This is a genomic window from Brucella pseudogrignonensis (assembly GCF_002252525.1).
Taxonomy (GTDB): Bacteria; Pseudomonadota; Alphaproteobacteria; order Rhizobiales; family Rhizobiaceae; genus Brucella; species Brucella pseudogrignonensis.
In genome coordinates this window covers 169439-284781 of sequence record NZ_NNRM01000039.1, presented here as the reverse complement: position 1 = coordinate 284781, position 115343 = coordinate 169439, and the positions used below count along the sequence as shown (strand labels likewise).

Sequence of the window (115343 nt, the reverse complement as noted above, 5' to 3'; positions counted from 1 at the left end):
TTCAACTGTGTCAACTGCGGGCAGTGACGCTTTTGCACTTCATGCCATCGACGGCGGAACCATTAATAGCTCCGCTGATATTAAGACATCCGGAAAGAATGGTTTCGGTATTTTTGCTGAATCGGCATCAACCATCAATCAAACTGGTGGTTCAGTAACCACGGATGGCGGATACGGCCATGGCTTAATAGCCAACGATGATCGTAAAACGACTGGCGGTAAAGTGGTCGCCACTGATGTAAAAGTTCAAACTAATAAGGATTGGTCTTATGGTGCTTTTGCAGATAATGGCGGTCACATTAAGCTGAATGGTGGAAGTGTCACTACGGAAGGCGATCGCTCATTTGGTTTGCTAGCAGGCAAAAAATCGATGATCATTTCTGATGCGGATGTTTCTACAAAAGGGTCAAAGGCTCATGGTATTCAGGCGGGTTTGAACGGCAGCACGCCACACGGCTTAGATCAATCAGTTATCACGCTTAAGAATGCTGCCAAAGTTACGACTACAGGTAATGATGCTTTTGGTCTGCATGCCATTGATGGCGGTAAAATCGACGGAACCGTTAACGTCACAACATCAGGAATTAATGGTTTCGGTGTATTTGCGGAAACGTTCTCAACCATCAATCTATCAAACTCTGTTATCGAAACCTCTGGTGCGAAAGGCTACGGGATAATTGCAAATAATGATGTATCCGGCACTGCTGGCGTCATTTTTGTAACCGATACAGTCATCAAGACCACTGGTAAGGCTGCATCAGGCGTTTCTGTAAGGGATGGCGGAACAGTATCCCTTATAGGTGGCACTGTTGCGGCCAGCGGTCTCGATGCAGCTGCACTCGAAATAAACGGATCCGGCACCTTAAATATTGAAGGTACTGTTCTTAAGAGCGCGCAAGGGCCCACGATTTTCGTTACTTTTTCTTCAGCAGAAGAGATCGCGAATGTTACATTTGGAGCCGGTACTGTTGCTGTCGATAACAATGGAATGTTAGTGAACGTTGCCCGCTATGAAGGCGGTTCAGACGCCAACATGAACATCACCTTAAAGGCTGGATCTGAAGCAAGCGGAGATATCGTCGATACGGACCAAAAAGGCTCAGGTCAGACGCACGTTAATGTCGAAGAGAATGCAAAGTTCAACGGAAAGATTTCGGGTATCCAGGACCTTAAAACTGAATCTGGTACTCAAATGTCTTTCGCTGAAGGCACGTCAATCGGCGGGAATATCGTTGCGACAGGTAGTACGTATTCCTTCCATTCGACTGGTGCATTGATTGCAGGAAACGTAGAGCTGTATTCCGGATCATCAACTGGTGGTGGAACAACGGATACCCCGATCACAGTTTCCGGGAATGTTCTTGTCGATCAAACCTCTTTTATGGGAGGCAACTGGGATATCGGTGGCGATTTGACTGCTCAAGGCACACTTCGCCCGGGCAATTCGATCGGAACTGTCACCGTTGGTGGCGATGTGACATTCGGTGCTGACTCAGTTTATGAAGTCGAGGTAGCAGGAAATGGAGCAAGTGACCGCATTGACGCAACTGGTAAGGCAAGCCTTGAGGGGGGGCGCCTTGACGTCTTCGCTTTGGACAACAAGGTCAGCTATCAGGATGGTCAGACATACACGATCCTGACTGCCGTAAATGGTATTGAGGGAACATTCTCCGAAGCCATATCTAAATCAATATTTTTGACGACTTCTTTGGACCATCAGGTCAACAAGGTCGATTTGAAAATAGGTTTGGTCGCCGATCCCATTGATGATGTCGTCTTCGAAAAAGTGGCAAAATCGAACAATGAAATTTCAACAGCCCGCGCTCTTCATAGCCTTGCTCAAGAGGGTTCCGCTTTAGAGCTTTATAATTCCATTCTGTTCCTTACAGATGAGGCTGAAGCACGCGATGCTTTCAATCAGCTTTCGGGCGATGTACATGACTCCGTCAATACTGGTTTAATTGATACAGCAAACCTGACTGCAGACGCGATTAACAATCGTCTTCGTTCCGCGTTTGACGGTGTTGGTTCACAAAACGTGCCGGTTCTGAATTTTGCTCAGTCACCAAATGGCCGTGCTCCAAAGCCTTTTGACGCAGTTAAACCGGCGTCTCTGGACTACGGTGTATGGGCCTCCGGTTTTGGTTCCTGGGTAAACCATGACGGAAATTCTAAAGCTGGTGGACTTAAGACAATCACTGGTGGTTTCCTTTCAGGTGTCGATGTTGGCCTTAACTCTGGCTGGCGTTTGGGTGTTGTTGGTGGCTATAGCCAAACGGACCTAAATGGGAAGGGCCGCAATGCTTCCGCAGACAGTGACAACTGGCATCTGGGCATTTATGGGGGCAATCAGTGGGGACCAATCGGTCTTCGTGCTGGTCTTGTTCATACCTGGCACAGCATAGACTCTTCTCGTTCGGTCTCTTACAGTGGCTTCAGTGACAGCCTCGGTGCAGATTATCATGCTAGAACGCTGCAGGCATTCGGCGAACTGGGATATCGTATAGATACAACTGTCGCTGCCTTTGAGCCTTTTGCGAATTTCTCACATGTACGCCTTCACACTGATGGCGTCACAGAGAGGGGTGGAGCGGCTGCACTTACTGTCGATGGCAACAATACAAACACAACATTCACCACGCTTGGTATGCATGCATCGGCACCACTTCCACTCGATGGTGCCAACGCGAGCCTTAAAGGTACGTTGGGATGGCGTCGCTCCTACGGTGATATAACACCTGAATCCACCCATCTCTTTGCGGGAAGCAATCCTTTCACCGTTGAAGGTGTAGCCATTGCCAGGGATGCTGCTTTGGTTGAAGCGGGATTTGATATGGCTCTTACGGATAGTGCGAAGTTTGGTTTGAGTTATGTCGGTCAGTTTGGCAGCGGAGCCAAGCAGAATGGGTTCAATGCAACTTTGAATATGAAGTTCTGATAAATAAAAGTCGCCGATTTCCCATATCGGCGGCTTGAATTTATATACCCATGATAATCTCACTTATATTGATCTTATGATAGGTAATACCTAACCTTTCTAGAGGTGGCTGATGTGCAGTGAAGTAGGAATAGAAGACGAGAGGATCGCTTCAAAAGCATTGAATGCGATCACAGAAAATCGTATTCATATCGCGGTCCAAGGAATTCATTCGACAGCTAACAGAGATTGTCTGTTTTATGGTGAGTGTCTAGCTCGTTTGGTTTCGGAGAATAATACCGTATTAAATGCTGGAGATTTTATTCCTTCTCTCGAACTTCTTAGAAAAACGCCCGTCCTTGACAGACATATGATTAAGCTCATTCTGGATGAATTAGAAGCAGATCAGCGCGCGGTTTTAGGCTGCAATATATCGACGGATAGCCTTCGGAATAAGTCAAGCTGGAATTTAATCTACAATCAGCTTCTCGCGCGTTCACACTTAGCTGATCGCTTGATCTTGGAGATTACTGAAACTCATGCTTTCGGCGACGTATTTACTGCAAATGAATTTTTATCATCCGCACGTCAACTGGGATGTCTGGTTGCCATCGACGATTTCGGCCGCGGTCAGGTGACGCCGTGGCAGCTTTTAAGAATGAAGGTCGATATTATTAAAATCGATGGAGGATTTGTGCGTGAAATAAAAGAGAACATTTCTGGCGGAAACAGTCTGGATTTTTTAATTGGTTTCGCAAAATGCGTCGCTCCAATAGTGGTAGTAGAAGGTGTGGAAACCCGGACTCATCTTATTGACGCTATGATCGCTGGGGCGACTCATACTCAGGGATACTATTTGTCACAACCAACCTTGTTAAATGCAATGGTGAGTGACTTTAGAGCGAGTTTTGACGGAACGCGTTGCAAATAATCAACTTATTGCAATCGACTATGTTAGCGCTCACACTCTGAACTGTCATAAAGAAACGATCTATCACAACGGGTAGTTGGCAACGTGCTGGTGACTGGGATCAACTGCTCGTGTAGGTCTACCAGACTGTAACTCTAGTATCGTGGCAAATGCTAGGACTTATGCTCGTCTTCATCTGCCCCGAGCAACAGGAAAAAGAGATGCCGGTGATAGCCCTGCGGCGTTCTGGAGCGGCCTCTCGGGCATAATCCTCGAAATGTTGATGCAGAGGGCCGCCTGATCATTCTTTAATCACGGGTGATCAGGTTGGTGACTACTCGAACGTAGAGGTCTCGGTGGAGTGCGTTAATCGGGCCCACGCTACTTGAGGACAAAGGTTATGATACGTAGGCGATCCGGAGGATAGCACAGTAAGGTAAATCTTGCCCAACATTCCCCCAAATCTAACCTGCGGAACGTATTTACTGAGTGCCATGGAAACATTGCCAGAGAAATCTCGACCAGAACTTCTTCAACCGCATCAATCACTAACGTGATATTGCCACGTTAGTACTATTGGGCCCATATGCTTTTCCGAGCGTTAAGACGCCGCCTAAATTGGGGCTGCCCGAAAGAGCAACAGCCTCAAGATCCTTTATCTGACAAATGCGGGCGGTCTCCAATCACCAGAATCTAAAGTTCGGCTCATTCTTTTCTGGCAGAAACGCTTGGCGAACGCGGGAATTTGATCGGCAGACTTAGCCCATTTATAGGGTGCAGGGTTTTCGTTATGGGCTTTTATAAAGTCGTTAATGTCGGTTTCGAGTTCTGCAGATGAACGGTGTGCGCCATCCGCCGGATAGCTGTGTGCGAAAGCCCACTATGGGCCGCTGTCGAATGAATGGACCAGCGCGTGCATCTCTGGGTATAGTGTTAAACGTGCGTTCAACAACCTGAGCAACCTGCGCGTTGTAAACCCTTCGCGGTCGACCTGCACGATACTCTTCTTTTAAACCTTCAATACCATCCTGAGCAAAACGGGCGGCGCCACTTACCAACGGTATGTTCGTGAATACTCAGACGTTCGGCAACGTAATTGATGTGCAAACCCTGAGCGCACAGTAAAATCATCAGGCAACGATCTGACAAGGAACGCGGCGCTTTATACTTACGCACCTGCGAATCAAGGAAGTTCTTATCCCGCTCACTCAGGATGACGACGGCCGCTGGCCCGCCAGTCACGATTAAACTCCTGTTACTCTGACAGAAGCCAAATAGTATGAGGCTTATTTTAGTTCCGACAGGCTAGCTGCGAAACTCTCGACTCTCAATTACAAGCGTCAGAAAGGCCTTTTGTGCCCTCTCGCCCAAGAGTTTTCGGTGGAGTAAGTGACTGAAGCTCATTAGAGTTGCTAACGCTTGCCACAAAACCCAGTTATTATGGAATGGCCCGGCCCTTTCCCCAGCGTCTGTTAAGATGCTGTCGTGTGCGAAGAAGAAAGGAACGAGCCAATGACTATTGTGATCCTCGGAGTTGATCTGGGCAAGACATCTTGTAGCGTCGTGGGTGTTGATGCAACTGGCGCGGTAGTTACTCGCAGGACGATGCGTCGTTAGACCCTAATTGATTATACCATGCGTTTATCGATCTTAAGAGCCAAGAGCAATTGGATATCCAGACACTGCATCGGGTGCATAGTCGCCTTGTTGCAGAGCGAAGGAATCTAATCATTCAGCTTCGCGCAATTCTGTTGGAACGTGGGATCATCTTCCCGGTCGGACGGAAAGAGTTCGAGATCGGCATGGATGCTCTGCTCGCAGAGAGCAACGAAATATTATCTCCACGTATGCGTCAGCTGGTTGGCGATTTGCGTGTGGAATGGAAGGGCCTCGATACGAAGATCGAAGCCTTGAATTCTGAATTTATCCAACTTGCACGCAATGATGCGGCCATGCGTAGACTGACGTGTATCCCCAGCATAGGTTTTCTCAATGCTACGGCCCTGGTGGCTACAGTGGGAGATGCAAGCAGCTTCAAGAAAGCGCGCGATCTGGGTGCCTGGCTCGGACTGGTCCCTAAACAGCACAGCACCGGCGGCACCCCCCGGCTGCTTGGAATATCAAAACGTGGCAACACTTATTTACGCACTCTGCTCATTCAGGGAACTCGCGCAGCGTTTCCGTCCCTTTCAAGTACTGACACGCCTCTGGGGCATTGGCTGAAGTCCATGATCGAGCGCGAGCGTACACCGTAACGCCGTGGTTGTAGCGTAAGCAAATAAGTTGGCGCGGATAGCATGGGCTGCATTGCGCAAGGAACTTGGCTTTAACGCAGCTACCCAGTGGCTGTGTAATAGGATCGGCTACATACAAGGAACGCGTAGCCAACGAAGTTTGCAAGAAGGATCGTGAAGATGGCCTGACAGTAGAACGGCGTTTGGAAAGCCCGGGCAAAAAATGGCACCTGTTTCCGAAGTTGTTACTGGGGCTCTAAGCGTGCGGATGTCCATCTTAGTCATGAGCTTGCTCATGAGACCGTATATGTTGACGTAGACTGATCAGAACAGCGTAAAATCCTCTTGCAACGGGGCGGGCCATACGTCTTTATTGTGGGTTCGCTTCATGAATTCAATCCGGCGTATTCTGGATCGAGACAACGCCGAGGTACCTCGTTTAAGATTTGGCCTTCGGAGTTGATGTGCTGGGATTTTGCCACCCATTGTACAACGGAAGGCATACTCCAACGATGCATGGGAATTGATTTCGGCTGTACGGGACAGCGTTTCAAACTGTCGGTAACCGCCCTCGTTGAATGTACGATGATTGCGATAAGAATGTGAAAAGCTTCCGGTATGCTGAAGTCTCTTTGGAAGATGTTTTACAAATGCTGGTTCTTAACTTCGCTTATGCGAATTTGACAATATTGGTTTCTGCGTCTTTTGTCCTTCGCCATCTCCTACCAAGGCCCTGTTAGGCAAAATCGCACGTGCCAATTGACCAAAGCAATGGTCCTCAGAGAAGGTTGCTCCGCATTGCTGCGGAGCAACCCTGCCGATCGTCTGTGATAGTTTATGCGGCATGCTTTGCGTTGATTGACTTATCCTCAAGTGCTGAGATTTTGCCAATCTCGATCTTTCGCGGCTTCATCTCTTCAGGAATTTCCTGTACAAGATTGATCGTCAGCAGGCCTTTGTTCAAATCTGCGCCTGCAACCCTGACGTGATCAGCGAGCTGAAAGCGGTGTTCAAAAGAACGTCCTGCAATCCCACGATACAAGTATTCTGCATCATCGGCCTCTTGCTTCTTGCCTGTTACGGTGACGAGATTTGACTGATAGGTGATATCGAGATCATTATCAGCGAATCCCGCAACAGCTATTGTGATAGAATAACTGTCTTCGCCGTTTTTCGTTATATCGTAAGGCGGCCAGTCACTAATGGTTCTCCCGCGCTGAGCATTTTCCAGTCGACTAAAAATTCGGTCAAAGCCCACGCTGGAGCGAAACAGCGGTGAGTAATCATGTGTTGTTGTCATAGCCACATTCTCCTTAAAGCAACATGGTTAAACAGCTGAAAGCCTCGCGTTCAGCATCAGCCCTCATTGAGCAGCCGACAGAAGAAATTTAATTAGGCTAAAAGAGGTTTCAAGCCTGAGACAAAACTTTTTTATCCTCCCAAATGTGTCACCCGAGAGTATGTCTCTACACGGCTTCAACCACTACCATATTCGAAGCGTGATTTTTCTAGGTGTTTGAAAATTCAGTTCGTCCAATCTAACAAATTGATGCAAGGGAACGATTGCTGGTTCGTCCGACCGCTGCGGATTTCGAGAGAATTGAGTCCCGTCGGAACCTGTCGATTTTGCTTGTTGATCTCCGCAAGAAGTGCAGGACGCTCTGCCAACTTGAGGATTGCCGTACGTATCTACAGAAAATACTTCCCCAGCAGCTTCCTTGGTGAGGACATCTTCAGGCGTTTCAGAGGGGATGGCCTTTCCAGACCGCATAACGATTAGAGAAACGCAAAACAATGCTGCTTGGGTTACTTTTGGTAATGTACTCGGTACGACCAAGAGCAGAGTGGACAGGTGCATTGTCCGCTTTCGACCACCCGGAAAACATAGATCGGTGCGGCAAGCGACGATGTTTAACGACATCAACGGGGTGTGGTCATCGATGGCGTACAATACTGATTGAGTTCATTCACATTAATTAATAAGTAAAATGCGGATCAACAGAATAAGTCGCCAATGTTTCACCTCGACTTTGTAACTCTTTATGCGGTCATTTTCCTAAAAGGCACAACAATATCAATTGTTTGGTGCGCTTTCGCGCTTAAATACCGCACCGATAGTGCCGCTCTGAATTGGTTCCAGGCCAATTTGTTGTCATTGCTCGGAGGGGCAGTCCTCATTTCCCAGGGTGCCCAGGGCCGGTTCTGGCCCGCCGTATTCGGTAATACGATCATTGTGTTTGCATTCTGCCACTACCTTATTGGGTTGCGGCGCTTCAATGACTGTGCGGGCGGGCGAATTGTAGCAATTGGGTTCTCGCTCTGCGCTTTTTTTTGCATGGTCATCTTCAAGGACCACGATCGTATCAGAAGTATTATCTATGCAACAGGACAGACAACCGTCATGGCCAGCTGTGCATATTACCTGTTTATCAATTGGCATGGGGAGGTGGGCGCAAAAGTTTCCTCAGCAGCCTTTGTGGGCGCCTCTTTGGGACAAATACTAGTAATTATCGGCAATATTTGTGTGATTGCAAATATTATATCGTTTTCCCTTTTTTATCAGCTGGCGTCTTTCGCTTTGCTTTGCACGATATTTTGCAGCAGTGTCTGGAACCTAGGCTTCGCTATAATGATGGTCGAAAAGCTTCAGAATGGACTGAGCCGCTTGTCTGAAACGGACGAGTTGACAGGCGTGGCAAATCGAAGAGCATTCTATCGATTGTTGACGCTTGAGGAACAGAGGGCGCTCGCCTCGAACACGACGTTCTCGGTTATAGTTACCGATCTCGATCAGTTCAAAGCAATCAACGACACCTATGGGCACGCACAAGGTGACCGAGTTCTGATCGAATTTTCGCGGTTAGTCGCGGATACGGTCGGACCTCGGGATCTTGTCGCTCGCCTGGGTGGTGACGAATTCGGCATAGTTCTCCCTTCTGCAGAACGAGTTGAAGCGTTGGAGTTGGTCAACCAGATCAGAGGCAGCTTGGAAAAAAATGAGGTTGAGTTGGCAGGACAAATGATTTCGTTATCGGCGAGTATGGGGGCTGCCGAATGGGAGCCGGGAGAGCCGCTCTCTGACCTTCTCAACAAGGCCGATTCCCATTTATATGCGGATAAAAGAAGCAGAGCGCAGCAGCGCCAAATTCATTCCTTACCGGTTAAACGAGAGGGCGAGTAGATCTTTGACTGTCTTTCAATCGCGCCTTTCACGTGTGGAATTTGAGCTGAATGTTGTCTCTGGATTTCTGGATTTCTGGATTTGGATCGAAGCTTGAATGCTTTAAGAAACAGCAAGTCTTTGTGTGAAGCATCCAGGGTATAAGGCGCGCAACGATTTAGGGAGACGATGTTGCGAGGCTCAACAGCGGGAGGTGGAGCCTCCGCTTCTCTTTTGGTCGCAATAGCTGGCGTTTGAGCTTCTCATCGCCGGGAGTTGAATGAATTTAACCACCCCTCCGCACAAGCGCTTCTGCATCTCTTCATGAAAGATTCATCAACTGTCGTAGAGTTCGGAAGTCCGGCTGGCTAAGTTTGAGCGGCGGCGGGTGTTGAAAAGACTTAAACGCGCGGCGTGCCTGTCGGGCCGATCTATTAGAAACGCCGACATTAAAAATGAGCGTCCCGCTCCTTGTCATGCCGCGACCGAGAACTATTTCCTAAGCGGTTTATAGGTGAGCTAATCCGACAGTATGACGGAGGACGTTCGTATGAAAATGCAGGAAATAATCGCGGTTCTGGGGTCAACTGACGAGGTATTGGCCGCAGAGCTAACCGCAACAGGCGCGTCGGCAGCCGAGCTCGCGGAGGCTTTGGCATGGCTGAATGCGGACGAGGCCCTTGTCAATGAGGGACGGCGGCCGCCTTCCGGCAAAGTCGCCGATCTTATTGATATTCTCGAAGCTGCTGATCAGCGAGACGCGGATTAATCTATTTAGAGTTTATGCGCCATTTCGGTATTTTATCGCCACACCCGACAAGACAGAGAAGAGTGAGCCTGAGCCTCCCATTGTTGAGGAACGACAGAAGATCGAGCTTATCGGACAGAAAGGAGAATGCGATGACATGTGATCTTTTTAACAAACCCCTATCCATCCTCGTGGGCCTTGGCTTTCCGATAGAGATCAACACCGTGCAGCATGCCTATCAATATCTTTTAGAGTTGCCGCCATCATTGCGGGATTCAACCCATCATATTACTTTGCAGGCCTGTGTGGCAGCGCTCCGCGGTGAAATCGAGTCCGAGACAGCTCGTAGTCTTTTTGCCGCGTTCTCTGAGCGTCACAATCTGCTTGTAACGGAAGCGCCTGCGTCGTACAGCGCACAGAGGTCTTCGCCTAAATATCGGGTTGTGCATTGACGCTGTATCTTCTTCCGAAAGCTGTTACATGGCTTGTTTCGACGGGGGATGTTATCGAAGCCGGCAGTGCACAAGCAGCTATAACGCCATCCAGGCTAAGTGCGCTTAGGCGCAGGCCGAGCTTTCCGGGTGCCAGGCGCCAGACCGTGTGACGGATGCGACAGGACGGAAGCCGACCTGTGCCATCTCATCTTTGAAACAAGCCCTGCAGTTGCACTGACGCAATCAAAGTGTTGGATCATCAAGATGCAAGCATGGCTACGCTTGCTGTGCAACAGTTGCACTGAAGAGCCCGTCCGGCAACATGTTGGCACCCTTGTGCACACCAGAACGGCTCCGGTGGCGCCCCACCTATCGACGCGTCCAACTGCTTTTGCTTTCAATTCGACAGTGTTTGAACATTATGTCACTGGCGTTATTGTAGCCGGCGTCCTAATTCCCCTCTTGGTTGTCAAGGCAACTCTCGCCCGTCATCGATCATCTCGTCCCGATTGTGGTTAAATAAGTTAATCCTGACAATGTTTCGCAGCGCCACATATGCTCGGCAAAAATCGCGTCAATATCCGTGCCCTCGAGCATGATGCTACGGCTTCTCAAGTGTGGCTTCCCGCCATCGAGAAGCCTCATAACGATCATTCTGAGAGAAATACTGGCATATTGGCACGGCTGCAGGGGCAGAGCGAAGCGGTGCGCGGCGCTGTCGTCAAATCGGCTGACATAGTCGAGCAATTCTCCATCCTTCCCTCAAACACCTCTGCGAGCTTTGCCATCGAAGCTTTATCGTTCAGCCGAATTAACTCCGCCACTTCGATCGCCAGCCGCTGAGCGGCAGCGCCGTCATTCAGTCGTTCAAGGTAGGCGCTGAGCTTCATACTATCGCTCGCCTTCGCCGGAGAAAGCAGGGCAAACAGCATGAGTAGAAAATGGAACAGGATAGTTTTCACGATATGCGTGGGTCCGGATTTGACACGCGGGACTTCGATTGTAAGTTGTGATAGTTTTGGAAAGTCAACATCGTCAATTTCTAATCATGCCGCGCTTTTTCGACGATTGGAACCGATGATAGGGGCACAGCAAGGGAAGGCTGACGTAGAGTCCGGCGTTATTCGCATGCGGGGAAAGATATGTCTTTATCAGCTCCCAGACTGTTGATCTCTGTGCGAGAGAATAGGACAGTAGAAACATCTCTGGTGCGAAGGCTCGATGTTTTATACTGTTGTTGATCCACTCGTTTCTTCAGTTCCAAACTCGGTGAACAAAAAAGGCCAGAGCGGGCAAGAACAGGGTCGACATTCCTTGATATTCATCCTCAGACAACAACCCCAGCGGTTGTTTGTCGCCGCTGGGGTCGGGGTGTTGGAGAGGGCTTAGGGCATGGGACCAACACCGAAAAGCAACCTATCGCCAATCCGGCTGCGATAGAAGTCTTTCGCATAAAAAAACGATAGGCAGCGAGTTAGACAACGGCTGAATAACGTGACGCTTTTATGGGTAGACTTTTCACCTGCGACACAGACATCTGTCATTGTTGGGGCGGATGCTGGCCATGAGTGAGTGACCGTATCAGATGCGTGCAGTTACCAGCGCCGCCCCATCCCGATCCAGTTCTTCGACCTGAAGCCCAATCAAAGTTTGATCCGTTAACAGAAGGCCTATCACGGAGGCATCAAGCGCTTTGGCAATCACCCCTTTGTTCGCCCAGATACGACCGCGCATAGAGTGTTCAAGCCCATCAGACGCGAGGGACACGTTATATTCAACTTCTCCCACGTTAACTCCATTGCAGATTAAATGTGCCAAGCCCGTTTGGATGAATACGCTCATCAGGTTTCCTTCCGTATAGAACTATCAACAGCGGAAACCAGTCACACTTCGTTGGAGGCAGTATGGATTGATTCCCATCATCGATAGCGTATTAATTTCACTTAGCTCATTGCGAATGCGTATCGCAGCGTGAAAGACTATTTTCAGTTACCGGGTTTTGACTGAAATCGCGATCATATTCTTTCAACCGGCTTGGCAGGCTTGCACAACGGAATCCCGAAATTCCGTGCAGGACAATATCGCACGCCCGCTGTCGCACGCGATCCACCTCTCGCAGTTGATGCAGTTTTCGAACCGCAGTCACCCATGGTGGGTTTGAGATGTTGTCGATATCAAATCTTGCCAGAATGCGACGGAGAATTGGCGGGACCCGTGCATAGACGGACGAGCATTATCATTGTCGGACCACCGGCAGCCCAGACCCCTGCATAGTGATTACGATTGCGCTTGTTCACGTGTCAGACTATTGTCCGCTATCCCCTGATACTCCTATTCAATGATCAGGAGCGTTTGAATGTGAGGAGAGATTAAAATGTCAAGATTACTGAACGAAGTCGGGGGATTTCTGACAAAAATTGCGGAATCGTCACCGCGAGATATCCAGCTTTTTGCTGAGCGACTGCACGACCATGCCGTCGAAGAGCGGATGTCCGCGTCTGATCTGCGCGTGGCTTTGCTGGAACTGGGATACAGTAGCATTGCCGATTTTTGTGATGCGGCAGGTATTCCCACCCACGTCGCCAAGCGTTGGGAAAGGTTCGGCGTTTCCTCGGAAATGCGGGCAGTATTGCTGATGATGCTGGCCCAGCGACAACAGTTCGATCAGGCAACCCGTGAGTTCGAAGCCATCACCCATGTCGGTCTTGTCGATTTCCTGCGTAGTCGCAAAGTCTAGACCGCTGGCGGCATCGCACTCATCAAGGTGATAGCGAGGTGCGGTCAATCTTGCAAAAGAGCGGCTGCCGTCTGGCTGTCGGTGATGAGCACGCTCGCTTTGACAATTTTAAGTGCGGCCTTCATCGCGGTGACCTTTGTGGGACCTCCCGCCGCGAGCACGACCCTTTCGACGCCCGCAACTGTGCTCAGTTCGATCGACATCACCCGCTGGTTGATTTCGTGATCGACGAGATGTCCATTTTCGTCGACGAAGTAACACAGAATATTGGCGACGGCACCGCAAGCCTGCAATGGGCTGATGAGGTCGGAGGGAACAATGCCATGGCGGAAAATTGTGGCATTTTCCGAGATTTCACCGACCGTCAGAAGCGCGATGTCGGCTTTTGCCGCGAGCGCCTTTAAACTTCGAAGTTCTGTCTGGCGCCACAACAAGTTGCGAAGCCCCTGTTCGTCGAGAATAACGGGTGCGGTGATCTGATAACTGTCGACCTGGTAGACTTCGGCGACTCTTGCCGCAACAACAGACGGATTTATCCAGCGTGAATGCGGAAGGCTTCCCACCAAGGCGACAACGCAAGCGTCGTTAAGTTTTCTTTGCTCTAGAAATTGAACGCAGGCGTAGAGCGTGGCACCCCCGCCGATAGCCAGGGTCATTCCATCCTGCATTTCCTGGTCAAGATAGGAAGCGACGGCGTTGCCGAGAGCCTTTTCCAGATTGCCGCCATTCTCTGGCGTGGGTACAACTATGGCGGATGAGAGGCCCCATTTTTCCTCCAGCCGACGTTCCAGTTCGACTTGTTCGGCTGTTGCGGCATTGATCCGCGTGACAACGATCCCTTCCGAGGTTGCAGCTGCAAGTGTGCGCATGATCTTGACGCGACTGACACCGAGCTGCTCGGCGATTTGTTCCTGAGTCATGCCCTCAACATAGTAGAGCCAGACGGTCTTAACTTTGAGATCAGAGGATCTCAACGGCCAGTTATTGCCTGCCATTCCTGCTGCTCGCTCCCCGGTTTTTCCGTTACAAGTCGATCTATAGCAACAATCATCCCCCTGTCGTCAACTGTTCAATTGTATTTGACAAAGAACAAATGAACACTATTATGATTGCTGAGGACGTGATTAACGTCCCGCTACAGGGAGGAACAGGAACGCCGTTTGACGTCGTTTCTAAGGGAGGAAGCAATGAAGAGAAGAATCTGGGGGATGAGAATCCTCACGGCAGGGCTTGCCAGTCTGATGATGACCGGGACCGCTTTCGCGGGAACGCTGACGCTTTACACATCGCAACCCGATGCCGATGCTGCACGTACAGTTGAAGAATTCAAGAAGCTTAATCCCGACATTGATGTTCAGGTGTACCGTTCCGGGACCAGCGATATTATGAGTAAGCTTGCTGCTGAGTTTTCAGCCGGCGCTCCGCAAGCCGATGTGCTTCTGATTGCCGACGCGGTGAGTATGGAAAGCCTGAAAGCCGATAAGCGTTTGTTGCAGTTTTCCGAGGCGAGCCTCGACGGATTTGAAGCCGGTTCATTTGATCCTGACAGATATTACTTTGGCAGCAAGCTGATCACCACGGGCATCGCCTATAACTCAGCTGCCGATCAAAAGCCCCAACATTGGTCCGATTTGGAAAAGCCGGGATATAAGGGGATGGTGGTCATGCCGAGCCCACTTTATTCGGGGGCGGCGGCTTTTCTGCTCAGTGGATTTGTCGCCAATGACAATCTAGGCTGGAAGTTTTTTGAGGCGCTCAAGGCGAATGAAGTGGTCAGCGTTCGCGGAAATGGCGCGGTGCTCAAATCAATCGCCAGCGGGGAAAAGCCCTATGGAATTCTGGTTGATTTCATGGCGCTCAATGCCAAAGCGAAAGGCTCTCCGGTCGAGTTTGTCTTTCCTGAAGAAGGGGTTCCCGCGGTCACCGAACCTGTCGCCATTCTTTCATCAAGCAAAAATCCTGAGGATGCCAAGAAATTCATTCGTTTCATCCTCTCCGATGCTGGCCAGCAACTTGCTTTGAAGCAGGGCTATTTGCCGGCTAAGACGTCGGTCGGAAAACCCGCATGGCTTCCTGACGGCTTGACTGTGAAGATCATGCCGATCGATACGCAGAAGGTTCTAAAGAACACGGATGCCGACAAATCGCGCTTCACGGGAATGTTTGGCGGCTAGGACCAGAGACAGATGGAAAAAATCGCTGTAACCAGCGGTCAGGGCCGGGACAGGGCTCTGATCGCCGTGACGATTATTGTCGTGTCGCTGCTTTCGCTTTTGCCGATGGGGCGCCTGCTTGTCGAGGTTGTGTTCCCGGCCCAAGGCACGGCGCTCGAAGCAATGAGCCGGGTCTTTTCCTCGTCTGCGACCTGGGCGGCAACCTGGAATTCGATCTATGTCGGGATTTTTGGAACCCTTTTTGCGGTGGTGCTGGGGACCAGTGTTGCTCTGCTCGTCAGCCTGACCGATATTCGCGGGCGGGCGATTTTCATCTTTCTGTATGTCACTCCGCTGCTGATCGCCCCGCAGGTGACAGCGCTTGCCTGGCTGCAATTGTTTGGTCCGGCAAGTCCCTTCCTCAAAATGATCGGAATGGCCCCGCCACTCGGATCGCGCAACCCGCTCTATTCATCCACCGGCATCATTGCGCTTCTTGGTGTTCAGTACGGGCCGCTGGTGTTTCTAATCGTCAGAGCGGGACTGCGTAAGCTCCCCCGTGAACTGATCGAAGCTGCGTTGAGCAGTGGCGCAAACAAACTGACTGTATTGCGAACGATCATTGTCCCCCTAATGGCGCCGTCGATCATCGGTGCGACCGCCCTGACTTTCGTGTCCTGTGTTGGTAATTTTGGTATTCCGGCCTTTCTGGGGATTCCCGCCAACTATCTCGTGCTGCCAACCTTGATTTACCAGCGATTGAGCGGTGGTGGACCTGCTGTTCTCAGCGATGTCGCAACATTGTCGACTTTGATCGGCGTTATCGCGATCGCGGGGATTGTCGCACAGGATTATGTTTCCCGCTGGCGCGATTACCGGATCGCCTCCACATCGCTTCCGGCCAGTCCGTTTGAACTGGGAGGTTACAGGATATGGACCGAGATCGTGATGATGCTGATTGTCGTGGCGGTGCTTCTATTGCCGATTTTTGGCCTTGTTCTGACTTCTCTCGTCAATGCCTATGGCACGCCGTTGAGATGGGAAACCCTGACATTCTCGAACTACTCCTTCATCCTGTTCGAACATGCCGCAACCAAACGCGCATTCCTCAACAGTTTTGGACTGTCGCTTGCGGCAGCATTCTTCGCAGTGCTGATCGCTGTACCTCTGGCCTATATCACAACCTGGCGTAAGCGCTGGTGGACCAGACTGTTCAATCTGACTGCTGAGCTGCCCTACGCATTGCCGGGTGTTGTTATGGCGATTGCGTCGCTGCTGCTGTTTCTAAAGCCGCTACCGCTGTTGGGCTTTCATATCTACAACACGATCTGGATCATTCTCTACGCCTATCTTGCGCGCTTCTTTGTCCTTGCCCTGCGACCGACCGTGAGCGGGCTTCACCAGATTGACAGGTCGCTGGAAGAGGCAGCCCAGGTGGCGGGCGCATCATTGTTCATGCGCTTGCGGACGATCATCTTTCCCCTTGTTGCGCCGGCGACGCTTGCCGGTGGGGTTCTCATCTTTCTGACTGCGTTCAGTGAGCTGACAGTATCTGCACTCTTGTGGGCGTCAGGTTCTGAAACGATCGGTGTCGTCATTTTCTCCTTCGAACAGGGTGGCGATTCCACCTATGCCGCTGCCACGTCGATTGTAACGATCGTGGTCACAATCTTTCTCATGCTGTCGACGAACCTGTTCGCGCGGCGTCTGCCTGATGGAGTGCTGCCATGGCGGGATTGAAAATTAACAATGTCACCAAAAGCTTCGGAAACTTCGATGCGCTTTCGGATGTGACACTGGACATTAAAAATGGTGAATTTGTAGCGGTTCTTGGACCGTCAGGCTGCGGGAAAACCACCTTATTGCGTGCGATCGCGGGCTTTGAAAAGATCACCAGTGGGGCAATCCAGGTGGGTGACAATGTCATGTCAGCCGCCGACAGGCATGTCGAGCCAGAAAACCGCAGGGTCGGCATCGTGTTTCAGAACTATGCATTATGGCCGCATATGACGGTTGCAGAAAACGTCGGTTACAGCCTTCGCGTGGCACGCGTTGCAAAGCCAGAACTGGAACGCCGCGTGACGGAAGCACTCACATTGGTTGATCTCACGGGCCTTGGTGATCGGCGCCCCGCCAGTCTGTCTGGCGGCCAGCGTCAGCGCGTGGCACTTGCGCGATGTCTGGTAGCTGCGCCTTCGCTGGTCTTGTTTGATGAACCTCTCGCCAATTTGGATGTGCACCTGCGCGCTTCGATGGAGGATGAGTTTGCATCTTTCCACAAGCGCACAGGCACAACAATTGTCTACATCACCCATGATCAGGCAGAAGCCATGGCCCTGGCGGACCGAATTGCGGTGATGGACAGGGGAAAGCTTATCCAATTCGCAACGCCGCGGGAGCTTTATGAGCGACCTCAGAGCGAGATGGTGGCTTCGTTCATAGCCCATGGCATGGTGCTTCCTGCGCAAGTCATCGGTGCGGAAAAAGATGGCCAATGTGCAGTTGAGGTGTTGGGACAGAAGGCGGTCATGCGCTGCGTGCCGGGGCAGGCGGTGCAGGCTGACGCAAAAATCTGTATTCGATCGCAGAATATTGAGCTGTGCGACGATACGGGCATCGCGCTTTCGGTCAGGCGCCGCATCTATCGGGGTGGCGGCGCGCGGATTGAAGCCTGTCCGGTCAATCATCCCAGCACGGAACTCACGTTTGACCTTGCCGATGGCTTGGGTGGCCAGCAAGGCGAAACGATCCATATCGCTATCAATTCCGGCTGGGTCATTCCGGATGGAGCGTCGCGATGATGATGATTGAACTCTATGGCGGTTTTGGCGAAAAGGGTCGAACCAGCGTCGGCATCCACAGTGATCGCCGCCTTCTGTTCGATGTGGGCATCAAGGTGGGCGCAAAAGGACGGGACTATTATCCGGCCATTGCTGAACGCGATGTGGCGACGCTAGATGCGGTGTTTATCTCGCACGCCCATGAAGATCATATCGGAGGTTTGTATTGGCTTCGCGCATGCGGGTTTCAAGGTACCTTCTATATGACGCGTGAAACGCATGACGACGCGGAAGCGATGCTGAACCAATATGCTGATCCGTCGCATCGTCGGGCGCATCCATTAAAAGATGCGCGCATAAAACTGTTCACGCCGGGGCAATCCATCCGGATGGGTGAGAGCGAGATCCTATCCGGCCGTTCGGGACATGTGGCGGGCGGGGTCTGGTTTTCGGTTACGACACCATCAAAGCGTGTTGTGTATTGCGCGGATGTGGTTCCAAACAGCGAGGTTTTCGTGATGGACGCACTGCCTCGTTGTGATTTGGTCATTCTGGACGCTTCTTATGGCGGCGACCCGGTTTCTGCGGGCGATCGCATTGGTCAGATCGGAGATTTCATCGAGGCTCATAGAGGCAAGCTGGTCCTTCCGGTGCCATTATCCGGGAAGCCACTGGAGCTGATGGCGATCTTGCCCGGATCTTTTGCAATTCATCACGATATGCGCCGGTCACTGATCGCCCAGATCGGCGTCCCTGACGCAGTCTCTGCACAGACAGCAAGAAGTTTACGCCACAAACTGGAACGCGCCTTGGACTGGCGGGAAGGATCGGCTTTGCCGGACTGCCCTTTGATGACCTATGACGGCATGGGCAGTGCCGGGCCATCGATAGGCGCGCTCAGACAAGCTGTCGATGAACAGGCAGCGGTTCTGCTGACGGGGCACGTTCCCGAAAACACGCCGGCTCAGGCCCTGCTCGAACAAGGGCGGGCAACCTGGATTCGCCTTCCCACGCATCCAACCCGGTCCGAGAACCTGGCGCTGTGGCAGGCGGCTGGAAAACCCATGGCACTGGGGCATTCGTGCACATCCGAAAAACTTGAAGAACTAAAGCCCTATCTGACCACTCTTGTGACCACGGCAATGTCAGGATCGCAGCTGTCGATCTGAATGGAGATGAAATGAGAATTCTTGTTGCAAACGATGATGGCATTGACGCACCAGGCCTTGACCGGCTGGCCAGAGCTGCACGGTACCTCAGTGATGATGTTTGGGTGGTGGCCCCTGATGGCAAGCGGACCGCTGCCGGAGCATCGATCACCATCGGGCGACCGCTGACGATGGTTGAGCATACCGAGCGCCGATACGCCTGTTCAGGGACACCGGCCGACTGCGTGGTTGCGGCAATGGCCTGGCTTTTTGACGGACAGAAGAAGCCGGATCTGGTGCTGTCCGGGATCAATGACGGTCGCAATGTCGCTGAGGATCTTGCTTATTCCGGCACGTTGGGGATCGCGCGTGAGGCGACATTCTGGGGTATTCCGGCCATCGGGTTTTCGCGCGTCAAACAGGCGGCAGAAGCCGAAAGCGATACTGATTGGCTTGCCGGCTTTATCCGTCGGATATTGGCGCAGCGGGAAGCGATTTTTCTGGAAGGGCACTGGTTGAGCGTCAATCTGCCAGAGGGTCTACCTGCTGCAATCGTTCAACCCCGCATCGGTCGCGATAAAATTGGAACCCGGGCGGAAATCCTGTCGAAGAAGGGTGACAAGACAGAGATTATCGTCCCGCGTGGACGTGCGCATGCCGCGCAGGCGGGTGACGACAATGACCTGATTGATCGGGGCAATGTTTGCGTTAGTCGCTTGAACTGGTTCGGGGAGACAGTGCTTGACGCGCAGAGTTTAGCTGTCATGGGACCGAATTGAAGCTTTTGCGATGAGCAACGTCGCGCGAACCGTCTGAAGAAGGCTGTCGGAGCAGTTTTATGGAATCGACGATCGTCATAATCAACCTGTGCGGTGCGGTTGCACTGCTACTGTTTGGATTGACACAGGTGAAAGATGGCGTCCAACGGGCGTTCGGGGCCAGCTTGCGCGCCGGGCTCGCGCGCGGCACCAGTACGCGACTCCGTTCCTTTGCAGCCGGGTTTGTTGCAACGATCGGTCTTCAGAGTTCCACGGCCACTGCACTGATGGTTGCTTCCTTTGTCGAACGCGAATTTATCCAGCAAAGCATGGCGCAGATTGTACTGCTGGGCGCCAATGTTGGTACAGCGGTCACGGCGTGGATTGTCTCCACCGGGATAGAATGGATGTCGCCATTGCTCATCCTCGCCGGCATAGGCATGCAAAAGAAGGCAACGGGCAGTCGGCGCGGCGTCGGCACCATGCTGATGGGTGTCGGGCTGATGCTGCTTTCCCTGCATCTTCTTAGCATGGCGACGGAACCGGTGCGTCACTCTCCAGCCGTGGCGAGTTTCATTGCCATGCTGGACAATGCTTGGCCAATTGCGCTACTTTTTTCCGCGGCGATTGCGGTTATTTCATCATCGAGTCTGGCAGCGGTGGTGCTGATCCTGTCGCTTGCGGCGACCGGCCTTTTGCCTTCCGCCTTAATCATTGTTCTGGTTCTTGGCGCCAATCTGGGTGGCGCTGTGCCGCCGGTGATTGCTTCCCTGAGCGGCGAGGCCTCTGCAAGACGGGTCACTTTGGGCAATCTGGTTGTTCGTGCGGTTGGTTGTCTGATCGCACTGCCTTTCGCCCAATATGGCGCAGATCTCGCCGCGAGCTTATCGTTGTCACCAATAAAGCTCCCGGTCGATGCACATCTGGTGTTCAACATTGTACTTGCGATCGTCGCATGGCCGCTTGCGGGCGTGTTCTCCAAACTGATGTTTCGACTGGTTCCCCAACCTCAGCAAAATGAAACAGGCCCCCGCTTTCTTGATGGACAGCAACTGACGACGCCGGTGATGGCGTTGGCGAGCGCTACCCGCGAGGTATTGGGCATCGGTGATCTGATTGAGCGTATGCTGATGCGTGCCTCTTCGGCATTTCATAACAGCGACCCCGCTGCGGCGACGACCATTTCAGAGCTCGAACAGCGTGTTGATTTTCTGCATCAGGAGGTAAAGGTCTATCTTTCGCAACTCGGTCGCCAGGAAATGAGCGCGGAAAATCAAAGGCGATCCGCTGAGCTGATCGATTATGCGGTTAATCTGGAACATATCGGCGACATTGTCGAGAAAAGCCTGCTGCCGACACTCGCCAAGAAAGCCGCATTGGGCTTGACGTTTTCAGAGGACGGATTTGGGGAGCTGACCCATCTCTTCGATCTGACGGTCGACAATCTCCGGACCGCCCAAACCATCATTGCGACTCGAGATTTCAACCTCGCGAAGCGTTTGATGGAGATCAAGATCGAAGTACGGCGCATGGAGAAGCTTTCCTCCGAACAGCATCTGGCAAGGCTTCGTGATGGAAGGATCGAGAGCCTTCGGACAAGCTCCATCCATCTCGATATGTTGCGTGATCTCAAACGCATCAATGCGCATATCGTGTCCGTTGCTTATCCGATAATGGAGGAAGCCGGGCTGTTGAGTGATAGTCGGGTCGTTTCCGCGTAGCGACACTTTATCGGATGAAATTCGTGAGCATCAACCGCCCACCTCATCGCGGTAGCACAGGGAGGACGGTTGAGGTCGCATCGCAAATGCCGTTCTAAAGCCGTATCGATGTGAAATAGCGGCCATTCAACATCGCATCCTGCAAGCAAAGCGTCCGGGGGGCACCCATCCCGTCAGGAATGGGGGTCTCCAGCAATTCCCGGAAAAGCTGGCCCGCCAGCGCGGCCATCCCCATCGCTTCGTTGAGATAAACCCGCGGCTTTGATTGCGCGTGTCGCATCGTGCCTCATACTGACATCCTGCCAATAACCGTTAAAGTGATCAGTGGTCTCGAACGGTGCTCGGACGCGGCTCAGCCTGCATCCGAAAGGGCTGGTGCCACGCATTGCCAACTTCGACGAATAGAGCATCCAGCTCATCGAGCGCCTGAGATTGCAGATCGACGCGACGGCCGATCCTGCATTGCAAGCACTTGAGAAGGAGTTTACCACCTATACCGGTCGACCGCGCGGCAATGATGGGCCTTATGATGCGGCTGCTAACATCGCCGTACGACTACGACTCAGGATAGATGGCTACTTGCTATCCTTCATCATCACCGTCACTGTGTCCGGCACGCCGCTCAACGCCACGCTTGCGGAATTGGCGGTTGTATCCTTCTGTCCGGCGGACACGTAGACGGAGGAGCTCCTGTGCCGGTTGACAGCAGGCTGCAAATAGCAATGCGAGCAAGTGCGCTTAAAGACAATGTATCGCGGTCAGAGTCTGCATGTTTCGGTAATCGACAGCGTGCCCTCCAAAAGTCCGTGTCGGGTTAGCCGGCGCTCCCCAATAGTAAGACAGCGCGAATGGTCCGCCGAACGAGCTTTCTCTGTCATGCCGTATGTTTCCCAAGGGATGTCCCATCACAACGGGTGTTATCGACCCGAAAAATGGCAATAAAGGCACACTCATCCTTAGCGAGGCTCTATGGTTCGGGGATTTCCCCGGGCCGATAGTTGGGCAATCGGCTGGCGGGAAGGATCGAGACGAGAGCGAGGCCCGCCATGATGAGGAAGCCGATCTTAAGGGCAAGCAGGCGAGATTCTGTATTGATCCGTAATGCTTCTGCTTTCTGCTCTGGGCTAGCCGATGTCGCGTTAATGACACTTTCCAGCTGATCATTACTGACGAACGTGATGCTGTCGAGATTAACCTCCGTTTGAATCTCTATGGGCAAGGTCGGGTTCTGAGCCAGTTGCCGCATGACGGCGCTGCTGAGCAGGCCGACGAGAAGGGCTCCTGCGACGGCAGTACCGACAGCGGCTGCAAGGTTGTTGGTGGTTCCTCGCAAGGAACCAACGTCTCCGGCAAGTTCCTTTGGTGAAGCCGTCACCAGCACATTGAATAAAAGCGTGACAAGTGACCCTTGTCCGATGCCGAACAGGATCAGGCCAAAGAGGACCGGAACGGAACTCCAGTCGTTACGGACGACAAAGGCCAGCCAGATAAGCGCTACAGCACAGAGCCCGAAGCCGAAACGACCGATCTGCCGTGGCGTGAGTTTTCCATAGGTCCTCACGATCAGCATTGCAGCGAAGAAGACCGTCAGGTTGAACGGAAGCATGGCGACCGCAGTTGCAAGTGGCGAGCGTCCCTGGACGATCTGTATATAAAGCGGGACCGAGAAATTCAGCGCAGCCTCCAGCGCAACGACCGCAAACATGGCAAATACCGCGGCACGCTCCTGCGGTGAATCCAACACCTGCAGTGGCAGCAGGGGCGTCTTGTTGTGGGCTTCGCGGCGACGGGTCCAAAGAAAGAATGCCTGCCCCAATACGATACCGGCGACGACGAGGATCGGTGCAGGGGAGAGCCCCAGAACATTGAAAGGAGCCGTTGGACGTGCGAGCATGAGTCCCCAGCCGTTCAGATTGTTAAATCCGAAGCTGATTGAGATGATGGCTGCCGCAGCGAGCGCAACGCCGACCAGATCGATTTTCACATCTGGCCGCCCCCGATCTGGCTTCAACCGGAAGCTGAGAACTAGAACCAGCACAGATACAGCAATGAGGATACCGAAAACTGGGCGCCAGCCAATATAGGTTCCAAGAACGCCACCGATCAGGAAGGCCAGAACACCGGCACCAGCGCGCGCAGACCCGAGTGCGCCAAGAGCGGTTGCCTGTTGATTGCCTTGGTAATTCTCCGCTATCAGGGCAACGAGTGCAGGGACGATGACCGCACCTGCTGCACCACACAGCGCTTGCGCCGTAATCATGACGGTTGCGTTGGGACTAAATGTCATCAGGATCTGTGCAAGGCCGAATATGATGACGGCCAGTCGGAAGACTTGCAAGGCACCAAAACGTTGCACAAGTTTGGCGCCCAACATCACGAAGCCTGCGACAATCATGGAATAGGCCACGATGCCTGTGGCAACGACTGTTGGCGCAACGTCGAAGCTTTCGACCATGCCACCCAATGCGACCGGTAGGGAGGCAACATTGAAAGACATGATGGCCTGGCCGAAGGCGATAGCGACCATTGGAATCCACGAAGTGCGTTCTTCGGAGTGTGAAGCGGGTGTAGAAACTGCCATTACCGATATCCCCTCTCGCCGTCAGCCAGATCAATCCATACAGTCCAGTCCTAGCTTGTCGGTGACGACATGAGCAGATCGAGCCCAAGCCGTTGCGACAAAAATTGCGCGGTCAGTTGTCCCCTGACGCTGTTTCCGGCGTCATCGAGCGGTGGGGCGAATGTCCCCAGACCGCCTTTACCGGGCGATACAGTGACAATACCGCCGCCGATGCCGCTTTTGCCAGGCAGTCCGATCTCGTAGAGCCAGTCTCCTGACGTTTCGTAAAGCCCGGCAGTGAGCATCACTGCGAGGGCATAGTGACAGACATCAGGTTTGACCACCTGCTCTTTTGTCAGCGGATTGACGCCCCCATGCGCCAGGGTGGCACCCATGACTGCGAGGTCTCTGGCACTCACGTTCAATGAACATTGCCGCGTGTAGAGTTCCACCGCTTCGACGGGATTGCTGTAGAGACGACCGGTGCTCTCCAGCATCCAGGCAATGCTCCGGTTGCGGAAATTCGTTTCCGAAGCTGAAACATAGACCTCTTCATTGACGGAAAGATTGCGCCCCGCAAAGCGAGACAGGCCTTGTTGAATGAAATGCCACTTCTCGGCTTCGGTCTTGCCCGGTACCAGACTTGTCGTTGCAATGGCGCCGGCATTGACCATTGGATTGGTGCGCCCATCCTTGTCGCGCTCGATACCTGCAAGCGAATTGAAAGCATGGCCTGTCGCATTTACGCCCAACCGCTCACGGGCACCCGTTGCGCCGATCAGATCACAGATGAGCGCAAAGATGAATGGTTTGGAGACGCTCATAATGGTGAATTCATGATCGGCATCTCCCACGGCGAACAGTTGACCGTCGATACCGGCCACACATATGCCGAACAGGCGCTCGGGCACCCTTGCCAGAGCCGGGTATACTTGTGAGTTCTTGCCGAGTCCGACGCTGCCGAACCGCTCATACGCCTCAGTCACGAGTGTTTTGACGCGATCAGCAGGCGGTAATCTGCCTGTAGAGATGAATGTTGCATCGGGGTCGACAAGGGGATTTAGCAATTCCATGCAATTCCCTTTCGTAATGCTTCACGGTTATACATCAAGAAGATCCGAACGACATGATCTGAGCATAAGTTCATCTGTCTTACAACCGAAATTCCTTAGTCTTATCTTTCAACTCAACCAAACCTAGCCGCATATTTTATGACTTGCCGGAAATTTGACTGTAATACTGGCGCGGACATGGCAAGCGAATATGATCGGCGCGCGTAGATCCCTCGCTCTGGCCAGACTGTGACACCTTAAGCTTGCGACAGAAATTCAATCAGGGAATTAGAGCCGCAAGGCGCGAATAGGAAAGTGACGCCTGTCGTACGTGCTGACCTACGCTTCCCGACAAATTTTTGTCTTTTGCTTGCGCGTGCGTCTTTATCCGGTGAGAACGGCAGCCGACGACACCTCGAAACTCATAGGTGCAGCTGGTTCGCCTCGCTGGTCTTTCTCTCAGCAGACAGATCACCAAGCCGGACCGGGTCCGGCGCCGACGATAGAAACGGCTCGATCAACCCACGAACCAGTGCTATCACGTCATTATGGACAGCAGCTACCACATCCATACGGACGGTTCCTTTGACGTTGCTTCGCACTCGGGGGGCTGGGCATTCATTGTCTACGAGGGCAATTGTCAGCGATATGCTGCGTCTGGCAGTGCACCGGGCATATCCAACAACAGTTTCGAAGTTCTTGCCGTGCTGAATGCGATGAACTGGATCGCCACCGCCATGCCGACTTGCGCGGTCACGCTTTGGACCGACTCCGCCTATGTCATGGAGGGTTGCCATCGCTGGAGAGCGATCTGGCGAAACAATGGCTGGAAGCGGCTTACGGCAAAACGTCACCTCCGGCGGCGCACCATTCCTGACATGGAGATCTGGCGGAAACTCGATCACCTTCTAGAACGCTACCCGCATGTGGCCATGACATGGTGCAAGGGCCACGCTGGTGTGATCGGCAACGAACTGGCTGACAGGCAGGCACGCAATGCGGCTCAAACGGCTTTTGCTACACGGCTGAATAATCCAGCGTCCGATGACGGCGTCGTTGCATAGCGCGATCTGGCGCCGGAGATGGCCCGCTCGCCCTTGTTGCTCATCGAAAGGATGCGAGCGAAGCACCATCTCTTCTTAATGTAGAACGATAAACCCTGCATTCGTTGGGTTTTATGCCTCAAAGACGACTCATAATTTATCCTTGTGATACCTGTGGGGACAATCGATCTTCCTGCTCGTTCCGTGGGGGGGGCGGTATTCTTCGCGCGAACAAACAACAGCGAGCTTATCCTGCTGACCATTTTTGTTCATGACATGGACCGCAAACCTTTGATGGGTTATCTGGAGTAGAAAACGGAGATTGTGGGCGAGGTTTGGCGATAGGCTCGGCAGAGCGATGCTTTCTTGGAGTTGGCAACTGCAAAAGGTCCTTCAAACCATCTCGTTTGTTAATCTTCAACCTCTTAATTTCGGCCATCGTTCCAGAGCGTCTCTGCGGCGGCGCAACCGTGATGAGATCGCTTAGGCTTGCCTTGACATCGAAAGCCGCGGTCGGGGCTGGAGCAAATTTAGCGCGTCCCTCGGCCGGTTTTTGTTGCAAGCTGTTGGTCAATGGATGACTGATATTATCTGGGCTTTCAATTTGAGCCTGCGCAATCTGAAGGAAATGATGGCGGAATGTGGCATTGATCTCGATCATTCAACCGTCCACAGCTGGGTCATCTGCTTCAGTGCAAAACTGCTTGAACTGTTCAATCGGAAAAGCGTCAGGTAACACGCAAATGCAACCGCGATGAGACGTACATCAAGGTCAAAGGCGAGCGGCTGTACATATAGCGTGCGATGGCAGGCCAGTGTGCATCAGCATCGATGGAAACGAGACCAATAGGATTACTGTTCTACAATGTGATGCAGAGAACCGGCTTAGACAGATCGGCAGACCTATTGTCATTCGCTCCAGCAAATACATGAACAACATGATTGAGCAGGATCGCCGTCGCATAACACGACCCACACGCTTCGTGCTTGGTTTCAAGTCAGAAACGGCAGCCGGTATCACGCTCGCCGGTATAGAACGCGTTCACAGGATGTGTAAACAAAAAGGCATCGTTTCAGCGCAAATGCACTCTCTACCAAACAACACTCCAAAGCACTCGCAGCATAATTGCGCCCAGAGAGAACCCATCCTCCGTTCAACTCATATCTTCGCAACACAATCCAGTAGAGTCGATGTTTCTTCCTTGTATATGTTTGGACAATATCGCGACTATATTAATCTCAATGGAAATATCCGCGAGTCGTTCTCTGGCGGCTTTTCGGAAAATCGTTAAGCCAAATCAGTTTCTGAAAAATCATTGCCTTTATATAGAAGCGGCAGTCGGTATGCTTTGGCCGCAGCGTAGGCAAAACAGTCACCAAAGTTCAGCTTAGCTTTATGGCCGGCCACTTTTCCATAGTGTATTGCAGCCTCGGTTGCGAGGTTGCCGACTTTCGCATCGATGGAAATGTCTTTGGCATCCAGCACGTCAATTATCTCGTCAACGATAGCTTTCGCTTCCGCTATGATAGCCGACCGGTCAACCTTACCTTTGGCGGCCTCTATTGAGATACGTGCAATCGCCATCGTAGCCTCAAAACGAACAAGGGGAGAAACATACAGGCCCTTCTTCTCCTCATTTAGCCGCTTCTCGATTTCCTGATACCCCGGCTCTTCATTTAGAATAGCAACAATGATGGAGGCATCTACAAAACTCAATCCTCTTCCTCCCACAACTCATCCATCTGTTGCTTATGGTTCACGTCAGGAACAGCTGTACCCAGAACCCGCCTTTTTTTCGCACGGATCGCTGCTAGCTTGTCTCGCAAGGGCGTCTGGTGGCTGAGACGATCAGCTTCATGCTGTAGTGCCATGCGGATCGCACCGACTTTTGTTCGGACGCCACTTTGTTTCATTATTTGATCCAGCAACGCATCGACGGTAGGATCATTGATATTGAAGGGCATTTTTGTACATCCTTTCTTGTACAAGAGTTGACTCATTTATGTGCATAACGCAAGCTTTTTATGCCGCCCTTCCACCTCTAGGTTTTGTTGCAAGCTTTTGGTCAGTGGATGATCTGATATTATCTTGGCTTAAAATTGGGCCTGCGCAATCTGATGGAAATGATGGCGGAACCTGGCATTTTGGTGATTGGGAAAAGGTCGCGAAATGAAAATGGGATCGGAATGCGAACCGCAGTCAAACAGGGGCTGGCGTTCTTCAGTCGCGCAGAACGAAATGGATCATCAGAAAGAGGATGATGAACCCGATGAAAGTGGCGGCGAGAACAATTGAGATGATACTGGCCAGATCCATTGCGCTTCCCGTCCCTTAACCTGCTGTTTCAGGATCTGCTGGCAACCAGATGTCCTGTCGGTGAGGCCGTAGACTTGCTGGCTGGCGATAGCCGGTCCGGCTCCGGTTGCGCGAAACGCGGCGTCGGAACGCCCTTCTATCCAATCGAACAGGGTTATGACTGTAGTTATGAATGGCTTTGCCATCGCAGGCAAGCTCATTGCCTTCTCAAGGGGCGGTGCGTCGGGAAAGGCCCTTTCTGCGCGTTGTGCTTTGACTGGACATGCGGAGGATCTGCGTGATGTCATCGGCAATTGTTTGACAAGCTGCATAAGGCAGCAACAGGCTGAGTCCGTCCGCATGCGCGACGAATGGCGGCGCATGAAAACTTGGCTGGCGATCAACAGTCGATGGAAGCCGATAGATGAGGGGAGAACCTGGGCAAAGGGTTCTTCAAATTGCCGCCATCGTGCTTTGGCGTGATGGAAATGGGCGAAACGTCATCAGGATCAGCACGGCCGCCACCCCCATGCCCGATGAGCCAATATACATCAGGACATAGGAATCGAAGCGATCATAGACCAACCCACCCAGAAGGGGTCCTGTCGACATGCCAAGGCTGCCAGCCATGGCTGTACCTCCAATGATGGTACCCATCATTTTCATCGGAAAATTTTCTCTTATGATCACGGCGTAAAGTGGCATTGTACCGGCATAGATGAAACCCACCAATGCAGCGAGCGCGTAGAAGGGTGCAAGTGTTGAGATAAAAACATAGGCAAGCACGCCAAAGGCCTGAGCGAGAAGTCCCATTACCAATGCCCGCTGGGCGCCGAACCGGTCGCCGGCGAGCCCGAAACCGATACGGCCAAACATGCCGGCCAGTCCTTCAACGCTATAGATCGAGACCGCTGAAATCATCGGGATGCCGCAGGTCACGGCATAGCTCACCGTGTGAAAGATTAGGCCGGAATGCGTTGCACAGCAAAAGAAATTTGTCAACATCAGTGTGAAGAATTGTGGCGATCGGACTGCCTGTTGCACTGACATATCCGCCTGGAGCGCATCGGCCAGCATTTCGTTTGAACCTTTATGCATCGCTGGAGGGCTACGCACCAGGCAAGCTGCAGGTATCATCAGGCTGGCGGCAATGCCGGCAATAATCAACATTGCGCTGCGCCAATCGTGCAGTGTCACCAGCCACGCCGTCAAAGGTGCCATGGTCAACGGAGCCATGCCCATGCCGGCGGAAACCAACGAGACTGCCAGGCCGCGCCTGGTTTCGAACCAGCCGGTGACGCATGCCATCATTGGTGCGAAGACGGCGGCAGTCGCTGTCCCGACCAGCAGACCAAAAATCAGTTGGAATTCGCCAAGAGTTTCAGCCCGGCTGGCGCGTGCAAGGCTCAAAGCAAGCATCACCGAGCCTGCCAGCACGATCGGGCGGGGGCCGAACCGATCGGAGAAGCTTCCCCATACGATACTTGCCGCCGCCATCGCGAGAAAGCCGAACGTCATTGCCGAGGATATTCCGGTGATCGACCACCCCGTCTCCTGAGCGATGGGTCGCAGCAGAACGGGCAATGAGAACATGGCCCCGGCGGCGACACATCCCAGAAGGCCGCCTGCCGCGACGATCATCCAACGGTAGGAAATGCGCATGCTCTTCCCCGATAGGTATCTTCGGCATCCTTGGACGCTGGAGGAGAATTGCTCCCAGCAGGTGCGGTTAGCGCTGCCTTCGGCACCTGCGCGCGTTTTCGGTGCTTGTTTGTGGATCAGCTCTGGGACGGCTTCCAGTCGGATGCTGGAATGGTATTCACCATCCAGGGAATGCCGAACCGATCAACAAGGGAGCCGAAGCCTGGTGACCAGAAGGTTTCGCCGAACGGCATCACCGCTTTGCCACCTTCAGAAAGCTGCTCGAACCAGCGCTGGGCTTCGGCTTTGTCCGACGTGTGCAACGTGACGTCAAAGCCGTTTTTTGGCTTGTCCACATTGCGAGCCCATTGCACATCCATGTCTGCACCCATCAAGGCCTGGTCACCCACTTCGAGCCAGCAATGCATCAGCCATGTTTTGTATTTTTCATCGGTCAGCGGCATATCCGGCGGGCCGTCGCCATAGGGCATCGCGGCCGTAATCTTTCCACCGAGAACTCTTGCATAGAATTCGAAGGCTTCACGGCACTGACCCTGAAAACTCAGGCTGGTGACGATCTTCATGATCTCTCTCCCATTAAAAATTGACGTGTATATCCTGTCATCCGACCGGTCGGCCTGTCCGTCAGCAGGGTTTCCCTGACCCATGCAGCGTCGCAATGATTACGCTGCCTCGCCACTCCGCGGCCTGCGGCTATGAAAAGCGATTGGTATCTTGCTTATATAGATTGATATCAACCTAATTATTCAGCCATGTCAATTCGACATGCCAATGATACTGTCATTCCTTGTCACTAGAGCCTCGCACAATTCTGGCTTGGTCGCGGACCACTCGACCGATCGATCAGGAGCCACCGCCAGCCCCGAGAAGGCGTCCTCCATGTCACCAGCGCTATGATCGCCGGTGGTCGCGTGGCTCGCTGAATGACACGATAAAAAAAGAAAGAATAAAAGTAAATTATCGTATAGAATTTCTCGAAATATCTGTCTTATTTTTAAATATTTTTCTCTATAATAAATGCCTCATTACAATATTTCGAAAATGTTATTTGACAACTTCCATCAAAAATATTACATGATGGGCATCGATATTTTCTTGAAGAGTTTTTGCTTATTGCACAGTTAGCATGGTGCGCTGAACGAACCCCCTTTTTAAAAATCGTATCTGTTTACGCCACGTAAACTCGTGTCGTTATTTATAATCTTTACGAAAGGGTTCATCATGAACACCGGAACAGTTAAGTGGTTCAATTCGACAAAAGGCTTTGGCTTCATTCAGCCTGACAATGGTGGTGCGGATGCGTTCGTTCACATCTCGGCCGTTGAACGCTCTGGCCTGTTTTCACTCACAGAAGGCCAGAAGCTGACTTACGATCTCGAACAGGATCGTAAGTCCGGTAAAATGTCGGCGTGTAATCTTCAGGCTGCATAAGGACGTTTTCCTCTATCTTTGACCACGGATGTACTGGCATTGATTTGAAGATTACGTCGAAAGGGTCGAGTGCACGCTCGGCCTTTTTTATTTGCTGCATCATAAAGGTGATCAAACGTTAACAGGGAGGTTTAATTGCATAGGCCATCAAATTATTCGGTCAGGAACTATCCCCCGTCAAAGAATGAGTCTATTCTTCACTTGGCCCAACCGGCACCCATTCGCTCTCTAGATATCAAGAAGCCATTTTCCAGCGAATGGTCTAAACTTTCTAACGTCTTGCAGCGTAGTGGCGGCGGTTGTTCGAGGAGCCGTGCGCGTTAGCAATACGAAAGGTGAAAACGGGAGATCAGAAAATTGATCAAACACCACACCACCAATGCGCTTTTCAAACCTGTACTCTCTCGGATGGAAGCGCAGAAAGCCGCGACCGATAAGACAGCCAAAGCGATCATGGTCCAAGAAAAATCCGTCTTGGATGCTAAAACGCAGCGTTTAAGGGCGGCAAGGATCGCGCGCGATCACAAAATTTAAGAGCGGGCTTCATTCCATATGCCGCTTCGCGTCTGCAATCAGGTGATCGATCACCCGCTTCATGTCAAAAGGAAGCTGCAGCGTGAATGCATTCCTCGCGAATAAAGGGGCCCATTGCTTACGAAAAGTCCTCTGAGCCCCGCCCATGTGAGAGGGGAGCGACAATTCATCGAGTAACCAGGGATGCTCCAAAGAATGTGCCGCTCGTCAGCTTATCACCGCAGACAATCAGGATGCGAGCATTCACAAGGCAATTGCGAAGGCTCAGCCTGAAACGGGTGCGATAAACTGTGCTGCTCATCCGCTGAACTTGGTTCGTCTGGGTCTGCTCATGTCGACGCAAAGCGTTCAATCGGCTTGAAGTTGATTTTTCAAATCCGATCAGCAAGAACGCTTTGTTGCGGTCACCCAACCCCTGCATCGGATCAGCCGTTGCGATCGCTGCTGCTGCGCCAAATGGGGCGGTTCAAGAGGACCATGTCTTGAGTATTTTGCGCAATGTTGAGAGGCTCTGATAGCCGGCTTCCGTTCCTGCCACAGCGAGTGGGATCCCCTCTGCTAAGCGACGCATGACATGCGAGACCCGCAGTCGCTGTCGCCATTCGATGAAACTCATGCCTGTTTCCGATCGAAATTTGCGCGTCATTGTCCGACGGCTCATACCGACCTTATCAGCCCAGTCATCGATGGTGAGTTTATTGCCTGGATTATCGAGCAGATCCCGGCAGAGTCTGCGCAGCTGCTTTTCGGACGGGAGCGGAACGGTATAGGGTTGTGGATCTGCATTGCGAATTTCATCAAGAATGAGCGCCGCAAGATGGTGTCCTCTGCCGCTTTCATCATAGAGCACCGGTTCATTGGCGAGCGCCTCTATGCTTGCATCAAGCAGCGCTGAAACTTTCACAATCCTTGTCGGCCCCCAGAAGCCCCGCAAGACGCTTTCCTCCAGATAGACAGAATGCATTCTGCATTCTCCGAAGGTTTGAACCGCATGCGGCAAGTCAGGGGCAATGAGTATTGCGTAGCCGCCGGGTAGCATGAACGCGCCTTCTTCGGTCATCGCGGTCATATAGCCGCTGTTTCCCACCAGAAACTGCCCGCGTCGATGACTATGCCAGCCGAAATTTGTAGTCGTTTTGTATTCACGCCGCATCACAGCCAGCGGTCGGTCGATGTTCTGATAGTCGATGGCATGCTTCGGTCGCATTCTAACTTCCAATTGGCCCAATTTGACTAAAAAAGTCATATTTGACGGAAATTGCAGAATTTTGACCCGATTGCAACCGAGTTTGGCCTGACTCAACAGCTGATGATGAATATATTCTGGCGCGCAACGCATGGATATGCGTGTGTAATTTAGAATTATTCTGAATTCTACAATTGCGCAACCTCAAAGATGACAGTCAAAGCCTGCGGTCGTTATCGTCAGCGGGACATAAATCGTTCGCTTGATGAACGACCAGGAGAGCCGAATTGAAGACGAGTGGCGTCGCTGCCTGCGAACGAAATCCAAATCACAAAACAGATCGTTTCTCTTTGCAGGCGTTACTCAAGGCGATGTTGCTGTCGGGTGTGGCTGCACTTGTGCTGTCCAAGCCGGCGATGGCTCAGGAAGCGGGTGCTATTCAACTCAATACTATTGAGGTTCAGACAAGCGGAGGCACCGGGCCGCGCATCCCGGTGAAGGGATATATTTCTGACTACAGCCGCGCCGCCACCAAAAGTGACATGGCTCTTCGTGAAGTCCCGCAATCAGTCTCCGTTGTAACCCGCGATAATATGAATGACAGAGCTGTTCAGTCGGTGAGTGAAGCGATGCTTTACAGCGCAAATGTGAACGCTCAGCGTTACGGTGCAGACGTTCGATCTGATTATTTTACCGTCCGCGGTTTTCCTGCGGATCTTTATCTCGACGGTTTGCGCATTCCCCAGATTGCAAGCCAGTCGGGTGGTTACTCCGGCTTTGTCGTCGAACCCTATTCGCTTGAAAGCGTGGAAATCCTGCGCGGGGCAAGTTCGGCCTTGTTTGGACAGAGTAACGTTGGCGGCATCGTCAATATGGTCAGCAAACAGCCGCAGGCTGAAGCCGCGCATGAGGTCTATCTGCGTGGTGGCAGCTTCGCGCGCAAAGAATTGGGTTTCGACACCACCGGGTCGATCAATAATGATCCGCGACTGACCTATCGGCTCAATGGCATGTTCCGTGACAGCGATACTTCCTATGATTTCGGAAAGAACAATCGTTTTGCGATCAATCCAAGCATCGCATGGCGTCCGGATGCGGAGACGAGCCTGATCGTATCGGGCGGCTATCTCAAAGATGATATGGGACAGGCCGGTGTTATCATTCCGGCTTATGGCAGTGTTCTTCCGACCCCGTCAGGGCAAAACATTGCCCGTGATTTTTCCGATGGAGACCCACGCAGCGCCGTCTACAAAAAGGAAATCGGCTACGTCGGATATGCATTTGAACATCGCTTCAATGATACCTTCACGCTGCGTCAGAATTTCCGCTACTCGCACATGAAAACCGACTACCGCAACCTGTTCACCGGCGTCCTGCCATCGAGTGGCTGGGACGGTCATACCATTCCGCGCACCAATTACCTCGCTCAGCCGGAACTGGATGCAATTGCGTTTGACACGCAACTGGAATCCCGTTTCGAGACCGGCCCATTGTCTCATACCTTGCTGTTTGGTGTTGATCAGCAGTGGCAGCGGTTGGACAATCACACAGCGTCTGCGAGTGGTCCTTCTCAAGACCTGTTCAACCCGACCTACGACAAATCCATAGCCAGGCTTTCGCCCACGACACGTCTGTTGCAAAAGCAGTATCAGACCGGAATCTATGTGCAGGATCAAATCGAGGCGGGAAAACTTCGCGTTACGCTCGGTGGACGCAAGGATTTTGCCCGCATCGATTCCGAGCAGACGACCCTGTCTACGGGCCGCAGCGTGGATTATGATCAGAATCCCGATAAATTCACCGGGCGGGTCGGCGTAGCTTATATTTTCGATTCAGGTTTTGTCCCCTACGCGCTTTATTCGACGTCGTTCCTGCCGACGCTTACCCTTGCCGACACGCCGTTGAAGCCGACAACCGGTACCTTGAAGGAGGTCGGTCTGAAATACGCGCCGGAAGGCGATGACTATTCGCTAACACTCTCGGCATTTGAGGCTGAACAGCAAAATGTCGTCAATCGTATCTCCGGCATTTACTATCAAACCGATGAAGTGCGTGTTCGCGGGGTTGAACTGGAAGCAACGGCACGCTTGTGGGACCGGTTGAACCTCACGGGTGGACTGAGCTTCCAGGATCCGGAAGTCAGCGAAAGCCAGAATCCGGCTCAGATCGGCAAACTGCCTTATACGGTTCCGAAGAACCAGCAGTCACTTTTCGTCAGCTATGACATGCCTTTGCCAAACAGCATCGATGGCACGCTCATTGTTGGCGGCGGGGTGCGTCGTATTGGCAAGACGGCGGGTGACACGCTCAATACATTCTACGTGCCATCCTATACACTGCTTGACGCGTTCCTGCGTTACGATCTTGGTAACTATCGCTTGCAGGTCAACGCCTATAATCTTGGCGACAAGAAATATGTGGCAGGGTGCAATTCCACAAGCCAGTGCTATTTTGGCCAAGGTCGATCCGTTGTGGCAACGACGAGCGTTCGATGGTAGCAGGCTTATCCCGTCGCGGGTTTCTGGTTGGAGCGGCTTTGACCGCGCTTCCGCGCATAGGTGCCGCCGACGTGCCTCGCAAAATCGTGACCCTCGAATGGGCCGAGACCGAAATGGTTCTCTCACTGGGGCTTGTTCCTGCGGGCGTGGCTGATCTGGGTGGCTACAGGCGATGGGTTGGGATCGACAATGAAGCGCTGGTTGGCGCCCTTGACGTGGGGGGCCGCCAGCAACCAAGCCTTGAAGCGCTGATGCGCATCAAACCGGACCTGATCGTGACCTCTGCCTTGCGCCATGCGACGATTGCGGCCCGGTTGAAAGCAATCGCTCCGACGCTTCTCCTGGATGCAGGCACCAATGCTCCGGATTTCTATGAGGCCACAAAACGCGATCTTTCAACTGTTGCAAAAGCCATCGATCGCGCGGGAATCGGGGAGGCAGAATGGCAGTCATTTGAGGAGCGACTGATTGCTGTTGGAAAAAACAACCGCGATTCCGTCAAGCTGATTGTTGCACAGCCGTTGCCTGGGGTTGCCCGGTTGCGCGTTTTCACGTCGAATTCTCTGATCATGAGGACGCTTCTGCAAGCCGGGTTCGCGCTTGGTGCCGAGTTTGGCACTCAGCCCTTTGGCTTTACAACGATTGGGCTTGAAGAGTTGGCAAGCGTGAGCGTCGATACAAAACTGCTGATGCTCGGTGACGCTGTGCCCGATGAGCTGAGCCAAAGCGCCATCTGGTCTGTTCTGCCGATGGTTGCCGCCAAACAGGTCTATGCGATCGGTGGTGATATCTGGCCATTCGGATCAACCAGGTCAATGGCGCGGCTGGTTGAGAAAACGACCAGCGCGCTCGCAGTCTGAATGGAAATCGTGCGATGAGTGCGGTACCCTAGCGGGATTGCTTGCGCATCAAGACAATAAACAATGGGGTCCCGATGAAGGCGGTCACTATGCCTGCCGGGATTTCATGAGGCGCAATGATGGAACGTCCGATCATGTCCGCCAAAACAGTCAGGATCGCGCCGATCAGTGCCGTGACGGGCAGGAGATGCCGATAGCGTGCGCCGCAGCATAGACGCGCCGCATGCGGTGCAATCAATCCCACAAATCCGATGGCGCCGACCGCAGCCACCGCGCCTGCAACACAGAAGGCGGCGAGCACCATCGCCCATATCCTGGTTGAGGCGGGATCAACCCCTAGCGATTGAGCCCCGTCATGACCGAGCGCGAGTATATCAAGCCGCTTTGCAAGCGCCAATGTCAGCAGCGGCAGGATCAGCCAGGGCGAAAGCGCTTCAACATCCCGCCAACTGCGCGCATGGGTCGATCCCGCAAGCCAGGAAAGAGCTTCCGCGACCTGCAGCTTGGCCTCAATCACCACAAGGGTGCTTAAGGCTGACAGGCTGGCTGCAATCGCCAGTCCGGTCAAGGCGATGCTCGCTGGCGATAAACGACGCCCGACTACCGCTATCAAGACAACGACGCTACCTGCACCCAGGGCGGCGAACAAGGCAAAGAGGGGGCTTCCCGGAACAAAGCCTACCAGGAGTGCAAGCAGACTTGCCAGCGCGGCCCCTTGCGCAAGCCCAAGCGTTTCTGGCCCTGATAACGGGTTTCTGGTCACGGCCTGAAGCAACAATCCTGCCACGGCCAATAATGCGCCAGCGCCCATCGCGATCAAAACCCGAGGCATGCGCAGCGTATAGGCGATACTCCAATCGATTTGTCTGCCCAATATGCCGTCGCCCAATGTGAGCCCTGCGAAGACTGCTGCGGACAGGACCAGCAAGAGGCAGCCATAAAGCATGGGCTTTCGAGCAAACAGCACGGTGGCGAGCAAAACATTGGCGCGACTGCCTGCCTCCGTTTTCACCTTGCGAAGTATCATGATCAGAACGGGCGCAGCCAGACACGCCGCGAGAATCCCGGTTGGAACGACCCTGCCTTCCTTGCTCAACCCTTGCGCAATAACGTCGGCGCCCAACAAGGTGACCGCACCCCAAATACATGCAGCTGGCAACAGGATACGATGTTTGATTAAACCAACTGCCCGCAAGAAATTCGGTACGGCGAGGCCGATAAAGCCAATCGGTCCGGCGATGGAGACAGCTGCTCCAGCCAGGATGACGGACAGCAAAAGCCCAATGATGGCTGTGGCTTTTCCCAGGCCGAGGCTTGAGGCAATATCATTGCCCAAATTCATGACATCAAATTGTCTGCCAAACATGATCAGCAGTATAATTCCGGCGAAAACCAGTGGAACGAGCGATAGGATTTTGTTCCAGCCGGTCTGATCCAGAATGCCCGAAGACCAGAGAATAATTCCGGATGCACGATCGTCTGCGGTTAGAATGATTGCTGCGGTCAGTGCTGAAAACGCCAGGCTGACCGCAACCCCCGCCAGTGCCAGCCTGACGGGTTGCGCGCGCAATCCGCCCCCCACGGACAAGCAAACCATCCCACCGATCGCGCCGCCGAGAATGGTTGCTGCGAAACCAGGAAACGCAAAGGGCAACAACAGGCTCGATATGACGAGAGCGAGTTGTGCGCCGCTGGTCACTGCTAGAATATCAGGCGCGGCGAGTGGATTGCGCAGGATCGTCTGCATGATGGTACCGGCAGTTGCGAGGGCCGCTCCGACGAGGATGGCTGCAAACACCCGCGGGAGCCGGATCGTTTCGATGATGATCTGTGCAACCGATTGCGGCCTTGCGGGTGCCAGCAACAGATCCTTTATTGTGACCTGACCACTGCCGGCAATCAGGTCTGCAAAGGACAGAAGCACCAGCAACACGATTCCGAGGATGATCGGGATTAAAGCGAGCCCGAAAGCGCGCGATCGCATCGTGGTTGCAGCATTCATTTTCATTTTCTCACGGCCGATCGCGATGATGGACCCAGCGGGGAAGGCAGAAGGGGATCGGTAAATCCGGATGCTGGGTAATATCGATCTCGAAATCAAATGCCTGTTTGAGATGCGGCTTTGTGAAGACGGTTGCAGGCTCCCCTGTTGTCATCACATGGCCTTCGCGCATCAGGATCACATGATCTGCCAGTTCAATCACCTGGTTGAGATCGTGGAGGACGGCAACGATCGTCAGCGCGCGTTCCCGGTTCAGCTTTTTCAACAGCGATAACAGTTCAGATTGGTGTCGGATGTCGAGGAAATTCGTCGGTTCATCGAGGAAAAGTACAGTGGGATTCTGCGCAAGGGCGAGCGCAACCCAGGCCCGTTGCCGCTCACCACCAGACAGCGATGCCACATGCCTTTGACGCAAGTCTTGCAGACCAACCTGGGCAATTGCATCCTCAATAAATCGTTGATCTTCCGGTCCCAGTCTTGAGAACAAACGTCGATGCGGATGTCGACCATTTTCAACCAGTTCCTCTACGGTCAGCCCGGCCGGCACTTCGGGCATCTGTCCAAGAACAGCGATCTTGCGGGCCAGATCAATGCGCCGTAAACGGCTGATATCCGTTCCTTCGAAGAAGACGGTGCCTTGCGAGGGCGCTTGTAGTCGCGCCATACTCCGCAACAAGGTGCTTTTCCCTGAACCATTTGCGCCGCAGATCACGGTTATTTTTCCTGGCGCAATGGAGACGCTGACTGCGGCTAAAGCCGATGCATTGTCGAAGAGGACGGACAGATCGGTGACACGAATAATTGCATCTTCCATTCTCTCTGATCCTCTTAACGCTGCTTCTATTGCGGGTGGGAATAAGCAACATGGCGGCTCCAGGCAAGGGGGATAGCGGACTGAAGGGTTCTGTGACAGAAAATTCGTTTCGGTGGTGCGGTTTCTGTCCCCACTCAGCGAATTCGATTGCCGGATAGTTTGCCGGAAATCCTAGCCGTCCAATACCGGCTGCACGCTATGCAGGCCCAGCAACGGCTTCGAGAGCCGCCCATCAAATCCGGCGAGGAGGGATGATAGCCATGGCTCCCGCGAGACGCACGGAATTCCGCATTGAGGTCTTGCTCAGTCGGCCGGTTTGAGTTCGGCGAATTTGGCGGCCATCGTCGGATTGCCTCGCGTTAGACGCTTGACCGTCAGATCCTCCGCCTTGTCGTTTGCAAGACGAAGATTGTTTGCTGATTTGTGCAGCGCATCCTTGGTTTTTTCCAAGTCTTTGATGGCTTCATCGATCCGCCTGATCGCCTCTTCGAAGCCATCTGAGGCCAGCCGCCAGTTTCGCCCGAAAGCCGTTTTGAAATCGTCAAGCTGAGATTCAAAATGAGTGATGTCGACATGCTGCGCTTTCACCAGCGCCAGTTCAGTCTTGTATTTGAGAGCACTCATCGCCGCATTGCGCAAAAGCGTGATGATTGGCATGAAAAATTGTGGCCGGACCACATACATTTTTGGATAGCGGTGCGAGACGTCGACAATACCGGTATTGTAAAGTTCACTCTCGGGTTCAAGCAGCGAAACCAGCACCGCATATTCGCAGCCCTTGGTGGTGCGATCCTTGTCGAGCTCTTTGAAAAAATCCTCATTCCGCTTCTTGGTCGCCGTCTCGTCATTCTCATTCTTCATCTCGAACATGATCGAAACGATTTCGGCACCGGTGTCGTCCATATCGCGGAAAACAAAGTCACCCTTGCTGCCGGTACGCGCATCATTGTCCTTTTCAAAATAGGCGCGGGGAAATGCGGTTGCCCGAATGCGGTCGAACTCTGTGGCACAATGTTGTTCGAGCGTTTCACCGATCATCTTTGTCGACAGCTTCAGTTTCATATCGCGCAAGCGCTCGATGGCGTCGTCGCGATCTCTGAGTTGTGTTTCATACTTGTCGCGGAGAGCTGTTTCGGCCAGTTGCTTTTCGAGCTCGACCCGAGCAAGACCATTCTTCAGCGCCTCGCGCTCCTTCTCAACCACACTGACCGCTTCGGTCACAGCAAGTTTCTGTGCAAGCTCACTTGCATCAAGCCTGGCTTTGAGGCTCTGGATTTCGGCATCCTTGGTTGACGCCGTCTTCTGCAGTTCGGCGACCAGCTTCGCCTCTGCGAGTTTGGAGGATGCGTCCTGATCGCGTCGGGCCTTCTCAAGGTCGTTGAGCAGGGCGTCGCGCTGCTTTTCCACAGCGCTCAATGCCTCGGCGATCGCCAATTTTCCTGAAACTTCGCCGGCTTCAAGCTTCGCCTGTAGATGCTGGATTTCAGAATCTTTGGCTGAGCTAACTTTCTGCAATTCCTGAGCGACCCTGGCCTGCGCAAGTTCAACGGCGTTGCGCTTGTCGTGTTCGGCCAGTTCCAGCCGCTCATGCAACTGCGTCTCGAAATCAGTGTCCCGGACCTGTTTTAGGATATCGGCATATCCTGCCTCATCAATCTTGAAAGCCTTGCTGCAATGGGGGCAGATGATCTCATGCATGATTGTCTCTTATAATCTCTGGCTTGAAAGGTTTGAAACCGGGGAGCAGACGAAACGGACCGATGATCGTGGAAAGGATGCCGATCGTGTGGTCAAGCTATTTCCGGTCGTAAACAATGGCAACAAAAGTCGATCCTGCAGCGCTGGCAGTGTTCCGCGTGCAAGGCCGTGGCATTCTCGCAAGGATCCGCTGAGGCAATTCCCTGACCGGCTGAGCGTCCCGGTTCAAGAAGCGACGGGTCCATCGACACCATCTGCTGCATGCAATGATGCACTGCAAAAAGCGACGCCCGCGATTGAAATCAAATCGCAGAAGGCATGCAGGAAAGGCGGTGCTGGAGAGCGTGGGAAAGTTCAACATCTAAAAATATCTATTCTATCAATAATCTGTTTCTAACATCGGTCTTAAAGGGGCCAACCCGGAGCCTCCGATTGGCAACCAGGCATTACATGGCGCGCAACGGCATGCAAAGCATGCTCTGAGAAGCTGGCCGCATTCTGCATTTCCCTGCAACTTGGGTCTCAGTTTGGACAAAGTCGCGTTGCATCTTTGGCTGACAGCTTGAGAGCGCAAGGGGATGCAACCCCAACGAGGATCCCTGCCTTGTAGCAAGGGCGCTCCTGCAAGGTCAACTCCGCTGAAAATTGCCTGGATTGATAGCCGGTTTCACGGTGGCGGAAGCTCTAAAGCGCGGAACAAAGCGCTGCCATTCTCGTTTTAAAAGAGAAGGGAAAGCCAATGAACAGATTTTGGGATAAGCCGATTGAGGTCGCCGGAATCAATGGCGTGACCAATCAGATCAGGAGCGCCGAGGAAGCCGCCGCTTTCATTCTGGATCGATGGCCGGCCGAGATGACGGCCACGATGCTCAAGCCGCTTGAGAAACTGATCGCCGTCCTTGATGATGGGATCTGCCCAGAGGATGCGAGAGCGGAGTTTATGATCGCAATTCAGCACATTCACCGGTTTCACAGCTGATCTGCCGACGCCAGATGATCAAACTGGCTTGATTATCTGCGGTATATATCTTGCATAAGCCAAAAGCAAAAACCACGGGAAAGCCCGTGGTTTTTCAGTTTTCATCACTTCATCAACAGGGCAACTCGTCTGTTTTCCTCCAGCGCTCCTGTCACAAAGGCACGCGATTTGTCGTCATCCAACCCCTCAACTTGCTGTTGTAGGATAACAATATCATCGGAAATGCTGGATATAAGTGCTTTTTTCGCATCAGCGTCCAGCTGCGCAATGATCCTTCTGAGAACGTTGCGCAAACTATATAGCTGTCCCATTAAATGGGCGCAGCGCGCCTCTTCATTCGCCAATCTAGTTGTTCCGTTCTAGCAAGCCTTCCCGTGCACGCGATGATAATCACCGGAAGGGCAATTGGTTCCAGGACGGTCTTAATATCGCTTGACGATCAAGATTTTCCCGTGTCAGCTCGGAGTTTGAAGAGAGGGGCAGTCATAACCGCCTCAAGCCCGGTCGTCTCGTAACGCAGGTTGACATCGCCGGTTCCAAGCAAGCCGGTTCGGATCAGCTTTGTGCCAAAGCCCTTTCGACTTGGTGCCGTGATCTGGGGTCCGCCGCTTTCTTTCCAGTAAAGGGTCAGCGTCTCGGTACCGTCCAGTTTCACAATCTCCATCCTGATCTGCACGCGGCCACCTTCTTTTGAAAGTGCACCATATTTAATGGCATTGGTCGTCAATTCGTGAATGAGAAGCGATATCGATGCGACGCCCTTTGAGCCTATTGCAATCTCGGGGCCCTCAATATCCATTTTCTCGGCTACGCCCAGAGCAGAGGCAATACCGCCTATAAGTTGCGAGAGGGAGCTCTGCGAATTGTTCTGCAGGCGCAGGATCTCGTGTGCCTGGCTAAGGGCATGCAGCCTTTCGGTGAATTTGCTGCGCTGCTCGGTGTCGGCATCGACAAAAGTCTGATTGGCAATGGAATTGACGATGCTGAAGGTGTTCTTGATGCGGTGGGCGAGTTCCGAATTGAAGATCGAGGCGCGCTTTTCGGCCTCAACCTTTCCGGTGGTTTCGACAACCGTGTCGATCATCCCCCCGACATCACCACTTTCAAGCCGGATCGGGCTGTAGCAGAACGTGAAATAGCATTCTTCAGGATATCCGTAGCGATTGATCACCAGCGGAAAATCCTCGATGAAGGTTGCTTCGCCCTGATAGGCCTTCTCGACGATGGGCTGAATTTCGGGCCATGCCTCTGCCCAGATAGCCCTGAAAGACTTGCCCATGCAGTTTTCCTTGGCACCAAGGATAGGACGGAAAGCATCATTGAAAACTGTGATGAAATGCGGACCCCAGACAATTGCCTTGGGAAAATGCGATGCCAGCATCATCTGCACCGCTGTCTTCAGCGCGGCCGGCCATTGCGATGGTGCGCCCAGCGGGCTGCTGTCCCAATCAAAGCGGCGTATTTCATCCGCAGATTGTCCGTCTGCGTTCAAGAACGCATAATCATTGTTCATCAAGATCTCTTTCACATCTGGCAAGCAAGAGAACTGATGATCAGTTGCCGCTTTACGGATCTCTATATTAGGACATGCTTGACATGGAAAGCAATCTGCGGGGCGGCGCAATTCATGTAATCTCGCTAAGCCTATGAAGATAATCGGTTTTTTATTTGCCTCTGTCGCCATCTGCGTTAGATTGAGCAGAAGACATTTCCTGATGCGAGGTTCCGCGATGAAATTGTTCATGTTCCAGATTGGTGGTGATTGTGGCGGTTCGAATGTCGAGCTGCACGACATACGCTTCTGTGTCGGAAAGACCGCCTCGGACTGCTATGATGATTTGCGGTCGCAATGGTGGGGCAATCCGAAAAGCCTGCATGTGGACTGCTGGGGAGAGATCCGCCATTTCGACGGTTACGACATCCAGATTGTGCCGCGGCGCAACAATTTGGATAACAACAAGCTATTCTTTATCAATCTGGGTGGATATGACCCCGCTGAATTTGGCGAGTTGCATCGCAACGTGTTGCTGGTTTGTCCCGACGCCAAAACCGCCAAGGCGCGCGCGCTGGCAGAAATTCAGCATTGGTCCCAGCCGCATAAGGATAAGGCCTTTGAAGTCGAGAAGGCTGTCAATATAAGCAAGACTGTTGAGGCGAGAGGTTATTCAATCGAACTCGTCCCCTCGCCCGCCGCTATTCCGTTTGATTTCGTCTGCAGATATCTGAAGATCGGCTGCTAATGGTGCTATAGCGCCATCGTCTTGAGTGGCTCCGGCTTCTTGCCATCCGGCAAAATCGTCTGCAGGTGATCATAAACCACATTTGCGCTGAAAGGTTTTCGCACAAAGACCGCACCTTTTGGCAGTTCGTCCCCTTCTGGCTGAACCATGCCGGAGGCAATGAGTATTCCGATATGAGGCCAGTCTTGAGAGCAGCGGCGGGCGAGGTCAAAACCGGTCAATTCGCTGGGCGGCATCTGGACATCGGTGAACAGCAATTGAAAACGGTCGGCGTCAGCTTCGAGCAATTCCAATGCTTCTTCAACATTGCTCGCCTCCTTGACCCGAAAGCCGGCCGTCTCCAGAATGTCGACAACGTCCATGCGGATAATGACATCGTCATCGGCCACGAGCGCGTAGGGTGTTTTGTTGTTGGTCATTGAAATTCCTCACAATGGATTGCTGATAACAACACCCATGACGCGGAAACGATCCCTCGCTTTTTCATTATTCCAAAAAAATTGCCTTATGCGCGCAGGCAGCGAGGCGTGCCACGTATGGCAAACCCCATGGCGCTGGGCGCCGCACACTGCAACGCCATGCCTAAAAGCGGGTGATGGCCGGTTGCTCGGTCGCTTGACGGGCGGCAAAGGGTTTGAGCGCAGAAAGCGTCTGCAGGCCTTGCTGAATTTGCCATCAAGCCGTCGATCGCTGCTGCCTTTTTGCGTCAGGCAGAGCCGCTGGGTTTGCGTGCTGTCTTGATGATCTCGACAACCATTTCCGACGCTTTCTGCAGCGAAGAAACTGGAAGAAATTCATAGATGGAGTGGAAATTATGCGCGCCGCAGAACAGATTGGGGCAGGGCAGGCCTTTTTCCGATAAGACCGCGCCATCATAGCCGCCGCGCATAGGTAAAGGACGTGGCTCGACGCCGAGCGTTTTCATGGCCTCAAGCGCGATCTGCACAGGATAATAATTGTTGCCGCGTAGCGTCTCGGCGACATTTCTGTAGACGGGCTTATAGTGGAGCTGCACGCTGCCTTCGCCATACAGACGGTTGAAACTCGCTGCCAGATTCTCGATGAATGCGCGGCGCGTTTCGTAGCCTTGGGTTGTAAAATCGCGGATATCGATAGTGAGCTTTGTTTCGGCAACCGTTCCCTGGATCGCCTTGACCCAGTAATAGCCTTCGGTGCCCTCGGTATATTCGGGACGCTCACCGGCTGGCATCATCGCCATGAATTGCTGAGCATAGAGGATGGCGTTGCGCAGCTTGCCCTTGGCTGACATCGGGTGGGCGGGCTGGCCTTTGAACGACAGGTGAAACTCACCGGCGTTCCAGTTTTCATAGACGATCTCCCCGCGCGCACAGCAATCAAGCGTATAGGCGAAATCGGCATGAAGGGAGGGTACGTCAAGAGCCTTGGCGCCGAGCAGGCCAATTTCCTCGTCGGGGACGAACACCACTTTGACAATACCGTGTTTGATCTCGGGATGCGCGGTCAGGACCTGCATGGCGTGCATGATTTCGGCGATGGCTGACTTGTTGTCTGCGCCCAGCAGACTGCTGCCATCCGTGACGATGATCCTGTCTCCAATATAGTGCTGAAGTTCAGGAAAGGCCTCAAGCCGGATCACTGAGCCGGTCGCCTTGTTGAGCAGGATATCTCCACCTGCATAATCGACCACATGCGCGTGGGTGTCGGTTGCGTATTCGGCGGAGGTATCAAGATGCGCAACCCAGGCAATGGTTGGAAACTCTGCAATCTGGCTATGGTCAACATTGGCAGGCAATGTGCCCACAACGATCGCATGCTCTCGCTCCTCGACCTCCATGCCAAACGCGCGCATCTCGTTGGCGAGAAGGCGGGCAAGGATATGCTGCCCTTGGCTTGAGGGCAGGGTATCCGCATTTGGCACGGCGGTGGTGTTGATGCGGGTATAGGCTAGAAAGCGTTCAACGATATCCATTTTTCAAGTCTCGGCATATGTCAGTCATTGTCGCCGGGCTGCGGCGGGGCGCTCAAAAACAAGCGGTGTGGCTTCAACCGCTTGTCAGCAATATATGTGGTTCGCGTCGCTGCGGGCCTATTCCTCGATGTCGACATCCTCGAAAAGATAGCCCCCGAATGGGTCGATCCGGAAGTTCTTGACCTTCTTGCTGACCGGCTGTTCGACGATCTGATGGGCGATGGTCAGCCATGGCGCCTGTTCCTTGAACACCAGCTGCGCCTGTTCATAAAGCTTTCTGCGCTCAGCCTGGTCGGTTGTCAGTTTGGCGGCCTGGATCAGCTTTTCAAAATCCTGGTCGCACCAGTTGGCGCGATTGGCGCTGCCGACGGCCTGGCAGCTCAACAGAGCGGCAAGAAAATTATCGGGATCAGCGATGCCGCCTGTCCAGCCCAGCATGACCGCACCATCCCGGTCTTTGTCGAGCGAGCGCTTGAGATACTCACCCCAGTCATAGGTGACGATTTCGGCAGTGACCCCGACCTTGGCAAAATCGGCCTGAATCAATTCAGCCGCCCGGCGTGCATTGGGCATATAGGGCCGCTGCACCGGCATTGCCCATATCTTCATGTTGAGATCATTGACACCGGCTTCGGCAAGCAGCTTGCGCGCCTGTTCGGGATCGTAAGCGTCATCCTTGACTGTCTTGTTATAGCCCCAGACACTGGGCGGCAGCGGATTGACGGAGACGACCGCTGAGCCCAGATAAACCGCGTCGATAATGGCCGGCTTGTTGACGGCCATGTTGAGCGCCTTTCGCACCCGCACGTCGTCAAATGGCTTTTGCTGGGTATTATAGGCCAGGAAGGAGAGGTTCAACCCTTCCTTGTTCTGCATTTCGATTGCCGGATCTTTCTTCATCTCCGCTATATCGGCGGGATTGGGAGCGGCGATGACGTGGCATTCACCCGTACTGAGCTTTTGATGGCGCACGGCCGCATCGGGGGTGATGGCGAAAATGAGATTGTCGATCTTTTGCTTGCCGGCCCAATAATTGGGATTGGCCTGGTAACGAATGGCACTGTCCTTCTGATAGGCAACAAACTGGTAGGGCCCAGTTCCGATCGGTTGCTGGCTGAACTCGGCGATGCGATTTTCGGCCACCAGCTTGTCGGCATATTCCTTGGACTGAATGACTGCAAATGTCAGCGACAGGCTGGGAATGAATGTTGCTTCGGGCCGCGTCAGTACAAATTTGACAGTGTAATCGTCGACCCGCTCAATCCTGTCGATCAGCGCGGGAAAGGAATAGGCACCGAATTGCGGCCAGGTCCCCTGATTATAATAGGGATTGTCCTTGTTGCCCTGGCGATCGAAGGTGAAGATGACATCATCGGCATCGAAATCGCGGGTCGGCGTGAAATAACTGGTGGTGTGAAACTTCACGCCCTTGCGCAGATGAAAACTATACTCCTTGCCGTCGGCCGATACCTCCCAGCTTTCTGCGAGACCGGGCTCGAGCTCGGTAAAGCCACGCTTGATCTTGACAAGCCCATTGGAAAGATTGCGCGCAGAAGCGTCGTAAACAGCGCCGGACGTCGTCTGTGCGGCGTCGAACATTTCGGGAGAGGCCTCAGAACAATAGATCAGCGTCTTGGCAAAGACCGCGGTGATCGCCGTGCTGTTGAGCGCAACCGCAATCAGGGCTGCTGATACTAGTTTTTGATAGGTTTTCATGAGGCTGCATTCCCTTGCTGCCGTGGCGATCGGCGTCCCGTGGTTGGTTGTTGCAGTCGCCTTTTCAGCTGATTCTAAACAACGAATTTGTCATTTGATCCCGCAACGACAAAGGAGGCAAGTATAAATGGGCTTAGGTCAGCAGCTTTTTCCGCTTCCTGGGAGTTCGGGGATCATCTGACGCAGCAGGTCGCGCAGGATCAAACGCACCGCAGCGGTCGCCGCCGATTGTTCGCGATCACGCGGGGTGATCAGGCGTACTTCGCGTATGATCGCCGGTTCTGTGAGCGGGCGTCCCACAATGCCGCGACCGCGCAGGGCAGTGAACGCATAGGCAGGCAGCACGGCAATTCCGGCATTGACCTCGACCAGTGAAAGCACGCTATGGATCTGGTTGACTTCCATATGCGGCCTCAACGACAGTCCTGCCTGTTCGAACCCCATTTCGGTCAACAGGCGGATATTGCTTTTCTGGGTGAGGGTGATCAGTGGCTGATCATCGAGTTGCGACCAGGTGACGTGATCATAGCCGGCAAAATCATGATGGGGCGATACGAAGATCATCAGCTGGTCGCGCAGTGCCGTCTGGCTTTCGACATCGGAATCCTCACCTGAAAACGTACCCACTCCCAAGTCGCACCGACCTGTTCTCACTTGTTCGAGCACGATTTCCGGACCGACATCCTCGATCTTTACCACGAGATTGGGGTGTTCATCGGCCACGCGACGAACCAGCTGCGGCAGGATCGTGGTGCATAGAAGCGGCGGTGCTGCGATACTGACCTGACCGCGCCGCAGCTTGCCAAGATCACGTACACTATCGGAGGCGCGGTCGATTTCGGCAAGTCCTGCCAGCGCGCCGACCGCGAAGGCGCGTCCGGCTTCGGTCAGGTTCACCCGGCGGGTCGTACGATCGAAAAGTCGTGCGTCAAGCACAGCCTCGAGATCGCGGATCGTGTGAGAAAGATTGGCCTGGGTGGTTTTCACGCGCTCGGCGGCGCGGGAGAAATTTCCCAGTTCGACGACGGCTTGGAAGCATTCAATCTGACGCAGTGTGGGTCGCATGCGATCACTTATGTGTTTTTGTTTATGAATATATTCTACTTACAATACTTCCCGAATGAAAGAAAGTCAGGCTCGATCAGAGACAAGCGGGTTTGGAGTGACCCGTGCTGAAGCGAGGAATTTCCGATGAAGTATGACCGGCATAATGCCAAGACCCATTCGCGCGCGACCATGCGAGGAATCTGGGCTGCGGCAAACACGCCTTTTACCGATCAAGGCGCGATCGATGAAGAGGGCTTTCGCAACAATGTCGATCACTGGATCAATGATCTTGGCATTGACGGGCTTTTCGTTGCCGGAAAGCAGGGCGAGTTTTTCGCGATGTCGGTGGACGAGCGCAAGCGGATGTTTGAGCTGGCGGTTTCGGCGGTGGGCGATAAGGCGCAGACGATCATGTCCTGCTCGGATCAAAACATGGATGTGGTCATTGACCTTGCTCGCCATGCACAGGCCTGCGGTGCAGATTATATTGTTGTCCATGCGCCGGTACTGCATTTCCTGCGTGCCCAGGACGAGACGCTGCTGCGCTACTATGAGACCATCGCTTCGCGTGTGGATATCGGCCTTGCGCTCTGGTCGCATCCCGACAGTGGCTATTTGATGAGCCCCCAATTATGCAATCGGCTGGCCGACATTGAAACGGTGGTAGCGATCAAATATTCGGTTCCCCGTGCGATGTATCGCGAGCTCACGCAACTGGCCGGGGATCGCATTCTGGTTTCCACCGCATCGGAAGAGGAATGGTTGGATAATATTCTGGAACTGGGCTGGCAGCTCTATCTGTGCTCGTCGCCACCCTACACATTGCAGAGCCGTGCTGACCGCCGCATGCGCGATTACACCGATCTTGCCTTTGCCGGCAAAGCCGATGAGGCAAGGGCGGTGTTCAAAAGCCTTGACAGCCTGCGTCACGCCTTCAAGTCGACGCGACCTGCGGAAAAGCCGACAGCGCATCAGAAATACTGGCAGGAATTGCTGGGTCAGGTGGGTGGACCGGTGCGTGCGCCAATGCTGGAACTGACCGAAGCCGAAAAACGCGTGATCCGGGAGGCGTTTGAGCGCTGTGATCTGAAACTTTCCTAAAGCAAACCGAAAAGGGGAACAATATGACAAGACGAGCCGCATTTAACTTTCAAAAATGGATTGATGAGCACAAGCATCTGCTGAAGCCGCCGGTCGGCAACCAGCTGGTCTTCAAGGATGCGGAGTTGATGGTCACTGTGGTTGGCGGGCCCAACAAGCGCACGGATTATCATGACGATCCGGTCGAAGAATTCTTCTACCAGCTCAAGGGTGACATGCTGCTGAAGCTGCACGACACGGCGACCGGTGAGTTTTATGATGTGCCGATCCGCGAGGGCGATATATTCTTGCTGCCCGCCCATATCCGACACTCGCCGCAGCGTCCGCAGGAGGGATCGATCGGACTGGTGATCGAGCCGGCGCGGCCCGAAGGCGCGCTTGACGCTGTAGAATGGTATTGTTTCGAGTGCAGTGGCCTGGTGCACCGCGCCGAGGTCGATCTTGAATCCATCGTGGATGATCTGCCCCCGCTTTACGCTGCTTTCTACAATGACAAGAAACTGCGGACCTGCCCGCATTGCGGCAGCATCCACCCCGGCAAGAACCCGCCAGAGGGCTGGGTGGCACTTTGAAACGCCAGCGCCCGGGCTAATGATCGGGCGCCTTCCGGGAACAAGCAATAAAAATTCAAAGGGGAATGCGATGAAAGACAAATTGTTGCTGATCGGCCTTCTATCGGGGCTGGCGACAAGCGCTGCTGCGGAACCGGTCAAGATCGGTGTGATAACGACCTTGTCGGGCCCAGGCGGTTATCTGGGCCAGGATATTCGCGACGGCCTGCAGCTTGCAATCGACGAGGAGGGCGGCAAACTGGGCGGTGTTGCAGTCGAGCTCAAGGTTGAGGACGATGCCGCCAAGCCGGGAAACGGACGCCAAATCGCTGAACGGTTCATGTCTGAAGACGGGGTCAAGCTGTTCACCGGGATCATTTTCTCCAATGTGCTGGGTGCAGCGGTGCCCGATATTGTCGATAATGATGGCATCTATATCAGCGCCAACGCCGCTCCCTCCAATATGGCGGGCAAGGACTGCAATGCGAATTACTTCGTGGTTTCGTGGCAGAATGACGCGCTGCATGAGGCGTCGGGGATCGCCGCCGAGCAGGAGGGGTTCAAGCGGGCCTTCATTCTGGCGCCCAATTATCAGGCGGGCAAGGATGCGCTCGCCGGTTTCAAGCGCGGCTTCAAGGGCGAGATCGCCGGCGAAATCTACACCCAGCTTGATCAGACCGATTATTCGGCAGAAATGGCGCAGATCCGCGCGGCCAATCCAGACGTGGTTTTCCAGTCGCATCCGGGCGGTATGGGCATCGCATTCATGCGGCAATATCAGCAAGCCGGTTTGTTGGGCAAGGTGCCGATGGTTCTCTCGGAGCCATCCAGTGACGCAGTTATCCTCAAATCTCTGGGCGCGGCGGCAATCGGCTTGATGGCGACCAGTCACTGGAGCCCGGATATCGACAATGCCGCAAGTCATGCGCTGGTGACAAAATGGAAAGCAGCCTTTCCCGACCGGCCGCTGACCTATTATGGGACGCAAGGTTATGATGCTGGCCGTCTGATTGCCTCGGCCTTAAAGCAGACGGGCGGGGTTGATGATATCGAAGCGCTGCGCACAGCATTGCGCAAGGCTGATTTCCAGTCTGTCCGGGGCAGCTTCGCTTTCGGACCGAACCAGCATCCGCTGCAGGATTGGTATCTGGTCGATGTCGTGGCTGGCGAGGACGGCAATCCGACAACCAGGATCAAGAAGAAACTGATTGAGAATTACGGTGATTCCTACGCGCAGGCTTGCAAGCTCTGAGCCGGGTTGCGGGCGCGCACAGGTTGCGCGCCACCCAGTTATTATCTGTTTTGAAGGTCAGTTTCCATAATGACACTCATCGTCGAACAACTTCTCAATGGCCTTCTTTACGGCGTCATGCTGTTTCTTCTTGCCGCCGGGTTAACGCTGATCTTCGGAATCATGGGCGTGATCAACCTGGCACATGGGTCGCTTTATATGATCGGTGCCTTCATCGGCACCTTTGTCGCGGTTCAGTCGGGAATGTTCTGGCTGGGGCTGCCAGTGGCAATTCTCGCCGCCATGGTGGTGGGTATTGCCATCGAACTTGGTATCATGCGGAAGCTTTATCAGCGCGATCATCTTGATCAGGTGCTGGCGACCTTCTCGCTGATCCTGATCTTCAATGAGTTGACCGTTCTCACTTTTGGGCGGCAGCCGGTCTTCACGCAGCTGCCCGCATCGCTCTCGCAGCCAGTTGAGCTGTTTGAGGGTCTGAGTTACCCGCCTTTCAGGCTGATGATCATTGCCGCGGGTCTGCTGGTCGCAGTCGGACTTTATCTTTTCATCAACAGGACCCGTATCGGCATGCTGGTGCGCGCAGGCTCTACAAACCGGGATATGGTGCGGGCATTGGGTATTGATATCAGACTGCTTTACACGCTGGTCTTTGCACTCGGTGCGGCATTTGCCGGGCTTGCCGGCTTCATGACCGGTCCGATCCTTGCCGTTCAGGTCGGGATGGGAGAGCAGATCCTGCTTGCAACTTTTGTCGTGGTGGTCATCGGCGGGGTGGGTTCAATCAAAGGCGCTTTCATCGCCGGCATTTCACTGGGGATCATCGATACCTGTCTGCGCGCGTTCCTGCCTGGTATCCTGCGCAATGTGATGGCTGCCGCGCAAGCCGATGCCTTGGGCGTGGGAATTGCCTCGATGGGAATCTATCTTTTGATGGCCATCGTTCTGCTGTTCCGCCCAAAAGGCCTGTTTCCGGTGGGAGGATAGATCATGTCTTATCGTATGCTGCTCATTGTTGCTGGCTGTGGCTTGCTGGCGTTGTTTCCGTTGGCGGCCGACGCCTTGGGGCAGAATGCCGCCACAAGCCTTGTCGCCCGCATCATGATCTACGCGATTGCCGCTGCAAGTCTCAACCTGATCCTCGGCTATGGTGGGATGGTTTCGTTTGGTCACGCGGCTTTTTTCGGCATCGGGTCGTATGTTGTGGGTATTCTCTATTTCCACCATGCTGAGGACACCCTGCTTTTCGGGTTCATCCCGGGCTCCGATCAATTTCCGATAACGGTTGCGGCAGCGGTGCTGGTTTCGGGTATCGCTGCGCTGTTCATCGGCGCTCTGGCCTTGCGCACATCGGGTGTGCAATTCATCATGATAACTCTGGCCTTCGCGCAGATGCTGTTTTTCCTGTTCGTTTCACTGAAGACCTATGGTGGCGAAGACGGCATCATCGTGCGCCAGGCCAATGATCTGTTCGGCATTAGCCTGCGGGACAAGACAACTATGTATTATGTCATCCTTGTCTCGATGATCCTCTATCTCAGCTTTCTCTGGCGCGTCGTGCATTCCTCCTATGGCGCGGTGCTTTCCGGCATAAGGCAGAGTGAAAGACGGATGACCGCCATGGGGATCGAAACCTATCGCTACAAACTCTACGGTTTTGTCCTGGCTGGAATGGGCGCTGGTCTCGCTGGCGCGCTGCTGACCATCTTCATGCGTTTTGCGAGCCCGGACACATTGCACTGGACCAAGTCAGGGGAATTGATGGTGATGGTTATTCTGGGAGGGGTAGGCAGTTTCTTTGGTCCGCTCTGGGGCGCGGCAGCCTTCCTCATTCTTCAGACCTATCTTGCCTCCTGGACCGAGCATTGGCAGCTTGCGATGGGCCTTGTTCTTCTGCTTGTGGTGATGGGGACAAAAGGTGGGATTGTCGGCGCCTGGCTGAGAATTCGGCATTGGTCGTCACGACTGCGCAAAGTCGAGGTGCGGACGTGAGCAAACTTCTTGAAGTTGGTGATCTGGTCAAGCGCTTTGCCGGGCTTGTTGCGACCGATCATGTCACCCTCGACGTGGAGCAGGGCCATATTCATGCGCTGATCGGCCCCAATGGTGCGGGAAAATCCACGATCATCAATCAATTGTGCGGCGAACTCGCCCCCAGTTCCGGTTCGATCCGCCTGATGGGTGAAGACATCACACAATTGAGCGCGGCCAGACGTGTCGCGCGCGGTCTGGGCCGCACCTTCCAGATCAGCACGCTGCTTGACGAGATGAGTGTGCGTGAGAATATCGCGCTGGCGGTTCAGATGCGCGAAGGGCATAATTTCCAGATCTTCGACCGTTTGAAAGGGCGCAGGTCAATCTGGCACGCGGTTGAGGAGATCCTCGCCGGAAGCCGGCTGGCCAATCATGCCGACAAATGCGCCGGAGATCTGTCGAGTGGCGGGCGCAAGCAGCTGGAATTGCTGATGGCTTTGGCTCTCAATCCGAAACTCCTCCTGCTGGACGAACCAATGGCGGGACTGGGGGCCTTGGAAAGTCGGGAGATGATCGAATTGCTCAACGGCTTGCGCGGCAAGGTAACGATGTTGCTTGTGGAACATGACATGGAGGCGGTGTTCGCACTCGCGGATCGCATTTCAGTGCTGGTCTACGGGCGTGTCATTCTGACGGGCACGGTGGAGGATATAAGGTCAAGCCAGGCTGTGCGGGATGCCTATCTTGGCGGGGAGGAACAGCTGTGCTGAAAATTCAGGGACTTCAGGCTGGGTATGGGCATTCAAAGGTTCTGCATGATGTCTGTTTGGAAGTGAAAGAGGGCGAACTGGTCACCCTGATGGGTCGCAATGGCATGGGCAAGACCACGACGATACGGACAATGATGGGACTGCTCGAAGCGACGGGCGGCAGCGTTGAGATAGCCGGTCGCGATACGACGCGCTACAGGCCGGAAAAAGTCGCCCGGCTTGGAGTGGGCCTTGTTCCGGAGGGTCGGCAGATCTTTCCCACCCTGACGGTACGGGAGAATCTCGTTGCCACTGCATCCAATCGCAGCAAGCGCGCGTCTCCCTGGGATCTGCAGAAGGTCTACGCGCTGTTTCCGCGCATGCAGGAGCGGGCCAGCCAGACCGCCGGGACGCTGTCGGGTGGCGAACAGCAGATGCTGGCCATCGGACGCGCCTTGATGACCAATCCGCAATTGCTGATCCTGGACGAAGCGACCGAGGGACTTGCACCGGTGATCCGCACCGAGATCTGGCATTGCATCATGCGCTTGCGTGAGATGGGGCAGTCGATCCTGTTGATCGACAAGAATATTGCGGTGTTAAAGCGGTTGGCCGATCGCCATTATATCGTTGAGAAGGGACGGACGGTCTGGCAGGGCAGTGGTGCCGATCTGGAGCGTGAGCATGACAAGGTGCAGGGCTATGTCGGGATCTGAAAGAATTGCACTGATCGGCTGGGGCGCCATTGGCAGCCGGGTCGCCGGCCTTCTTCTTAAGCGCAAATGCCCGGTTGATATCGTTGCGGTCGCCGTGCGCGACCGCTCGCGGTCACGGGAGGGGCTGCCGGACGGCGCTCTGCTGATTGATGATCCACAAGACCTTGCCGCGACGCAAGCGAGCCTGGTGATCGAAATGGCGGGTCGCTCGAGTGTTATTCCCTATGGCATGGCGGCACTTTCGCACGGCATGGATTTCGCGGTGTCGTCGACATCTGCATTTGTCGAGGCGGGGCGCCTTGAAGAGCTGCAGGCACTGGCTGCGCAGAAAGGCTGCAAGCTGATCATTCCGCCCGGCGCGCTTGGCGGTATTGATGCGCTCGCCGCCGCATCCAGACTGGCCGTTGATCGGGTCGAACACCGGATTACCAAGCCGGCAATGGCATGGCAGGGCACCCGTGCCGCGCAATTGATTGACCTTGAGCGGATTACCGAGCCCACAGTGATCTTCAGCGCCAGCGCCCGCGACACGGCCGATGCCTTTCCGCAGAATGCCAATGTCGCAGTAATCACCGCACTTGCGGGAATTGGCCTTGATCAGACCCAGGTCACATTGGTGGCGGACCCTGATGCCGAGAGCAACCTGCATGAGATCTTTGCCGAGGGTGCATTTGGAACCATGCAGCTGCGCTTTGAAAATGCGCCACTCAGGACCAACCCCAAATCCTCGGAAATGACAGCGCTCAGCCTTGTTCGACTGATTGAAAACCGGGTCGGATCCCTGGTGATGTGAGGAAAGATAGAGCATGACCAAGGATGTATACGCATGAGCGCTTTGTCTTCAGAAGCCGGTATCGATCCGGCACGCCTTGAGCGCGACTATAATGCCAAGGCAACCGTTTCGGCGGCGGAATTTGCGGCGCAGATGCAGCTTTATCGCGCAGAAAGCATTGCGCAGCGTGAGCGCTGGGGCCGACATTTTGATGTGGTCTATGATGAGGAGAGCGGACAGCGGATTGATATTTTCGCTCCGCCGGGCTCGCAAGGATTGCTGCCGGTCTTCCTGTTCATCCATGGCGGCTATTGGCGGGCGCTCGGCAAGGAGGATTCCGCGATGATGGCCGGCATGTTGGCGGCCGAAGGCATCGCGACCGTCGTGGTTGACTATCGGCTGGCGCCCGATGTCAGTCTCGCAGAAATAACCCGTGAGGTGCGGGCTGCGCTAGGCTTTGTCTGGCGCAATGCGCAGCAATTTCAACTTGATCGAGAGCGCATCACGGTCGGCGGCAGTTCAGCGGGTGGTCATCTTGCGGCGGCGTTGTTGGCAGAAGGGTGGCAAGATGATTTTCGGCTTCCAGCCGATATCGTCAAATTTGGCATGCCCGTCAGTGGCCTGTTTGAACTGGCGCCGCTGGCCGCAACATTTCCGCAACAATGGCTGAGGCTTGGTCCTGCCGATATTGATGCACTCAGTCCAATTCGCCACATTCCGCAACGGGGCTGCCCGATCACTGTGGCGTGGTCGCAACAGGAGGCAGAGGGCTTCACGCGGCAGTCGCGCGCCTTTGCCGCTTGTTGGGCAGAAGCAGGCGGGGTGGTGAGACAGATCGAGGTCGCGAACCGTAACCACTACGATATTGTGTTGGATTGGTGTTCGCCAGAAACAGAGCTTTCGCAAGCGCTGCTTGCGGGCATTCGCGCGATCGGCTGACACGGTTTCTGAAATGGGGTCTGCAGCGACACCGCAACCTGCGGTGATTGCCGGCGGTTGCACAAAACCATTCAAGCCGCTGATCAATTCATGAGAATAATGTCATGGATATATGGATTTAACGTGGATTGTCGCATGAATTAAAGCGACGCATTCTTTCGCAATGACTGATCCGGGCTGGGCCCGAATTTCTAGATCGCAGAGGCTTTGTGATGCAAAAAACCGAGGTGCAGCTTTTCATAGGCGGCGAATGGCGCAAGACCAACAACACGCTTCCTATCATCAATCCGGCCGACGAGAGCGAGATCGGCAGGGTCGCCATTGCCGAGCCTGCGGATCTTGATGCAGCGGTTGCGGCGGCCTGGAGTGGTTACCAGCTCTGGAAGAACACGGCACCTGCGGCGCGCGCTGCCGTCCTCCTCAAGGCGGCCTCGCTGATGCGTGACCGGCAGGAAGAGATCGCCCGTTCGATTACCTTGGAGAATGGAAAGCCACTGAGTGAGGCAAGACTTGAGGTGATACGAGGCTGTGAGTTCTTCGAGTGGGATGCCGGTGAATGTGTGCGCTTTTATGGGCGGGTCGTGCCGAGCGCCCCGGGCATTCGCTATATCGTGCTGCATGAACCGATCGGTCCGGTAGCGGCGTTCGCGCCGTGGAATTTTCCGATGAGCCAGCCGGCGCGCAAGATTGCCGGGGCACTGGCTGCTGGTTGCTCTGTGGTGTTGAAAGCCTCGGAGGAAACGCCAACGGCGGTGGTTCATGTTGCCCGGGCGCTGGTGGATGCCGGTTTGCCTGCCGGCGTGCTTAATCTGGTCTTCGGGATTCCGGCCGATATTTCCGGTTTCCTGATCCCACGCCCGGAAATCCGGGCAATTGCCTTTACCGGATCAACGAGCGTCGGCAAGCATCTGACGGAGATGGCGGCGCGGCACATGAAGCCTGCCTTGATGGAGCTTGGCGGCCACGCGCCGGTAATTGTCTGCGAGGATGCGGATCCGGTGGCAGCCGGCATTATATCGGCACGCCGCAAATATCGCAATTCCGGTCAGGTCTGCACCTCACCAACCCGCTTCTTTGTTCACGAAGCGCTTTATGAGCGTTTTACCGCAGCCTTTGTTGAAACGGCGCAATCGATCCGCGTCGGCAATGGAATGGTGGAAAGTATCGATATGGGGCCGGTTGCCAATGCGCGCCGCCTGGAGGCTTTGGCAATGCTGGTCGAGGATGCGAAGGTGAGGGGGGCGAAACTGTTGTTTGGTGGCGAGCGGCTGAACAGCAATGGATATTTCTTTGCGCCGACAGCCTTGGCGGAACTGCCCGATGATGCGCGCGCGATGTCGGAGGAGCCGTTTGGCCCGCTGGCTCTGATTAACCCTGTTGCTTGCGTTGAGACAGCCATTGCCAAGGCCAATGCGCTGCCTTTTGGTCTGGCGGCTTATGGCTTTGCGCGCTCTGCGGATAATGTCGATCGACTGATGTCGGGCCTTGAAGCGGGAAATGTTTCGATCAACACGCTTGAAGCCTCTGTCGCGGAAACGCCCTTTGGGGGTGTGAAGGAGAGCGGACTTGGCCGTGAAGGCGGTGCGGAAGGGCTGCACCACTATACGGTGGTCAAGAACGTGTCCCATCGGCTTTCAGCGCCCCTTTAGTCAAGACCGAAATTCTCTGTCACAGGAGGGCGCCGGATTCGGTTCGAATGCGAGGGATAATTTCCCGGTGAAATCCTAAGTGAACTCCTAGGTGAATTCCTGGACGAATTCCTGGACGGCACGCAGTACGTTGGCGACGGTCTGCAAGGCGCCGCATTGGCGCCTTGACGGGGCTTTGGGCTTTGCGGCGCTTGAACGGCGCTTGAACGGCTCTTGATCGGCGCTGCGATCAGGCCAGCGCTGCCTAATCGAGACGGTGGTATTGCTTGAGATAGGGCGCCTGGGTGAAGTCGATCCCATGGACAAAGCGAATGATCACCTCGGCCAGCTCGGTTGGTCTCTCGATGAAGACGAGATGGTCAGCCTCGGTAATCGTGAAGAAGGTGGCGGTTTCAAAAAGCGCCGCGCAGGCCGCGATATCTTCTGCCAAAGTGATGCTGTCATGTTCGCCGGTCACAAACAGCGTTGGTGCGTCAAGCTTGACCGGGGCGGTTCTAGGCTTTCGCTCTGTCATTCGTTTGCGTAGCGCCTCGAAGCGGGATTGCTGTATTTCAGCATAGGACATCAAAGCGGTTTTCAATAATTTGTAGAGTTCGTCCCGCAGTTGCACTTCTTTTGTTGCGTCCATGCACATCAGGCTTTCGACAATTTCAACGGCTGCCTGTTCTCTGGCACCCGAAAGCAGCAGGCTAAGCGCGTGATCGAGCTTCGCTTTCACGGCCAGCGGGTGGGTTTCAGCGACCCCCACCAGGATCATATGGGCAATTTTTTCTGGCCACTGGTATGAAAATTCAAGCCCGATCAATCCGCCATAGGAAATACCGATCAAATCGACTTCTGCGAGGGTCTCGATCTCGAGAATTTTATTGATGCAGGCCGCGAGGAAAGCAAAGCCGGCATTCTCCGGAATGTCGTCGGCAGCACCGGTCCCTGGCACATCAACGAAAATAAGCGGCCCGTCTGAAGCAAGCAGGCTTTCGAGATGCGGCAGGGAATACATGTCCTGAAAGCCGCCGCCGATGATCAGCTTGGGCACGCTGTTGGCGTTGAGGGAACCGATGACACGGTAGCAGAATGTCACGCCGTTAAATGCTGCCTGCTTATGCGGCTGCGCATCCTGATAGTCTCGTGAACAGAGAAAATAAGCCAGCGAAGAGACACTGCGGCATCGCAATATATCACGCCAGTCGACCGCAATGCCAAACTTGTCTTCGATCAGCAGCTGAATTTCCACCAAGGTCAGGGAATCGGCCCCGAGCGCAAAGAAATCGCTGTCAAAGCTGAGTCTGTCGCGATTTAAGGCCTCGCGGCAGATGGCATTGATGTCCCGAAGCGTCAAATCATAATCATGGAGAGAAAGCGTTGATGGCATGGCTCTGCTATACGTCCTGAAATCAGTGGTTGTGCGTAGAATACAGAGCATCAATCCGGAGGGTATACCAATTCCTGCGGAGAAATATATAGCCGGCAAAACATAGGCGGTGTTTTAGCGGTGTTCATTGCAGTTGATCAGCGTATCATGGAGAGGGGACTGCCGATCGGAGCGCGCTCAGATCAGGCGGCAATTGTCATCGCCGCCTGATGATTGTCCTGCTAGAATTTGACAGCGAGTTTGGTGTTAAAGCCGTTCTCGATGGCGCCTTCCAGGAACTGACCCCGATAGGCAGCGCCCAATGTTGTATTGGGGGCGAGATTAAAATCGACGCCCAATTCAACCACAGCCGCGTTTTTGCCGATCGCCACGCCCGTCATCTGGAAACTGTCTGATCCTTCAAAAGAAAGGCGGGTAACCGGGTCGAGGTCACCATAGGCATGACGCCAGCCGACCATGCCATTCACATTGGCTGTGAGATGATTGAGCGTGAAGGTGCTCGAGCTGCGCAAGCCGATCGTCGTGAAGGTGGTTTGGGTTGAATTGCTGCCTGCTGAAAGCGCAGCCGCCCCGCCGGTCTCGCTGAAGCCATCGGTATGTAGATTGACATAAGCGAGATTGGCGAAGGGTTCGAACACGGCAAGGTCGGTATCGATGCGGTAGCCCAGTTCGCCGAAAAGCTGCAAGGTTGATGCATCATAATCGGCATCATGGAAGTCAGTAAGCCCTGGGATGCCAACATAGCGGTTCGTCTCAAGCGCATTGAAGCTGTAGGCCGCTCCGGCACGCAGGCTGATCGCATCAAATTGGCTGCCGCCATAAAGGCCAAGATGCAAGCTCTGTGCGGAAGCCGACGAGCTGCGGTCTTTGGCATGCATGCTCAAATGGCTGTATCCGGCGACCAGTCCGAGGCGGGATGTGTCGCCAAGCTGTGTATCTAAGCCGGTCACGAAGCCGCCGGTTGAAGTGTCGAAGGCGGCCGCATTGTCATTGCCGTTGAAACGCCCCCAGGAGCCAAGTGCCTGGCCCCATGCCGCGAGATTGGCGGTCGATGCGGAGGAGGTTTTTACTTCAGCGGTGGCAAAAGCCGCGCGCAGTCGATCATTGATGGCATCGCGCAGGATATGGCTGTCATTGATCAGGCCCGATTTCGCCGAGGCATGAATTTCGCCTGAAAGCGCGTCAAAGGCTGCCCGTGCCGATTGATCGTCGGGCTGCAAGGCGATGGTGTTCCAGACCGCGTTTCCGGAAGGCAGCGATGCAATCGCCCGTGCCGTGCTGCGTTGGTTGCGTGTCGCGGCGACATCGTCGAAGCCGACATCATTGCGGTTGAGCTGCAAGGTCACATCATTGCCATCACCGCCCGCATAATCGAGGGTCTCATTAAGGAAGACCAGGTTTTTGCTCACCGAGGCAAAACGCCCCAAAACGGCATCACTGCCCTGATTTGCGATGAGCGTGTAAGGGCCGTTGAGTGGGTTCCAGCTCTCGGCTGTGGCCGGCGACAGCAACAGGCTGAGTGTTGCGCCTGAAATATCGACCCCACCGGTAACCACCAGCCTGTCGGAGACATCAGGTGTGACATCCACCAGCAAAGTGCCATGGTTGATATAGTCGCCCACGATGGTCTGGGTACCAGGCGAATGACCCGGCGCATGCACGCCGCCCGTTTCGATTGTCAGATCGCCCAGGACACCAGTTCCGCCCAGTAGACCGCCGGCTGTTACGGTGAGGCCACCCTTCATGTTGCCGTCAGCAATCAGCACTGCGCCGTTTCCGACACTGTAGTCGCCGCCAAATGATCCGGTAATGACAAGCGTGCCGGCATTAACCTTTGTCTGGCCTGTGAAACCGTTATTGTCGCCGGAGAGTGTCAACACGGAATTCGTCGATTTGAGCAACTGGCCATTGCCCGTCACTGCGCCTTGAAAGACTGCATCCTTGAGCAGAGCGAAATCGATTGTTGCGGTGTTTGCAACCGTCATGTCGCCGACTGGCAGGCTCTCGAGCTGCAATGTACCGCCTGAAACCTCGGTGTTTCCGGTAAATCGCGTCAGATCGCCGGCAAGGATGGTGGTGCCGCTGCCGATCTGCCGGAGCGTGCCGTCGCCAATCAGCGCTCCCCGATAGGCGTAGCTGTTGCTGCGATTGAACACCAGGGCGCTGGTACCAGCAAATATGGTATCACCGTAGCCCAGACGTCCGCCTGTTCCACCATTGCCGATCATCAATGTCGCCTGGTCGATAATGGTGTTGGCATTGTAACTATTGGCGCCTGTCAGCGTCAATGTCCCGCCACCTGTGATCCCGAGCGTGCCTTTGCCACCCGTGATCGTCCCGCCATAGGTCAGAGCGTCAGAGCGGTCGAATACCAACATGCCCCAATTGTTGATGTCGCCGGTGATTGATCCCGCGCTGCCGCCATCGCCGATGCGAACCGTAGCTCCCTCGGAGATCCCCAATGTGCCCGAGAAGCTGCTGTTGCCGGACAGAACCTGGCTGCCGCGGGTCACCATGACGCCGCCAGTCCCGGTGACTGCGCCCGAAAAGACGCCTGCGGCCTGTGCTATGCTTAGATAATTGGAGCCCAGAACAACCGATCCATTGCCAGACAATGTCTTGATCTGCGCGGCTGCGGCGGCTGAGATGTCAAGCGTACCATTGACTTCGACACCACTGGAGCTATTGATCCGGCCCTGGCCCGCCAGAGCCAGCGTTCCGCCTGCATCGATCCGGGTCTTGCCGGTGAAGCTGTTCATGCCATTGAGTGTCAGCGTGCCGGTGCCAGCTTTGATCAGATCGCCATTGCCGGTGATCTCGCGACGCAGGGTCGAATTGAAACCATTGGTGTCGATTGTTCCACCCGCTGCGGTCAGTTGCACGGAGCGCGCGGTTGCAAGATCGAACGAGGAACCAAGTTCGAGGACGCCTCCCGCAAAGGTCAGGCCGCCGTTGACTGCGCCGAGATTTGCGTCAGAGGACACGGAAAGCCTGCCTGCCGACAATGTTGTGCCGCCGGAATAGAGATTGGATCCGTTTAGCACAAGCGTTCCGGCGCCGGTCTTGTTGAGCCCGTCGCTGCCGGTGATTACATTGTCGATGCTTGTGACATAGGATCCGCTTGACGCACTGCCGTCGCCCACTCTTATTTCCACAGGTGCCGGATGATCTGCATCTGCGATGAGCGTCAAGGCATCGCCGGTCATCCGGTATCCATCGGAGGCGAACTGCATGCCTGTCGCCTGGACGGATCCGGCGCTGTTGTTGATTGTCACGGTCCCGGCATTGCCACCGAATATGGCAAAGCCTGGCTGTGGCTGCATCGGAGCGGTCAGACTACCGCTTTCATCGGTCCAGACCGGGGAGACCACCGACCAGGTTCCGCTTCCACCGCCCAATTGGCTGGCGCTTGCAGTGCCGTCGGCATTCCAGAACCCAAGCGTCTGATTGCCGACATTGATGAGATTGATCTGCTTGTCTGCGGTCAGAATTTGAATGGTGAGGGGCGCTCCGGCCGGCGCCTGGTTGATTGACAAGCCGCCATTGGTGGTTGTGAGCGTGCCGGTGTAATCGAAGATGCGATAAAGCCCGGGGCCAAATCCACCCGCGTCGGTGACGTTGAGCTTGGCGCCGTTCAGTGTGAGATTTCCGGTGACCGAAAGACTATCGGATGTCCCGGGCGTCGAATAGTCCACGCCCGGCGCACCCGCCTCATAGGCGATCTGACTTCCCTGATCGAGTGTCAGGTTTCCATCAATGTGCAATGTACCGACCGGTGCGCCGGCGGCAAGTGTGCCGCCGTCTTTGATCCTGGTCGCTCCCACGCGGCCGCCGCCACCCAAGGCGGCACCGGCTTGGACTGTGGTCAGGGAGGAAGCGGCAATGGAGCCGTTGACGATCAGCGAGCCAGCCTGAACAGTGGTGGTGCCGCTATAATTGTTGGTAGCGGACAAGGTCAGGCCGCCGCTGCCGAGCTTGACGAGATTTCCCTCGCCATTGCTGCCGATATTGCCAGAAAAAATCGAGCTGGTATTGCTGGTTCCGGTCGTCAGTGTCACCCCTGGGTCGACATAGATCGACGTGCCCGCCGTGCCGGCAAGGGAACCGATCTGCTGATCGGCGGCGAGTCCAAGCTGGGATCCGTTACCTGTCAGGCTGACGGCAGCGTTGGAGGAGAGCGCATTGGCTGCCGTCAAACTGAGAGTGCCGCCATTGCTGATCGAGATGGCTGAAGAATTGGCGAGGGAAGCGCCCGGGCCTACTCTCAGCGTGCCGCCAGTCACAGCGGTTGCGCCTGAATAGCTGTTCGCAGAACGCAGATCCAATAGGCCGGAACCGGCTTTTGTCAGACCGCCCCCACCGGAAATGCTTCCCCAGAAACTATTGTTTGTGGCGGTGTCAACGGTCAGCATGGCAGATCCCAAAGTCACGCTGGCTCCGGTGCCGCCATTCAGGGCGCCGACTGTCTGATTGTAGCCGGACAAATCGAAGGTGCCGCCGTTGAGCGCGATGCCTGTCGATTGGGTAAGAGCGTTTGCAACGCCGGTTCGCAAAATACCGCCATTGATCGCGGTTGCGCCTGTGTAACTTGTCACACCGCCCAGTGTCAAAGTTCCGGCACCTGACTTTGTGAGGCTTCCCGTTCCGGTAATGTCGCCATAGTAGGTGAAATTACCGGCATTGTTGACCGTGAGAGCGGCTGAACCGAGCGCTACACTGGCCGAACTGTTGTTGCTGGACAGTCCCTTGACCGTCTGATTGAAACCCTTGAGATCCCAGGTGCCGTTTGCGAGCTGGACTGTTGAGGATGTTGCCAGGGCATCTTGTGCGCCCATGACGAGCGAGCCACCAAGAATTGTCGTGGCGCCGGTAAAGCTGTTGACGCCGCTCAGGGTCAATGTTCCGGCGCTGCCTTTGGTCAGCCCGCCTGTGCCCGACATGATGCCGGAGATCAGTCCGTTGGCGTTGGAACCAATATTGAAGGTAAGCGTATGGCCGCCACTGTCGACTGCGCCCGTCAGCGACAGGCTCTGGTCGGCGCCGGAAGCACCAATCATCGTGTCAGCCGCCAATGTGACCGAACCGCCCCAGACCGATTTTGACACATTGTTTGTCAGCGCCCCGCTTCCCAGACCGGTGCCCGAAAGGGTCAGGGCTTCATTGGCGACGGTGAAGTTCCCGTTGAAGATCAAGGCCGCGCCGGATGCAACAACGGTGCCCCCCGCAGCGCTTCCCAATGCGTTGGCATTGCTGATTGCGATGGCACCCTGGTTGATATAGGTGGTGCCAGTATGGCTGTTGGCAGAAAGAAAGCGGATAATCCCGGTTCCGGTCTTTATCCAGTCGCCGCCCGCAAGATTTGCCGAGACGTCGAGCGATCCGTCGCTAAACAGCTCAGTACCGGCTGCCCCCACGCCCATCACGGTCCCGCCATAAATATTATAGCCGGGAAAGCTGGTGCGGTTGAAGGTCAGAGAACTCGCCGCCACATTGCCCACGACCTGTACTGCGCCGGAAGCACCCGTGAAATCGCCGAACACCGCATGGCTGCCATTGATCCAGGCAACATTATTGCCATTGGCATCGACCCAGTTGGTTGCCGAACCCGCGGACCAGGTGCCAGCGCCGCCATCCGCACCCGAAGTGGTGTTGATGCCGTCCCAGGCAAGCTGGGCAGAAGCCGGTAATGTGTTCATTGCGAGAATGGCAGTCAGCGCGGTGGTTGCAAGGAGTGTCGCGCTTCGCGTCGCAAGGCTGCGACGCATCCAATAAACAGAAGATTTCATCCCAGCCCCAAATTTTTCTTCGCATGACCCTCATCATGCGAGATGCCTCTTCCGAGACACGCCCAATCAAGCGCAGCAACCAATGGCTCTGTCGGTGACAGGCTGGTTGCAATCGCCGAAACCCGACAACCAGAAAGCACGAAAGTGAGCGCTAAACAAGAGGGGGTGCATGCAGGTTTTAGCCTTCATCACCAGACATCATTAAGCGCGCGCGAAAACGGCTTTGAGCACGTCTGATGGTGCAGAATACAGCGGTTTTGCTGCACCAAGCAGTCTGGAGCAAGGGGCGTTGGTACGCTAGCGGACCAATTTCGAGGGTGAGAGAACATCATGGCCGAGGGCGGGTCTCGCTATGCGCAGGCCTGGCTTTTGTGGCGATCTTCGCAGTCAGATATTCTAGCGGAAATTTCGTGTCTTCATTGCGATCTCGTCAAGATGCAGGTAGGGGTCCGGCATATCGCGTGGCTTGGGCAGGCCGCGCGGATCGGGTGTCGGGGATCCATGGTGAAATTCATCGCCCCTGCCATGGGGGAGGGGAAACCGACACTCACGTGAGCCGATGCTGGCGAGTTCGTGTGACAGATCGGTCAAGTGGTGGACGACGATATGAACGACCTCGCCTTCTCGTTGCACGCGGCCACGCACACCCATCATATTTGCCCCCAATATAATTCGAGGGAACTTTTCGAATGTTTTGGTCCATATCACGAGATTGGCAACAGCGGTTTCATCCTCAATCGTCACGAACATGACCCCTTTTGCGGATCCCGGTCGCTGCCGCACAAGCACAAGCCCTGCAATGTCGACCCAGTGGCGATCACCCATGGCGGTCGCTCTGGCGCAACTCACCACGCCACGATCTGCAAGCTCGGAGCGCAGAAAACTTAACGGATGCTGGCGCAAGGTGAGACCGGTATGGCCGTAATCGGCGACCACCTCGCTGCCGGCGGTCATGGGCGCCAGCTTGACCTTGGGCTCGATTTGTTCTTTGAACCCGTTCTGTTGCCGGAATGTCTGGCCTGATGTTGCCAGCTCCCGGTTTCTAACAGCAGAAAATAACGGCAATGGCTCATCCCTGAGCGCCTTCATGGCCCAGAAGACTTCCCGTCTTTGCAGGCCGAGCGAGGGTTTGAAAGCATCGGCCTTGGCCAGTTCATTGAGCGTTTCCACACCAACTGCCGCGCGATGCCAGAGATCGTCAACCGAAGCAAAGGGTCGATCACCGCGCGCCGAAATCAGCCGCGCGGCATCGGCATTACCCAATCCCTTCACCATGCGCAGGCCCAACCGAACGGCCAGCCGGCCGTCATCGGGGTTGCGCGCCTCTAAGGTACAATCCCAGCGGGACGCATTGATACAGACGGGACGAACCTCGACATTATGGGATTGCGCGTCCCGAACAATCTGCGCCGGGGCGTAAAACCCCATCGGTTGGGCGTTCAAAAGTGCGGCGCAGAAGACATCGGGATGCCAGCATTTCATCCAGCTGCTGGCATAGGCGATGAGCGCGAAACTCGCCGCATGGCTTTCCGGAAAGCCGTAGGAGCCGAAGCTCTCAAGCTGCTTGAAGGTTTGCATTGCAAATTCGCGTGGATAGCCATTGGCCACCATGCCTTCGATCAGCTTTTCACCGAATTTGGAAACCCCGCCTGTATGTTTGAAGGTTGCCATTGCACGGCGCAATTGATCGGCGTCGCCAGCAGAAAAGCCGGCGCATTCGATGGCCACCCGCATCGCCTGTTCCTGAAACAGCGGAACCCCCAATGTCTTGCCGAGCACGGCTTCCAGTTGCCGGCTGGGATAGATGACCTCCTCGCGGCCTTCGCGTCGCTTGAGATAGGGATGGACCATCTCACCCTGGATCGGTCCTGGCCTGACGATCGCCACTTCGATGACCAGATCATAGAAAGTGCGGGGTTTCATGCGCGGCAACATCGCCATCTGTGCACGCGATTCAATCTGAAATGTGCCCAGCGTATCGGCGCGTCTGATCATGGCATAGGTCCGCGGATCCTCAGAAGGAATGGAGGCAAGATTAAGCTGGGTGTCTTTATGCTGTGCCAGAAAATCGAAAGCCCGGCGCATGCAGGACAGCATGCCGAGTGCCAGAATGTCGACCTTCATGAACTTCAATATATCAATGTCGTCCTTGTCCCATTCAATGATCGCCCGATCAGCCATTGCGGCAGGTTCGATCGGAACCAGTTCGTCAAGGCGGTCGCGCGTCAGGACAAAGCCACCGGGATGCTGGGACAGATGTCGCGGTGTCCCCACCAGCTGATGGGCAAGGTCGAGCGCCAGACGCAGACGACGATCCTGCAGGTTGAGATTGAGCACTTCGGCATGTTTGGCTTCAATGCTTTCCGACCAGCCCCAAACCTGTGACGAGAGTGTTTTGGTGAGATCTTCGGGCAAGCCAAGCGCCTTTCCGACATCGCGCAAGGCGCCTTTGGCACGATAGCGAACAACGGTTGCGCACAAGGCTGCCCGCTCCCGCCCATAGGTTTGGTAGATCCACTGGATGACCTCTTCGCGGCGCTCGTGCTCGAAATCGACATCGATATCGGGTGGTTCGCGCCGTTCTTCCGATACGAAGCGTTCGAACAACAAATCATTGCGGTCGGGATCAATGCTGGTAATGCCCAAAACGTAGCAGACCGAACTATTGGCCGCCGAACCACGACCCTGACAGAGAATACCTTTTGAGCGGGCAAAGCGCACGATTGCGTTGACCGTGAGAAAATAGGGGGCGTAGTCGAGCTTGGCGATCAGCTGCAATTCATGCTGAAGCCCGCGTCGGACCTTATCGGGCAGCCCTTCCGGGTAGTGCTCGAGAGCACCCGCCCATGTCAGTTTCTCCAGCGCCTGCTGGGTCGAGAGTTCAGGGAAGAGCTTTTCCTCGGGATATTGGTAGGTCAATTCATCGAGCTGAAATCTGCAGCGATCAACGATCTCGTTTGTTCTGGAAAGCGCTTCCGGATAGCGGGCAAACAGCCGATGCATTTCATCCGGTTTTTTGAGATAGCGGTCGCAGAAACGTTCTCGACGATGTCCGAGTTCGTCAATCGTTACATTGTGGCGGATAGCGGTCACCACATCCTGCAGAACCTGGCGTGCCGGCTCATGAAACAGCACATCATTGGTGACCACGGTGCTGATCTTGGCTGCTGCGGCCATTTGGGAAAGCTGCCACAGGCGCAGCGGGTCATTGGGTCTGCGCCGCAATGTCAATGCCATATAGGCACGATCAGCGAATACGGCATGGAGTTTGCGAAGATGGGTGGCTACGACTGCGTTGGCCTCATCGGGCAACAGCACCACGAGCAATCCCTCGCTATAGCTTGCGAGATCGTCCCATTCGAGCCGACATTTTGCCTTGCCGGCGCGCATTTTTCCCAACGAGAGCAACCGGCATAGCCGGGCGTAGGCTTGTCGGTCGGTGGGATAGGCAAGAACAGACATGCCATCGCAAAGGTCCAGCCTGCAACCGACGACCAGACGCACACCGCTGTCGCGGGCGGCCTGATGCGCCCGCACAAGACCTGCCAGCGAATTGCGATCGACGATTGCGAGCGCGGCAATGCCCAATCGCGCGGCTTCGGCAAACAGTTCCTCACAACTGCTGGCGCCGCGCAGAAAGGAAAAATGGCTGGTGACCTGCAGCTCGGCATAGGCTGTTTCTCTCATCCAAAGACCCCATGCAGGAACCAGCGCTGGCTACCGCTCTCGCTGTGCTCGCCGTCGCCGGAACGGAAAATCCAGTAGCGTTCACCGGCATCGTCCTCAACCTGGAAATAATCGCGCACCGTTGCCATTTCGGCATCGCGCTTCCACCATTCGCCGCGAATGCGTTCCGGGCCGTCTGCCTGTCGCACCCGTCGTCTCACACCGCGCCAGGTAAACCAGACCGGCGGATTGTCGGGCAGAAGAGCCATGGTTTCGATCGGTTCGGGGCGTGCTAACAGGCGCGTTGGTCTAGGCCATTTGCCGTTCCAAGTGGCGCCGGTTTCGGGTGACAGTGCTGCGATCATTGCCACCGAGCGTTCGGGGACGTCGCTCTCGACGGGTGTAAAGCGACACAGTCGGCTTTCGCCAATGCGGTTGGCCAGCACATCAACCAGGTCGGAAATATCGGGGTTTGCCGCATCGATGAGTGTGACCATGGGCTGTCTTTCACGCAACGGTTCGACAATCACGGCTGCAAGTTCCATGATTTCGATGCCAAAGCCGGGATCGATGCTGGCAATTTTGTCATTGAGCAGCCGTGACAGGCGTTGGGGGTCGCGGATAGGCTGCGCTGCGCCAACCCGGAGTGCCTGTCGGGCGTTGTCGACGCGATGGATCAGCAGATCAAGCCGCCGTGCACCCATTCCCCTGGTTTCAAGTTCGGCACAGAGCTGGGATACCAGTTTGCCGATTGCGCGGCGGATGGTTTCTGCCGCACCGATCGGTTCACCAAACACCTTTCTTGCTTCGATAATTTCGGGGACGCGGTAGGGCGTGATGGGTTCGGGTAATCGCCCGAAAGCCTGATCGAGCCGACGGGCAATCTGTGGACCAAAGCGCAAGGTCAGCGGTGCGCGGGGCTGGTTCATCACATCGGCGATGGTTTCAAAACCCAACCGGTGCAATTCGACGATCATGTCTTTTTGCAGACGCAGCGCTGCAAGCGGCAGCGCCGCCAGAAAAGATGCGGTTTTGTTGTCTGGTATGATCTCAATGCTGTGTTCACCAAAGCGGGCGGCTGCATGGGCTGCCCCCCAGCTTTGAGCGAGCGCTATGCGCGCCTTGACCCCGGAAGAGGCGAAGCGCTGCAGGATTGCGCCGAGCATCGCGGCTTCACCACCGTGAAGATGGTCTGCACCGGTCGTGTCAATGACAAGCCCGTCGGGTGGATCAGCCATGACGATCGGAGAGATGCGCTGCAAGGCCCAATGAGCGAGTTTCTGCAGTCCCGCCGCGTCGGCGGCGGGATTGGCATCCATCAGGCGAAGGTCAGGCGCCAGTGCCTGCGCCTTGGCGACGGGCATGCCAAGGCGCAGGCCGAGCGCCTCTGCATTGTCGTCGAGTGCCATGATGACACGCCGCCGGCTATCGTGTCCGACAAGCACCAGCGGGGCGGTGTCATCAAGCGATCCGACGTCCGATTTCCTTCTGAGGCGATCGGTAGACCACCTTGGAAGGAAGAGCGATACGACCCTGGTCATCACAGGCCTCCACTTCAAAATCTGCGCTGTCACCAGCGCGGCAACGGATGAGTTCGACAAGCCAGCGTGCCCGGCCGAGTCCTGGAACGGGAAGGGGTGCGGATGGCATTTGAGACACGCGCCATCGCGTGACGCTGGCCGTGGGCTGACCAAAATCACCGGCTTCGCTCTGTCGACGCCAGCGCCGCAAGGCAATGCCGATAGTTCCCCCATTTTCGGCGGCAAGTTGCAACCGTCGCGATGCTGTCATCGACAGGCGGGCCGTTTCGGCAATCACAGCGCCCAGACCGCCGTGACGCAAGCCCTCCTCAAAACAGGCAAGAAGGGACTTTTCATCCCCCGCCTCCAGATGCAGCATTCGGTCGGGATGAAGGCCAGCCTGAGCGATGGCCGGCATGAATAGATCGCGGCGCGTGACCACCCAGAGGATCTTGCCCTGCGTGCGTGCGGCAATCCCTGCTGCAAACAAGGCGGCAGCAGCACCATCCACGGCACCATTGCCACCGCCAGCCACTTCATGCAGGCAAGCTAAGGCCAGACCGCCACCCGGCAGTTTGCTGTCGAGCGCCGGCAAACCGAAAGGCAGAACGTGGCGTTGTCGCGCATGTCCGCCCTCCAGCCGCTCGATGCGCGACCGCAGTTCTGCAATAACGGGATTGGCGGCGGGTTCGGGCATTGCGATACAGTTCCTTGCAGGGGTTTGCAGCTTCAGTAAAAGCTGATAAGTTCCCTATTTGTTCCGATTGCCTTTGCGAGTCAATCGGGCCTGCTGAATTGAAATCACAGCTTTTGCGCGGTGTTCAATTGAATCCTGCAAGGGTTTCAAGGGGATATCGGCGAAGCCCAGCGGCAGGAATTTTTTGTATATGACGGGGACAGATGACGGCTTACCTGGAAAAGCTCAACGACCGGCAACGGGAAGCAGTGGAATATGGCGTGGGGGACGCTGGTGTCAGCGGTCCGCTATTGGTGATTGCCGGTGCTGGTTCAGGCAAGACCAACACATTGGCGCATCGGGTTGCCCATCTCATTGTCAAAGGCGCGGACCCAAGACGGATCTTGCTGATGACTTTTTCGCGCCGGGCGGCCTCCGAAATGGGCCGACGGGTAGAGCGGATCTGTCGGCAAGTTGTGGGTGAGAACGCTGCCATCATGCGCGATGCGCTCCACTGGGCCGGGACCTTTCACGGCATCGGGGCGCGGATGTTGCGGATCTATGCCGAACAGATCGGCCTGAATGTGGACTTCACAATTCATGATCGCGAAGACAGTGCGGATCTGATGAACCTGATCCGGCACGAGTTGGGCCTGTCGAAGACAGAAAGCCGCTTTCCCACCAAGGGGACTTGCCTTGCCATCTATTCACGGGTGGTCAATGCCGAAAGTTCCATCGGCGAGATCCTCAAATCGGCCTATCCCTGGGCGATCGGCTGGGAAGAGGAACTCAAACAGCTATTTGCGGCCTATGTCGACGCGAAACAGGCGCAGAACGTCCTCGATTATGACGATCTTCTGCTCTATTGGGCGCAGATGGTGTCTGATCCCGAACTCGCGCAGGATATTGGCGGGCGTTTTGACCATGTCCTTGTCGATGAGTATCAGGATACCAACCGGTTGCAGGCCTCCATTCTTCTGTCATTAAAACCCGATGGGCAGGGCTTGACTGTGGTCGGGGATGACGCGCAATCGATCTATTCATTTCGCGCGGCAACGGTGCGCAACATCCTTGATTTTCCGGAAGCATTCGCGCCAAAGCCGGCAGACATCATCACGCTTGATCGCAATTACCGCTCCACACAACCCATTCTGGCTGCAGCCAATGGAGTGATCGACCTCGCACGCGAGCGGTTCACCAAGAACCTATGGACGGACCGTTGCTCGGAGCAGCGTCCCCTGCTCGTGACCGTCCGGGACGAAAGTGACCAGGCCCACTACATTGTGGAGCAGGTATTGGCCAATCGCGAGATCGGTATGACGCTCAAGCAACAGGCTGTGCTGTTTCGGACATCGAGCCATAGTGGTGCCCTTGAAATCGAACTGACGCGACGCAACATCCCCTTCGTCAAATTCGGTGGATTGAAATTTCTCGACAGTGCTCATGTCAAGGACTTGCTGGCGGCGCTCCGCTTTGCACAGAATCCTCGTGATCGTGTGGCGGGCTTTCGCCTTTTGCAAATGCTTCCCGGCGTTGGTCCGCAGACAGCCGGCAAAATACTCGACACCATTGCCACAGACCCTGAACCCCTGATATCTCTCGCCGAAATTCCACCACCACCCAGGACTGGCGACGACTGGCCTGCCTTTATCGCGATGCTTTCAGCTCTGCGCAAAGCAGAAGGCGGCTGGCCCGGGGAAATCGGTCAGGCGCGCCTGTGGTATGAACCGCATCTTGAACGTCTTCATGAGGAGGCTGAAACCCGCAAGGCCGATCTTCTCCAGCTTGAGCAGATTGCTGGCGGTTATCCCAACCGTGAGCGGTTCCTGACCGAATTGACGCTTGATCCGCCCGATGCCACCAGTGACCAGGCGGGCGTACCGCTGCTGGACGAAGATTATCTCATCCTTTCAACTATCCATTCATCCAAGGGCCAGGAATGGCGTTCGGTTTTCATGCTCAATGTGGTGGACGGTTGTATACCGTCGGATCTCGGTGCCGGAACGACGGCGGAACTCGAAGAGGAGCGGCGCCTGCTCTATGTGGGGATGACCCGCGCGCGAGATAGCCTGAGCCTTATCACACCACAACGCTTCTTCACCTATGGGCAGAACACGCAGGGGGACCGGCACGTATATGCGTCCAGAACCCGCTTCATCCCCAAAAACTTGCTGCCGCTGTTCGAGATCACAAGTTGGCCAAAGCTCTCAGCCGCAAGAGCGGAGCGCAGCAAGGCATCGGTCAGAATGGATGTTGGAGCGAGAATGCGCAAGATGTGGCGTTAACGAGACCGACGCGGGAGGATGCGAATGCAGCTCCTTTATAGTTGCTGGCGTTTCTGCTAAATGAGCATCGCGCTGGAGCCCTTCAGTAAAGTCTTTCAGCCGAACAACCGGCTTGCTCGCAAAAAACTCTTATTTCCAGTGAATGATATAGAGAGGTTGAAAGCATCAGTCTCATTGCTTATCCCTTGGGAAAGTGCATGCGGCAAAGAAGTTTGGGGGCATATATTTATAGAAAGCCGCAACGTCTTCCTATCACAGCGTGGGTCGATTGACTGCAAACGATAAAACATGGGCCCTCTCTATCCAGCGCGCAGTCGGCGTTGGTTGCGATGCTGTTTGCGTACTGGTGCTGGCTTTTTATAGTACACCAACAGAGACCAAACGAGTTGAGGTTGGTGGCACACGTACCAACCGGATAATAGCTGCAGCCCATGGCATTCATCGCTTTTCGATTTTGAAACAAGCTGAAGATACCCCAGCAGCTAGCACGGGGCGAGTTGCAGAATTCTGATCTTACAACCACGAGCTTCTCCTCGACAGTCGATCAGCGGAACCGGCGTTTGGGTTGGCGGCAAAGATGAGGCTAGGCGAAGGGCACCTGAGCTTCACAAATCGTGGTGGAAACACTTGCAGAATATGATATCGCATAAGGATTCATATATTGCCCTACGGATGCAACCCCATTCTCATCGCGCGCGCGTACAGTGCTGACGAATGCTCAAGCTCGTGGACGTATCGATTTTTCGAGCTTCTTTATCGCCTCACGCAAAGATCGTTGCTCGTCAAAATAGTCCTCCCAAACCTTTTTCTTTCCGAGTAGCGCGGGAACAGTCCGGATTGTAAATCGCTTGGGGTCGAGGCCCTTTCTGACCTGGGTCCAGTTGAGCGGCATCGACACCGTCGCCCCCTCGCGCATTCTGGGTGAGAGCGGTGCAACGGCTGTCGACATGCGGTCATTGCGTAGGTAGTCCAGGAAAATACGGCCTTTGCGCTGGCTTTTGGCCATTTTGATCAGGTAGCGGTCGGGATAGTCGCCGGCCATTTGTTGGCAAACATCGTGTGCGAAACCTTTGGCTTCTGCCCAGTTGAGTTTTTTGCCTTTGCCACCGCCAAGCGGCGTGACCACATGCAGTCCTTTGCCGCCCGTGGTTTTGCAGAAGCTGACCAGACCAAGCTGATCAAGGCGATCGCGCATTTCCAGCGCCGCTTCGATAACGCTGAAAAAAGCCACGTCAGGGCCAGGATCGAGATCAAACACCAGCCGACCAGGGATTTCTGGTTGATAGGGTAAACAATTCCACGGATGCAGTTCGACGCCACCCATTTGAGCGACTGCTGCGAGCCCTTCCACCCGATCGATCTGGAGATAGGGCTTCCTGTCACCAAACACCTCTACAAGTTCGATCAGGTTCGAGGTGCCTGGGAGCGCATGACGCTGGAAGAACTGCTCGCCCTGCAAACCATCGGGCGCGCGAACCACCGAGCAGGGCCGGCCGTTGACATGGTTGATCAACCACGGTCCCACCGCCTCGTAATAGCGGGCGAGATCGAGTTTTGTGACTGGCTTTCCATCCCCAGCATCCGGCCAGAGTGTCTTATCAGGGCTCGAAATCAATACGCCCATGATATTGTGTTTGCCGCCTGCTTGAGAGGTGAGAATATCTCCAGGCTTTGCGGTGTCGTTTTCAGGGACATCGACGTCGCTCGGCGCTGCCGGCGTTTCGGCAACCACCTCTTTCGCTGGCTTGTCCTCGCGCAACCCTTTGAACGCAGCTTGGCGAACGAGGCCGTCTGCCGTCCACCCGGCGAATTGTATCTCTGCGACCAATTGCGGTTTCAGCCATTTGATATCGGTGCCTCCCTTGGGCGCACCGATACCGGTAAAAGGCGATTTCCTGGCCTCAAGCGCACGAAGTTTCGGTAGAATGCCCGCAACGGTTTTTGCGCCATAGCCGGTACCGACACGACCAACATATACGAAATGTCTGCCCCGATTGACGCCGACGAGCAAAGAACGGAATTTGCCATTGGTCGTGGCATAACCGCCAATCACCACTTCATGGCCTGAACGGCATTTGGACTTGACCCAGCTGTCGGAACGACCCGAGACATAGCGGGCGTCCGCCTGTTTGGAAACGATGCCTTCCAGCGAAAGCCGACAGGCGGAACGCAGAACCGCTTCCCCGCCTGTTTCAAAATGTGTCACATAGCGGATCAGCGGATCCTCACTGACGCTTTCTACCATCTGCTCGAGCCGTTGCTTGCGGTGGGTAAGAGCAAGTTGCCGCAGGTCCTCGATGCCGTCAAAAAGCAGATCAAACGCGAAATAAACCAGGGCATCGGTGTTGCCCTCGGACAAAGCTGCCTGCAATGCTGCAAAATCAGGTGCTCCACTTTCGTCCAGCGCGCAGATTTCCCCATCTATGATGCCGTCGGGGAGTGCTGCCGCGCTTTTTACAATGGCTGGAAATCTTTCGGTCCAGTCGAGACCCTTTCGGGTTCTCAATGTGACTGCGCCAGAATTGACATGCATCTGGATGCGGTAGCCGTCGAATTTAATTTCGTGAATCCAGTTTTTCGAAGCCGGCGGCCTGTCGTGGGTTTCACATAATTGGGGTGGGACGAAGTCCGGCATGGTGGCGGGCGTTGACTTGACGGTCTCCGACATCCTTTTGTTTTTTTCGCGCTTTTTTGCAGCAAGCCCATGACTGCTATCCCAAACGGCGTCTGCCGCGATAGCGTCAGTTTCGATCATGAAGGGGCGCGGCTTTCTGCCTTTGCCGGCTGCTATCATCTGCATGGAACGAGCGGATGCGACAGAGGTGTCATTGTCGTCCAAAACGGCAGCACCGTTGCTGTATACGGCAAACGCGTCTTGATGCTTGATCAGCAACCAGTTGGTTCGTCTGGAGCCGTTGCGATCCGCTTTCATGCGCACCAGCACAAAGCTGCCATGCAGTCGCTTACCTTCTAGGGTAAATTTCAGATCGCCTTTGGCAAGCGCCTCGCTGGCGGTCAGTTCTCCTTCCGGTGTCCAGTAACCACGGTCCCAGAGCATCACTGTGCCGCCGCCATATTGGCCTTTGGGGATCGTTCCCTCGAAATCCCCGTAATCAAGAGGATGGTCTTCGACCTCGACCGCCAGACGCTTGTCGCCGGGATCAAGAGAGGGTCCTCTGGTCACGGCCCAGGATTTGAAGACACCGTCAAGTTCGAGACGCAGATCGTAATGCAGTCGCGTCGCAGCATGTTTCTGAATAACGAAACGCAGCTTCTTCGAGGCCTTTGGCCGGTTCACCCCTTTTGGCTCCTGCGTCTTTTCAAAGTCGCGCTTTTTTTTGTAGGTTTCGAGTTTATCGCGGGCCATGACTGTCCTCATCTAGCTGTCAGTGCACCATCGATGCGTCCACTATAGAACGGTGATGCCAGACTGCTCAATTCTGACCCACAGCGTCTTGCTGGCACGAGACGACAGGGGAAGAGCTTGACCGTCGCTGGCTCCGCGGTCTCCTCAGGCACCTGATCACTGAGAAAACAACCGCGCAAGATAGTTTTTGTTCCTGCCAGCTCTGCGCACCCGAAAAAAACCTGCAAAAGCGTGGAGCTTTACACGGCGGACATCCGCAACAAACAGCGAATGCGCTCCAATGACTGAAGCGCTTTTTTGCCCTCAATGCGATACTCAAAGCCGTAATCCAAAACAGGACGCAGTCTGTTGTCGCCAAAGGGCTGGCGCAGAGGACCGCAAGCGCCGATCTGAATTCCCGCACAGCACTTGCCGGGCGATACGGAAACATTCGTATGGCAGCGAAAGACAGAACTGTGGCGAGCAGCACTGCGAATGTCCACGACCTTATACAAAAAAGGAACCGCGGCAGGACAAAAATGCAATGCGCGTCGAGCAGGAAAAACGAGGGAGTGCGCATGGTTTCCCGCCACACTATGGTTCGTCCTTAAAGACGTCGCCCTTGTTCAGGGAGTTGCTTCGTTCCGTTATGCTAGGCCAGACAAGGGTTGCATCACGCTCTCAAGAAACAACGCGCCGATCAGACTGCCGGCTTGCAGTTTGACAAGAGACCCTTGGGAACAAGCCCTTCCATACATATCCTGCGCCATGTGTTGACCGGCCTTGCCCGCCATCTGACAATAGCGAATATCGGAACTGGTGCCATGGTGCCAATCGAGGTCCTGTCGATCGGTCGGTCAACGGGCACGGAGATTGATGTAAATATGACTTTCTAGCTATTTAAATGGAAGAAAGCACTTCCATGCAAACCTGAATCTGCCCCCCAGACTATCATCGCGCTGACGGACGGGTTTAGCTCAACATCTTGCAGGAAAATTGATTGGGGTGTGTGGGCAATGATGCCTGATGGGTGCATGACAGGCCGCCAAGCACGCGGTATTGCTGGCTACAGTTTGTTTGCCAGAAAATTATCAACTTTCGAGGCAATCGATACAAACACCGCAACAGTCCTCGTCAAAACAGAAAGCAGGCTTTTTCTGCCGGCAACAATCGCAGAGAATGGCCGCTGCATCCGAGCGCGGTTCGGGGGGCAGGATCTCAATTTCCAAAGCTTCGTCTGGACATGAAGGCTGTGCCATTGCCGTGGTTCCCCGTCTAATCAGGATATGTGCTTATGGCTTCAGATAAACACAGAGAGGGGCGATTTAAAGAGCGGGTCTGGACTATCCGTCGAAGGCGCTCGGGAACCCGGCCCAAAGCGCGGTCCACGTCGCCCCACGCAGCGGTTGTTGGAAGAAGATTGGAGGGTTGCGTCAACCTGTCGGCTTGGGCGTTTCAGAGAATGCCGGCGTCGGGTCCGCATTGGCCTTACGCGCCTTCTGCGATGCCCGTGACAGCGGGCACGGCCTTGAGGGCTTTGAGCACAGATTCGAGATATGGCCGGCTTATCAGGGAAGTGGTTACTGCAGCAGCTTGGCCTTCATTGCTTGACCAAAAATGGTAAGCTGCAGCATGGGCTCGCCTCGAATGACACTTTCCTCGACGAGGTCGAGCTGTTCGAGCCGTCCGATAACGCGATGGGACAGTCGTTTGTCACCAACGAGCCAGTCGCTGCCGATCTTTTTCTGACGGCGGAAGAAGGCGATGGCCCGCAGGGCGTCGTGCTGCGCCCGGGTGAGTTTATCAGACGATGGCGCGGTCATGTAATCGACATATGGAAACATCAAGATCCTCCTGCTCAATCATGGTGGACAGTGATAATTGTCTGCGGCCTCTCGGGTCCCACAGTTGCAAAACGCCGGATTTGCAAGGAAAACGGACTTGCCTCACAATTTGTTCCAGGGTGCGGGTTTCTCAGCCTGTTGCACCCTTTCGGCAAAATGTCGGAGCAATGCCACGAAGCGCTGGCAGAAACAAACCGCTGTCTAATGTTCCAGTGACAATTTCTGCAGCTTTTTAATCGTTAATGCGTTAATCTCTGCAAGAATACATCGACAGGGAGCCTGACAGTTTGAGCGTCGCTTTTGTCAAAGAAGAAAGTGCGGAAGCTGCTGCGGAGACAATTTTGCCGCCGCGACCGATTTCTGGTCGAATCAATCTGGTGACGGAGAGCGGGCTTGAAATGCTGCACGAAGCGCTTGCATCGGCGCAAAGCAGGCTTGACGCTGCAAACCGGCTCGAGGATATCAATGAAAGACGGCGTCAGTCAGCGGTTTGGCTGCGTGATGTACGCTATTACAGTGAGCGCATCCGTACGGCTGAGCTGGTTAAGCCCTCCGCATCTTCTGATGTTGTTGGCTTTGGGCATGTGGTCACCTTTCAGCGCTCGGATGGTCGCAGGCTGAGTTTCAAAATTGTCGGTGAAGATGAGGCTGATCCATCGCGGGACACGTTGTCGCATGGTTCACCGGTTGCAATCGCCCTGATGGGTAAGGCGGTAGGCGAGGTTGTTGAGATAGGGGCGCTTGAACTGGAAATTGTTTCCATCAACGCCTCGGCACAAGTTTGAATTCCTTGCCATTTTTTCACCCAACACCCTGAGGGCCTTATTGAGCCGGATAGCCTGGTCGCTGCTGCGTCGGGCTGCAGCAATTGCTGCGGTTTGATCGGATTCTGCCTTTCGCCCGCATTGTGGACAAGCGGGCGCAGTGGGCAAGGGCTGTGACCATTGCTGCGGTGCCAGGAGGATCCGCTCCGCCTCTTCGAGCACCTGATAGTTGCCCTCGGTGACTTTTTTGCGTGGCGTCGTGGGAATGTCTCACCCGGATGGCGTCGATGGTGCCTGTTTGAGTGACAAGCGAGTTCATGCAACGAATGCGATAGAGCCCGGCCATCAACTCACAGGGACTGGTGCCATCATTGGCATTTTTGAGCAGGATTTCGCACAGATTGTCACCGACATTATAGATGTTGCCATCTTCAACATCGCGCAACCGAATGAGATGCGTGGTGGAATGGGCCTTGTCTAAACTGCGGCTTGCGGATTGTTTTGCTCCGTCCGTGACAAAGCCTTCCTTTTTGAGGCCGCGTATTATTTCAAGGGTGGGAATTGGGTGAACTGTTGCGAGCGGCTCGCATGCGCGGTGTCTGCAAAAATCGAGGGTGCCCGCGCCTGCATTTACGCCCCCGTCAGGGAATGGGTCTGGTCGAAGCGAGCGCTTTTAGTGTAGATGCTCATGATCTTTCTGCTTGAGATTTTCCCCGGCCCCTGGGCGAAGAAAAAACAGAGGCGGCCGCAGGCCGGCCATAGAGCGGCAGGGTGTGCGGATCGTCGCCGTAGATGAAGAGTACCGGATGAGGCGTGATAGGGTGGAAGGAAATTTGGGAGAAGCGATTTGCTGGCCTGAGTGATTGAACGGAGCATGGCACCTACCTTCTTAACCTATATGACTCGCCAAAATATTAGGGACGCTCCCCCGTAGCGAAGGCGCTCCTTCGTCACGCAATTGAAGATTTCGATGGCGAGAGGCGAACCATGCTTTTTGCCATGTTATTTTCTGGTATTCGCGGAGAATTCGAATGCTGTAGTTTTCTATGAAAAGCTCGGTGGTACGGTAATTGAAAATAAGCGTGACAGGAGCCGGTGGGGAAATGATAGGATTGAACAAATGCGATATCAGTGGCCTTCGGCAGAATCACTCCGTCAGAAAATGAATCATCAACCCAGCCACACGAGCTGATCGCAACTCGATCTTTTCGGTGAAAATGCAGCTTTCTCTGAACCAGATTTTGCGACCTACATCGGTATTGATGCGTGATTGAAACGCGCTGCCTCCATTTGAGCAGATGAGACTTGGGCTCGGCGACCGATACTCCAATCCGTTGTCCCCAATCGTGCCCGCAGGTGCGGCTCAGTGAGGATGATCGAGGAGAAGTTTTAACGGGAACGAACAAGGCTTGCGCGGGCTAAAGCCTGCGTTCTGTGGTATCGTGAAGCACGTGTTCTTCCTTAAAGGACACCGGAGACCGCCGGCTTAGCCAGCGCCATCTGCTACTCGTTAGTCCTGTCTGAAAGATCGATATCAATCAATGCGATGCCAAAATCTGGATTATAGCTGCGTTTGAGTGATGCGGGTGTTTCTCGAATAATGACTTCCAGGGTTGGCTTCACATAGCCTTTGACGAAATGCCCGCCACGTGTCTGTCCGTCGGACAAGCCCAGCACCGCGTGAAGATGGGGGTGCGGCTCACCTTGTTCGTTCAATGTGATATCACCGATCAGGCTTAAGACCTCGCTTTGCACGGTCACAGGAATATCCTGGTAGCGCCGGGCTTGGAGATCAAAGAAAGCGAGCATTGTTTCCTGAAACGCGCCGATCGCCGAAACCGATGCGGCGTTGATGTCATGTTTGATGGCAAAATGGCGAATTGTCTCGAAAGCTTCCTCGCCTGGTTCAACCACCAATATGAAGACGCGCTCGCTGTCATTGGACAAAAGTTTGCTTCGCATGCGGTCCTCCCGGCTTCGGCTTAAGATAATGACCGCCAGCGCAACTGGCGGTCCTGATTTGGGAATGCAGTTTAACGGGGATGACGGCCTTCCGCGATCTCCTCGACAATCTTGTCGACGAAAGCGTCAAGATCATCGGGCGATCGCGAGGTTATAATGCCCTGATCGGCAATGACTGCTTCATCGACCCAGTGGCCGCCGGCGTTTTTCAGGTCGGTTTTGATCGAACCATAGGAGGTTACCTTGCGGCCCCTGACGGCGTCCGCTTCGATCAGCAACCAGGGTGCATGGCAGATTGCCGCGACGATTTTACCCGATTTCAGGAATGCGCGTACCACGCCTATCGCATCTTCATCGGCGCGTAATTTGTCGGGGTTGATTTGCCCACCCGGCAGAACCAGCGCATGGGTGTCATCGAGTGCAATCTCCTGCAGCGTGAGGTCGACATCAACGCTGTCACCCCAGTCGCCGTCGTCCCAACTTTTGATTGTTCCACTTTTGGGAGAGGCGATCTTGACCGTGGCCCCCCGTTCGCGCAGTTTTTCCAAGGGGACACGAAGCTCCGAGCGTTCGTATCCATCTGTTGCGAGAATGACGATATTGGCATCGGTGATTTCAGTCATAACTATCCTCATGGTTTATTTGGGCGCAGTGCCGGTTGTTGGCACTGCACCAGTGATTTGCGTTACACCTGAACGGCTTAGACGGTCCTGACTCGGGGCGCATTGCCACCATTCCTTTGACACAACCAACACACGCCGGGCACAACGGCCATCACAAGGCTGCAGCGGACAGCTGCAGGCGCGTCAGCGCCAGCAAGCCGCAGGAGAAAGCTAGTCGCGATGTTCAGGCAGCTCTTTAAGCTGATCCTTGGTCCAGGACGTCACCGCATGAACATTGCCGTTATCATCGCGCATGAAATCAAAGCCGCTGAGTGGAACCGAGACCGGTTTTGCGCCAATGCCCAGAAACCCGCCAACGTCAATGATGACCTGCGCATCGGGCCCCATGCCATGGAGGTGGTCGACGGTTCCGATCTTGTGGTCATCGATACCATAGACGGTGGCGCCATCGAGCGTGTCCGAATTCAGTTCCGGCGCTGTTAGTCTAATATGTTTGCTGTGATCCATCTCAAATCCTCCTTGTTTTTTGAGTGGGTATAACCCGGTGGCGGGCAATCTGTTCCCGGGGACGCTTCTAAATATGCGGCTTCTCGGAAAGATATCCACGTGAATGGGAGGTGATAGTTGGGATTGCGTTGTTTGTTTGGGACCCTTACATCGCTCGCTGCTGGCAGCGATCAGGCTATGATCGCCGAGGGCACGGGTGACAGACGGAGAAGTTGGGGAAGAGGATGCCGACATGCAGTCTGTCGAGCTCGTCAGCACACTCAACTTGAAACCCCAGCCGCCCCCACCAGCCCGGGTGACGGGAAGGCGGCACCGTTACGCCGGCGTCGCTGTGGTGATCGCGTCTTCACCTATTCACCAATGCGAAGTCTCGGTGGCAATGACAGCCTGCAGGCATTTACGACGATCGGCCATCTTCGTGATCATCAGCCCTACCAGGTCGAGATGGCACCCGGCTTTAATCCATGGCGGCGCGATGTGAATTGGTTGCCGGCACTACAGGCACTGATCAGACCCATGCTCAACGCGCTTTCCTTCACGCGTTCAAAGTCCAACTGGGGCTACCAGTTTCGCTTCGGGCTGTTTGAAATCATTGATGCGGATGCAGATCTGATTGCGATGGCCATGGGATTGCCGGCCCTGTGGTCATCGATCAATTGCGGCACGTCAGCCAGCGCTGCCCAATGCTGCGATAAGGTCTCTGGCCTGACCCAGGTCGTCGAGCAATTGGCCTTCCGCGCGCTGCTGGTGTACCGGATCAGGCAACCGCAGAATATAGGAGGGATGCCATGAGAAAAGGATACGGGTTTCATCCTGCAACTGTTCCACGGTTCCGCGCCGCTGGGAGATCGGGCGCGCGGTGCCGCTTACAGCAAAAGCCGCCGATGCACCGAGTGCCACAATAAGCCTGGGTTTTACCAGCGCTATTTCCTGGGTAAGCCACCATCGGCAATGATTGATCTCATCGCGATTTGGCGTTTGGTGGAGGCGTCTTTTACCGCGCGGTGTGAATTTGAAATGCTTGACCGCATTGGTCAGGAACACGCTATTGTCAGCTATATCGGCTCGCTGCATCAGCCGACGCAGGATCTGGCCAGCTGGTCCAACGAAAGGCAGGCCGCTTAAATCCTCATGGTCTCCGGGTTGCTCGCCAACAATCATTATTGCGGCGTTCTGGCTTCCAGATCCACAGACAGCCTGGCTGGCCTGTTCGCAAAGGCTGCAGCGCTGACAAGTGCGGATCGCGCGGCTCAGGTCGTCGATTGTGTCTGCGGTGGCTGCAACGGCCGGGAACTGGTCGCGATAGCGTTGCGTGATCAGCTCGGAGCCTTTTCGTGGAGGGGTGGCCTGCGCCTCGCGCATTTTGGTGGTGCGCGCCTCCGCGTCCTTCAGCATGGCTGGGATCAGGCTCGTTTCGGGCATGTTACGCCAGTATTTTTTCGGCATTTCCGATAGCATGGCGCGTATATTGGTTCGGGCTGGATTGAAAATATTGCTGAAATAGGCGTTCCAAAGCGCCTCGCTGTCATCCGGCGCCAGATTGGGTCTTGCGGCACCGGCCCGAAATTCCAGCACGCCATTTTCAAACACAGCGCTGCGTTTTGGGGTCAGGATCGTCCAGTCCATGTCGGAGAAGCGTGCCACGAAAAATGTTGAGGCTGGTTCGACGATATTGTGGTCGGGTTCGAACCAGGCGATGAAACGCCGGCGTTGCGTTGTTGCGCTGATTTCGCGGAAGCGCAGGAATGCATGCATCTTGTGTAGATCCCGCCTTACATTCTTGCTCATCCGGATCAGACGGTAACCGAGGGGATCTACCGGAGACAGCGGATCGCCGTCGCGTTGCACCAGACGCCACAAGGCTTGATAGAGCAGATGAAATCGTTCGGCGTCGGCATGCCATATCACGCTGCGCATGGTTTCAAGGAAGGCCTTGGAGGCAAGGGTCGCATGCGGTCCCTCACTTTGCGGCAAACCATCGCCATCAAACAGGCCATCAGCGGGATTCCAGTTCATGCTCTCCGGCGGGATACGATGCGACATGGCGCGCCGCGCCGCCTGACGCCAGCTGTTGACCGTTCCGATCTCGTCAATAGTGGCACAAAAAGACATGCAGCCGCTTTCAATCTTTTCCTGTCAGAGCAAACTCAACTGTTTGGGCGCGGGCATGAAACGCTGTCGCAAATTCGCACTGTCGAGCACCAATCCGGGGGTCCAGTCGGTGACGGTGATGAATGGTTTGGCCTTGCGTGTCAGTGCACCGATGCGCACGAGATCGCCGATCCGCAACGGCTGCAGCCGACGCGCGCTGATGATGCGATCGACGGTTCGGACGCCAAAACCGGGAACACGCAGCAGCATTTCCCGTGATCCCTTATTGATATCAACCGGAAAATGGCCGCGATTCTGCAGTGCCCAGGCAAGTTTGGGATCGATATCCAGATCGAGAAATCCGTCGCGGGTGCCTGCGGTTATTTCCGAGGCCTCATAGCCATAAAACCGCATTAACCAGTCTGCCTGATAAAGACGATGTTCGCGTTCAAGCGGTGGCCTGATCAAGGGCAATGCCTTGGTTGCATCGGGGATCGGACTGAAGGCGGAATAATAGACCCGGCGCAGCTTGTAGCCGGTATAGAGCCGGACGGCGGTATTGAGGATAGTGGCATCATTGGAGCTATCGGCGCCAATAATCATCTGGGTGCTTTGCCCGGCAGGCGCAAATTTTGGCGGCTTGCGCCCTGTGATGGTCTTGTCAGAAGCTGCCTCGCCTTCAAGCCGGACCTGAGCCATGGTGGCGCGGATGGTTTCCGGGCGCTTTTCAGGGGCGAGTTGCCGTACGCTTTGGTCCTGTGGCAATTCGACATTGATTGAGAGTCGGTCTGCATAAAGCCCGGCCTCCCGAATGAGCTCAGGGGCCGCATCCGGAATTGTCTTGAGATGGATATAACCCTTGAAACCGTGCAAGGTCCGCAATTTGCGGGCGATCAGCGCCATGTCCCCCATTGTCTGATCGGGTGATCGGATAATCCCCGACGACAGAAACAGGCCTTCAATATAGTTCCTGCGATAAAATTCGAGGGTCAGGGTGACAATCTCGTCAACGGAAAAGCGCGTGCGTTCGACATTGCTGGAAACCCGGTTGACGCAATAGGCGCAATCGAACATGCAAAAATTGGTCATCAGGATTTTGAGAAGAGAAATGCAGCGCCCATCGGGCGCATAGGCATGACAAATCCCCGAGCCCCCGGAGGATCCCAGGCCCCCTTTCAGGGCATTGCGCTTTTCGCCACCACTGGAAGCACAGGATGCGTCGTATTTTGCCGCATCCGACAGGATTTCAAGTTTTCTTTGCAGGGTCATGGAAGCCATGAACCAAGATTAGAAGTTCTCGTTTTGTTCGTCAATCACCTTCTTCGACCGGGTTGGTTTCTGCTGACATTCGCCTGACATTCTCCTGACATGGGCAGCCTGACATGGACAGGCTGACAGGGGCCGCCTGACAGGGGCAGCTGATAGCGAGGCACGCGCGTCATAAGGGCTTTGCGCAAAAACTGCGTTTTGAGATCGGGTTGCGCCAGCACGTCATGTCGGATTTGCGCTGGGGACCATCGGTGATCACTTCATTGAGACGCCAACGGCCATTGTCCTGATAGATCACGGTTTTATCGCCATCAGGCCAGACATGGACGTTGAGACGAAGCTGACGACGTCCTGGTTTGCGTTCGGCTGCCGCCTGATAGAAGGAAAACCTGCGGCAGGTTTTTTCAGATCGGGTTGTTCCGGCATCATCCTTAACGCTGCAGGTGGTGCGGTCATGGGGATAGCGGCCCCTGCTCCAGTCTTCGAGCAATGTCCGGTTAAGCTGACAGGCCTGCTCTATATTGTCCATGCAGCCCATGTCGTATGCGCGTGAGGCTTCGGTAATCAAGCTGGCCGCGGTTTGATCGCCAGCATAGGCGTCACCGGCCAGCACGATCGGGGGCTTTGCTCCAAGCAGAAGATTGCCATATCTTATGCAGGCTTCGCCATCGGTGGTGGCGACGAAAGGATGGAAACAGCCGCTCTGGTAGGCCATTGCTGCTTGCTGGGCGTTGACAGCGGTGCCGAGGCCGAGAGCGTAAATATTGCCGATCAGTTTACAGGCATAAGGCGAAAGCCCGGGATCGGCGGCCTTGCAGGCAAAGTCCGCCCATTGCAGCGCTGCCGGATAATGCGTCTTGTGTTGCAACGCGAATTTTGCGGCCTCGTAGCAGAGGCTGACGGTTTCCGGCCTATTGCTGCTCTGCGCGATCTGAGCGGCGCAGCCTTTTTCAAACAGGTTCATCGCTGCAGCAATTTCACCGGCGTCGCCATGCAGTCGCGCCAGCGACAGACAGGTGCTTGCTGGCGCATTGTCGAAACGACAGCCTTTTTCAAGGGCCGCCAACGCCCTGGCATCGTTGTCGGCTTTGATCGGGGGCGGCGATTGCTCCTTGGTATTGGCGAACAGCAATGAGGCCAATGCCTGACATCCATTGATTGTTTCATCGCCGCAGGCACTGTCGAGCATGGCTTCAAGTTGTGGTCGCTTGATGTCTTTGGAAGCGAGAGCGGCAGCGACGGCTGCCGCGCAGGCCTGCGGTCCGCTGGCGGATGTATCGGTGCGACAGCTGTTGGAAAGAGCCTGATAGCTGTCATTTTGTGCCGGCGCTGCCGCAGCAAGGCCGGGATCGAGCGCCGACCCCAGCCCGGTGCAGGCACTATCCTTCTCAGTCTGCTCTGCGCAAAGAGCGATCGCGCGGGCTGCGCTGTGATTGCGGGCATCCAAGGCCCAGTGCGCCGCAAGCCGTGTTTGTGCGATACAGGCCGATGGATCGCCGTCAGCGCAGCCGCGCTCGAGCAGGGCTTTGGTCTTTGTCAGACGGGGCTTTTCGAGGCGATCTGGCTCCGTGTCCTGCAGAAAGTCACGATATTTGTAATAGGCAGGTTTGCAATGGATATGGTTGGCTCGTGAGGGGCCCGGTTCGCAGCTTTCCTCGAGAAAGGCAGCCAGCGCATAATTTTCGTCCGGTGTTGCGGATACTGCCTGGCCACGCGCGCTTATGACCGGATCAAAACTGTCGGGAAGATCACGACAGACAAAGGCAATGCCGGCACCGCAGGCTGTATAGAGGGCGGCAAAATTGGAGCTTGCCTCGACAGCTGTTGCGGTGGTGGTGCTTGCGGTTCCACGTGCCAGTAAAACGCAACTCACAGCGTCACCTGCATCACAGCCTGGCTTGGCGAGTTCCGGGGTGACAAGATCGTTGGCATCGCCGGTGCCACCTTCGATTGCGCTAAACTGGGCATTTTTCAGCGTGTTCTCGGAACGATTGATCGCCAGCTTGCAGCCCAGAACATCGCCGCTCATGCAGCCAAGCAAGGCATAATGGGTCACGGTTGCAGGCAGGTCCCCGTCGGGATCCGCCGCGTCATAGATCGCCTGCGCGTAAAGACTGCAAGCCGAGCCCAGTCCCAGATGGCAGGCTTTCCTGAGGCCATTGCTGTCTTGCGTCTGAGCTGCAGCCTGCAGCAGCGCGCCTGCGGCGGCAAGCCGCTCTTCTGTGGAGGCATAACCCGCTGTTTCAGGTTGCGAGAATGCGCTGCCGGTCTTTACCAGCGAAGCGATGAATGCGATGCCGGTCGAGCAATGACTGTTTTCTGGCAGCCGTGTTGCGCGCGCGAGAATGCTGCTACTGGCTTTGATATTCAGCAGGCCCAGCGACAGCGCATAATGACCGTCGGACTGGAGGTACGCCGCCATTGATGGGCGGAAGGCCGCTAGCGCCCGCGCCTGGCTGTTCAAAGCGGCGAGTGAGGGGGCTACAGCGGCGATGAGATGGCAGGTGTTGGGCGGGGAAACAAAGGGCTGACCATTTTCCGCGCGCTGTGAAAATCCACAGAAGTTGGAGGCGTTTTCGATCGGGACAAAGCCTTTTGCGCGCTCTAGGCCTTTGCCTGTTGCATAGTCGACCGCGAAATAAGGCCGACGATCGGGGCCAAATGTGATGTCGACCAGTCTGACCTCACCGCCAGAATTCAGCAGAATGTGACCTGTCTGGTTGGCCCTCTGGCCGGGCGTCCGGCTGATCTGGGTGGGCGCACACAGCCTGCGAACCTCCAGGGTTTGATAGGGAGGCAGGTCTTGCGTCCTGCCTTGCGAGACCGGCAAGAGAGCAGGGATAATCGCTATGATTGCGGCGATGAACAGCCGAATGACTTTGCCTTGGGCAATGATTGTGTGAACCATTTCCCCCCGCCTCTGCCATTATTGTCTTGCTATAGCGGCATCTTCGCATCGCGGAAAGTGTCGGTCCGAGCGGTCCATCCTCGAAAAGCGAGCCATGCGGTTCAGATGTCGGATTGGGTCTGGTCTTGAGGTCGGGCAATCCGCTCAATCGCCTGCATCTGCTCAATAATGCGCGCCATGTCATAGGGTTTGGAATAAAAGGGAATAGCCTTGTGCAGTGTGGTATTTTCGATGTTGCTAAGACCAGAAACGACAATCACCCGCATATGCGGATAGGTTTCGCGGACGATATTGGCCAGTTCAATGCCATTGATGGCACCGGGCATATCGATATCGGTGAAGACGACATCAATGCTGCGATTGCAACCCAGGATCTCCAGCGCCTGGCTGCCATTCTCCGCTTCCAAGGTTGCCATGCCGGCATCCTCGAGCTCGCCGACGGCGACAAGGCGCAACAGTGCTTCATCTTCGACAACCAGAACAGTTGTTTTGCCACCCGCGAAAATGTCCATCGACCTGTTATTCCTTTGCTGCGCTGCTGGCTGCATTATCACCGATAGTGATGGATGAATAGTTGCAGGTCATGGGATTGCGCAGGCCATGATCGACGATGGCGCGATGAAAAGGGGCTGGGGTGCCGAGAGTGCAAATCAGTTTTGGGAAATTATTGGTCCCGTTTGTTACGCCATCCTGTTGCTGACCGGGTGTAGGCAGCGGCGCGCGCGGTTGGCGTGTGTGCATCGGGCGCTCAAGCGTCGCGCGGCCCTATGGGGATGTCGTGCAGCCACCACTGCGAGATCAGAAGGGATCAAACCTGGCTGAGTGCCTATGTTGTGGTCACCAAAAAAGCGCGAGCCGGCTGTCAAACAAGTGTGGTGATGAGAAACAGTGTAGCGAGGATACAACAACCCGCCAATGCAGAAAAATAACTCGCCGGCATCCGGTCGAGCCAGTTTGCGCGTGGAAATTCATTGCGGGCCGCAGTTGCATCTTTTGCTTGCGCCAGCAATGCGTTCAAAATTTCTGATTTGTGCAGATCAGCATCGTGTCCCATTTCTTCCCCCCTGGGTTGAGGGGAGTTTTCTACCATTAAGCCGTTGGTGGGTCATGTCGGACTTTGGTTTATTCCGAACAACCTTTGATCAATTGCAAGCTTCGCGCGGGCACCATGGCTGAGGGTTCTAACGCAGATTCATTCCGCAGCCTCAGCCGCGTCCTCTGGAAAGCCCAACAATGGTATCGGCATCTGCAGAAGATCGACAGCAACCTGATGCAGCACGGCAAACAGCACCCGGTCGGGGTCACCTTCCGATAATTGTTGGGGAGAGTCGATCAGCCGCGCGATCGTTGCTTCGACAATGCGATTTTGCATGCGACGCCCGGGTGAATAATGTTCGGCTCGCCGGCCAAGCATCAAGCACAGATCATTATCGATTAGGGAATTGTCGAGCAAATCATCTTCGAGATGGCTGCATGCATGATTGGGGAGTACCATCCGTGCTCCTCCTTGCTAGCAGGCAAGAGCACAAATAACCCTTAGCCGTCACCGCCTACATATTCGTATTGGTGACGATGCGACGACTATACGCTTTTTTGAGCAGGAGTCACGGAATGTTTGAAACAGTCGGTTTTTGTGCCGCTCGCTCTGGCAAATTTATCTTTGCTGAGGATTGTGTTATCGGCCGCAGCAAGCAGTGCCACCCCAACAAGCCGTCGGGCAGGAGAGACAATTGAGTAATCTGGAAACAGCGATCGCGGTTGCCGCAGCCGCCCATATGGATCAGAAGGATTGCAACGGGGATCCCTATATCCTGCATGCCTTGCGGGTGATGATGGCGCAGACCACAAGGGAAACACAGATACTTGCTGTCATGCATGATATGATTGAGCATAAGGCGACATCACTGAATGATATTTATTCCTTTGGCTTTGATGACGATATTGTCTTAGCGCTCAATGCCATCACGCGTCGCGATGATGAAGACCATCTGCTCTTTGTGAAGCGTGCCTGCTCCAATCCAATTGCCCGACCGGTCAAGATCGCCGATTTGCGGGATAATCTGCGTCTTCACCGCGAGGACGCGGAGCGCAGCAGAGGCTATCGGGAGGCTTTGCAAATGCTTGGCGAGAAGCCCTGATCTCCAGCCTGCGGACAAGGCTGAAGACCGACGACAACGCGGCGCGAAGCTGCTCAGAGTTCGTTTGGTACGTTGCATGACATTCAGGCGTTGCGGGTGAAACTTTTTCTGATCGCCCCGGTTAGGACGCCGTACCATTCCGGTACATGTGGAGGAATGACCATGGCGAACAATCAGCAGGATAACAAGAAACAGGCTTCTGGCAAGCAAGGCGGAAGCCACGAACAGCATGTCAAGGCTGGCGAGCAGAGCCATAAGAATGAAGAGAAGAAGTCTGGCAGTGGCCAGACGGGCAAATCCAGCCAGTCAAACGACAAAAAGTAAGTTGTCTCGGGAGAGCCCGTCGCCCGCGCCGGGCTCTTTCTTGCCCTATGACGCTCTTAAGTCTGATGAGGTCCGACATAGGGCCGGTCGACGATCTCCCGCAAAGCGAAGCTTGAATTGATCTTGACCACATGCGGCAGCGCGGACAGCCAGTCGCGGTGAATGCGTTCGTAGTCTTCGAGATCTTTTGCTGCGACCCGCAGGATGTAATCATATTCCCCCGACATCAGATAGCAGACCAGCACATTGGGGCACCGTTTGACTGCGGCCTCGAACTCGGCGAGGGTTTTGGTAAACTGGCCCGACAAGGAAATATGGACAATCGCGATCATCCGATAATCCAGAGCTTTGGGTGACAGGCGAGCGTGATAGCCGGCAATGATCTGGTTCTTTTCCAGACTGTCGAGCCGGCGCGAACAAGCAGATGGCGACAGACCGACTTTTTCTGCAAGCTCCGCATTGGTGATACGGGCATTGGCCTGCAAGGTCCTGAGGATTGCAAGATCAATCGGATCAAGAGTGCTCATTCGAAGAACCTTCGAAACAAAGGGCTGGGTACGCAATAATCCACCAGAATACCGATGGTTGCAAATCCTCTTTGCAAGGACATTGCGTGCTGGAGATGGTTTGATTTCAGAATGGATAATGACCCACAGAACGTGGGCGAACAGAGAGGAACGTCTATGCGTGTCGGTTGCCCGAAGGAAATCAAGAACCATGAATATCGTGTTGGGCTGACCCCCGATGCAGTGCGTGACTACGTGGCCCATGGCCATGATGTCCTGGTGGAAACCAGCGCCGGAGCCGGCATCGGCGCCGATGACGCCAATTACAGTGCAGCCGGCGCGCGGATCGTCGCGTCCTCGCAGGAAATCTTCTCAAAATGCGACATGATCGTGAAGGTGAAAGAGCCGCAGCCCGAAGAATGGGAACAACTGCGCGAGGGCCAGATCCTTTACACCTATCTGCACCTGGCTCCTGATAAAGAGCAGACCAAGGGTTTGCTTTCATCGGGTGTGACAGCCATCGCCTATGAAACGGTGACCGATGATCGTGGTGGTTTGCCCCTGCTGGCGCCGATGTCGGAAGTGGCCGGCCGACTGTCCATTCAAGCGGGCGCGACTGCGTTACAGAAAGCCAATGGTGGACGCGGCATCCTGCTGGGTGGCGTGCCGGGCGTGCTGCCAGCCAAGACCACCATCATCGGCGGCGGGGTGGTCGGATTGCATGCGGCCCGGATGGCCGTCGGACTCGGGTCCGATGTCACCATTCTCGACCGTTCTCTGCCGCGTCTGCGCCAGCTCGATGATTTGCTGGCGGGACGTGTGCATACGCGTTATGCCAGTCTGCAGGCGATTGAGGATGAGGTCTTTGCGGCGGATCTGGTGATCGGCGCCGTGCTGATACCGGGCGCAGCCGCCCCCAAACTGGTCAGCCATGACATGTTGTCGGGCATGAAAACTGGCGCGGTCATCGTCGATGTGGCGATTGATCAGGGCGGTTGTTGTGAAACCTCCAGGCCGACCACGCATTCTGACCCGACCTATCTGGTGGAGGGAATTCTGCATTATTGTGTGGCCAATATGCCCGGTGCGGTGCCGGTTACTGCAGCCCATGCGCTTAACAATGCCACGCTGCGTCACGGGCTTGCGCTCGCTGACCGGGGGTTGCGTGCGCTTGCCGAGGACAGGCATTTGCGCAATGGGCTGAATGTCCATCGGGGGCGGATTACCAACGGACCGGTGGCGGAAGCCCTCGGTTATCAGGCCTATGCAGCGGAAACGGTGCTCAATGTCGCATGAGGGATCGAACCCCACAGGCCTTGTTGCAACGAGGTCTGCGGGGTGCGGCAGATTTTGACTTCATAGCTCGCCTGTCGTCCCTTCCTTCTGAAGCGGGCTTTCCGAGGCGGGCTGAAGGCAGGCATGATCGAAAGATCAACCACGCCAGTTCAGGAAATGTCTTTCGATCTGTGTGATGATGGCGTTGACAATCAGACCCAGCAGCGAGAGGATGGTTACACCGGCAAACAGCTTTTCGAGATCATAGAGCGATCCGGCTTCCAGAATGTAGGAACCGATGCCGAACTGCGCGCCCAGCATTTCAGCGGCGACCAGAAGGATGATGGCGATGGAGATCGACACCCGCAAACCTGACAGGATGGCAGGGAAGGCGCCGGGCAGCACGATCTTGCGGACGATCGACCACCAGCCCAGGCCGAAGCTCTGGCCCATACGGATAAGGGAGCGATCGACATTGTCGACCGCACCATAGGTCGCAACGACCGTCGGGGTGAATGTTCCGAAGGCGATGAGCATATATTTTGACATCTCGTCAATGCCGAACCAAATGACAAACAGCGGCAGCAGCGCGATTTTCGGGATCGGAAACAAGGCGGCAACGAGCGGTACCAGACCGGCGCGCACATGGCTGAACAGACCGATCATCACACCAAGGCTGACGCCGGCTGCAATGCCAAGGCTGGCGCCCACAAGGAGGCGGCGCAGCGATGGCAACAGATGCTGCCATAACAGACCCGTCTGCCAGAGCTGGACAAATGTTTCGAGGACGGCGGAAGGGCCTGGCAGCGTCAGATTGGAAATAAAACCAACACGTGTTCCGACTTCGGCCAGCGCGATGAGGGCAATGAACAGAATGAGCGCGACATGGCGAACCGGTCGGGGTGCGAAGCCGCCCCCGCGAAACGGCACCGGACGCACGATCTGTGCTTGTTGCTTGAGCGGGGCGATTTCAACCATGAATGAGCTCCTGATCTGCGGCCTCGGCCTCCGCCCGCATCAATTCCCAGAGTTGCTTTTGCTTTTCTTCCAGCACGGGATTGCCAAGCCGGCGCTCGCCCAATGGAATATCGATGTCGACGATCTCACGGATTGTTCCCGGGCGCCGCGACAGCACAACCACGCGATGACCGAGCCGAACCGCTTCATTGAGATTGTGGGTGACATAGACGGATGTGAAAGGTTGGCGGCTCCACAATGTGACCAGGTCGTCCATCAGCAATTCGCGTGTCTGACTGTCAAGGGCCGACAGGGGCTCATCCATCAGCATCACCGCCGGCCGTACCGCCAGAGCGCGGGCAATCGCCACGCGCTGACGCATCCCGCCCGAGAGCTGCTTGGGCAGAGCCTTGCGGAAGTCGACGAGCCGGGTCCGTTTGAGCACATTGCTGATGATCTGCTCGGTTTCCGCGCGACTGATCGGGTGATCCTCAAGCACCAGTCGGATGTTGCCTTCGACGCTGCGCCAGGGCAGCAAGGCAAAATGCTGAAAGACATAAGTGAGCGGGTTGAGCGAGTCTGACGGCGGCGTTCCAACTGCCAGCACCTTGCCGGCGGTCGGACGCTCAAGTCCACCCAGGAAACGCAGCAATGTCGATTTCCCGCAGCCCGAAGGTCCGATCACGCAGACAATCTGTCCGTTTGGTATCCGCAACGACAGGTCCTTGAGGACTTCAACCGGGCCATAGCTATGGCTGATGTTTTCAAGCAGCAGATCCATTTAACTCCCCACACCGAAACGCGCTGATCCGCCAGGCTGTTGCTGGCTGATCCTGATCGATCTGCCGCCAATCAAGCGTTGCGGCATCACCTTGTTAGATTGTTTTGACAAAGGAGGTGTCGAAAAGCTTTTCCTTTGTCACCGCTTCCTTGACCATGCCTTCGGCGCGAAACCAGTCGAGTTGTTCGATACAGCTGGACAGGGAGAGAGCAAGCCCCTTGTTGATGCGCATGGCCCCATCAACCAGGTTCTGTCGTGCTGTCTCAAACGGGCTGTCGCTCTCGACATATTTATGCACGATCCGCGCGAGATCATCGCGGGCTGCATCATCGGTGTGATTGTCGACAAAGGCGGCATTATAGTCGTCAATGGCCCGTGAATAGGCTTTGACGAAAGCCTCGGTCATGGCGCGTTGATCGCTGGCATTGCGGGTTGAGGTAAAAGCGGTCGTCACCTGATAGTCCGGCGCATAATCAGCAACAAGGCCGATCTGCTTGGCGGCACCGTCACGGATGAGCTTTCTGGCGACATTGGGCTGGATGGCCCAGGCGTCGATCTGGCCCGTCGACAGGGCACCAACCACCGCGCCGAGCTTTTGCAACGGCCGCAATTGAATGTCGGAAAGCGCAATATTGTTGGCTTTTGCAATCTTGTGCGCCATGAAATGGAACGAGGATCCCGCGGTGGTGATGCCGAAACTATGCCCGGCGAGCCTGGAGGGATCGGTGAGGCCGCCATCATAAGCCTTGTTGGAGGCAAGGATGATATTGCCGGTGATGCCTTGTTCCTCGCAAAGCGCGCCGCCAATCACCTTGATTGCACCCTTGTCCGCCAGGCTGATCAGACCGCCGCTCATGGCGGTGACCCCGAAATCCGCATCCCCCGATGCGATCGCCACCGCCATGGGTTGGGCGGCTTCGAAGAATTTCAGTGCGATATCGAGCCCGGCATCTTTGAAATAGCCACGCTCAAAGGCGATATAGCTGGGAGCATGGCTTGCCAGATGCAGAACGGCAAGATTGCGGGTGGCGGCGCGGACGGGCGAGCCCAGCACCACGCTGGCGCCGATAGCACTCAGTCCGATCAGGGCCTGTCGGCGGGTTGGGGACAAATCCATGCGGGCGCTCCTGTGCTGTTCGGTCTGCGCATGGTTTAGATTTCTCTGCGCGGCCCGGCAAACAAAATTTTATTACGTCTCTTCCATCTAGCCTTCCCGGCTTGTTTTCCATGACAGGGACGATGCGCATTTTCAGCCGCTGCAATGATGCGCAAAGGCCTGTTCATGCCGGGAGAGGAACAGTCTCATCTGCGCTAGCAGTGCTTCCGGGGCCAGTTCCGGAAGCAAGTGACCGCCGGAGAGGCCTTGCCCGGTAACATCGTTGGCCCAGTCATTCCAGATGGCGAGCGGTTGCCTGTTGCCGCCATAGGTTCGGCCCTGTTCCCACAAAACCAGCACCGGGGCGGTGATCCGCCGTCCTGCCGCGCGATCATTAAGATCATCTATTTCATCGATCCCTGCTGCGGCGCGATAGTCTTCGCAGATGCCATGCCGCACCACAGGGTCGCGGAAGGCCTGCCGATAATCGGCAAGGGCGAGGGGATGCAACTGATCGAGGCTGCCGGCCATTTTTGCCAGGGTCGCATCGATGATGAAGCCCGGATCGCCCGACAGCAGTGTTTCCGGCAGTGGTTCGGGCTGGGCGAGCATGAACCAGTGCCAGGCGCCCATACCGAAGGCTTTGCTGGCCCCCTCCCACATTTCTGGGGTGGGGACGACGGTCACCGAGATCAGGCCCAGCACCATGTCAGGATAATCGAGTGCCATGCGATAGGCGACGCGTCCACCGCGATCATGGCCGCAGACCACGAAACGCTGATGGCCAAGGGCTTGCATCATCTCCACCAGGCTTGCGGCCATACGGCGTTTTGAACCGGCTCCTTGAGCGTCAGCGGTGATCCGGCTGCGACCATAACCGGGCAGGTCCGCGACAATAACCTGATGCGACAAAGCCAGCGCGGGCGCGATCCTGTGCCAGGCGGCCATGGTTTGCGGATAGCCGTGCAGCAGCAGGATCGGCAGGCCTTGTCCGGCCGACATCACCGCAAAGCGAACAGCTTTGGTTTGCACATCCTGCATCTTGAAATCCGGAAAGAGTTGTTGTCTTGCCAATTGCATGGTCCGCCACCGGTTGTTGTTAGATCCCTGTACCGCGTCTGATAGCATGAAATTGCTTGATCGCCGCATTGCCGGCGAATAGGTGCGGGAACGAAACGCGGCGGGCCTTTGGGCTCTGGTTCATTTGCCGCCTTTGTTGTCGGAGCCGCGATCATCGCGGCGAGGGCGCGATCGTCCCGAATGGGGGGCGAACGCGCCGGCAGAATTGCCGGGCATCCGCGCATGCGGATTGTTTGTCAAGGATTGAAACAGCGCCGCGAGTTTCTGGGTCGCCGCCTCGAGTTGCAAAGGCGTATAGGCTGCAAAGCCGATCAGAAAGCCCTTCCTATCGGTGGTGCCAGCGTGCAGTGAAGACAGGCCAATCAATTCGATACCGATCCTTGCGGCCGCCTCGACGACAGTCTGTTCGCACAGATTGCAGGCCAGGATGCAGGGCAGCTGCAATCCGCCTGCGGGTACCTGTGGGATGACGAATTCCGAGAGGTGCCGGTCAACCAGCTGCTGCAATGCCACCAGTCTCTGGGCATAGATACGCCGCATGCTGCGGATATGAATGCCGAAATGTCCGCCTTCGATGAAGCGTGCGAGCGTGTATTGGGCGATCGACGCGCTGTGCCCGTCAAGCAATGTGCGGGCGGCGGTCATTGGCTTTACCAGGCTCTGCGGCAGCACCGCATAGCCAATCCGCAGGCCGGGAAACAGCGATTTGGTGAAGGTGCCGATATAGAGGGTTCTGTCATGGGTATCGAGCCCCTGCAGACAGGCGGTGGGCTTTCCGACATAATGAAATTCACTGTCATAGTCATCTTCGAGAATGAAGGCGTTGTGACGCTGTGCCCAGTCTATCAGCTGCAGTCGCCGCTTCAGTGAAAGCGTTGTGCCGGTCGGAAACTGATGGGATGGCGTCACAAAAACACCCCGCCCCGGCTTGGGGTCGCTGATGATAGGAGCAAGGGCCATGCCCTGCTGGTCCACAGCCACCGGAACCGAGATGAGCCCGGCTGCATCAAATGCCTTTTGCGCACCCTGATAGACCGGGTTTTCTATATAGATGCGCTCGCCGGGGTCGAATAGCATGGTGGCGAACAACGTCAGGGCCTGTTGTGAGGAGGTCAGGATCAGCACCTGATCGGCTGTGGTGCGGGCACCGCGTTCAAGATTGAGATAATCCGCAATGGCCTGGCGAAGCGGCTGCACGCCTTGCGGATCGGCATGACAGAGGGCGTCCGCGCCAAGTTCCTTGATAACCTGGCGTTGCAATCTTTCCCAGATCGCCAGTGGAAAGCTCCGCACGTCCGGAACGCCGGGCGCAAACGGTCGCGGTGCCTGAATTTCAGTGATACCGCCAAGCCCGAACAGCGCATCGCCGCGCCTGCTGAGTTGCGAGGATGATTGCCGGGTGGCATGGGGGCGCGGGCGGGATTGCCGCGATTGCAATTCCGGGGTCTGCGCAACGAAGCTGCCGCTGCCAACCCGTCGATCGATGAAGCCTTCGGCATGCAGCTGTGCATAAGCGGCTTCCACGGTATCCCGGGACACGCCGAGCGATTGGGACAGGCTGCGTGAGGCAGGCAAAGGCTTGCCCCGCTTCAGACGTCCATCAACGATCAGCTGACGGATTGCCCGCTGGATGCGAGCGTGAAGCGGCATGCTCGCATGGGTTGGATGGCTCAGCCAGGCCTTCACCGATTAGAGTCGCGAATGCTTGAACAATGGTCTGATCTTCCCCGCGAAAATGGCTGGAAATATCAGGCCAATGATCGGTTAGATGTCAAGCCAGTTATCGCATCGTTTCTGGAGAAAGCCATTGATGCCGTTTAAGCCATCCAACCCATCCATTACAGCCGCAGATATGCTTCATCCCGTTGTCGCGGGCTTTATTTCGGTGATCGTCAATTATGGCGGAACATTCATTCTTGTCTTTCACGCGGCCAAGGCCGCCGATTTGAGTCCGGAACTGACCGCATCCTGGGTCTGGTCGGTATCGGTCGGGGTGGGCCTTACCGGTCTTTATCTCAGTTGGCGTTACCGGGCCCCGATCATCACGGCCTGGTCGACGCCCGCTGCAGCATTCCTGGTCACAGCACTTGCCACCACCTCCTATGCGCAAGCGGTGGGCGCCTACATGATCTCGGCCTTTGCTTTTGTTCTGCTGGGCCTGTCGGGCTATTTCGACAAGGTCATTCGTTTGATCCCCGCCGGTATTGCGTCGGGTTTGCTGGCAGGGATATTGTTGCAATTCGGGATCGGCGCCTTCGCAACGGCGAGCGTTGACCCGCTGCTGGCAGCGGTCTTGATCACTGTTTATCTGCTCGTCAAGCGGGCATTGCCTCGCTACGCCATCGTTGCGGTGTTGCTGGCTGGTCTGGTGATGCTGTCTTTTGAAGGCCGGATCGATGTCTCGAAACTGCAGCTCGAATTTGCGATGCCGATATTGACCTGGCCGCAATTCAGCGTCAATGCCACGCTCTCGATTGCCCTGCCGCTGTTTGTGATCACGCTGACCGGGCAATATATGCCGGGGATGCTGGTGCTGCGCAATGATGGTTTTGACACCAGCGCCAATCCCATTGTTGCGGTGACCGGCCTTGGCTCGCTTGTGATGGCGCCCTTTGGCGCGCATGCTTTGAATATCGCCGCCATCACTGCGGCCATCGCCACCGGGCGTGAAGCCCATGAAGATCCGGGTAAAAGATGGATCGCCGGGATTGCTGCGGGAAGCCTTTACGTCCTGGTTGGGATATTTGGTGTCACCCTGGCGGGATTGTTCATGGCATTACCGTCGAGTTTCATCACCCTGCTGGCCGGCCTTGCCCTGCTGGGTGCGATTGCGACGAGCCTGGCGGGGGCGATGGCAGAAGCTGCCGCACGCGAAGCCGCCTTGATCACATTTCTTGCCTGTGCGGCCAATATCACGCTTTTAGGCATTGGTGGGGCGTTCTGGGGCCTGATGATCGGCCTGGTTGCCGGATTGATCTTGAACGCGCGTCGCAGCCCTCACCCCTTGCCCGACCGCCTGCATATCCAGGCCGGCGATAAGGAAACAGGTCCGCAACAGCCCTGTTGATCTGAGGCGAAACAAGCAGGGGGCGCCTGGCGCCCCCATAGACTTTCAGTCGTTCCTATCAAGGACGCGCGACATGCTCAGCGCCAACAAGGTGCAGATCGCGCCCGATATCAGATAGCCACCGATAAACACGATACCGAGACTGGTGGCAAGACCAAGCGCGACGAGCGGCGCGAAAGCTGCGCCGACCAGCCATGCGAGGTCTGAAGTCAGGGCAGCGCCGGTATAGCGGTAATATTGGGTGAAGCGCGAGGAGACGGCGCCCGAAGATTGCCCGAAGGTCAGTCCGAGCACGCCAAAGCCGATCAGAATATAGGCGTCCTGCCCGGCGCTGCCCGCATCAAGGAGGAAGGGGGCGGAAAAGCTGAAGATGGCGATCAATATGGCACCAAGCATCAATTCCCGACGCCGGCCGATGCGGTCTGCGATGAAGCCGGACAGCACGATGCCGACAATGCCGACGGCTGCGCCGGCGATCTGAACCAGCAGAAAGCGTTCAGCGGGTTGCGCGCCTGTCAGCATCACCCAGCTGAGCGGAAAGATGGTGACGAGGTGAAACATGGCGAAGCTCGCCAGCGGGACAAATGCCCCCAGAATGACGTCGATACTGTGCTTGCTGAGCATTTCAAACACCGGCCGCGGCTGCAGTTCCTGTGCATCCATTGCGGCACCGAACTCGCTGCTTGCGACGATGCGCAGGCGTGCGAACAGCGCCACCACATTGATGGCGAAGGCGACGAAGAACGGATAGCGCCAGCCCCAGGCCAGAAAATCCGCCTCGCTGAGATTGTGAACGAAATAGGCGAACAGCGTGCTGGCGAGCGCGAAACCAATCGGTGCCCCCAATTGCGGGATCATGGCATAGAAGCCGCGTTTTGGGGGGGGAGAACTCAGGCTGAGCAGCGACGCCAGCCCGTCCCATGCCCCGCCAAGGGCAAAGCCCTGACCCAGCCTGAACAGAGCCAGCAGCAGCACCGCCCAATATCCGATCGTTTCAAAGCCTGGCAGGAAGGCGATCGAGGCAGTGGATCCTCCCAGGATCAGCAGGGCGAGAGTCAGCTTGGTTCCACGACCATATTGCCGATCGATCCACATGAAGATGAAGGAGCCAATCGGGCGTGCGATGAAAGCCAGCGAAAAAACCGCAAACGACATCAGCGTCGCGGTCACCGGATCCGGCGCGAAAGGAAAGATCAGCCTGGGGAACACCAGGATCGAACCGATGCCATACACAAAGAAATCGAAGAATTCGGAGGTTCGTCCGATGACAACACCGATGGCGACATTGCCGGGGGACAGGGGCTTTCCGTCGCTGTGGATGCGGCGGGCGTCTTGTTCAAGACCTTTTGAACTCGGTGTGGCTGACGAACTCATGAAACTCTCCAAAAGCGTAGCAATGGATTTATGATGTCGCACCAGGTTACGATATCAAGGAAAAGGCGAAAAAAAAAGTAGATATAGTTGCCCAAATGCCCGGTTTACTACGAAATCTCTATAAAATTAAAAATTGGACTTTCCGAAATCCAATTGTGCCTTATCATGTTGAAAGGAACAGAATGTAGGTCGGATCAAACATGGACGCATTCTTGAGTTTCACACGAAAATCGCTGCTGCTCCTTGTTGTGGGACTGGGGCTGGCGGGCTGCAACATGGTTGTCATGTCTCCCTCGGGTGACATCGCGGCACAGCAACGGGATCTGATTGTCATTTCGACAATCCTGATGTTGATTATCATTGTTCCGGTCATTTTCCTGACATTCTACTTTGCCTGGCGCTACCGGCAGTCCAACACCGCCGCCCGTTATGATCCGGAATGGCATCACTCGACAGCGCTGGAAGTGGTGATCTGGACCGCGCCCTTGTTGATCATCATCGCTCTGGGGGCGATCACCTGGGTCAATACGCACAAGCTTGATCCCTATCGGCCGCTTGACCGGATTGATCCCGCCCGTCCCGTTGCTGCCGGAACCGAGCCGCTGGTTGTTGAAGTGGTGGCGCTCGACTGGAAATGGCTGTTCTTCTATCCAGATTATGGCATTGCCACCGTCAACGAGATGGCAGCGCCGGTTGATCGGCCGATCGCCTTTAAGATCACGGCGTCGTCGGTGATGAATTCCTTCTACATCCCGGCACTTGCAGGCATGATCTATGCCATGCCCGGCATGCAGACACGGCTGCATGCGGTGATCAACAAGCCGGGTGATTTTGAAGGTTTTTCCTCCAATTTCAGCGGTGAGGGCTTTTCGCATATGCGCTTTGCGTTTCGCGCGCTTGAACAGCCGGATTTTGAAAGCTGGATTGCAAAGGTGAAGCAGAATGGCACCATGCTCAACCGGGATAGTTATCTCAAGCTGGAAAAGCCGAGTATCCGTGAACCGGTGCGATATTTCGGGGCGGTCGAGGAAGGGCTTTACGAAGCGGTGCTGAACATGTGTGTGCGTCCCGGCCAGATGTGCATGCACGATATGATGCATATTGACGCGATGGGCGGCGGCGGTCTGGATAGTCACGACAATAAGTCGAGGCTCGAACATGACAATCGGCATGGCAGTCAAGCCCTGCCGATCGATGCCAGCGAAGCGGCAACGCTGCCAGGCGCAGCGCAGCAGCAAGGCCATGAACACCACAGCATGCCGTAACCCGGCCGGATCCGCATCCTGCCTGCGCGCGGAATGGAGAATTTCGATGCGATCCGCTGTTTGAACGGGAGTGAGCGTCAAGCCGCGGCGACAGATAACGTTAACCTCGGGAATGTCCATCATGATCGGCGATAACAGTGCTAGCAGTATGATTTTCGGGCGGCTCACGCTGGAGGCCATTCCCTATCATGAGCCGATCCTGCTGGTCACCTTCATCGGGGTGGCGATCGGTGGCATTGCCGTGGTCGGACTGATCAGCTATTTCCGGCTTTGGTCCTATCTATGGCATGAGTGGTTTACCAGTGTCGATCACAAGAAGATCGGCATCATGTATATCATTCTGGCTCTGGTGATGCTGCTGCGTGGCTTCGCCGATGCGATCATGATGCGCATCCAGCAGGCGATAGCGTTTAATGGCTATGAGGGCTATCTGCCACCGCATCACTATGACCAGATTTTCACCGCCCATGGCGTGATAATGATTTTCTTCATGGCGATGCCGTTCGTGACCGGTTTCATGAACTATGTGGTGCCGCTGCAGATTGGCGCGCGGGATGTGTCCTTTCCGTTTCTGAACAATTTTTCCTTCTGGATGACGACCGGTGGTGCGGTGTTGATCATGATGTCGCTTTTCGTCGGCGAGTTTGCGCGCACCGGCTGGCTCGCCTATCCGCCCTTGTCGGGGATTGACTACAGTCCCGACGTTGGCGTCGACTATTATATCTGGGGTCTGCAGGTGGCGGGGGTCGGTACTACCCTGTCGGGGATCAACCTGATCGCAACCATCGTCAAGATGCGGGCGCCGGGCATGTCATTCATGAAGATGCCGATCTTCACATGGACGGCGCTCTGCACCAATGTGCTGATTGTGGCAACATTTCCGATCCTGACAGCAACGCTGGCCCTGCTGTCGCTCGACCGTTATGTCGGGACCAATTTTTTCACCAATGATCTTGGTGGCAATCCGATGATGTATATCAATCTCATCTGGATATGGGGCCATCCGGAGGTCTATATTCTCGTGTTGCCGGCATTTGGCATTTTTTCGGAGGTGGTGGCCACCTTCTGTGGTAAGCGGTTGTTTGGTTACGCATCGATGGTCTACGCAACCTGCGTCATCATGATCCTCTCCTATATTGTGTGGCTGCATCATTTCTTTACCATGGGTTCGGGCGCGTCGGTCAACGCCTTCTTCGGGATCACCACGATGATCATCTCAATCCCCACCGGGGCAAAGATGTTCAACTGGTTATTCACAATGTATCGCGGACGCATTCGCTTTGAAGTACCGATGTACTGGACGATCGGTTTCATGGTGACCTTCGTGATCGGGGGTATGACGGGGGTGATGCTGGCCATTCCGCCTGCTGATTTCGTGCTGCACAACTCGCTGTTTCTGATCGCCCATTTTCACAATGTGATCATCGGGGGTGTGGTCTTCGGCCTGATGGCCGGACTGGTCTATTGGTGGCCGAAGGCCTTTGGTTACAAGCTTGATCCATTCTGGGGCAAGATGAGTTTCTGGTTCTGGCAGATCGGCTTTTTCTTTGCCTTCATGCCGCTTTACGTGCTGGGTCTGAAGGGCGTGACCCGCCGCGTCAGTCAGTTTGAAGACGCCTCGCTGCAGATATGGTTCATTGTGGCGGCTTTCGGCGCCGGGCTGATCGCGCTGGGCATCGCCTCCTTTCTGATCCAGTTGGTGGTGAGCTACCGCAAGCGCGACGCCTTGCGCGATTGGACCGGCGACCCCTGGGGTGGGCGCACGCTGGAATGGTCGACGGCGTCCCCGCCACCGGATTATAATTTTGCCTTCACTCCGGTCGTGCATGATCATGACAGCTGGTATGACATGAAGAACCGCGGCTATGAGCGGCCGTTAACGGGTTTTCGCCCTATCCATATGCCGCGCAATACCGGTGCCGGTGTGATCCTTGCGGCTTTGAGTGTGGTTCTTGCCTTCGCACTGATCTGGCATATCTGGTGGCTGGCTGCAGTGTCGCTGCTGTCTTTGCTCCTGGCGGCGATCGCCCATACGTTCAACTATCACCGTGACTTCTACATCCCCGCCGAGACGGTGGCGGTGACCGAGGACGCACGTTCGAAACTTCTGGCCCGGTAGGTTTGACACCATGACCCAGATCCGTCTCGACACTGCCGAAAAGCCGCAATTCTATCTGGTTGAAGATCATCATCCGGAAAACAGCACCATGCTGGGCTTCTGGCTTTATCTGATGAGCGACTGTCTGATCTTTGCGGTTCTGTTTGCCACCTACGGGGTGCTCGGTCGCAATTATGCTGCGGGCCCGGCGCCGGCGGATTTGTTTGACCTCAATCTGGTTGCGATCAATACCGCAATGCTGTTGTTGTCATCGATCACCTATGGTTTTGCGATGCTGCAGATGCAGCGCGACGAGAAGACCGCGACATTGTTCTGGCTGGCGATCACTGGAATTTTTGGTGCGATCTTCCTGGCGATAGAGGTTTACGAATTCAGCCATCTTATCAGAGAGGGGGCGGGGCCGGGGCGTTCGGCGTTCCTGTCATCCTTTTTCACACTGGTTGGCACCCATGGGCTGCATGTCACCTTTGGCATCATCTGGCTGATCACCCTGATGCTGCAGGTGACGCGTCATGGATTGATCGTCGAGAATAGGCGTCGGTTGATGTGTCTCTCGATGTTCTGGCACTTCCTGGATGTGATCTGGATTGGTGTGTTTTCCTTTGTTTATCTGTTGGGGGTGCTGGGATGAGCATTGACGGCAATCAGCACGGCCTGGAAAAAGGCAGTCACGACCTGCATGCTTCGGCGACGGGGGAGATTCACGCCAGCTTCAGCGGTTATATGACGGGCTTTGTCCTGTCGATCATTCTCACTGCGATCCCGTTCTGGCTGGTGATGGGAGATGTCTTGGCCAGCAAGCCACTGACCGCGATGCTGGTCATGGCGATCGGTGCCGTCCAGATTGTGGTTCATATGGTGTATTTTCTGCATATGAGCCCGCGCTCGGAGGGCGGATGGACATTGATGGCGCTGATCTTCACGCTGATTATCGTGGGTATTGCCCTTGCGGGCTCGCTGTGGGTCATGCATCACCTCAATGCGAACATGATGCCGGTTAGCCATGACATGATGAAGAATATGCCCTGATCACGTCGCGGCCATGCCCTGAATTGGTCCGGCTGGCGACTGCGGCCCAAAAGGGTCAATCACGACGGCCCGCGAACATGTTTCGATCTGTTTGGAACAAGCCGGCACGCGCATCATCTCACGCAAATGAGGATCGTCGCCTGATCGAAGGGGTACAAGATATCACGCCGTTAAAATGATCGCTTGCTTTGCCCGCTCTCGCGTTTTCCCCGGCGCGCGCCGCCTTCGCATGCCTATGCGAGAGGTTATGAGGCGTTTCTGGTTTTCGAAACCAGAAAGGGCTCTGCTCCACCCATCCCGTGGCACTCATATATAAACAAAGGCTAAGGAGAAGACCCTTCAGTTGCGCCCGGTCGAGGTGCAGTCCCTCCCGGATCGGAATCAAATTTTGAAAAATATTAGAGGTGAATGAAATAAAGAATTTATAGCTATATAGTCATAATTTGAGTTGTATATAATATAATCTATCGATATAGCGCTTATAAAAACTGCTTCTCATCAATATAAAAATGTATTTTCATGTCATTGTATTGCTTAATTTATAAATGCTCGAAGGTTCAGGCGGGCAGGTCTTTTGTTTTATTCTGTATTTGAGCAGTCTTCAGTATTTGGTTAAAGCGCTCTTGGAGAGACTTTGCATGGAGACAATTCTTTTTCAGTTTCTCGGCGGCATGACCGGAGGCTCGGTTTCGGGCAAGATTGTCCATCTTTCGGATGCGGGCCTCGTCATCAATGCCGTGACAGGGGCGCTGGGTGGCGTCGCGGGCGGACAACTGATCAGCCATATTCTTGGCAATACCGCAGTGGCTACGGGTTGGGATCCCGGGGCGTTCATCGGCCCATTTTTCGATGGCGCGCTGGCCGGGGGACTTGTGCAAATCGCCGCCTGCATGGTTCTCACCCGGCTGTTGCTGCATGATTGATACCGGCGCCACCCACCGCATCATTTCGGCGCGGTTTTGGGAAACGGGCCGGATGTTCTCGTCCCCTGGCGCCAGAGCATATAGGGAGCCCGGGTTTTGCTGGCCCCGGCCTTGCCAAGCGATCATGGCGCGGCCGGTCATAAGCGCGTTGCGATGCCAAGGTCGATCGGAAAGAAATGTGAGGGATCAATGCTGAAGATCATCGCTTTCCTCGCGGGTTTGCTGTTGGTTCTGCTTCCACCGCTGGCCCGCGCCCAAACACGTGGTGGAGAGAGCGCGGCCAATGACGCAGCTTCAAAAATGCTGCAGCGACAACTATCTGCTTTGCGATCCATTGAACGGGCGCGCGGCTGCCAGACCCGGGACCGAAGCGGGTTTTTCAATGCCTGTCGGGAAGTGGCGATCAAGATCAATGAGGTTCAGCAGCAGCTTGGGTCTACGACTAAGACCAGTTGCACGCATGTGCGGACAAGAGAGGTTGGCCGCGTCAAATCGCTGCGCGCTGCAGAACGGGCACCGCAACAGGCGGTGGCTGTGAGGCGGGCGTCGGTGCGATCAGCCGATGTGATGCCAAGAAAGCGCCGTGCGCCGAAGAACGCGCTGCAGTTTTGTGTTCGCCTTTCGGATGGCTATTACTTCCCCACCCCCAATTCGCAATATGGCCAGAAGGGCGGAGCCGACACGGCGCTGGCGCAATGCCGCATGATCTGTGAGACAGAGGATATGGCGGTTTATGTTCTGAAAGATCACAATGATGAAAGCGCCGACATGGTGTCGGTCGCCAAAGGGCAATCCTATGCCGATCTTCCGGTGGCCTATAACCACCATGGCGGTGAGGCGTTTCAACGCTGCAACTGGAATGGCTATGTGGCCAGGATGCGCGATCATCTCCTGCTGCGTCAGCAGTCAAAGCTGCTTGCAAAGCTCGATATACCGCTGCCGGACAAGCGTCCCGATCTCAACAGCGCTGCAACGGATGCACGCATCTATTCCGACTACAAGCCGATGCCGGATCGGGCTCTGCGCAGTGTTGGCCCCAGTTTCATGCCGGACACATCCAGTGACAGGATCGGCCGCTTTCCGGTTTCCGACGAAGAGACCGGCTTCTGATCCGGGCAAAACTGATCTGAATGCTCTCAGCATAGACCAGGCATAGCCGGTGCCAGGCGGTCGAAGCGAATGCAATTGAAAGGTTGTGATGACGCGGGCTTTGCCGATCATCCTGCACGCATGCTTTGTCATCGGCCGGCCGGAAAATGAGTTTCCGGCCGGCCGATGCGCATTGCACGGAGTCAGATTCGCAATAACCCGGTCAATGACATCCCTCGCCCGAACCAGGGACGTTGTGCAAAATCGCTTGACAGAGTCGATTCCGCTACACACCAAAAAAGCTAGCACACCGGTCCATGCCTGCGTAACTCCAGCAAAGAGGGGATATATGAGCGTGTTTCGATCAAGGCAGGGCATCGGCCTTGCTCACGCGCTGCGTCCCGGCAATCACTTGTAGGCTACCACTGGCAGCCTATCACTTTGCACAGGACTGACGCAGCTACTGCGCACGATAAAGCATGGGTCACAATCACTACCCGTTTCACCATCGCAGTGAATATGCGTTAATTGCTCGATACTTGAACAGGTCCGCGATCTGTCGGGGTATCTTCATCCAGACCATCGTCAACCGAGATAGAGATAGACATAGAAATACAAACAGAGAAGGAGTGATGACATGGAAATATTCACGACTGTCTTTTTATCGGCACCACGCAACGGGTCGGCGCGCAGTGGGCGCAAGGCGGATGGCACCGTTGATGCAGGCTATGTTTTCTACGAATAGCCTCTGCAGCAGTGGAGACCGCGATGATTTCAACATCAATTGTATCGGACACGCCAGCGGCGGATTGGATCGAGACCGAAGCCGGCTGGCAATCTGGGCCAAACCTTATCAGCCTCATCGACAATTGCTGTCTAAAGCGGGCCATGCTTGTCGCTGACGGCGGTTTGATCTTCGTCGTGGCGGAACAGTCGCTGGACCTCCCCAGCCTCTCCACCCGCACGCGAAAGCAAGTTCTGTCCGCCTTTGCGCACAATCTCACTGGCGATGGTCTGCTGATTTATATTTCCGATACTCGTCGCGTGACACTGGTCCGCACGGCCCATGCCACAATACCGCTTTATGTGTCCGCAGAAGCTGACCGGCTCAATGTCAGTTGGGATTATCATGCCGTTGTGGCGGCACGTGGTGCGGTGGTGTTGTCGAGGAGCGAACTGCGTTACTTCATCCTTTATGGTCCGCAACTTGCGCAGGAGACGATCGTTATCGGCGTGAAACAGTTGTTTGCCGGGCAGTCAGCCAGCTGGTCTGCGGGTCAGACAGAGATTGAGATCGATCCCATGATCGAATGTGAGAGCCTGGAACAATCGGTTCTAAGACCGGGGGCACATGTCACCGCGGGTTTCGTCGATCTGATCAATCTGAGTTGTCGTGCGGTGCTGCAGCATGCAGCGCGACCTGCGCTTGAACTCAGCGGCGGTATGGATTCCTCCAGTGTGGCCGTTGCCCTGAAGGCGGCAGACAGGCCGTTTCTTTCCTATGCATTGCTGCATGACGGCAATGCCGGACATAAACAGAAGCTCAGGTGAATGGAATTGCTGTCGCAGCTCGATTACACGGATCGCTGCATCCCCTCGAAGATCTGTAAACCCTTTACCCGGCTGCAACAGCCATGTGCCGAGGGTGACGATTGCATCGGTGTTTATGACGATTTGTACTGGGATGGGATCTTGGAATGTCTCAATGCCATGCCGGGTGGCAGGCCGGATCTGGTGATCACCGGTATTGGAGGGATGAGATGACGATTACCGATTTATCCGATGCCATAATGGCCCTCTCTGCACGCTCCACCGAGGCTCTCAAGGCGTTGTTCTTTCACCAGATGGTCCCCACGCGGCGCCTGCCGGCGACCGGCGTCAGCCAAAGCGCTTTAACGGCGGCTTTCGTACGCGCGCCGCTGTTTCTTCGGCAAGGGATATTGCCAAAAAACCCGTTCATCGATCCGCGACGGGCGCAATTCGCACAGATGCTTCCTTTTGAGCTGAAGCAGAACCGTCTGCTCAACCGGCTCACTCTGGCTCGCAGCGGATTGAGCGATCACTTCATTCTTCCCCGCTTCAAAGAGAATTTCAAACGTGTATTCATGGATGATCTGATGGATTTCCGCGGCGACATTTATTGGAGTGAGAGTGTGCTTCATAGCCAGATGATCGCCAATGCAGCAGTACTTTGTAACGAAATCAGAGATTTGCAGGACAGCGGCGAGACTGGCCTCTCCAACTATACTCTCATCAATGCCGTAAGGGCGGAGTTTGTTGCCCGCCATTATTGCCGCGACTATTCCGCAGCTTTTGCTGATTAGGCGGCTAATGTTGAAGTTGAGCCGCCTGGTTCAATGTCTCGTGACCGTGTGACGGATGTGTGCGTATTCCCCGCCAGGTAGCGCCTTTCTGGCAAGCCATAAACGGCAACTGGTTCAAATGGTTATTTCAGGAAGCCTTCGGCATCGAAATCTTCCCAGCCGCGCAATTGTGGTGTCTGCTTTGACGCCGCCGCCTTGTCCCCGGAACCGGTCTTTTTGACAAGGGCGCGGGTGTGTTTGGCCTTTGCGGCAGCGCGCCTGCGGTTTTCAGCAGCCGTTTCCCGGTCCTGCACACGCCACAGATCGGGTGCGCCCTGGTCAAGAATATCTTCGACAAAGCGGGGCTCATAGACATGAAAGCTGATTTTTTTGGCGCGTCCGCGCAGTTTTACGGTCCTTAACCCGGCACTCACCAGGCGACCATCCTTCAGCCATCGATGGCGTTCGCTTGCGGAGATTGACAGGATATCCTCGATCTCCCGTGGGATGATCGGCAGGCTGCGAATATCATCCAAGCTTTGTTGAATGGTTTGGATCGCTGCTGTTGACAGGCTGTCCGGGGTAACCGGCATGCAAAAGCAAAGGGTGCCGGCTTCAAGCTCGACCGACTTGCGCTGGCTGAGCGGAAGCCTTGCCCTTATGTGCTGCAAAATGCCCTTGGCGCGCACAGCCGAGCCCAGCGTCGCCTCGACGGGCAAGGTCCAGCTCCTGATCTTTTGCGTGCCATCGAAATCTTTGGACTTGGTCATGGTTAGAATAGATGGAAAGCGCAGACGCAAAAGTCAATCATCCCTGCGAGGCGGGCTCCGCAGCAACTTGAAACCTGTTGCTGCAGGCCCGGCGATGCTAGCAGACTTTTGGCAGTTAAAACATGTCATTATAGGGCTTTTTTGTTTCTCCGACCGATTTCGCCAGCGCAGAAAAGGTCAGCGGCACTGCGCTGTCACAGCCATTTACCACTTGCAGAATTCGAATTGGAAAACATACGGCATCGCGATGGGCGGGATTGAGGTTTTCGACGAAGCGATCATCACTGCGAGCCGTCACTTCAGCGCTCTTTAGTGCGCCTTCGATTCCGGTTCGCGACAGCAGTCCCTTGTCAATCAATGCGCGGTTGAGGGCGGCGATCGCCAGACACAGTCCTTCAATCTGTAGATTTGCAACATTCATGATGGTTTCCTCCCAGGATGAACCCCAACGCCGTGAGCGGCGGTTTTGATCCGCACAGCAGCCCGCGCTTTTTGCAGGGGGACAGGTTTTCTAGCAAGTCAGGGTTTGCGACACCATGCGTGCCAGGTTGATCCCTGCGGGCGTCCGGCGCCAGCGCAACCGGCTATCGCATCATTTGATGGCTTGCATTGCGGCATCAACCTCAATCATCACGGGGGCATGGTCACTGGCATGGTTCCAGCCGCGCGGCGCGCGTCTGACTTCGGCCGATCGGAGCGTTCCGGCGAGGGTGGGATCGACAAGAATATGGTCGATCCGCAGACCGGCATTGCGCTCGAATGCATTGCGCCAGTATTTCCAGAAACTGTAGAGCGTCTCCTCAGGGTGCAGGTGGCGAAGCGCATCGGTCCAGCCCTGGGTGAGGAGATCGGCATAGGCCTTGCGAACCTCCGGGCGAAACAGGGCGTCGCCGCGCCAGCGCTGCGGCGCGTAAACATCGCGGTCGGTCGGAATGGTGTTGAAGTCCCCAAGCAGAACGGTTGGCACGGACAGAGCCAGAAGCTGTTCTGCATGGGCGTTGAAACGGCGATACCAGTCAAGTTTATAATCAAAATTGCGGCTGGCGACCGGATTGCCATTGGGGAGGTAAAGACAACCGATCAGGATACCGGCCACTGCCGCTTCGATATAGCGGCTATGCGGGTCTGGATTTGGACCGGGCAGCCCGACCCGGGTCAAAACCGGGGTGGTGTCGCGCGCAAGGATTGCCACGCCGTTGAAGCCTTTTTCTCCGTGCCAGACAGAACCATAACCAATGCTTTCGAGTTTCTCAAAAGGGAATTTTTCGTTGACAGTCTTGAGTTCCTGAAGACCCACAATGTCGGGGCGGTCTTTCTGAAGCCAGCGTATCAAGCCTTCAAGCCGACCATTCACGCCATTGACATTGTAGGTTGCAATCTTCATGAGGCCCATCAGATGGTAGGTCGGTGATGTCATGACAACTCTGACGGGTTTCGATGGTTCCCAGACAAACCGGCACAGGGTCGCCTTTGGGGCGTTGATTGTCGTTGCCCAAATGAGGCTGGTTGCCTCGGCTGGCTTTACGATGCCCACAATTTGCGCAGCAAGATATAGCCGGAGAGGAAAAAGCAGGCCGTGTTGGTGAGAATGATTGGCCATTCCATCCGCAGAAAGCCGAATATTGTCCATAGTGCGAAGCCGATAACGGTCACCATATACATCCGTGCTGAAATGGCTGCAGTGTCGGCGGTTTGGATGACCTTGATTACCTGGGGAATGAAACTGGTCACCGAACATATCGAAGCCAGGTAACCAATGATCAGGGCTATATCCATGCTGTCTCAATCAGGGTTGGGGCTGTGGGCTGCGGCGCTTTGAAATTGCGTCTTGAGAGCCCAACTGCCCAAGCGCCACAGTGTTCCCGCCTGTCGCTTCAACAAATAGCGGACCGCCCGCTCCGAAGGCGCTGCCCGGCCCGGCGCGGCGTGGGCGAGGGGGGCGTGTCGATCCGAACGCTCGGGAACAATCGCAGGATCCTGCGGTTAGGGGCCAGAAGTGAAGCATGGCAAGAGATCTATTCGCAGACAAAACTGCCGGTGCGCGGCTGCGCGGCGCCATAAAGCCTGTTGACTGCGATCCGACACCGCGATCGGTCGAGCCGCATGACAACAATGCGTCCAGTCATGGCTCTCCACTGCGTGCGTGGCGGGCCCGCGATCCGAGACCCGTTTCGGGGGAAGTGCCATTGCGCGAACGACCCGCATATCTTATCTGGTGGCTGATGATTGCAGCGGGCATTATTGGATATTTGCTTGTTTCATGGGTGTGGCAATGAATGGGAATGTTGCCAAACAGCGTAAAGTAGCAGGCACGGCACCGCAGCTGTTTCGTTACGTCCCGCGCCTGGTGCTGTTGCTGTTTGCCGTTCTGATCGTCGTTTTTCTGGCCTGGACATTCCTGGGCGGCGCATCGGTTTCCTTGACACGCTTGGTTCAATCAAAATCGGGCGCCAGTCCCCCGTCGCAGCCAGTCGCGGATATACCAGGCGACAAAGGCAGCCAGAAGGCAAAAACGGCGGGTGATCGGCCGGCAGCACCGGGTGCCCAGAGCCGATAATGCCGACATTGCGTTGCCTCAATCCGATGCGTGTTCGGCCGTGCCGCCCCATCTGTTTTTGAGGATCGCCGGCAGATGTAACTGGATGATGTAGACCATCAGCGAGACCGCCCAGCCGAACATCAATATTCCACTGGCTGCGGTCATCGGTCCAAACAACCGTGTTTCAAGGATTTCGGCAGATCCACCAGGCCCAAGCGTCGTGTAATTCAACATCGCTGTGTAAAATGCATCACTGAACCTGCCGGCAAACCCCATCTGATAATAGGTCAGCGCCCAGATGCTCACACTCAGACAGACACAGACAAACAGCACCAGATAAAGCACGATCAGTGAGATCACCAGAAACAATACCCGTCGTTCATTCATGCGGGCGCCGATGAGATGAACTAAGTAATAGATCAGAAGCGTCGACAACAGATGCACGATCATGACGATCAACCCGACCGCTGATCCTATGATGAAATCTGACAACATCGACATTCTCCCGCATTCATATGCTGTGGCATTTCTCTCCATAGGCGAGAGAGATTAATCCTCTGTTGATGGAAGGAAATGCCTGCACCGCGTTTTTGTGCGATGCGCGGCGTTCTCCTGCGCCGGTTTAACGGGTAATGTTCTGAGGTTGATAATGAAAAGCAGCGGCGGTAGCGCTGCTGCGCTAGCAGAACGCGAGAGCGTTTATAGGTTGCTCATCCCTGTTTGCGAAAAAGGCGATGCCATTCCATGCCATGACCTAGCAGGCCATCACGCGCCACCATGGGTCATGAAGGGTGGCTGGCGGGGTGCGCCCGGCCTTTTTAACAAACCGGTCGTACCACCGGTCAAATAAAGCCATAGTATCGTTCACGCCTCGAGGGCTTCGATTCGCTGAAGCCTTCTCAACACATCGCAATGGCTCGGGTCCGGACCAACAGTCCTGCCGATTGTTGCGCAGATATCGGTATGGAGTGGGAGAATGATCAGCTTGAAAACGTGGTCGCTTGCGATGGCAATGGTTGTAAGTCTAGCCGGTTCAGCGGTGACGCCAGTGGCCTTCGCTGCCTCAGGCTCCGGCGATCTTACCGATAAGCAAAGGGCCGAACTTCAGCATGCGGCAAGT

General features: G+C 55.2%; 103 protein-coding genes and 3 pseudogenes (2 of these 106 running past the window's edge). 51 read left to right on the top strand and 55 right to left on the bottom strand.

The genetic code is table 11. The annotated features are described in order from the left end of the window. Positions 1–2938, top strand: partial view of an autotransporter domain-containing protein gene (locus CEV34_RS17550; protein ID WP_094544163.1) — the 3' portion only. The gene continues 878 nt to the left of window position 1, outside the view; only the last 2938 of its 3816 coding nucleotides appear in the window; its start codon lies beyond the left edge, outside the window; the stop codon is at positions 2936–2938. A 112-nt stretch (positions 2939–3050) separates the two neighbouring features. Further along, positions 3051–3848 (top strand): EAL domain-containing protein, encoded by a 798-nt coding sequence (locus CEV34_RS17545; protein ID WP_094544162.1) that lies wholly within the window; start codon positions 3051–3053, stop codon positions 3846–3848. Between the two features lie 996 nt (positions 3849–4844). On the opposite strand, the gene CEV34_RS27650 is transcribed toward CEV34_RS17545, so the two are convergent. After that, the gene (locus CEV34_RS27650) at positions 4845–5003 is read right to left on the bottom strand and encodes a helix-turn-helix domain-containing protein (protein ID WP_374891542.1); all 159 of its coding nucleotides are present in this window, start codon (positions 5001–5003) and stop codon (positions 4845–4847) included. Between the two features lie 336 nt (positions 5004–5339). On the opposite strand from CEV34_RS27650, the pseudogene CEV34_RS17535 reads away from it, so the two are divergent. After that, a pseudogene (locus CEV34_RS17535) lies at positions 5340–6101 on the top strand (IS110 family RNA-guided transposase). 795 nt (positions 6102–6896) lie between these two features. Here the strand turns inward: CEV34_RS17535 and CEV34_RS17530 are convergent. Continuing rightward, positions 6897–7361, bottom strand: a complete 465-nt coding sequence (locus CEV34_RS17530) for an Hsp20 family protein (protein ID WP_007881466.1) — start codon at positions 7359–7361, stop codon at positions 6897–6899. 714 nt (positions 7362–8075) lie between these two features. On the opposite strand from CEV34_RS17530, the gene CEV34_RS17525 reads away from it, so the two are divergent. The 3 genes from CEV34_RS17525 to CEV34_RS17515 all read left to right on the top strand — a co-directional run bounded on the left by CEV34_RS17525 (position 8076) and on the right by CEV34_RS17515 (position 10421). After that, the gene (locus CEV34_RS17525; protein ID WP_094544161.1) at positions 8076–9242 is read left to right on the top strand and encodes a GGDEF domain-containing protein; all 1167 of its coding nucleotides are present in this window, start codon (positions 8076–8078) and stop codon (positions 9240–9242) included. 529 nt (positions 9243–9771) lie between these two features. Then, positions 9772–9990, top strand: a complete 219-nt coding sequence (locus tag CEV34_RS17520; protein WP_094544160.1) for a hypothetical protein — start codon at positions 9772–9774, stop codon at positions 9988–9990. A gap of 131 nt (positions 9991–10121) precedes the next feature. Continuing rightward, the gene (locus tag CEV34_RS17515; protein WP_007881459.1) at positions 10122–10421 is read left to right on the top strand and encodes a DUF982 domain-containing protein; all 300 of its coding nucleotides are present in this window, start codon (positions 10122–10124) and stop codon (positions 10419–10421) included. Between the two features lie 632 nt (positions 10422–11053). Here the strand turns inward: CEV34_RS17515 and CEV34_RS17510 are convergent. Together CEV34_RS17510 and CEV34_RS17505 are read right to left on the bottom strand one after the other, a co-directional pair. Beyond that, positions 11054–11365 carry a hypothetical protein gene (locus tag CEV34_RS17510; protein WP_143853423.1) on the bottom strand — a complete coding sequence of 104 codons (312 nt, stop codon included), beginning with the start codon at positions 11363–11365 and terminating at the stop codon, positions 11054–11056. A gap of 619 nt (positions 11366–11984) precedes the next feature. Next, positions 11985–12245 carry a hypothetical protein gene (locus CEV34_RS17505; protein WP_007881455.1) on the bottom strand — a complete coding sequence of 87 codons (261 nt, stop codon included), beginning with the start codon at positions 12243–12245 and terminating at the stop codon, positions 11985–11987. A gap of 532 nt (positions 12246–12777) precedes the next feature. Between CEV34_RS17505 and CEV34_RS17500 the strand changes: the two genes are divergently transcribed. Then, on the top strand, positions 12778–13140 hold the full coding sequence (locus CEV34_RS17500; protein ID WP_007881453.1) for a hypothetical protein: 363 nt from the start codon (positions 12778–12780) through the stop codon (positions 13138–13140). Positions 13141–13184: 44 nt separating this feature from the next. On the opposite strand, the gene CEV34_RS17495 is transcribed toward CEV34_RS17500, so the two are convergent. Continuing rightward, the gene (locus tag CEV34_RS17495; protein ID WP_007881451.1) at positions 13185–14135 is read right to left on the bottom strand and encodes a sugar-binding transcriptional regulator; all 951 of its coding nucleotides are present in this window, start codon (positions 14133–14135) and stop codon (positions 13185–13187) included. A gap of 213 nt (positions 14136–14348) precedes the next feature. Between CEV34_RS17495 and CEV34_RS17490 the strand changes: the two genes are divergently transcribed. The 6 genes from CEV34_RS17490 to CEV34_RS17465 are packed head-to-tail and all read left to right on the top strand — an operon-like array spanning position 14349 to position 21700. Then, positions 14349–15314: an ABC transporter substrate-binding protein gene (locus CEV34_RS17490; protein WP_094544158.1), complete on the top strand. Its 966-nt coding sequence runs from the start codon at positions 14349–14351 to the stop codon at positions 15312–15314. Positions 15315–15326: 12 nt separating this feature from the next. After that, positions 15327–17033 carry an ABC transporter permease gene (locus tag CEV34_RS17485; RefSeq protein ID WP_094544157.1) on the top strand — a complete coding sequence of 569 codons (1707 nt, stop codon included), beginning with the start codon at positions 15327–15329 and terminating at the stop codon, positions 17031–17033. Continuing rightward, complete coding sequence (locus CEV34_RS17480) at positions 17021–18094, top strand: ABC transporter ATP-binding protein (protein ID WP_007881439.1); 1074 nt, start codon at positions 17021–17023, stop codon at positions 18092–18094. Before CEV34_RS17485 ends, CEV34_RS17480 begins: the two co-directional genes overlap by 13 nt. Beyond that, positions 18091–19242 carry an MBL fold metallo-hydrolase gene (locus CEV34_RS17475; RefSeq protein WP_094544156.1) on the top strand — a complete coding sequence of 384 codons (1152 nt, stop codon included), beginning with the start codon at positions 18091–18093 and terminating at the stop codon, positions 19240–19242. Before CEV34_RS17480 ends, CEV34_RS17475 begins: the two co-directional genes overlap by 4 nt. A gap of 11 nt (positions 19243–19253) precedes the next feature. Beyond that, positions 19254–20000 (top strand): 5'/3'-nucleotidase SurE, encoded by a 747-nt coding sequence (surE, locus tag CEV34_RS17470; RefSeq protein ID WP_007881436.1) that lies wholly within the window; start codon positions 19254–19256, stop codon positions 19998–20000. Between the two features lie 59 nt (positions 20001–20059). Beyond that, positions 20060–21700 (top strand): Na/Pi cotransporter family protein, encoded by a 1641-nt coding sequence (locus CEV34_RS17465; RefSeq protein ID WP_094544155.1) that lies wholly within the window; start codon positions 20060–20062, stop codon positions 21698–21700. Between the two features lie 94 nt (positions 21701–21794). Here CEV34_RS17465 and CEV34_RS17460 read toward each other — a convergent pair whose 3' ends face one another. Next, entirely contained in the window at positions 21795–21980 is a 186-nt protein-coding gene (locus CEV34_RS17460; protein ID WP_007881431.1) for a hypothetical protein, read from the bottom strand. 152 nt (positions 21981–22132) lie between these two features. On the opposite strand from CEV34_RS17460, the gene CEV34_RS17455 reads away from it, so the two are divergent. Beyond that, the gene (locus CEV34_RS17455) at positions 22133–22378 is read left to right on the top strand and encodes a hypothetical protein (protein WP_007881430.1); all 246 of its coding nucleotides are present in this window, start codon (positions 22133–22135) and stop codon (positions 22376–22378) included. A 289-nt stretch (positions 22379–22667) separates the two neighbouring features. On the opposite strand, the gene CEV34_RS17450 is transcribed toward CEV34_RS17455, so the two are convergent. Continuing rightward, on the bottom strand, positions 22668–24281 hold the full coding sequence (locus CEV34_RS17450; RefSeq protein ID WP_235819098.1) for an MFS transporter: 1614 nt from the start codon (positions 24279–24281) through the stop codon (positions 22668–22670). Positions 24282–24331: 50 nt separating this feature from the next. Beyond that, positions 24332–25333, bottom strand: a complete 1002-nt coding sequence (gene glsA, locus CEV34_RS17445) for a glutaminase A (RefSeq protein ID WP_094544154.1) — start codon at positions 25331–25333, stop codon at positions 24332–24334. A 527-nt stretch (positions 25334–25860) separates the two neighbouring features. On the opposite strand from glsA, the gene CEV34_RS17440 reads away from it, so the two are divergent. Next, positions 25861–26376 carry a ribonuclease H family protein gene (locus CEV34_RS17440; protein ID WP_007881424.1) on the top strand — a complete coding sequence of 172 codons (516 nt, stop codon included), beginning with the start codon at positions 25861–25863 and terminating at the stop codon, positions 26374–26376. Positions 26377–26602: 226 nt separating this feature from the next. Here the strand turns inward: CEV34_RS17440 and CEV34_RS26790 are convergent, their stop codons facing one another. Continuing rightward, positions 26603–27016 (bottom strand): hypothetical protein, encoded by a 414-nt coding sequence (locus CEV34_RS26790; protein ID WP_143853421.1) that lies wholly within the window; start codon positions 27014–27016, stop codon positions 26603–26605. Here CEV34_RS26790 and CEV34_RS27755 point away from each other — a divergent pair. Beyond that, a pseudogene (locus tag CEV34_RS27755) lies at positions 26933–27147 on the top strand (IS66 family transposase); the annotation flags it as partial. The gene CEV34_RS26790 and the pseudogene CEV34_RS27755 sit on opposite strands and share 84 nt — an antisense overlap. Positions 27148–27643: 496 nt before the next feature. Here the strand turns inward: CEV34_RS27755 and CEV34_RS17425 are convergent. The 5 genes from CEV34_RS17425 to CEV34_RS17410 form a co-directional block, all read right to left on the bottom strand. After that, positions 27644–28072 (bottom strand): type II toxin-antitoxin system VapC family toxin, encoded by a 429-nt coding sequence (locus CEV34_RS17425; RefSeq protein WP_007881422.1) that lies wholly within the window; start codon positions 28070–28072, stop codon positions 27644–27646. Further along, positions 28069–28320 carry a type II toxin-antitoxin system VapB family antitoxin gene (locus tag CEV34_RS17420; protein WP_007881421.1) on the bottom strand — a complete coding sequence of 84 codons (252 nt, stop codon included), beginning with the start codon at positions 28318–28320 and terminating at the stop codon, positions 28069–28071. The genes CEV34_RS17425 and CEV34_RS17420 overlap by 4 nt, the downstream gene beginning before the upstream one ends. A gap of 282 nt (positions 28321–28602) precedes the next feature. Beyond that, positions 28603–28872 carry a hypothetical protein gene (locus CEV34_RS26785; RefSeq protein WP_143853419.1) on the bottom strand — a complete coding sequence of 90 codons (270 nt, stop codon included), beginning with the start codon at positions 28870–28872 and terminating at the stop codon, positions 28603–28605. Positions 28873–29104: 232 nt separating this feature from the next. Next, the gene (locus CEV34_RS17415; protein WP_094544152.1) at positions 29105–30313 is read right to left on the bottom strand and encodes an MFS transporter; all 1209 of its coding nucleotides are present in this window, start codon (positions 30311–30313) and stop codon (positions 29105–29107) included. Between the two features lie 116 nt (positions 30314–30429). After that, positions 30430–30876: a VOC family protein gene (locus tag CEV34_RS17410; RefSeq protein ID WP_094544151.1), complete on the bottom strand. Its 447-nt coding sequence runs from the start codon at positions 30874–30876 to the stop codon at positions 30430–30432. A gap of 658 nt (positions 30877–31534) precedes the next feature. On the opposite strand from CEV34_RS17410, the gene CEV34_RS17405 reads away from it, so the two are divergent. Then, entirely contained in the window at positions 31535–31744 is a 210-nt protein-coding gene (locus CEV34_RS17405) for a cold-shock protein (protein ID WP_007881418.1), read from the top strand. Between the two features lie 357 nt (positions 31745–32101). Beyond that, the gene (locus CEV34_RS17400) at positions 32102–32278 is read left to right on the top strand and encodes a hypothetical protein (protein WP_007881416.1); all 177 of its coding nucleotides are present in this window, start codon (positions 32102–32104) and stop codon (positions 32276–32278) included. Between the two features lie 466 nt (positions 32279–32744). On the opposite strand, the gene CEV34_RS17390 is transcribed toward CEV34_RS17400, so the two are convergent. After that, positions 32745–33485, bottom strand: a complete 741-nt coding sequence (locus CEV34_RS17390) for an AraC family transcriptional regulator (protein ID WP_007881415.1) — start codon at positions 33483–33485, stop codon at positions 32745–32747. Between the two features lie 350 nt (positions 33486–33835). Here CEV34_RS17390 and CEV34_RS17385 point away from each other — a divergent pair, with 350 nt between their 5' ends. After that, positions 33836–35962, top strand: coding sequence for a TonB-dependent siderophore receptor (locus tag CEV34_RS17385; RefSeq protein WP_374891541.1), 2127 nt, complete (start codon positions 33836–33838; stop codon positions 35960–35962). Continuing rightward, positions 35956–36822: an iron-siderophore ABC transporter substrate-binding protein gene (locus CEV34_RS17380; protein ID WP_007881410.1), complete on the top strand. Its 867-nt coding sequence runs from the start codon at positions 35956–35958 to the stop codon at positions 36820–36822. The genes CEV34_RS17385 and CEV34_RS17380 overlap by 7 nt, the downstream gene beginning before the upstream one ends. A 28-nt stretch (positions 36823–36850) precedes the next feature. Here the strand turns inward: CEV34_RS17380 and CEV34_RS17375 are convergent, their stop codons facing one another. The 3 genes from CEV34_RS17375 to CEV34_RS17365 form a co-directional block, all read right to left on the bottom strand. Beyond that, positions 36851–38824: an iron ABC transporter permease gene (locus CEV34_RS17375; RefSeq protein ID WP_094544148.1), complete on the bottom strand. Its 1974-nt coding sequence runs from the start codon at positions 38822–38824 to the stop codon at positions 36851–36853. A gap of 10 nt (positions 38825–38834) precedes the next feature. Continuing rightward, positions 38835–39638: an ABC transporter ATP-binding protein gene (locus CEV34_RS17370; RefSeq protein WP_064323020.1), complete on the bottom strand. Its 804-nt coding sequence runs from the start codon at positions 39636–39638 to the stop codon at positions 38835–38837. A 303-nt stretch (positions 39639–39941) separates the two neighbouring features. Continuing rightward, a complete protein-coding gene (locus CEV34_RS17365) occupies positions 39942–41336 on the bottom strand; it encodes a DUF2130 domain-containing protein (protein WP_094544147.1) in 1395 nt (464 codons plus the stop codon). A 739-nt stretch (positions 41337–42075) separates the two neighbouring features. Here CEV34_RS17365 and CEV34_RS17355 point away from each other — a divergent pair. Continuing rightward, complete coding sequence (locus CEV34_RS17355) at positions 42076–42315, top strand: DUF982 domain-containing protein (protein ID WP_083898701.1); 240 nt, start codon at positions 42076–42078, stop codon at positions 42313–42315. Between the two features lie 104 nt (positions 42316–42419). On the opposite strand, the gene CEV34_RS17350 is transcribed toward CEV34_RS17355, so the two are convergent. Together CEV34_RS17350 and CEV34_RS17345 are read right to left on the bottom strand one after the other, a co-directional pair. Then, entirely contained in the window at positions 42420–42659 is a 240-nt protein-coding gene (locus CEV34_RS17350; protein ID WP_143853417.1) for a hypothetical protein, read from the bottom strand. Between the two features lie 95 nt (positions 42660–42754). Next, positions 42755–43828 carry a PAS domain-containing sensor histidine kinase gene (locus tag CEV34_RS17345; RefSeq protein ID WP_094544144.1) on the bottom strand — a complete coding sequence of 358 codons (1074 nt, stop codon included), beginning with the start codon at positions 43826–43828 and terminating at the stop codon, positions 42755–42757. 229 nt (positions 43829–44057) lie between these two features. Here CEV34_RS17345 and CEV34_RS17340 point away from each other — a divergent pair, with 229 nt between their 5' ends. Further along, complete coding sequence (locus CEV34_RS17340) at positions 44058–44555, top strand: DUF1543 domain-containing protein (protein WP_235819097.1); 498 nt, start codon at positions 44058–44060, stop codon at positions 44553–44555. Between the two features lie 5 nt (positions 44556–44560). Here the strand turns inward: CEV34_RS17340 and CEV34_RS17335 are convergent, their stop codons facing one another. From CEV34_RS17335 to CEV34_RS17320, 4 genes are all read right to left on the bottom strand, one after another. Next, on the bottom strand, positions 44561–44974 hold the full coding sequence (locus CEV34_RS17335) for a response regulator (protein WP_094544142.1): 414 nt from the start codon (positions 44972–44974) through the stop codon (positions 44561–44563). Between the two features lie 287 nt (positions 44975–45261). Further along, positions 45262–46506, bottom strand: a complete 1245-nt coding sequence (gene pepT, locus CEV34_RS17330; protein ID WP_007881376.1) for a peptidase T — start codon at positions 46504–46506, stop codon at positions 45262–45264. A gap of 117 nt (positions 46507–46623) precedes the next feature. Further along, a complete protein-coding gene (locus tag CEV34_RS17325; protein ID WP_094544141.1) occupies positions 46624–48222 on the bottom strand; it encodes an ABC transporter substrate-binding protein in 1599 nt (532 codons plus the stop codon). 138 nt (positions 48223–48360) lie between these two features. Continuing rightward, on the bottom strand, positions 48361–49287 hold the full coding sequence (locus CEV34_RS17320) for a LysR family transcriptional regulator (protein ID WP_064323029.1): 927 nt from the start codon (positions 49285–49287) through the stop codon (positions 48361–48363). Positions 49288–49413: 126 nt separating this feature from the next. Between CEV34_RS17320 and CEV34_RS17315 the strand changes: the two genes are divergently transcribed. The 10 genes from CEV34_RS17315 (at position 49414) to CEV34_RS17270 (ending at position 58969) form a co-directional block, all read left to right on the top strand. After that, the gene (locus CEV34_RS17315) at positions 49414–50370 is read left to right on the top strand and encodes a dihydrodipicolinate synthase family protein (RefSeq protein ID WP_094544140.1); all 957 of its coding nucleotides are present in this window, start codon (positions 49414–49416) and stop codon (positions 50368–50370) included. A gap of 23 nt (positions 50371–50393) precedes the next feature. Next, positions 50394–50942: a 3-hydroxyanthranilate 3,4-dioxygenase gene (locus tag CEV34_RS17310; protein ID WP_094544139.1), complete on the top strand. Its 549-nt coding sequence runs from the start codon at positions 50394–50396 to the stop codon at positions 50940–50942. 70 nt (positions 50943–51012) lie between these two features. Then, positions 51013–52173 carry an ABC transporter substrate-binding protein gene (locus CEV34_RS17305; protein ID WP_064323269.1) on the top strand — a complete coding sequence of 387 codons (1161 nt, stop codon included), beginning with the start codon at positions 51013–51015 and terminating at the stop codon, positions 52171–52173. Between the two features lie 69 nt (positions 52174–52242). Further along, positions 52243–53157, top strand: a complete 915-nt coding sequence (locus CEV34_RS17300; protein ID WP_094544138.1) for a branched-chain amino acid ABC transporter permease — start codon at positions 52243–52245, stop codon at positions 53155–53157. 3 nt (positions 53158–53160) lie between these two features. Further along, a complete protein-coding gene (locus CEV34_RS17295; RefSeq protein ID WP_094544137.1) occupies positions 53161–54162 on the top strand; it encodes a branched-chain amino acid ABC transporter permease in 1002 nt (333 codons plus the stop codon). Continuing rightward, positions 54159–54914 carry an ABC transporter ATP-binding protein gene (locus tag CEV34_RS17290; protein ID WP_094544136.1) on the top strand — a complete coding sequence of 252 codons (756 nt, stop codon included), beginning with the start codon at positions 54159–54161 and terminating at the stop codon, positions 54912–54914. Before CEV34_RS17295 ends, CEV34_RS17290 begins: the two co-directional genes overlap by 4 nt. Continuing rightward, positions 54908–55609 carry an ABC transporter ATP-binding protein gene (locus CEV34_RS17285; protein ID WP_094544135.1) on the top strand — a complete coding sequence of 234 codons (702 nt, stop codon included), beginning with the start codon at positions 54908–54910 and terminating at the stop codon, positions 55607–55609. The genes CEV34_RS17290 and CEV34_RS17285 overlap by 7 nt, the downstream gene beginning before the upstream one ends. Next, positions 55596–56402 carry an aspartate dehydrogenase gene (locus CEV34_RS17280; protein WP_064323036.1) on the top strand — a complete coding sequence of 269 codons (807 nt, stop codon included), beginning with the start codon at positions 55596–55598 and terminating at the stop codon, positions 56400–56402. The genes CEV34_RS17285 and CEV34_RS17280 overlap by 14 nt, the downstream gene beginning before the upstream one ends. Before the next feature lie 33 nt (positions 56403–56435). Next, positions 56436–57320 carry an alpha/beta hydrolase gene (locus tag CEV34_RS17275; RefSeq protein ID WP_094544134.1) on the top strand — a complete coding sequence of 295 codons (885 nt, stop codon included), beginning with the start codon at positions 56436–56438 and terminating at the stop codon, positions 57318–57320. A 212-nt stretch (positions 57321–57532) separates the two neighbouring features. Beyond that, positions 57533–58969, top strand: a complete 1437-nt coding sequence (locus CEV34_RS17270; RefSeq protein ID WP_064323038.1) for an NAD-dependent succinate-semialdehyde dehydrogenase — start codon at positions 57533–57535, stop codon at positions 58967–58969. A 244-nt stretch (positions 58970–59213) separates the two neighbouring features. On the opposite strand, the gene CEV34_RS17265 is transcribed toward CEV34_RS17270, so the two are convergent. The 5 genes from CEV34_RS17265 to CEV34_RS17245 all read right to left on the bottom strand — a co-directional run bounded on the left by CEV34_RS17265 (position 59214) and on the right by CEV34_RS17245 (position 72010). Next, positions 59214–60341: an alpha/beta fold hydrolase gene (locus CEV34_RS17265; RefSeq protein ID WP_179253568.1), complete on the bottom strand. Its 1128-nt coding sequence runs from the start codon at positions 60339–60341 to the stop codon at positions 59214–59216. Positions 60342–60562: 221 nt separating this feature from the next. Further along, on the bottom strand, positions 60563–66127 hold the full coding sequence (locus CEV34_RS17260) for an autotransporter domain-containing protein (RefSeq protein WP_094544132.1): 5565 nt from the start codon (positions 66125–66127) through the stop codon (positions 60563–60565). 396 nt (positions 66128–66523) lie between these two features. Next, a complete protein-coding gene (locus CEV34_RS17255) occupies positions 66524–69814 on the bottom strand; it encodes an error-prone DNA polymerase (RefSeq protein WP_094544131.1) in 3291 nt (1096 codons plus the stop codon). Continuing rightward, positions 69811–71334 (bottom strand): Y-family DNA polymerase, encoded by a 1524-nt coding sequence (locus CEV34_RS17250; RefSeq protein ID WP_094544130.1) that lies wholly within the window; start codon positions 71332–71334, stop codon positions 69811–69813. The genes CEV34_RS17255 and CEV34_RS17250 overlap by 4 nt, the downstream gene beginning before the upstream one ends. Beyond that, a complete protein-coding gene (locus CEV34_RS17245; RefSeq protein WP_007881366.1) occupies positions 71255–72010 on the bottom strand; it encodes an ImuA family protein in 756 nt (251 codons plus the stop codon). The genes CEV34_RS17250 and CEV34_RS17245 overlap by 80 nt, the downstream gene beginning before the upstream one ends. Positions 72011–72213: 203 nt before the next feature. On the opposite strand from CEV34_RS17245, the gene CEV34_RS17240 reads away from it, so the two are divergent. Beyond that, the gene (locus CEV34_RS17240; protein WP_094544129.1) at positions 72214–74274 is read left to right on the top strand and encodes an ATP-dependent helicase; all 2061 of its coding nucleotides are present in this window, start codon (positions 72214–72216) and stop codon (positions 74272–74274) included. A gap of 718 nt (positions 74275–74992) precedes the next feature. Here CEV34_RS17240 and ligD read toward each other — a convergent pair. From ligD to CEV34_RS17220, 3 genes are all read right to left on the bottom strand, one after another. After that, positions 74993–77641 (bottom strand): DNA ligase D, encoded by a 2649-nt coding sequence (gene ligD, locus CEV34_RS17235; protein WP_094544128.1) that lies wholly within the window; start codon positions 77639–77641, stop codon positions 74993–74995. A gap of 67 nt (positions 77642–77708) precedes the next feature. Then, on the bottom strand, positions 77709–78200 hold the full coding sequence (locus CEV34_RS27750) for a hypothetical protein (RefSeq protein WP_200860693.1): 492 nt from the start codon (positions 78198–78200) through the stop codon (positions 77709–77711). Positions 78201–79200: 1000 nt separating this feature from the next. Then, positions 79201–79464, bottom strand: coding sequence for a hypothetical protein (locus CEV34_RS17220; protein WP_007881360.1), 264 nt, complete (start codon positions 79462–79464; stop codon positions 79201–79203). A gap of 287 nt (positions 79465–79751) precedes the next feature. On the opposite strand from CEV34_RS17220, the gene greA reads away from it, so the two are divergent. Next, on the top strand, positions 79752–80249 hold the full coding sequence (gene greA / locus CEV34_RS17215; protein WP_007881358.1) for a transcription elongation factor GreA: 498 nt from the start codon (positions 79752–79754) through the stop codon (positions 80247–80249). 37 nt (positions 80250–80286) lie between these two features. On the opposite strand, the gene CEV34_RS27375 is transcribed toward greA, so the two are convergent. From CEV34_RS27375 to CEV34_RS17195, 4 genes are all read right to left on the bottom strand, one after another. Further along, positions 80287–80772, bottom strand: coding sequence for a DUF932 domain-containing protein (locus tag CEV34_RS27375; protein ID WP_235819103.1), 486 nt, complete (start codon positions 80770–80772; stop codon positions 80287–80289). A gap of 959 nt (positions 80773–81731) precedes the next feature. Further along, positions 81732–82190 carry a PPC domain-containing DNA-binding protein gene (locus CEV34_RS17205; protein ID WP_007881356.1) on the bottom strand — a complete coding sequence of 153 codons (459 nt, stop codon included), beginning with the start codon at positions 82188–82190 and terminating at the stop codon, positions 81732–81734. A gap of 71 nt (positions 82191–82261) precedes the next feature. After that, positions 82262–82813 carry a type 1 glutamine amidotransferase domain-containing protein gene (locus CEV34_RS17200; protein ID WP_064323050.1) on the bottom strand — a complete coding sequence of 184 codons (552 nt, stop codon included), beginning with the start codon at positions 82811–82813 and terminating at the stop codon, positions 82262–82264. Positions 82814–83023: 210 nt separating this feature from the next. Beyond that, entirely contained in the window at positions 83024–83320 is a 297-nt protein-coding gene (locus tag CEV34_RS17195; protein WP_094544126.1) for a PRC-barrel domain-containing protein, read from the bottom strand. Between the two features lie 177 nt (positions 83321–83497). Here CEV34_RS17195 and CEV34_RS26780 point away from each other — a divergent pair. Beyond that, positions 83498–83938 (top strand): annotated as a pseudogene (locus CEV34_RS26780) (EVE domain-containing protein); the annotation flags it as partial. 48 nt (positions 83939–83986) lie between these two features. Here the strand turns inward: CEV34_RS26780 and CEV34_RS17190 are convergent. The 7 genes from CEV34_RS17190 to CEV34_RS17160 all read right to left on the bottom strand — a co-directional run bounded on the left by CEV34_RS17190 (position 83987) and on the right by CEV34_RS17160 (position 91083). Beyond that, a complete protein-coding gene (locus tag CEV34_RS17190) occupies positions 83987–85432 on the bottom strand; it encodes a UdgX family uracil-DNA binding protein (protein WP_094544125.1) in 1446 nt (481 codons plus the stop codon). Positions 85433–85456: 24 nt separating this feature from the next. Continuing rightward, positions 85457–86680, bottom strand: coding sequence for a putative DNA modification/repair radical SAM protein (locus tag CEV34_RS17185; RefSeq protein WP_210199576.1), 1224 nt, complete (start codon positions 86678–86680; stop codon positions 85457–85459). 169 nt (positions 86681–86849) lie between these two features. Continuing rightward, positions 86850–89588, bottom strand: a complete 2739-nt coding sequence (locus CEV34_RS17180) for an SEL1-like repeat protein (protein WP_094544123.1) — start codon at positions 89586–89588, stop codon at positions 86850–86852. A 101-nt stretch (positions 89589–89689) separates the two neighbouring features. Further along, positions 89690–90100, bottom strand: a complete 411-nt coding sequence (locus CEV34_RS17175) for a response regulator (protein ID WP_094544122.1) — start codon at positions 90098–90100, stop codon at positions 89690–89692. Between the two features lie 7 nt (positions 90101–90107). After that, positions 90108–90329, bottom strand: coding sequence for a hypothetical protein (locus tag CEV34_RS17170; protein WP_094544121.1), 222 nt, complete (start codon positions 90327–90329; stop codon positions 90108–90110). A 121-nt stretch (positions 90330–90450) separates the two neighbouring features. Further along, a complete protein-coding gene (locus tag CEV34_RS17165) occupies positions 90451–90642 on the bottom strand; it encodes a hypothetical protein (RefSeq protein ID WP_094544120.1) in 192 nt (63 codons plus the stop codon). Between the two features lie 138 nt (positions 90643–90780). Then, positions 90781–91083: a hypothetical protein gene (locus tag CEV34_RS17160; protein ID WP_094544119.1), complete on the bottom strand. Its 303-nt coding sequence runs from the start codon at positions 91081–91083 to the stop codon at positions 90781–90783. Between the two features lie 235 nt (positions 91084–91318). Between CEV34_RS17160 and CEV34_RS17155 the strand changes: the two genes are divergently transcribed. Together CEV34_RS17155 and CEV34_RS27100 are read left to right on the top strand one after the other, a co-directional pair. Beyond that, complete coding sequence (locus tag CEV34_RS17155; RefSeq protein ID WP_094544118.1) at positions 91319–91726, top strand: hypothetical protein; 408 nt, start codon at positions 91319–91321, stop codon at positions 91724–91726. Between the two features lie 162 nt (positions 91727–91888). Further along, the gene (locus tag CEV34_RS27100) at positions 91889–92050 is read left to right on the top strand and encodes a hypothetical protein (protein ID WP_167659796.1); all 162 of its coding nucleotides are present in this window, start codon (positions 91889–91891) and stop codon (positions 92048–92050) included. 56 nt (positions 92051–92106) lie between these two features. On the opposite strand, the gene CEV34_RS17150 is transcribed toward CEV34_RS27100, so the two are convergent. Further along, the gene (locus CEV34_RS17150) at positions 92107–92577 is read right to left on the bottom strand and encodes an Lrp/AsnC family transcriptional regulator (RefSeq protein ID WP_064323058.1); all 471 of its coding nucleotides are present in this window, start codon (positions 92575–92577) and stop codon (positions 92107–92109) included. A 156-nt stretch (positions 92578–92733) separates the two neighbouring features. On the opposite strand from CEV34_RS17150, the gene ald reads away from it, so the two are divergent. Beyond that, complete coding sequence (gene ald / locus CEV34_RS17145; RefSeq protein ID WP_094544117.1) at positions 92734–93852, top strand: alanine dehydrogenase; 1119 nt, start codon at positions 92734–92736, stop codon at positions 93850–93852. A 135-nt stretch (positions 93853–93987) separates the two neighbouring features. Here the strand turns inward: ald and CEV34_RS17140 are convergent, their stop codons facing one another. The 5 genes from CEV34_RS17140 to pdxR all read right to left on the bottom strand — a co-directional run bounded on the left by CEV34_RS17140 (position 93988) and on the right by pdxR (position 99395). Next, positions 93988–94809 (bottom strand): ABC transporter permease, encoded by an 822-nt coding sequence (locus tag CEV34_RS17140; RefSeq protein ID WP_094544116.1) that lies wholly within the window; start codon positions 94807–94809, stop codon positions 93988–93990. Continuing rightward, the gene (locus CEV34_RS17135) at positions 94802–95569 is read right to left on the bottom strand and encodes an ABC transporter ATP-binding protein (RefSeq protein ID WP_007881322.1); all 768 of its coding nucleotides are present in this window, start codon (positions 95567–95569) and stop codon (positions 94802–94804) included. Before CEV34_RS17135 ends, CEV34_RS17140 begins: the two co-directional genes overlap by 8 nt. A gap of 94 nt (positions 95570–95663) precedes the next feature. Beyond that, a complete protein-coding gene (locus CEV34_RS17130) occupies positions 95664–96686 on the bottom strand; it encodes an ABC transporter substrate-binding protein (protein ID WP_094544115.1) in 1023 nt (340 codons plus the stop codon). 132 nt (positions 96687–96818) lie between these two features. After that, entirely contained in the window at positions 96819–97745 is a 927-nt protein-coding gene (locus CEV34_RS17125; protein WP_094544114.1) for an alpha/beta hydrolase, read from the bottom strand. A 120-nt stretch (positions 97746–97865) separates the two neighbouring features. Continuing rightward, positions 97866–99395, bottom strand: a complete 1530-nt coding sequence (gene pdxR, locus CEV34_RS17120) for a MocR-like pyridoxine biosynthesis transcription factor PdxR (RefSeq protein WP_094544113.1) — start codon at positions 99393–99395, stop codon at positions 97866–97868. Positions 99396–99555: 160 nt separating this feature from the next. Between pdxR and CEV34_RS17115 the strand changes: the two genes are divergently transcribed. Next, the gene (locus tag CEV34_RS17115) at positions 99556–100812 is read left to right on the top strand and encodes a benzoate/H(+) symporter BenE family transporter (protein ID WP_094544112.1); all 1257 of its coding nucleotides are present in this window, start codon (positions 99556–99558) and stop codon (positions 100810–100812) included. A 45-nt stretch (positions 100813–100857) separates the two neighbouring features. Here CEV34_RS17115 and CEV34_RS17110 read toward each other — a convergent pair whose 3' ends face one another. Next, on the bottom strand, positions 100858–102186 hold the full coding sequence (locus CEV34_RS17110; protein WP_007881312.1) for an MFS transporter: 1329 nt from the start codon (positions 102184–102186) through the stop codon (positions 100858–100860). Positions 102187–102386: 200 nt separating this feature from the next. Here CEV34_RS17110 and cyoA point away from each other — a divergent pair, with 200 nt between their 5' ends. The 9 genes from cyoA (at position 102387) to CEV34_RS17065 (ending at position 110935) form a co-directional block, all read left to right on the top strand. Beyond that, positions 102387–103451: a ubiquinol oxidase subunit II gene (gene cyoA / locus CEV34_RS17105; RefSeq protein WP_094544111.1), complete on the top strand. Its 1065-nt coding sequence runs from the start codon at positions 102387–102389 to the stop codon at positions 103449–103451. Between the two features lie 121 nt (positions 103452–103572). Next, the gene (gene cyoB / locus CEV34_RS17100) at positions 103573–105570 is read left to right on the top strand and encodes a cytochrome o ubiquinol oxidase subunit I (protein WP_007881308.1); all 1998 of its coding nucleotides are present in this window, start codon (positions 103573–103575) and stop codon (positions 105568–105570) included. 10 nt (positions 105571–105580) lie between these two features. Continuing rightward, positions 105581–106201, top strand: a complete 621-nt coding sequence (cyoC, locus tag CEV34_RS17095; RefSeq protein ID WP_094544110.1) for a cytochrome o ubiquinol oxidase subunit III — start codon at positions 105581–105583, stop codon at positions 106199–106201. Beyond that, entirely contained in the window at positions 106198–106599 is a 402-nt protein-coding gene (cyoD, locus tag CEV34_RS17090) for a cytochrome o ubiquinol oxidase subunit IV (protein WP_094544109.1), read from the top strand. The genes cyoC and cyoD overlap by 4 nt, the downstream gene beginning before the upstream one ends. A 638-nt stretch (positions 106600–107237) precedes the next feature. After that, the gene (locus CEV34_RS17085; RefSeq protein ID WP_094544108.1) at positions 107238–107522 is read left to right on the top strand and encodes a hypothetical protein; all 285 of its coding nucleotides are present in this window, start codon (positions 107238–107240) and stop codon (positions 107520–107522) included. A 189-nt stretch (positions 107523–107711) separates the two neighbouring features. Then, positions 107712–108632 (top strand): DUF2865 domain-containing protein, encoded by a 921-nt coding sequence (locus CEV34_RS17080; RefSeq protein ID WP_162699529.1) that lies wholly within the window; start codon positions 107712–107714, stop codon positions 108630–108632. Positions 108633–109379: 747 nt separating this feature from the next. Continuing rightward, on the top strand, positions 109380–110162 hold the full coding sequence (locus CEV34_RS17075; protein WP_094544106.1) for a hypothetical protein: 783 nt from the start codon (positions 109380–109382) through the stop codon (positions 110160–110162). Next, on the top strand, positions 110163–110375 hold the full coding sequence (locus tag CEV34_RS17070; RefSeq protein ID WP_007881296.1) for a hypothetical protein: 213 nt from the start codon (positions 110163–110165) through the stop codon (positions 110373–110375). Continuing rightward, positions 110372–110935 carry a hypothetical protein gene (locus CEV34_RS17065; RefSeq protein WP_094544105.1) on the top strand — a complete coding sequence of 188 codons (564 nt, stop codon included), beginning with the start codon at positions 110372–110374 and terminating at the stop codon, positions 110933–110935. The genes CEV34_RS17070 and CEV34_RS17065 overlap by 4 nt, the downstream gene beginning before the upstream one ends. A 122-nt stretch (positions 110936–111057) precedes the next feature. Here the strand turns inward: CEV34_RS17065 and CEV34_RS17060 are convergent, their stop codons facing one another. The 4 genes from CEV34_RS17060 to CEV34_RS17045 all read right to left on the bottom strand — a co-directional run bounded on the left by CEV34_RS17060 (position 111058) and on the right by CEV34_RS17045 (position 113460). Next, positions 111058–111684 (bottom strand): hypothetical protein, encoded by a 627-nt coding sequence (locus CEV34_RS17060; protein WP_162699541.1) that lies wholly within the window; start codon positions 111682–111684, stop codon positions 111058–111060. 115 nt (positions 111685–111799) lie between these two features. Next, on the bottom strand, positions 111800–112105 hold the full coding sequence (locus CEV34_RS17055; protein ID WP_094544103.1) for a hypothetical protein: 306 nt from the start codon (positions 112103–112105) through the stop codon (positions 111800–111802). Positions 112106–112276: 171 nt separating this feature from the next. Next, positions 112277–113068, bottom strand: coding sequence for an exodeoxyribonuclease III (xth, locus tag CEV34_RS17050; RefSeq protein WP_094544187.1), 792 nt, complete (start codon positions 113066–113068; stop codon positions 112277–112279). A gap of 137 nt (positions 113069–113205) precedes the next feature. Continuing rightward, positions 113206–113460, bottom strand: a complete 255-nt coding sequence (locus CEV34_RS17045; RefSeq protein ID WP_094544102.1) for a SemiSWEET family sugar transporter — start codon at positions 113458–113460, stop codon at positions 113206–113208. 227 nt (positions 113461–113687) lie between these two features. Here CEV34_RS17045 and CEV34_RS17040 point away from each other — a divergent pair, with 227 nt between their 5' ends. Both CEV34_RS17040 and CEV34_RS17035 read left to right on the top strand, forming a co-directional pair. Then, entirely contained in the window at positions 113688–113960 is a 273-nt protein-coding gene (locus CEV34_RS17040; protein WP_094544101.1) for a hypothetical protein, read from the top strand. Beyond that, complete coding sequence (locus tag CEV34_RS17035) at positions 113957–114241, top strand: hypothetical protein (RefSeq protein ID WP_143853415.1); 285 nt, start codon at positions 113957–113959, stop codon at positions 114239–114241. The genes CEV34_RS17040 and CEV34_RS17035 overlap by 4 nt, the downstream gene beginning before the upstream one ends. An 18-nt stretch (positions 114242–114259) precedes the next feature. On the opposite strand, the gene CEV34_RS17030 is transcribed toward CEV34_RS17035, so the two are convergent. Beyond that, positions 114260–114718: a hypothetical protein gene (locus CEV34_RS17030; protein WP_094544099.1), complete on the bottom strand. Its 459-nt coding sequence runs from the start codon at positions 114716–114718 to the stop codon at positions 114260–114262. A 481-nt stretch (positions 114719–115199) separates the two neighbouring features. On the opposite strand from CEV34_RS17030, the gene CEV34_RS17020 reads away from it, so the two are divergent. After that, positions 115200–115343: the start of a hypothetical protein gene (locus CEV34_RS17020; protein WP_094544097.1), read on the top strand. The gene runs 477 nt beyond the window's last position; the window shows 144 of its 621 coding nt (coding positions 1–144); it begins with the start codon at positions 115200–115202; its stop codon lies off the right edge, out of view.

Bases quoted from the DNA above. Each gene is read 5' to 3' on its own strand.
- CEV34_RS17545 (WP_094544162.1), top strand. From the start codon at position 3,051: ATGTGCAGTGAAGTAGGAATAGAAGACGAGAGGATCGCTTCAAAAGCA.
- CEV34_RS17530 (WP_007881466.1), bottom strand. From the start codon at position 7,361: ATGACAACAACACATGATTACTCACCGCTGTTTCGCTCCAGCGTGGGC.
- CEV34_RS17525 (WP_094544161.1), top strand. From the start codon at position 8,076: ATGTTTCACCTCGACTTTGTAACTCTTTATGCGGTCATTTTCCTAAAA.
- CEV34_RS17520 (WP_094544160.1), top strand. From the start codon at position 9,772: ATGAAAATGCAGGAAATAATCGCGGTTCTGGGGTCAACTGACGAGGTA.
- CEV34_RS17515 (WP_007881459.1), top strand. From the start codon at position 10,122: ATGACATGTGATCTTTTTAACAAACCCCTATCCATCCTCGTGGGCCTT.
- CEV34_RS17505 (WP_007881455.1), bottom strand. From the start codon at position 12,245: ATGAGCGTATTCATCCAAACGGGCTTGGCACATTTAATCTGCAATGGA.
- CEV34_RS17500 (WP_007881453.1), top strand. From the start codon at position 12,778: ATGTCAAGATTACTGAACGAAGTCGGGGGATTTCTGACAAAAATTGCG.
- CEV34_RS17495 (WP_007881451.1), bottom strand. From the start codon at position 14,135: ATGGCAGGCAATAACTGGCCGTTGAGATCCTCTGATCTCAAAGTTAAG.
- CEV34_RS17490 (WP_094544158.1), top strand. From the start codon at position 14,349: ATGAGAATCCTCACGGCAGGGCTTGCCAGTCTGATGATGACCGGGACC.
- CEV34_RS17485 (WP_094544157.1), top strand. From the start codon at position 15,327: ATGGAAAAAATCGCTGTAACCAGCGGTCAGGGCCGGGACAGGGCTCTG.
- CEV34_RS17480 (WP_007881439.1), top strand. From the start codon at position 17,021: ATGGCGGGATTGAAAATTAACAATGTCACCAAAAGCTTCGGAAACTTC.
- CEV34_RS17475 (WP_094544156.1), top strand. From the start codon at position 18,091: ATGATGATGATTGAACTCTATGGCGGTTTTGGCGAAAAGGGTCGAACC.
- surE (WP_007881436.1), top strand. From the start codon at position 19,254: ATGAGAATTCTTGTTGCAAACGATGATGGCATTGACGCACCAGGCCTT.
- CEV34_RS17465 (WP_094544155.1), top strand. From the start codon at position 20,060: ATGGAATCGACGATCGTCATAATCAACCTGTGCGGTGCGGTTGCACTG.
- CEV34_RS17460 (WP_007881431.1), bottom strand. From the start codon at position 21,980: ATGCGACACGCGCAATCAAAGCCGCGGGTTTATCTCAACGAAGCGATG.
- CEV34_RS17450 (WP_235819098.1), bottom strand. From the start codon at position 24,281: ATGGCAGTTTCTACACCCGCTTCACACTCCGAAGAACGCACTTCGTGG.
- glsA (WP_094544154.1), bottom strand. From the start codon at position 25,333: ATGGAATTGCTAAATCCCCTTGTCGACCCCGATGCAACATTCATCTCT.
- CEV34_RS17440 (WP_007881424.1), top strand. From the start codon at position 25,861: ATGGACAGCAGCTACCACATCCATACGGACGGTTCCTTTGACGTTGCT.
- CEV34_RS26790 (WP_143853421.1), bottom strand. From the start codon at position 27,016: ATGATCGAGATCAATGCCACATTCCGCCATCATTTCCTTCAGATTGCG.
- CEV34_RS17420 (WP_007881421.1), bottom strand. From the start codon at position 28,320: ATGCCCTTCAATATCAATGATCCTACCGTCGATGCGTTGCTGGATCAA.
- CEV34_RS26785 (WP_143853419.1), bottom strand. From the start codon at position 28,872: ATGAGCTTGCCTGCGATGGCAAAGCCATTCATAACTACAGTCATAACC.
- CEV34_RS17415 (WP_094544152.1), bottom strand. From the start codon at position 30,313: ATGCGCATTTCCTACCGTTGGATGATCGTCGCGGCAGGCGGCCTTCTG.
- CEV34_RS17410 (WP_094544151.1), bottom strand. From the start codon at position 30,876: ATGAAGATCGTCACCAGCCTGAGTTTTCAGGGTCAGTGCCGTGAAGCC.
- CEV34_RS17405 (WP_007881418.1), top strand. From the start codon at position 31,535: ATGAACACCGGAACAGTTAAGTGGTTCAATTCGACAAAAGGCTTTGGC.
- CEV34_RS17390 (WP_007881415.1), bottom strand. From the start codon at position 33,485: ATGCGACCGAAGCATGCCATCGACTATCAGAACATCGACCGACCGCTG.
- CEV34_RS17385 (WP_374891541.1), top strand. From the start codon at position 33,836: ATGTTGCTGTCGGGTGTGGCTGCACTTGTGCTGTCCAAGCCGGCGATG.
- CEV34_RS17380 (WP_007881410.1), top strand. From the start codon at position 35,956: ATGGTAGCAGGCTTATCCCGTCGCGGGTTTCTGGTTGGAGCGGCTTTG.
- CEV34_RS17375 (WP_094544148.1), bottom strand. From the start codon at position 38,824: ATGAATGCTGCAACCACGATGCGATCGCGCGCTTTCGGGCTCGCTTTA.
- CEV34_RS17370 (WP_064323020.1), bottom strand. From the start codon at position 39,638: ATGGAAGATGCAATTATTCGTGTCACCGATCTGTCCGTCCTCTTCGAC.
- CEV34_RS17365 (WP_094544147.1), bottom strand. From the start codon at position 41,336: ATGCATGAGATCATCTGCCCCCATTGCAGCAAGGCTTTCAAGATTGAT.
- CEV34_RS17355 (WP_083898701.1), top strand. From the start codon at position 42,076: ATGAACAGATTTTGGGATAAGCCGATTGAGGTCGCCGGAATCAATGGC.
- CEV34_RS17345 (WP_094544144.1), bottom strand. From the start codon at position 43,828: ATGAACAATGATTATGCGTTCTTGAACGCAGACGGACAATCTGCGGAT.
- CEV34_RS17340 (WP_235819097.1), top strand. From the start codon at position 44,058: ATGTTCCAGATTGGTGGTGATTGTGGCGGTTCGAATGTCGAGCTGCAC.
- CEV34_RS17335 (WP_094544142.1), bottom strand. From the start codon at position 44,974: ATGACCAACAACAAAACACCCTACGCGCTCGTGGCCGATGACGATGTC.
- pepT (WP_007881376.1), bottom strand. From the start codon at position 46,506: ATGGATATCGTTGAACGCTTTCTAGCCTATACCCGCATCAACACCACC.
- CEV34_RS17325 (WP_094544141.1), bottom strand. From the start codon at position 48,222: ATGAAAACCTATCAAAAACTAGTATCAGCAGCCCTGATTGCGGTTGCG.
- CEV34_RS17320 (WP_064323029.1), bottom strand. From the start codon at position 49,287: ATGCGACCCACACTGCGTCAGATTGAATGCTTCCAAGCCGTCGTCGAA.
- CEV34_RS17315 (WP_094544140.1), top strand. From the start codon at position 49,414: ATGAAGTATGACCGGCATAATGCCAAGACCCATTCGCGCGCGACCATG.
- CEV34_RS17310 (WP_094544139.1), top strand. From the start codon at position 50,394: ATGACAAGACGAGCCGCATTTAACTTTCAAAAATGGATTGATGAGCAC.
- CEV34_RS17305 (WP_064323269.1), top strand. From the start codon at position 51,013: ATGAAAGACAAATTGTTGCTGATCGGCCTTCTATCGGGGCTGGCGACA.
- CEV34_RS17300 (WP_094544138.1), top strand. From the start codon at position 52,243: ATGACACTCATCGTCGAACAACTTCTCAATGGCCTTCTTTACGGCGTC.
- CEV34_RS17295 (WP_094544137.1), top strand. From the start codon at position 53,161: ATGTCTTATCGTATGCTGCTCATTGTTGCTGGCTGTGGCTTGCTGGCG.
- CEV34_RS17280 (WP_064323036.1), top strand. From the start codon at position 55,596: ATGTCGGGATCTGAAAGAATTGCACTGATCGGCTGGGGCGCCATTGGC.
- CEV34_RS17275 (WP_094544134.1), top strand. From the start codon at position 56,436: ATGAGCGCTTTGTCTTCAGAAGCCGGTATCGATCCGGCACGCCTTGAG.
- CEV34_RS17270 (WP_064323038.1), top strand. From the start codon at position 57,533: ATGCAAAAAACCGAGGTGCAGCTTTTCATAGGCGGCGAATGGCGCAAG.
- CEV34_RS17265 (WP_179253568.1), bottom strand. From the start codon at position 60,341: ATGCCATCAACGCTTTCTCTCCATGATTATGATTTGACGCTTCGGGAC.
- CEV34_RS17260 (WP_094544132.1), bottom strand. From the start codon at position 66,127: ATGAAATCTTCTGTTTATTGGATGCGTCGCAGCCTTGCGACGCGAAGC.
- CEV34_RS17255 (WP_094544131.1), bottom strand. From the start codon at position 69,814: ATGAGAGAAACAGCCTATGCCGAGCTGCAGGTCACCAGCCATTTTTCC.
- CEV34_RS17250 (WP_094544130.1), bottom strand. From the start codon at position 71,334: ATGACCAGGGTCGTATCGCTCTTCCTTCCAAGGTGGTCTACCGATCGC.
- CEV34_RS17245 (WP_007881366.1), bottom strand. From the start codon at position 72,010: ATGCCCGAACCCGCCGCCAATCCCGTTATTGCAGAACTGCGGTCGCGC.
- CEV34_RS17240 (WP_094544129.1), top strand. From the start codon at position 72,214: ATGACGGCTTACCTGGAAAAGCTCAACGACCGGCAACGGGAAGCAGTG.
- ligD (WP_094544128.1), bottom strand. From the start codon at position 77,641: ATGGCCCGCGATAAACTCGAAACCTACAAAAAAAAGCGCGACTTTGAA.
- CEV34_RS27750 (WP_200860693.1), bottom strand. From the start codon at position 78,200: ATGCGCACTCCCTCGTTTTTCCTGCTCGACGCGCATTGCATTTTTGTC.
- CEV34_RS17220 (WP_007881360.1), bottom strand. From the start codon at position 79,464: ATGTTTCCATATGTCGATTACATGACCGCGCCATCGTCTGATAAACTC.
- CEV34_RS17205 (WP_007881356.1), bottom strand. From the start codon at position 82,190: ATGCGAAGCAAACTTTTGTCCAATGACAGCGAGCGCGTCTTCATATTG.
- CEV34_RS17200 (WP_064323050.1), bottom strand. From the start codon at position 82,813: ATGACTGAAATCACCGATGCCAATATCGTCATTCTCGCAACAGATGGA.
- CEV34_RS17195 (WP_094544126.1), bottom strand. From the start codon at position 83,320: ATGGATCACAGCAAACATATTAGACTAACAGCGCCGGAACTGAATTCG.
- CEV34_RS17190 (WP_094544125.1), bottom strand. From the start codon at position 85,432: ATGTCTTTTTGTGCCACTATTGACGAGATCGGAACGGTCAACAGCTGG.
- CEV34_RS17185 (WP_210199576.1), bottom strand. From the start codon at position 86,680: ATGACCCTGCAAAGAAAACTTGAAATCCTGTCGGATGCGGCAAAATAC.
- CEV34_RS17180 (WP_094544123.1), bottom strand. From the start codon at position 89,588: ATGGTTCACACAATCATTGCCCAAGGCAAAGTCATTCGGCTGTTCATC.
- CEV34_RS17175 (WP_094544122.1), bottom strand. From the start codon at position 90,100: ATGGACATTTTCGCGGGTGGCAAAACAACTGTTCTGGTTGTCGAAGAT.
- CEV34_RS17170 (WP_094544121.1), bottom strand. From the start codon at position 90,329: ATGCACACACGCCAACCGCGCGCGCCGCTGCCTACACCCGGTCAGCAA.
- CEV34_RS17165 (WP_094544120.1), bottom strand. From the start codon at position 90,642: ATGGGACACGATGCTGATCTGCACAAATCAGAAATTTTGAACGCATTG.
- CEV34_RS17160 (WP_094544119.1), bottom strand. From the start codon at position 91,083: ATGGTACTCCCCAATCATGCATGCAGCCATCTCGAAGATGATTTGCTC.
- CEV34_RS27100 (WP_167659796.1), top strand. From the start codon at position 91,889: ATGGCGAACAATCAGCAGGATAACAAGAAACAGGCTTCTGGCAAGCAA.
- CEV34_RS17150 (WP_064323058.1), bottom strand. From the start codon at position 92,577: ATGAGCACTCTTGATCCGATTGATCTTGCAATCCTCAGGACCTTGCAG.
- ald (WP_094544117.1), top strand. From the start codon at position 92,734: ATGCGTGTCGGTTGCCCGAAGGAAATCAAGAACCATGAATATCGTGTT.
- CEV34_RS17140 (WP_094544116.1), bottom strand. From the start codon at position 94,809: ATGGTTGAAATCGCCCCGCTCAAGCAACAAGCACAGATCGTGCGTCCG.
- CEV34_RS17135 (WP_007881322.1), bottom strand. From the start codon at position 95,569: ATGGATCTGCTGCTTGAAAACATCAGCCATAGCTATGGCCCGGTTGAA.
- CEV34_RS17130 (WP_094544115.1), bottom strand. From the start codon at position 96,686: ATGGATTTGTCCCCAACCCGCCGACAGGCCCTGATCGGACTGAGTGCT.
- CEV34_RS17125 (WP_094544114.1), bottom strand. From the start codon at position 97,745: ATGCAATTGGCAAGACAACAACTCTTTCCGGATTTCAAGATGCAGGAT.
- pdxR (WP_094544113.1), bottom strand. From the start codon at position 99,395: ATGCCGCTTCACGCTCGCATCCAGCGGGCAATCCGTCAGCTGATCGTT.
- CEV34_RS17115 (WP_094544112.1), top strand. From the start codon at position 99,556: ATGCCGTTTAAGCCATCCAACCCATCCATTACAGCCGCAGATATGCTT.
- CEV34_RS17110 (WP_007881312.1), bottom strand. From the start codon at position 102,186: ATGAGTTCGTCAGCCACACCGAGTTCAAAAGGTCTTGAACAAGACGCC.
- cyoA (WP_094544111.1), top strand. From the start codon at position 102,387: ATGGACGCATTCTTGAGTTTCACACGAAAATCGCTGCTGCTCCTTGTT.
- cyoB (WP_007881308.1), top strand. From the start codon at position 103,573: ATGATCGGCGATAACAGTGCTAGCAGTATGATTTTCGGGCGGCTCACG.
- cyoC (WP_094544110.1), top strand. From the start codon at position 105,581: ATGACCCAGATCCGTCTCGACACTGCCGAAAAGCCGCAATTCTATCTG.
- cyoD (WP_094544109.1), top strand. From the start codon at position 106,198: ATGAGCATTGACGGCAATCAGCACGGCCTGGAAAAAGGCAGTCACGAC.
- CEV34_RS17085 (WP_094544108.1), top strand. From the start codon at position 107,238: ATGGAGACAATTCTTTTTCAGTTTCTCGGCGGCATGACCGGAGGCTCG.
- CEV34_RS17080 (WP_162699529.1), top strand. From the start codon at position 107,712: ATGCTGAAGATCATCGCTTTCCTCGCGGGTTTGCTGTTGGTTCTGCTT.
- CEV34_RS17075 (WP_094544106.1), top strand. From the start codon at position 109,380: ATGATTTCAACATCAATTGTATCGGACACGCCAGCGGCGGATTGGATC.
- CEV34_RS17070 (WP_007881296.1), top strand. From the start codon at position 110,163: ATGGAATTGCTGTCGCAGCTCGATTACACGGATCGCTGCATCCCCTCG.
- CEV34_RS17065 (WP_094544105.1), top strand. From the start codon at position 110,372: ATGACGATTACCGATTTATCCGATGCCATAATGGCCCTCTCTGCACGC.
- CEV34_RS17060 (WP_162699541.1), bottom strand. From the start codon at position 111,684: ATGACCAAGTCCAAAGATTTCGATGGCACGCAAAAGATCAGGAGCTGG.
- CEV34_RS17055 (WP_094544103.1), bottom strand. From the start codon at position 112,105: ATGAATGTTGCAAATCTACAGATTGAAGGACTGTGTCTGGCGATCGCC.
- xth (WP_094544187.1), bottom strand. From the start codon at position 113,068: ATGAAGATTGCAACCTACAATGTCAATGGCGTGAATGGTCGGCTTGAA.
- CEV34_RS17045 (WP_094544102.1), bottom strand. From the start codon at position 113,460: ATGGATATAGCCCTGATCATTGGTTACCTGGCTTCGATATGTTCGGTG.
- CEV34_RS17040 (WP_094544101.1), top strand. From the start codon at position 113,688: ATGGCAAGAGATCTATTCGCAGACAAAACTGCCGGTGCGCGGCTGCGC.
- CEV34_RS17035 (WP_143853415.1), top strand. From the start codon at position 113,957: ATGAATGGGAATGTTGCCAAACAGCGTAAAGTAGCAGGCACGGCACCG.
- CEV34_RS17030 (WP_094544099.1), bottom strand. From the start codon at position 114,718: ATGTTGTCAGATTTCATCATAGGATCAGCGGTCGGGTTGATCGTCATG.